At 37.8% G+C, this 110,014-nt stretch carries 91 protein-coding genes and 3 tRNA genes (1 of these 94 only partly in view); 49 read left to right on the top strand and 45 right to left on the bottom strand.

Annotated features, from left to right (window positions below):
• Positions 1 to 465 precede the first annotated feature (465 nt).
• The 3 genes from DSM03_RS14065 to DSM03_RS14055 all read right to left on the bottom strand — a co-directional run bounded on the left by DSM03_RS14065 (position 466) and on the right by DSM03_RS14055 (position 3,024).
• A complete protein-coding gene (locus DSM03_RS14065; RefSeq protein ID WP_128762382.1) occupies positions 466 to 1,311 on the bottom strand; it encodes an EcsC family protein in 846 nt (281 codons plus the stop codon).
• Positions 1,312 to 1,342: 31 nt separating this feature from the next.
• On the bottom strand, positions 1,343 to 2,833 hold the full coding sequence (mqo, locus tag DSM03_RS14060) for a malate dehydrogenase (quinone) (protein WP_128762381.1): 1,491 nt from the start codon (positions 2,831 to 2,833) through the stop codon (positions 1,343 to 1,345).
• 118 nt (positions 2,834 to 2,951) lie between these two features.
• Positions 2,952 to 3,024 (bottom strand) — tRNA-Phe (locus tag DSM03_RS14055).
• A 144-nt stretch (positions 3,025 to 3,168) separates the two neighbouring features.
• Here DSM03_RS14055 and DSM03_RS14050 point away from each other — a divergent pair.
• The 6 genes from DSM03_RS14050 (at position 3,169) to DSM03_RS14020 (ending at position 10,858) form a co-directional block, all read left to right on the top strand.
• Positions 3,169 to 3,900 (top strand): type III pantothenate kinase, encoded by a 732-nt coding sequence (locus DSM03_RS14050; RefSeq protein ID WP_128762380.1) that lies wholly within the window; start codon positions 3,169 to 3,171, stop codon positions 3,898 to 3,900.
• Entirely contained in the window at positions 3,900 to 5,156 is a 1,257-nt protein-coding gene (gene bamG / locus DSM03_RS14045) for a BamG family beta-barrel-assembly machinery protein (RefSeq protein WP_128762379.1), read from the top strand. The genes DSM03_RS14050 and bamG overlap by 1 nt, the downstream gene beginning before the upstream one ends.
• A gap of 33 nt (positions 5,157 to 5,189) precedes the next feature.
• On the top strand, positions 5,190 to 6,563 hold the full coding sequence (locus tag DSM03_RS14040) for a tetratricopeptide repeat protein (protein WP_128762392.1): 1,374 nt from the start codon (positions 5,190 to 5,192) through the stop codon (positions 6,561 to 6,563).
• Complete coding sequence (gene lptC, locus DSM03_RS14035; protein WP_201740445.1) at positions 6,564 to 7,154, top strand: LPS export ABC transporter periplasmic protein LptC; 591 nt, start codon at positions 6,564 to 6,566, stop codon at positions 7,152 to 7,154. It abuts the gene before it with no gap.
• A 196-nt stretch (positions 7,155 to 7,350) separates the two neighbouring features.
• Positions 7,351 to 8,637, top strand: coding sequence for a hemolysin family protein (locus DSM03_RS14025; RefSeq protein ID WP_128762377.1), 1,287 nt, complete (start codon positions 7,351 to 7,353; stop codon positions 8,635 to 8,637).
• A gap of 97 nt (positions 8,638 to 8,734) precedes the next feature.
• Positions 8,735 to 10,858, top strand: a complete 2,124-nt coding sequence (locus DSM03_RS14020; protein WP_128762376.1) for a peptidylprolyl isomerase — start codon at positions 8,735 to 8,737, stop codon at positions 10,856 to 10,858.
• A gap of 67 nt (positions 10,859 to 10,925) precedes the next feature.
• On the opposite strand, the gene DSM03_RS14015 is transcribed toward DSM03_RS14020, so the two are convergent.
• Genes DSM03_RS14015 through DSM03_RS14005 form a run of 3 tightly spaced genes read right to left on the bottom strand, consistent with a single transcriptional unit; the run spans position 10,926 to position 14,255 of the window.
• Entirely contained in the window at positions 10,926 to 11,846 is a 921-nt protein-coding gene (locus DSM03_RS14015; RefSeq protein WP_128762375.1) for a GYDIA family GHMP kinase, read from the bottom strand.
• A 1-nt stretch (position 11,847) separates the two neighbouring features.
• Positions 11,848 to 12,936, bottom strand: coding sequence for a serine hydrolase domain-containing protein (locus DSM03_RS14010; RefSeq protein ID WP_128763266.1), 1,089 nt, complete (start codon positions 12,934 to 12,936; stop codon positions 11,848 to 11,850).
• Entirely contained in the window at positions 12,933 to 14,255 is a 1,323-nt protein-coding gene (locus tag DSM03_RS14005) for a hydroxymethylglutaryl-CoA reductase, degradative (protein ID WP_128763265.1), read from the bottom strand. The genes DSM03_RS14010 and DSM03_RS14005 overlap by 4 nt, the downstream gene beginning before the upstream one ends.
• A 304-nt stretch (positions 14,256 to 14,559) precedes the next feature.
• Between DSM03_RS14005 and DSM03_RS14000 the strand changes: the two genes are divergently transcribed.
• Genes DSM03_RS14000 through DSM03_RS13985 form a run of 4 tightly spaced genes read left to right on the top strand, consistent with a single transcriptional unit; the run spans position 14,560 to position 20,499 of the window.
• On the top strand, positions 14,560 to 16,731 hold the full coding sequence (locus DSM03_RS14000; protein WP_128763264.1) for a S9 family peptidase: 2,172 nt from the start codon (positions 14,560 to 14,562) through the stop codon (positions 16,729 to 16,731).
• Between the two features lie 7 nt (positions 16,732 to 16,738).
• Positions 16,739 to 18,151 (top strand): peptide MFS transporter, encoded by a 1,413-nt coding sequence (locus tag DSM03_RS13995; protein WP_128762371.1) that lies wholly within the window; start codon positions 16,739 to 16,741, stop codon positions 18,149 to 18,151.
• 16 nt (positions 18,152 to 18,167) lie between these two features.
• Entirely contained in the window at positions 18,168 to 19,910 is a 1,743-nt protein-coding gene (locus DSM03_RS13990) for a peptide MFS transporter (RefSeq protein WP_128763263.1), read from the top strand.
• A 40-nt stretch (positions 19,911 to 19,950) separates the two neighbouring features.
• Positions 19,951 to 20,499, top strand: a complete 549-nt coding sequence (locus tag DSM03_RS13985) for a thioredoxin family protein (protein ID WP_128762369.1) — start codon at positions 19,951 to 19,953, stop codon at positions 20,497 to 20,499.
• Between the two features lie 9 nt (positions 20,500 to 20,508).
• Here the strand turns inward: DSM03_RS13985 and DSM03_RS13980 are convergent, their stop codons facing one another.
• From DSM03_RS13980 to surE, 4 genes are read right to left on the bottom strand one after another with little or no spacing between them, the layout of a single operon-like run.
• Positions 20,509 to 22,542: a ComEC/Rec2 family competence protein gene (locus DSM03_RS13980; RefSeq protein WP_128763262.1), complete on the bottom strand. Its 2,034-nt coding sequence runs from the start codon at positions 22,540 to 22,542 to the stop codon at positions 20,509 to 20,511.
• A 52-nt stretch (positions 22,543 to 22,594) separates the two neighbouring features.
• The gene (locus DSM03_RS13975; RefSeq protein ID WP_236643953.1) at positions 22,595 to 23,176 is read right to left on the bottom strand and encodes a C40 family peptidase; all 582 of its coding nucleotides are present in this window, start codon (positions 23,174 to 23,176) and stop codon (positions 22,595 to 22,597) included.
• A gap of 33 nt (positions 23,177 to 23,209) precedes the next feature.
• Entirely contained in the window at positions 23,210 to 24,328 is a 1,119-nt protein-coding gene (lpxB, locus tag DSM03_RS13970) for a lipid-A-disaccharide synthase (protein ID WP_128763261.1), read from the bottom strand.
• 36 nt (positions 24,329 to 24,364) lie between these two features.
• On the bottom strand, positions 24,365 to 25,147 hold the full coding sequence (gene surE, locus DSM03_RS13965) for a 5'/3'-nucleotidase SurE (RefSeq protein ID WP_128762366.1): 783 nt from the start codon (positions 25,145 to 25,147) through the stop codon (positions 24,365 to 24,367).
• Positions 25,148 to 25,289: 142 nt separating this feature from the next.
• Here surE and DSM03_RS13960 point away from each other — a divergent pair, with 142 nt between their 5' ends.
• From DSM03_RS13960 to DSM03_RS13950, 3 genes are read left to right on the top strand one after another with little or no spacing between them, the layout of a single operon-like run.
• Positions 25,290 to 27,419, top strand: a complete 2,130-nt coding sequence (locus DSM03_RS13960) for a carboxy terminal-processing peptidase (RefSeq protein ID WP_201740444.1) — start codon at positions 25,290 to 25,292, stop codon at positions 27,417 to 27,419.
• A gap of 3 nt (positions 27,420 to 27,422) precedes the next feature.
• Positions 27,423 to 28,541: an ABC transporter permease gene (locus DSM03_RS13955; RefSeq protein ID WP_128763259.1), complete on the top strand. Its 1,119-nt coding sequence runs from the start codon at positions 27,423 to 27,425 to the stop codon at positions 28,539 to 28,541.
• Positions 28,542 to 29,348, top strand: a complete 807-nt coding sequence (locus tag DSM03_RS13950; protein WP_128763258.1) for a DNA/RNA non-specific endonuclease — start codon at positions 28,542 to 28,544, stop codon at positions 29,346 to 29,348.
• Between the two features lie 2 nt (positions 29,349 to 29,350).
• Here DSM03_RS13950 and rodA read toward each other — a convergent pair whose 3' ends face one another.
• The 6 genes from rodA to purH all read right to left on the bottom strand — a co-directional run bounded on the left by rodA (position 29,351) and on the right by purH (position 36,488).
• Positions 29,351 to 30,616, bottom strand: a complete 1,266-nt coding sequence (gene rodA, locus DSM03_RS13945; RefSeq protein ID WP_128762362.1) for a rod shape-determining protein RodA — start codon at positions 30,614 to 30,616, stop codon at positions 29,351 to 29,353.
• On the bottom strand, positions 30,616 to 32,529 hold the full coding sequence (gene mrdA / locus DSM03_RS13940; RefSeq protein ID WP_128763257.1) for a penicillin-binding protein 2: 1,914 nt from the start codon (positions 32,527 to 32,529) through the stop codon (positions 30,616 to 30,618). Before mrdA ends, rodA begins: the two co-directional genes overlap by 1 nt.
• Positions 32,526 to 33,032 (bottom strand): rod shape-determining protein MreD, encoded by a 507-nt coding sequence (locus tag DSM03_RS13935; RefSeq protein WP_128762360.1) that lies wholly within the window; start codon positions 33,030 to 33,032, stop codon positions 32,526 to 32,528. The genes mrdA and DSM03_RS13935 overlap by 4 nt, the downstream gene beginning before the upstream one ends.
• Complete coding sequence (mreC, locus tag DSM03_RS13930; protein WP_128762359.1) at positions 33,022 to 33,846, bottom strand: rod shape-determining protein MreC; 825 nt, start codon at positions 33,844 to 33,846, stop codon at positions 33,022 to 33,024. Before mreC ends, DSM03_RS13935 begins: the two co-directional genes overlap by 11 nt.
• Positions 33,847 to 33,860: 14 nt before the next feature.
• Positions 33,861 to 34,889, bottom strand: coding sequence for a rod shape-determining protein (locus DSM03_RS13925; RefSeq protein WP_073100671.1), 1,029 nt, complete (start codon positions 34,887 to 34,889; stop codon positions 33,861 to 33,863).
• Between the two features lie 72 nt (positions 34,890 to 34,961).
• On the bottom strand, positions 34,962 to 36,488 hold the full coding sequence (gene purH / locus DSM03_RS13920; RefSeq protein ID WP_128762358.1) for a bifunctional phosphoribosylaminoimidazolecarboxamide formyltransferase/IMP cyclohydrolase: 1,527 nt from the start codon (positions 36,486 to 36,488) through the stop codon (positions 34,962 to 34,964).
• A 138-nt stretch (positions 36,489 to 36,626) separates the two neighbouring features.
• Between purH and DSM03_RS13915 the strand changes: the two genes are divergently transcribed.
• Positions 36,627 to 37,880, top strand: a complete 1,254-nt coding sequence (locus tag DSM03_RS13915; protein ID WP_128763256.1) for an ABC transporter permease — start codon at positions 36,627 to 36,629, stop codon at positions 37,878 to 37,880.
• Between the two features lie 370 nt (positions 37,881 to 38,250).
• On the opposite strand, the gene DSM03_RS13910 is transcribed toward DSM03_RS13915, so the two are convergent.
• From DSM03_RS13910 to DSM03_RS13890, 5 genes are all read right to left on the bottom strand, one after another.
• The gene (locus DSM03_RS13910; RefSeq protein ID WP_236638910.1) at positions 38,251 to 39,822 is read right to left on the bottom strand and encodes an amidohydrolase family protein; all 1,572 of its coding nucleotides are present in this window, start codon (positions 39,820 to 39,822) and stop codon (positions 38,251 to 38,253) included.
• A 106-nt stretch (positions 39,823 to 39,928) separates the two neighbouring features.
• On the bottom strand, positions 39,929 to 40,894 hold the full coding sequence (locus DSM03_RS13905; protein WP_128763255.1) for a polysaccharide deacetylase family protein: 966 nt from the start codon (positions 40,892 to 40,894) through the stop codon (positions 39,929 to 39,931).
• A gap of 38 nt (positions 40,895 to 40,932) precedes the next feature.
• Positions 40,933 to 42,198, bottom strand: a complete 1,266-nt coding sequence (locus DSM03_RS13900) for a DUF418 domain-containing protein (RefSeq protein WP_128762355.1) — start codon at positions 42,196 to 42,198, stop codon at positions 40,933 to 40,935.
• 225 nt (positions 42,199 to 42,423) lie between these two features.
• A complete protein-coding gene (locus tag DSM03_RS13895) occupies positions 42,424 to 43,635 on the bottom strand; it encodes a glycoside hydrolase family 5 protein (protein WP_161568065.1) in 1,212 nt (403 codons plus the stop codon).
• Between the two features lie 844 nt (positions 43,636 to 44,479).
• A complete protein-coding gene (locus DSM03_RS13890) occupies positions 44,480 to 44,758 on the bottom strand; it encodes a helix-turn-helix domain-containing protein (RefSeq protein WP_128762353.1) in 279 nt (92 codons plus the stop codon).
• 441 nt (positions 44,759 to 45,199) lie between these two features.
• Between DSM03_RS13890 and DSM03_RS13885 the strand changes: the two genes are divergently transcribed.
• On the top strand, positions 45,200 to 45,667 hold the full coding sequence (locus DSM03_RS13885; protein ID WP_128762352.1) for an RNA polymerase sigma factor: 468 nt from the start codon (positions 45,200 to 45,202) through the stop codon (positions 45,665 to 45,667).
• A 27-nt stretch (positions 45,668 to 45,694) separates the two neighbouring features.
• On the opposite strand, the gene DSM03_RS13880 is transcribed toward DSM03_RS13885, so the two are convergent.
• Positions 45,695 to 46,153 (bottom strand): GAF domain-containing protein, encoded by a 459-nt coding sequence (locus DSM03_RS13880; RefSeq protein WP_128762351.1) that lies wholly within the window; start codon positions 46,151 to 46,153, stop codon positions 45,695 to 45,697.
• A 38-nt stretch (positions 46,154 to 46,191) separates the two neighbouring features.
• Here DSM03_RS13880 and xrtF point away from each other — a divergent pair, with 38 nt between their 5' ends.
• Genes xrtF through DSM03_RS13865 form a run of 3 tightly spaced genes read left to right on the top strand, consistent with a single transcriptional unit; the run spans position 46,192 to position 47,740 of the window.
• The gene (gene xrtF, locus DSM03_RS13875; protein WP_128763253.1) at positions 46,192 to 46,734 is read left to right on the top strand and encodes an exosortase family protein XrtF; all 543 of its coding nucleotides are present in this window, start codon (positions 46,192 to 46,194) and stop codon (positions 46,732 to 46,734) included.
• Positions 46,731 to 47,168 (top strand): exosortase F system-associated membrane protein, encoded by a 438-nt coding sequence (locus DSM03_RS13870; protein WP_161567102.1) that lies wholly within the window; start codon positions 46,731 to 46,733, stop codon positions 47,166 to 47,168. The genes xrtF and DSM03_RS13870 overlap by 4 nt, the downstream gene beginning before the upstream one ends.
• A gap of 35 nt (positions 47,169 to 47,203) precedes the next feature.
• A complete protein-coding gene (locus DSM03_RS13865) occupies positions 47,204 to 47,740 on the top strand; it encodes a DUF3347 domain-containing protein (RefSeq protein WP_128763252.1) in 537 nt (178 codons plus the stop codon).
• A gap of 92 nt (positions 47,741 to 47,832) precedes the next feature.
• On the opposite strand, the gene groL is transcribed toward DSM03_RS13865, so the two are convergent.
• The 7 genes from groL to miaB all read right to left on the bottom strand — a co-directional run bounded on the left by groL (position 47,833) and on the right by miaB (position 54,562).
• A complete protein-coding gene (gene groL / locus DSM03_RS13860) occupies positions 47,833 to 49,476 on the bottom strand; it encodes a chaperonin GroEL (RefSeq protein ID WP_128762347.1) in 1,644 nt (547 codons plus the stop codon).
• Between the two features lie 75 nt (positions 49,477 to 49,551).
• On the bottom strand, positions 49,552 to 49,827 hold the full coding sequence (locus DSM03_RS13855; RefSeq protein ID WP_073100662.1) for a co-chaperone GroES: 276 nt from the start codon (positions 49,825 to 49,827) through the stop codon (positions 49,552 to 49,554).
• Positions 49,828 to 49,972: 145 nt separating this feature from the next.
• Entirely contained in the window at positions 49,973 to 50,320 is a 348-nt protein-coding gene (gene secG / locus DSM03_RS13850) for a preprotein translocase subunit SecG (protein ID WP_128762346.1), read from the bottom strand.
• A 54-nt stretch (positions 50,321 to 50,374) separates the two neighbouring features.
• Entirely contained in the window at positions 50,375 to 51,283 is a 909-nt protein-coding gene (locus DSM03_RS13845) for a hypothetical protein (protein WP_128763251.1), read from the bottom strand.
• Positions 51,284 to 51,799, bottom strand: a complete 516-nt coding sequence (locus DSM03_RS13840; protein ID WP_128762344.1) for an LptE family protein — start codon at positions 51,797 to 51,799, stop codon at positions 51,284 to 51,286. It lies immediately after the preceding gene.
• Between the two features lie 48 nt (positions 51,800 to 51,847).
• Entirely contained in the window at positions 51,848 to 53,107 is a 1,260-nt protein-coding gene (locus DSM03_RS13835) for a sigma-54 interaction domain-containing protein (RefSeq protein WP_128762343.1), read from the bottom strand.
• A 9-nt stretch (positions 53,108 to 53,116) separates the two neighbouring features.
• Positions 53,117 to 54,562 carry a tRNA (N6-isopentenyl adenosine(37)-C2)-methylthiotransferase MiaB gene (gene miaB, locus DSM03_RS13830; protein WP_128763250.1) on the bottom strand — a complete coding sequence of 482 codons (1,446 nt, stop codon included), beginning with the start codon at positions 54,560 to 54,562 and terminating at the stop codon, positions 53,117 to 53,119.
• Positions 54,563 to 54,841: 279 nt separating this feature from the next.
• On the opposite strand from miaB, the gene topA reads away from it, so the two are divergent.
• The 7 genes from topA (at position 54,842) to DSM03_RS13795 (ending at position 64,327) form a co-directional block, all read left to right on the top strand.
• Entirely contained in the window at positions 54,842 to 57,364 is a 2,523-nt protein-coding gene (topA, locus tag DSM03_RS13825) for a type I DNA topoisomerase (RefSeq protein ID WP_128763249.1), read from the top strand.
• A gap of 3 nt (positions 57,365 to 57,367) precedes the next feature.
• Positions 57,368 to 58,534 carry a formimidoylglutamase gene (locus DSM03_RS13820; RefSeq protein ID WP_128763248.1) on the top strand — a complete coding sequence of 389 codons (1,167 nt, stop codon included), beginning with the start codon at positions 57,368 to 57,370 and terminating at the stop codon, positions 58,532 to 58,534.
• Positions 58,535 to 58,641: 107 nt separating this feature from the next.
• Positions 58,642 to 60,015 carry a T9SS ring complex lipoprotein PorK/GldK gene (gene porK, locus DSM03_RS13815; RefSeq protein ID WP_128763247.1) on the top strand — a complete coding sequence of 458 codons (1,374 nt, stop codon included), beginning with the start codon at positions 58,642 to 58,644 and terminating at the stop codon, positions 60,013 to 60,015.
• Positions 60,016 to 60,081: 66 nt separating this feature from the next.
• Positions 60,082 to 60,723: a type IX secretion system motor protein PorL/GldL gene (gene porL / locus DSM03_RS13810; protein ID WP_128763246.1), complete on the top strand. Its 642-nt coding sequence runs from the start codon at positions 60,082 to 60,084 to the stop codon at positions 60,721 to 60,723.
• Between the two features lie 47 nt (positions 60,724 to 60,770).
• Positions 60,771 to 62,303, top strand: coding sequence for a type IX secretion system motor protein PorM/GldM (gene porM / locus DSM03_RS13805; RefSeq protein ID WP_128763245.1), 1,533 nt, complete (start codon positions 60,771 to 60,773; stop codon positions 62,301 to 62,303).
• An 11-nt stretch (positions 62,304 to 62,314) separates the two neighbouring features.
• Positions 62,315 to 63,202, top strand: coding sequence for a type IX secretion system ring subunit PorN/GldN (gene porN / locus DSM03_RS13800; RefSeq protein ID WP_128762336.1), 888 nt, complete (start codon positions 62,315 to 62,317; stop codon positions 63,200 to 63,202).
• Positions 63,203 to 63,271: 69 nt separating this feature from the next.
• A complete protein-coding gene (locus tag DSM03_RS13795) occupies positions 63,272 to 64,327 on the top strand; it encodes an NAD(P)/FAD-dependent oxidoreductase (RefSeq protein ID WP_128763244.1) in 1,056 nt (351 codons plus the stop codon).
• Here the strand turns inward: DSM03_RS13795 and DSM03_RS13790 are convergent.
• Positions 64,314 to 64,718, bottom strand: a complete 405-nt coding sequence (locus tag DSM03_RS13790) for a DUF983 domain-containing protein (protein WP_236643952.1) — start codon at positions 64,716 to 64,718, stop codon at positions 64,314 to 64,316. The two genes, DSM03_RS13795 and DSM03_RS13790, sit on opposite strands and share 14 nt — an antisense overlap.
• A gap of 119 nt (positions 64,719 to 64,837) precedes the next feature.
• Between DSM03_RS13790 and DSM03_RS13785 the strand changes: the two genes are divergently transcribed.
• The 6 genes from DSM03_RS13785 (at position 64,838) to DSM03_RS13760 (ending at position 73,073) form a co-directional block, all read left to right on the top strand.
• On the top strand, positions 64,838 to 66,745 hold the full coding sequence (locus tag DSM03_RS13785; protein WP_128762334.1) for an ABC-F family ATP-binding cassette domain-containing protein: 1,908 nt from the start codon (positions 64,838 to 64,840) through the stop codon (positions 66,743 to 66,745).
• 88 nt (positions 66,746 to 66,833) lie between these two features.
• Positions 66,834 to 67,973 (top strand): efflux RND transporter periplasmic adaptor subunit, encoded by a 1,140-nt coding sequence (locus tag DSM03_RS13780; protein WP_128763243.1) that lies wholly within the window; start codon positions 66,834 to 66,836, stop codon positions 67,971 to 67,973.
• A 4-nt stretch (positions 67,974 to 67,977) separates the two neighbouring features.
• Complete coding sequence (locus DSM03_RS13775) at positions 67,978 to 71,175, top strand: efflux RND transporter permease subunit (protein WP_128762332.1); 3,198 nt, start codon at positions 67,978 to 67,980, stop codon at positions 71,173 to 71,175.
• Positions 71,162 to 72,499, top strand: a complete 1,338-nt coding sequence (locus DSM03_RS13770; RefSeq protein ID WP_128763242.1) for a TolC family protein — start codon at positions 71,162 to 71,164, stop codon at positions 72,497 to 72,499. Before DSM03_RS13775 ends, DSM03_RS13770 begins: the two co-directional genes overlap by 14 nt.
• A gap of 3 nt (positions 72,500 to 72,502) precedes the next feature.
• Positions 72,503 to 72,685: a CPXCG motif-containing cysteine-rich protein gene (locus DSM03_RS13765; RefSeq protein WP_128763241.1), complete on the top strand. Its 183-nt coding sequence runs from the start codon at positions 72,503 to 72,505 to the stop codon at positions 72,683 to 72,685.
• A 31-nt stretch (positions 72,686 to 72,716) separates the two neighbouring features.
• Positions 72,717 to 73,073 carry a SpoIIAA family protein gene (locus DSM03_RS13760; RefSeq protein WP_128762329.1) on the top strand — a complete coding sequence of 119 codons (357 nt, stop codon included), beginning with the start codon at positions 72,717 to 72,719 and terminating at the stop codon, positions 73,071 to 73,073.
• Here the strand turns inward: DSM03_RS13760 and DSM03_RS13755 are convergent.
• On the bottom strand, positions 73,070 to 74,638 hold the full coding sequence (locus DSM03_RS13755) for a hypothetical protein (protein ID WP_128763240.1): 1,569 nt from the start codon (positions 74,636 to 74,638) through the stop codon (positions 73,070 to 73,072). The genes DSM03_RS13760 and DSM03_RS13755 overlap by 4 nt on opposite strands.
• A gap of 127 nt (positions 74,639 to 74,765) precedes the next feature.
• Here DSM03_RS13755 and DSM03_RS13750 point away from each other — a divergent pair.
• A tRNA-Met gene (locus tag DSM03_RS13750) sits at positions 74,766 to 74,838 on the top strand.
• 149 nt (positions 74,839 to 74,987) lie between these two features.
• On the opposite strand, the gene DSM03_RS13745 is transcribed toward DSM03_RS13750, so the two are convergent.
• Entirely contained in the window at positions 74,988 to 75,923 is a 936-nt protein-coding gene (locus DSM03_RS13745; RefSeq protein WP_128763239.1) for a sugar phosphate isomerase/epimerase family protein, read from the bottom strand.
• Between the two features lie 190 nt (positions 75,924 to 76,113).
• Between DSM03_RS13745 and DSM03_RS13740 the strand changes: the two genes are divergently transcribed.
• Positions 76,114 to 76,188, top strand: a tRNA-Val gene (locus tag DSM03_RS13740).
• Positions 76,189 to 76,423: 235 nt separating this feature from the next.
• Here DSM03_RS13740 and DSM03_RS13735 read toward each other — a convergent pair.
• Positions 76,424 to 77,716 (bottom strand): UDP-N-acetylmuramoyl-tripeptide--D-alanyl-D-alanine ligase, encoded by a 1,293-nt coding sequence (locus DSM03_RS13735; RefSeq protein WP_128763238.1) that lies wholly within the window; start codon positions 77,714 to 77,716, stop codon positions 76,424 to 76,426.
• Positions 77,717 to 77,785: 69 nt separating this feature from the next.
• The gene (gldJ, locus tag DSM03_RS13730) at positions 77,786 to 79,483 is read right to left on the bottom strand and encodes a gliding motility lipoprotein GldJ (RefSeq protein ID WP_128762325.1); all 1,698 of its coding nucleotides are present in this window, start codon (positions 79,481 to 79,483) and stop codon (positions 77,786 to 77,788) included.
• A gap of 214 nt (positions 79,484 to 79,697) precedes the next feature.
• On the opposite strand from gldJ, the gene porU reads away from it, so the two are divergent.
• From porU to DSM03_RS13680, 10 genes are all read left to right on the top strand, one after another.
• Positions 79,698 to 83,579 carry a type IX secretion system sortase PorU gene (porU, locus tag DSM03_RS13725; protein WP_128762324.1) on the top strand — a complete coding sequence of 1,294 codons (3,882 nt, stop codon included), beginning with the start codon at positions 79,698 to 79,700 and terminating at the stop codon, positions 83,577 to 83,579.
• A gap of 36 nt (positions 83,580 to 83,615) precedes the next feature.
• Positions 83,616 to 84,785: a type IX secretion system outer membrane channel protein PorV gene (gene porV, locus DSM03_RS13720; protein WP_128762323.1), complete on the top strand. Its 1,170-nt coding sequence runs from the start codon at positions 83,616 to 83,618 to the stop codon at positions 84,783 to 84,785.
• 6 nt (positions 84,786 to 84,791) lie between these two features.
• Positions 84,792 to 85,274, top strand: a complete 483-nt coding sequence (gene cdd, locus DSM03_RS13715) for a cytidine deaminase (RefSeq protein ID WP_128762322.1) — start codon at positions 84,792 to 84,794, stop codon at positions 85,272 to 85,274.
• A 165-nt stretch (positions 85,275 to 85,439) separates the two neighbouring features.
• The gene (gene pdhA / locus DSM03_RS13710) at positions 85,440 to 86,441 is read left to right on the top strand and encodes a pyruvate dehydrogenase (acetyl-transferring) E1 component subunit alpha (protein ID WP_128762321.1); all 1,002 of its coding nucleotides are present in this window, start codon (positions 85,440 to 85,442) and stop codon (positions 86,439 to 86,441) included.
• 3 nt (positions 86,442 to 86,444) lie between these two features.
• Complete coding sequence (locus tag DSM03_RS13705) at positions 86,445 to 88,124, top strand: pyruvate dehydrogenase complex dihydrolipoamide acetyltransferase (RefSeq protein ID WP_128762320.1); 1,680 nt, start codon at positions 86,445 to 86,447, stop codon at positions 88,122 to 88,124.
• A gap of 68 nt (positions 88,125 to 88,192) precedes the next feature.
• Positions 88,193 to 89,245, top strand: coding sequence for a M28 family metallopeptidase (locus tag DSM03_RS13700; RefSeq protein ID WP_128762319.1), 1,053 nt, complete (start codon positions 88,193 to 88,195; stop codon positions 89,243 to 89,245).
• Complete coding sequence (locus DSM03_RS13695) at positions 89,238 to 89,921, top strand: SDR family NAD(P)-dependent oxidoreductase (protein WP_128762318.1); 684 nt, start codon at positions 89,238 to 89,240, stop codon at positions 89,919 to 89,921. Before DSM03_RS13700 ends, DSM03_RS13695 begins: the two co-directional genes overlap by 8 nt.
• A 3-nt stretch (positions 89,922 to 89,924) precedes the next feature.
• Entirely contained in the window at positions 89,925 to 90,521 is a 597-nt protein-coding gene (locus DSM03_RS13690; protein WP_128762317.1) for a SprT-like domain-containing protein, read from the top strand.
• A gap of 18 nt (positions 90,522 to 90,539) precedes the next feature.
• Positions 90,540 to 91,634, top strand: coding sequence for a mannose-1-phosphate guanylyltransferase (locus tag DSM03_RS13685; protein ID WP_236638908.1), 1,095 nt, complete (start codon positions 90,540 to 90,542; stop codon positions 91,632 to 91,634).
• Between the two features lie 6 nt (positions 91,635 to 91,640).
• Positions 91,641 to 93,074: a DUF389 domain-containing protein gene (locus DSM03_RS13680; protein WP_128762316.1), complete on the top strand. Its 1,434-nt coding sequence runs from the start codon at positions 91,641 to 91,643 to the stop codon at positions 93,072 to 93,074.
• Here the strand turns inward: DSM03_RS13680 and DSM03_RS13675 are convergent, their stop codons facing one another.
• Both DSM03_RS13675 and DSM03_RS13670 read right to left on the bottom strand, forming a co-directional pair.
• Complete coding sequence (locus tag DSM03_RS13675; protein WP_128762315.1) at positions 93,075 to 93,842, bottom strand: ABC transporter ATP-binding protein; 768 nt, start codon at positions 93,840 to 93,842, stop codon at positions 93,075 to 93,077. It lies immediately after the preceding gene.
• Entirely contained in the window at positions 93,842 to 94,579 is a 738-nt protein-coding gene (locus DSM03_RS13670) for an MlaE family ABC transporter permease (RefSeq protein ID WP_128762314.1), read from the bottom strand. Before DSM03_RS13670 ends, DSM03_RS13675 begins: the two co-directional genes overlap by 1 nt.
• 114 nt (positions 94,580 to 94,693) lie before the next feature.
• On the opposite strand from DSM03_RS13670, the gene pafA reads away from it, so the two are divergent.
• On the top strand, positions 94,694 to 96,337 hold the full coding sequence (gene pafA, locus DSM03_RS13665; protein WP_128762313.1) for an alkaline phosphatase PafA: 1,644 nt from the start codon (positions 94,694 to 94,696) through the stop codon (positions 96,335 to 96,337).
• Here the strand turns inward: pafA and DSM03_RS13660 are convergent.
• Positions 96,329 to 97,177: a glycosyltransferase family 2 protein gene (locus DSM03_RS13660; RefSeq protein ID WP_128762312.1), complete on the bottom strand. Its 849-nt coding sequence runs from the start codon at positions 97,175 to 97,177 to the stop codon at positions 96,329 to 96,331. The genes pafA and DSM03_RS13660 overlap by 9 nt on opposite strands.
• Positions 97,174 to 97,695, bottom strand: coding sequence for a class I SAM-dependent methyltransferase (locus DSM03_RS13655; protein WP_128762311.1), 522 nt, complete (start codon positions 97,693 to 97,695; stop codon positions 97,174 to 97,176). The genes DSM03_RS13660 and DSM03_RS13655 overlap by 4 nt, the downstream gene beginning before the upstream one ends.
• 163 nt (positions 97,696 to 97,858) lie before the next feature.
• On the opposite strand from DSM03_RS13655, the gene DSM03_RS13650 reads away from it, so the two are divergent.
• Positions 97,859 to 98,410, top strand: coding sequence for a sigma-70 family RNA polymerase sigma factor (locus tag DSM03_RS13650; RefSeq protein WP_128762310.1), 552 nt, complete (start codon positions 97,859 to 97,861; stop codon positions 98,408 to 98,410).
• A gap of 3 nt (positions 98,411 to 98,413) precedes the next feature.
• Entirely contained in the window at positions 98,414 to 98,677 is a 264-nt protein-coding gene (locus tag DSM03_RS13645) for a hypothetical protein (RefSeq protein WP_128762309.1), read from the top strand.
• Here DSM03_RS13645 and DSM03_RS13640 read toward each other — a convergent pair.
• Entirely contained in the window at positions 98,645 to 99,460 is an 816-nt protein-coding gene (locus DSM03_RS13640; RefSeq protein WP_128762308.1) for a UbiA prenyltransferase family protein, read from the bottom strand. The genes DSM03_RS13645 and DSM03_RS13640 overlap by 33 nt on opposite strands.
• 123 nt (positions 99,461 to 99,583) lie before the next feature.
• Here DSM03_RS13640 and gcvP point away from each other — a divergent pair, with 123 nt between their 5' ends.
• Entirely contained in the window at positions 99,584 to 102,433 is a 2,850-nt protein-coding gene (gene gcvP / locus DSM03_RS13635; RefSeq protein WP_128762307.1) for an aminomethyl-transferring glycine dehydrogenase, read from the top strand.
• 49 nt (positions 102,434 to 102,482) lie between these two features.
• Here the strand turns inward: gcvP and DSM03_RS13630 are convergent, their stop codons facing one another.
• Positions 102,483 to 102,911, bottom strand: coding sequence for a hypothetical protein (locus tag DSM03_RS13630; protein WP_128762306.1), 429 nt, complete (start codon positions 102,909 to 102,911; stop codon positions 102,483 to 102,485).
• 52 nt (positions 102,912 to 102,963) lie between these two features.
• Positions 102,964 to 103,467, bottom strand: coding sequence for a GbsR/MarR family transcriptional regulator (locus DSM03_RS13625; RefSeq protein WP_128762305.1), 504 nt, complete (start codon positions 103,465 to 103,467; stop codon positions 102,964 to 102,966).
• 83 nt (positions 103,468 to 103,550) lie between these two features.
• On the opposite strand from DSM03_RS13625, the gene DSM03_RS13620 reads away from it, so the two are divergent.
• Entirely contained in the window at positions 103,551 to 104,786 is a 1,236-nt protein-coding gene (locus DSM03_RS13620; protein ID WP_128762304.1) for a glycosyltransferase family 4 protein, read from the top strand.
• 21 nt (positions 104,787 to 104,807) lie between these two features.
• Here the strand turns inward: DSM03_RS13620 and DSM03_RS19310 are convergent, their stop codons facing one another.
• The 4 genes from DSM03_RS19310 to DSM03_RS13600 all read right to left on the bottom strand — a co-directional run bounded on the left by DSM03_RS19310 (position 104,808) and on the right by DSM03_RS13600 (position 108,994).
• Positions 104,808 to 105,110 (bottom strand): TIGR04104 family putative zinc finger protein, encoded by a 303-nt coding sequence (locus DSM03_RS19310; RefSeq protein WP_128762303.1) that lies wholly within the window; start codon positions 105,108 to 105,110, stop codon positions 104,808 to 104,810.
• Between the two features lie 6 nt (positions 105,111 to 105,116).
• Positions 105,117 to 107,147 (bottom strand): M3 family metallopeptidase, encoded by a 2,031-nt coding sequence (locus DSM03_RS13610; protein ID WP_128762302.1) that lies wholly within the window; start codon positions 107,145 to 107,147, stop codon positions 105,117 to 105,119.
• Positions 107,148 to 107,353: 206 nt separating this feature from the next.
• Positions 107,354 to 107,833, bottom strand: coding sequence for a 5-(carboxyamino)imidazole ribonucleotide mutase (purE, locus tag DSM03_RS13605; RefSeq protein ID WP_128762301.1), 480 nt, complete (start codon positions 107,831 to 107,833; stop codon positions 107,354 to 107,356).
• A gap of 6 nt (positions 107,834 to 107,839) precedes the next feature.
• Positions 107,840 to 108,994 (bottom strand): 5-(carboxyamino)imidazole ribonucleotide synthase, encoded by a 1,155-nt coding sequence (locus DSM03_RS13600; protein ID WP_420813146.1) that lies wholly within the window; start codon positions 108,992 to 108,994, stop codon positions 107,840 to 107,842.
• Between the two features lie 245 nt (positions 108,995 to 109,239).
• Between DSM03_RS13600 and DSM03_RS13595 the strand changes: the two genes are divergently transcribed.
• Positions 109,240 to 110,014: the 5' portion of an adenylate kinase gene (locus tag DSM03_RS13595; RefSeq protein WP_128763237.1), read on the top strand. Its footprint extends 332 nt past the window's final position; 775 of the gene's 1,107 nt are visible here — the first part of the coding sequence; the start codon lies at positions 109,240 to 109,242; its stop codon lies off the right edge, out of view.

Raw genomic sequence — 110,014 nt, 5'->3', positions numbered from 1 at the left:
TGCATCTCGTGGGAGAGTAGGTCGCCGCCTTGTTTTAGAAGTCCGCATCATTTAGTTGATGCGGACTTTTTTTATGCCCCAAAATGAGACCTTATACTAATGTCTAATACTTTTTATTTTGAAATTAACCCGCGTTAGGGATTGTAGTAGAATCCTTATATAAACTATATAAGCGGTTAATTAATCGAACGCTATAGCCCGTGTTAAAGTGGAATACCAAGCATTTAAAAGCAAATGGCCAGATGGCCGATCAGAACCTTATTTAGGGGTATAACTACCCTCAAAAGGTGATTCATTTTAATCAGTAGCAGAGCCCTCTTTCATAGAATGGTTAAGATCCAGGCCTTGCGGATTATGGATTTCAGTAGCTTGGATCTTTTCATTAATAGAGAAAGGATGAGATGTAAAGAGGTTTTTTAGAAGAGAAGAAGTTCAATATCTCGAATTAAGATTTGGAAAAAACTTTTAATCTAAATTTGAATCTAATCTTAGAAGGTTGTAGTTTTCTTTAATTAATTCTTTAGAATATTTGCGCTCCAGTCTGCGTAAAGTAAAATGAGCAGTAGCCATTTTCTGAAAATGTGAAATAAAAAGCACATTGATAGAAGCTCCTGCAGCAGCACCAATTACAGGGATTGCCTGCGCTGCAAATTTTTCACCCACTTGCACACTAAAACGTGCTGCAACTTGATTGATGAGTTTAGCTATAGGTGCTGCTGTTTGTGAGGTAATGGTCTCTATTATTTTCTTGGTTCCGTTTTCTGCTATGTAAGAGCTCGCTTGATTCATTGTAGTGTGTAAAGCTGCTCGAGTTGCATAGTAACTAGTGTCTAGTTCATCATCATCTTCAGAAGTTCCTCCAAGAGCAAAAACTTGTAAGCAGGCAAGTTGTGTTTCGATCTCAAGGATATCTTCACCCTGAATGCGAGCGATGTCCATGATAGAGCGCATCATAAATTTTGTAGATACGAGTAAATCTGCACTAAATCCAGCAACGCCAAAAAATCCACCAGTAGCTCCAGAAAGACCAGTTACAAGTTTGTAGGTCAGATTTGATGATCTACTATTTTGCTTGTTTTTATCAAGGGTTTTTAAGTTGGCCTTCACTGCTAATTGTAAGGCTTTTTGAATAATGTGACTTATTTTGCTTTGAATTTTTTCAGGCAATAACTCAAGTCCGGAATCTATGGGAGTACCTATAGTATTTAAAGCCCGCATCAAAAATGAAATCTCGTCAAGGTCTTTTTTTGATTTTCTGATGAGAGCCAAGTCTTCAAGTGAAATTTTTTCTGCTTTTGCTAGTTGTGTCATAGTATCTTCTTTATTCGCTAGTGCGAAAGTATTATAACTGCAAGGCAGCTTCAACTTTTTGCAGGTTTTCTTTAAACGTTTTTTCTGTAGGTTCAGTCTGCCAAAAGGGAACAATTTTTAAAAGTTTCTTTTGAGATTCAGGTGTTTTTAGGATTTCAGGATATGCTTTTTCAAGAACATCAAGCATTATGTTAACGGCGGTAGATGCTCCAGGAGAAGCGCCAAGCAGGCAGGTGATGCTTCCGTCTTTACTGCTGATTACTTCAGTACCAAATTCTAATTTTCCGCCTTCAAATTCATCTTTCTTAATTATTTGTACACGTTGACCGGCAACTTTTAGCTCCCAGTCATTGTTTTTAGCGTCTTTTATAAATTTCCGAAGATCGTTCATTCGATCTTCAAACGACATAGCAACCTGTTTTACGAGATATTCAGTGAGTGGTAAATTGTGCCAAAAAGCCCCTAGCATTGCCGGTATATTATCAAATTTTATCGATTTAAATAAATCAAGATTAGAACCTTCTTTGAGAAATTTCGGACTGAAACCTGCAAAAGGTCCAAATAGTAATTCGCGCTTACCATTAATAAACCGAGTGTCTAAATGTGGAACAGACATTGGAGGATCTCCCAACCCCGCTTTACTGTAGACTTTTGCGTGGTGCTGATCGATGATTTGCGGGTTTTTACAAATAAGCCATTCACCGCTTACCGGGAAACCGCCATAACCTGTTTTTTCGTCAATTTCTACTTTTTGCAGAAGTAACAGGCTACCACCTCCTGCACCAATAAATACGTGATGCGCATCCAGGTGCCGTACCTGATCTGTTTTTGTATTTTTAACTTTTACCGACCATTCGTTAGGTCGGTCAGGATCTACATCATCAACTTCTTCATTGCATTGTACCTTGGTGTCGTATTTTTCTTCGAGAATTTTAAACAATTTGCGAGTGAGTTCGCCGTAATTGACTTCGCAACCGCGATCGATGCGAGAGGCTGCCATGACCTCTTCAGGCTGCCGGTCTTGCATCATTAATGGAAACCATTCTTTCATTTTTTGCTGCTCATCTGTAAATTCGATGGTGTCAAACATAAAATGTGTTTTCATAGCTTCATAACGCTTTTTCAGATACGCCACATTTTCTGCCCCGGTTACCCAGCTGTGATGGGGTACATTTGAAATAAAAGATTTAGGATCTTCCATTAGGTTTTTTGAAACCAAATAGGACCAGAATTGTTTAGAAATTTCAAATTGATTGCAGATAGAAATTGCTTTGCCAATGTTAACGGAACCGTCTTCTTTTTGCGGCGTATAATTAAGTTCACATAGTGCCGAGTGGCCAGTACCTGCGTTGTTCCAAGCAGCAGAGCTTTCTAAAGCGACATCGTCAAGACGCTCTAGTATGAGAATTTTTGAATCAGGTTTTAGAATTTTGGTTAGGAGTGCCAATGTAGCGCTCATAATTCCTGCGCCCACGCAGATAAGGTCGTAATCCTTATTTACGTTTAATTGATCTGAATTCATAAATTTTTATTTTCATTAAAATTAGAAAACAGTAAACGTAAATTGTTGCAAGGCTTTGTTAATAGTTGGAGAGAGTAAAAACAAAAAACCCCGAAACATCAGTTTCAGGGTTTTGTTGTGGTACCTCCAGGAATCGAACCAGGGACACACGGATTTTCAGTCCGTTGCTCTACCAACTGAGCTAAGGTACCTCGCTAAAGCGGCTGCAAATATAAAATCAATTTTTAGATTGCGCAACCTTAAAAAGAAAAAATAAAAATATTTTTTTGAAGCTTTTGCTAATTGTATGACTGTGAGGCTTTGAGTATTTGTATTTTTGCAGAAAATTTTTAGAGATGGTAAATCTTGCAGTCGATTTAGGAAATACGCGGGTAAAATATGGTGTTTTTGAAGATTCGATCTTAAAAATGTTTTGGGCGGGTGGTCTTGAAGAGGCAACAGCAAAGCTTTTAGAATTAGAGCGTGCATTTGAGATAGCTGTAGTTGCAATTTGTGCAACGGGCAATTCTAAAGATTTTGTCACGTTTGTAAAAAATAGAGGTCTTTCAGTTGAAGTTTTATCAGCACAGACAGTTTTGCCGTTTCAAAATGACTATGAAACGCCTCAAACATTAGGAGTAGATCGCATCGCTCTGGTTGCTGGCGCACAAAAAAAGTACCCGGGTAGTAATGTGCTTGTAATAGATGCAGGTACTTGTGTTACTTATGATTTTAAAGATTTTAAGAATGTGTATAGAGGCGGAGCGATTTCTCCTGGATTACAAATGCGCTTTAAAGCAATGCACGAGTTTACTGCTGGTTTGCCTTACATTGAGGTTGATGATGAGGCGATAGATGTTATTGGTGTAAATACAAAAACTGCGTTGCAGTCTGGAGCAGTCAATGGCTTAGTAGCAGAAATAGACGGGCTAATTGATTGGTATAAGAAGAATTATAGTGAATTAACGATTATTTTAACAGGAGGAGACGGCCAATTTTTGTCTAGTAGGCTAAAAAATGGCATCTTTGCGAATTCAAATTTTCTCCTGGAAGGACTGAATTATATAACAGAATTTAATAGAAATTAATGATAAAAAGAATTTTAGTAGTTGTTTTAATCTGTATTACAGCTTCTGCATTTGCTCAGGAAGGAAATTCATCACCTTATTCATTTTATGGCTTGGGGCTTTCAAATTTTAAAGGCTCTATCGAAAATCAAGCTATGGGAGGGATTAGTATTCTGGGTGACAGTATTCATACAAACTTTAGAAACCCTGCCGGTTATGGAGCTTTAAAGCTTACCAACTTTACGATTGCAGGAAGTCATCGGGAGACTAATCTGGAAACCAATACAGAGTCTGGATCCAATAACTCTACAACAATAGATTATTTATCTCTTGCGTTTCCGGTTTCAAAAAGGTTAGGTTTTGGTTTTGGTTTAATTCCTGAAACTTCTGTTGATTATGAAATTATTGAAGGTAATGATAACGCACTATCACATTATAGTGGAGATGGTGGTGTGAACAGAGTTTTTCTTGCAGCAGGTCTTGAGTTGTTTAAAGGTTTTAGAGTAGGTGCAGAAGGAAGTTACAATTTTGGGAGTATTACAAATGAAATTATACAGGCAGATGCAGATCAGCAATACAGTGTACGTGAAATAGATCGTTCAGACATAGCCGGGTTGACTTATAATCTGGGGCTTCAGTATGAGACAACCTATGCAAAGCGATACAAACTGTATACTTCTGCTACATTTCAGCCTGAAACCAGTTTGACATTAGAAAATCAGCGTTCGTTGCAATCTGTGATTTACTCAGGTTTGGATCGAGCTGTAGTAAGCGTTGTTGATTCTCAAGACTTTAGTTTAGCAGATACAAAATCAATAGTTCCAAATACTTACTCATTTGGCCTAGGTACCGGGCAGGTTAATAAATGGTTTGCAGGTGGTCAGATTGAGTATTCAGAGACCAGTAAATCATCCAACAGATCTTTTGATTTTACAAATACTTCTTATGAAGATTCATTTAAATATAGATTAGGTGGTTATTTTGTTCCGGATTATAATTCAATAACAAACTACTGGGGTAGAGTGACTTATAGATTGGGTGCGCGTTATGAAGAGACGGGTTTATTAATAGAAAATCAGTCTATTGATGAGTTTGGCATATCTTTTGGACTTGGTTTACCGCTGGGGAGAGGTTTCAGTAATGCTAACTTGACTTTTGAATATGGGCAGCGTGGTACAACGACTGCTGGTTTAGTAAAAGAAGATTTTTTCAAAGTTGGTCTTAGTTTATCTTTAAATCCACTTAGACCGTGGTTTGTCCCTAACAAATACAACTAAAATTCTTATTATTGCTTTTAAAACCTTACAATGATGAAAACTAAATTGAAATTACTTTTTATAGTCCTTGTGGGAGCTGTAGGTTTGGTTAGCGCACAAGCTACCGAAGAATGCATTACCACAATGTCTATTTTTTCAGAACACGCCAAAGTAAAAAATTACGATGCGGCTTATGAACCGTTTATGAAGCTTCGTAAAGATTGCCCAACAACTTCTTACGCATTATATCAATACGGAGAGCGTATTCTGCACCATAAAATCGAAAAAGCTACAGGTGCTGAACAAAAAGCATTTTTAGATGATTTGAAAAAATTATACGAAGAAAAGAAAACCCATTTTGCGAGTAAAGCAAAAGAAGGTGATGATATCGCTGATGTTGCTTTAACAATGTATGAGAACAAAATAGGTACAGCTCAAGAGCAGTATGAGATGTTCAATAAGGCATGGGAGACAGATAGTGAAACGTTCAAAAATCCTAAAGGTTTGTACGTGTTCTTTAATTTAGCTGTTGCTTTGCAAGAGGCAGGTAAGATAGAATTACAAGATGTTTTTGATCTTTATGATGGAATTCAAGGGCAGATTACAACCATTCAAAATGAATATGCAAAAAACCTAGAGGTAATTCTTGAAAAGAATGAAGCGGGTACTGCATTGACTGCAAAAGAAAAGCAAATAGAGAAGTATGCAGAGTCTAACCTGTCTAACTATTCTAAAGTATCTTCTGGTGTTAATGGTATGCTGGGTAAACTTGCAGATTGTGATCGCTTGATTCCTTTTTATGAAGCAGATTATGAAGCTAAGAAAAATGATGTTGCCTGGGTTAGAGGTGCAGCAGGGCGTTTAGTATCAAAAGAATGTACAGATAGTGAGTTATTTGTAACTCTTGTTGAACAATTGAATACACTAGAACCGTCTGCTAAAACTTCTTTCTACTTAGGTCGTCTTGCTGAGCAACGTGGTGAAGATGCTAAAGCTCTTGAGTATTATGAAGAGTCTGCTGAGCGTCAAACAGAGCCACAGGAAAAAGCTAAAGTTTACTATCGCTTAGGTGAAAACTTTAGAGGTAAAGGAAATTATAGCAGAGCGCGTTCGTATTATAACAAAGCAGTTGCTGCACAACCGTCTATGGGTATTGTCTATTTAAGGATAGCATCTATGTATGTTGCAAGTGCAAATAATTGTGGGAATACACGATTTGAAAAACTTGCTGTATATTGGTTAGCTGCAGATACTGCTGCAAAAGCAGGTCGTATAGATCCTTCTTTAGCTGATACGGCTAATAAAACAGCAGCATCTTACAGAGCAAATGCACCAACACGTGAAATGATTTTCTCAGAAGGTAATGCCGGTCAACGTATTACTTTTAGTTGCTGGATTGGCGGTAGCGTAACCGTACCTAGTTTGTAAGTGAGTAAAAACGCTAAACATATTATCTTAAACTTAGTCACAGCAGTAGCTGTGACTTTGTTTTTTAGTTGTGGAGATAACTCGGGGGCAATCCAGAAATTCAATCAGCGTAATGAAGGGCCTTCTGCTGAAGGGGAGGGTGTGGTTTTAAAATACACCGACTCGGGTAAGGTTGTAGCTACTTTAAAAACACCGCTGATTATGGAGTATGGTCTGGCAGATTTTCCATACGAGGAGTTTCCTGATGGGGTGGAAGTCACGTTTATAGATGACAATAAAAAAGAAAACTACATAACCTCAGATTATGCGATTAGGTACAAACGAACAAACCTTATAGATCTACGTCAGAATGTGGTTTTGATTACGAGTGATTCTACACGCTTAGATGCTTCCCAGCTTTTTTGGGATCAGAAAAATAAATGGGTGTTTACAGATAAGCCGTATACCTTGAAATTTCCTGATGATTCGTTTAATAACGGAGACCTGTTTGATAGCAGTGAAGACTTCAAAAATTTTATATCTTTAGATAACCAAAGTCGTATGTATGTTAAAGAAAGTGCTACAGCGACTCCTAATGACAGTGTTCAATAATGTCAAAATATTTTAAATACTTCGAGTACGCCTACCTGTTTTTTGCAGCTTTGTTTCTTTATAAATCATTTAATGTTTGGAATACAGATAGAAGTAATGCGTATTTCTTTTTGTTTTTTGCGGCAGTAGCAGTAGGAATGTATTTCTTTAAACGCAGGTTTAGGAAAAAATACGAGCAACGTAATAAGTAGATTCTATGGAGAGTGATATTCTCATAATTATTGCCTCTTTGATTCTATCTGCTTTTTTTTCGGGTATGGAAATCGCGTATGTGTCTTCTAATAAGATTCATATTGAAATTGAAAAAAAACAAAACGATCTTATCGCTAAAGTGCTTACGCGCTTAACTGAAAAACCCTCAAAATTTATTGCCACTATGCTGGTGGGTAACAACCTGGCATTGGTTATTTATGCCTACTATATGGGTGCACTACTGCAAACCTGGATAGAGGGCGCAGATTTTGGGTATGTTTGGTTAACTGATTTTTTTGTTGAATTTAGCCTGATTACTCAAACCTTGATTTCAACGCTGGTGGTTTTAATCACTGCAGAATTTCTACCCAAAGTGTTCTTCCAGATTTATGCCAATTCCCTACTGAAAATTTTTGCTGTCCCCGCTTACTTATTTTATATAGCCTTTAGTTTTATATCTTCATTTATCATTTGGGTTTCAGATAAATTATTGAAGAAATTTTTTAAAACTGATGGAGATGAAGTACAGCTTGCATTTACAAAAGTAGAGTTGGGCAATTACATCACAGAACAGATAGAATCTGTGGAAACTAACGAAGAACTCGATTCAGAAATTCAGATTTTTCAAAATGCACTGGAGTTTTCCGAAGTGAAATCAAGAGAAGTAATGATTCCACGTACCGAAATGGTTGCTGTGGAAAAAGAAGAGTCTCTTGCTGAGTTGAACTCTATGTTTACAGAAACCGGACTTTCTAAAATATTGATATTTCAAGAGTCTATAGACGACATCATTGGTTATGTACATTCTTTTGAGTTATTTAAAAAGCCAAAGAACATAACTGATGTTTTAATGCCAGTAATTTTTGTTCCGGAAACGATGTTGGTGAAAGATGTGTTGAATATTCTCATTAAAAAACGCAAAAGTATTGCGGTGGTTATTGATGAATATGGGGGTACGAGCGGGATGATGACGGTAGAGGATATTGTAGAAGAACTCTTCGGGGAAATTGAAGATGAGCACGATAGTGTTGTGCTTATTGAAGAAGAACTATCAGAAGGAGTTTACAAATTTTCTGCACGTCTGGAAGTTGATTATATTAACGAAACATACAAGTTAGAATTACCTGAAGATGAAAATTATGAAACTCTGGGTGGATTGATTGTTAATCATACAGAAGGTATACCAGAAGAGAATGATATTGTAGATATTGAGGGGTATCAATTTTATATAATTCAAACTTCAAATACAAAAATTGAGCTCGTTCAAGTGCGTATTGTAGAAAACGATTAACAACGAGTTGAATAACTACTTTTATTTTGACGATATTACATTTTATTTTTTCATTTAAAATGGTATTTTCGCCCACTATTTGACAAACACATAAAAAATGGCAGTTTTAAACAAAATTAGACAGCGCTCTGTATTCTTGATCGCGATTATTGCATTAGCATTATTTGCTTTTGTATTGGCTGATGTATTAAAAAACGGAGGTTTTTCTACACAAAAATCACAGCGTGTGCTGGGTACAGTGAATGATGAGGATATCGAGCAGCAAGAGTTTGCTAAACTTGTAGAGACACAAACTGCGCGTTACGGTAATAACATTACTAATACACAGGCAGTAAATGCGGCTTGGGAGCAAGAAGTGCGTCGTATTATACTTGACGAGCAATATGAAGAATTAGGGATCAGTATTGAGCAAGATCGTATAAACGATCTTTTAAAAGAGGCTTTGCAAAACGATCCTAACTTTCAGAACGCTAATGGTGTTTTTAGCGAGCAAAAACTTAAAGAATATATAGCGACTTTAAAGTCAACCAATCCTACCATGTATCAGCAGTGGGTTGCTTATGAGCAGCAATTGGCTAATAATGAGCAACAACAAATCTATTTTGATCTGGTCAAAGCAGGTTTAAATACAAGCTTTAAAGAAGGTCAGATGGCTTATGAAATGGAGAATAACCTCCGTGACTTAGAGTACGTTCAGGTACCTTATACTTCAATTAAAGATGAGGATGTTACTGTTTCTAAAGATGAAATTTCAGCTTACATTAAAGAGCACGCTAATGAATTTCAAACTGATGCTGCACGTAACATTCGTTATGTGAAATTTTCTGAGGATCCTACTCTAGGTGATGAGGATGCGGTTAAAGCTGAGTTGGCTGAACTTTTAAAGAGCAGAGTAGAGTATACGGCTGCAACTAAGACTAACGATACGGTTGCTGGTTTGTCAAACACTACAAATCCTGAAGAGTTTGTGAATGAGTACTCAGACATACGCTATGTAGATACTTATTTATTCAAAAATGAACTACCAAAAGATGCCACAGATGAGCTTTGGTCTTTAGACGAAGGATCAGTTTATGGGCCGTATAAAGACAATGGGTTTTATAAAATATCTAAAGTGGTTTCGGTTACTCAAATTCCAGATTCAGTGCAGTCTTCTCATATTTTGTTGACTTATCAGGGTTTGCAAAATGCAGGTGCGCAAACACGTACTAAAGCCCAGGCTAAAAAATTAGCAGATAGTTTAGAGGGGGTAATAAAATCTAACCCTTCAAAAATGGCTGAGCTTGCCAAAGAATTTTCAGCAGATGGAAGTAAAGAAAAAGGTGGTGACTTAGGATATACTACAAAAGGAAGATTCGTTAAGCCTTTTAATGATTTTGTATTTGACGGTAGTACTGGAGATGTAGGTGTTGTGGAGTCTCAGTTTGGGTACCATGTGATTCGTATAGACGATCAGAAAAACAAACAACGTGCGATCAAAGTGGCAACAGTAGCTAAAGAGATTGAGCCTTCTCAGGAAACTATCAACGAAGTTTTCAATACAACGACTAAGTTTCAAATGGCAGTTTCTGAAAATAAAAATGAGTTTGACGAAATTGCTAAAAAAGACAATTACACTGTACGCCCGGTAAACAGCATTAAAGCTTTAGATGAAACATTACCTGGACAAGGAAGTCAGCGTGACATCATCAGATGGGCGTTTGACGAAGAGCGTAGTACAGGAGATGTAGAGCGTTTTAATGTCGATGGTGGTTATCTGGTAGTACAGCTAACTAAGAAAACAGAAAAAGGGTTGTTGCCTGTGGATGAGGCTTCTCCTCGAGTGACTCCTGTTTTGCGCAATCAGAAAAAAGCAGAACAAATTAAAAACAATATCAGCGGAAAAGACTTAAGTGCTATTGCGAGTGCAAATAGTGTAAGCGTTCAGACTTCTCCGGGAGTAAATCTTAAGAATCCTACTTTGGCTGGTTCTGGTACAGAGCCTAAAGTTGTAGGTGTTGCTTTTGGATTAGAAAAAGGTGAAGTGTCTGCTCCTATTGAAGGCAATCGTGGTGTTTATGTTGTTAAAGTAACAGAGATCACTTCCGCTAGAGAATTAGATAACTATGCTAGCTTTGCAATTCAAAAAGTAAATGCAGACCGTGCAACAGTTAATATGCGAGTGGTGCAAGCATTAAAAGATGCAGCAACAATTGAAGATAAGCGTTCTAATTTCTATTAATAAAATTTGCTTAAACAAAAAAGAGCCGCTGTAAAGCGGCTCTTTTTTTGTTTAATAGTCTTTGAGTTTAACCTTTATAGATCATCTCTTCAAAAGAAAGAATAGTTTCATACCCTTTATTTTTGAAGTATTCTTGATTTGCTGTGTTTCCTGTTGCTAGAATAAAATCACCACCCCAGGCACCTAAACTTTTTATAGCACCGGGGTAATCATTAAAAAGACGCTGTTTAACAGTAGCTTGATTAATTACCGAAGAAATAACGCGTTCGTGAGCTTGTATAAGCGCTTTAAAGCTGAAAAGATCATCGCAGGTTAAAAGTGTTTGTGTAATACCCGAAACCTTCTTAATCGCTTCTTCAAGAGCCTTAGGTGACTGTTTGCGGTAATTAGCGATCGCATCTCTGCTGTTTCGTTTTTTATTCAAGTAAACAAAAAATAACTCATCGCTAAAGGAGGGGTAAAAAGTGGTTTGTAGTGTTTTTGGGAGGTTTAAATTCCGTTGATACAGAATGGGAGCATCATTGCCTGCGCAGGCAATATCGTAACCACTACCGCCAAAGGTTGCTTCTAGTAATTCATACGGATTGACGTCTGCCCACTGAGCTAGCATGTAGATAAGCGTTGACGAAGAGCCCAAGCCCCATTTTTGATTAAATTCCAATCGGGTTGTCACTGCTATATTTGGTCGGTCTGCTAAAAATTTTGGATTCAGTTTTTGTGCAGCAATCAGTATTTGAATCAGGCGTTCTTCCGGATTTTCAGATTTAGAATTTGAGGAAGTTTCAAATTGCTCATAATCTAATTGAAATGAGAACCACTCTTCTCCAGATTCCTTGATTCCGGTCCATTTAATTCCAGACTTTTCAGATTCAACTACGGTCAAATGCTGCCCTTTTTGAGTAGGGATTGCTAATGCAAGTGCACCGTCAAGAACCAAATATTCTCCGGTAATTAATAGTTTACCGTGACCATAAAATGATTGTGACATGCTATTTTTTTGCTTTTTTAGGATTATCGCTAATCCATTTTTGAATGTCGTAGATAGCACGTACTGCTTCTTCAGTAGCGGTGTTTGCCATAACAATAACGGCGATCTTTTTTTCAGGAAAAAGAACGGTGTGACAATAGTAAGTACCGGCACTGCCATCATGGTAACTCATCTTTTGATTTTCCTGTTCTATATTTCCCCAGCCATAAGCATAGGTGGGTTTTCCAAAGTGTAGTTTTTTGTAGTTGTCAGCTTCTAAATAATTAGCTACACCTGTTAAGCCTTGTAGATTCAACTGAATGAATTTGCTGTAATCTTCAATATTCATGCTGATGTCTCCTGCGCTTACCATAAAGCTGCTTAGTCTATAGCTGTGATCTGGAGCTAAAGAAGTCAATGAACCATTTTGCTCCATATGCCCCCAGGGATACGTATCATTTTCTTTATTCGGGAAACCGATGAAATAGCTTAGATCTAATTCATTCATCAGCTCGTCTAATAATTCCTTAAAGCTTTTGCCTGCAGCTTTCTCTAGCATTAATGCAGCCAGAACATAGCCCGCATTAGAGTAGGTTCCTGTTTTTACCGCGTTTTCTGAAAGTACGGTTTTAGCAAACGCATATCTTTTTTCACTAGTGTTACCAGTAAGATTATTGAATTTCGCCAGTTCCGTTCCTTTGGTATAAGCTGGGATTTGGGCATTGTGAGAAAGTAGATCGCCTAGCGTTATAGACTTGTAAGATTTCTGACTCGTGGTTTCCAATTCGGGGAATAATTCAAAAAAAGCGGTGTCAAAGTTAATTACATTCTGTTCACTAAGGTACATTGCGATAAAAGCAGTTATTGCCTTAGAGTTAGAACCTAAATGGAATTTTGCATCCCGAGGTATGCGCTCTTTTTTGGTAAGTCTGACTTTGCCATTTACATAAGGAAAAATAGAGTCAGGAGTAACTAAACTAACCGCAATCGCCGGGATTTGGTGTTCTTGTTGCTGCTGTTTGATATAATCTTTTAATACACTTGATAGCTCCTGAGCACTACTAGAGCAACAGATAAGACCACTAAAAAGTAAGACTAGAACTGTTCTCATACGGTTTCAGATTTACGAATACTGCTTATCAAACTACTCACGGCACTGTGACTTACTTTATGAGTTTTAAAGTGCAGGATTGCAGCTTCTTTTTCTTCTGGAGTAGCTTGCAATTGATTGAGCATATTCATCAGGTGCATTTTCATATGGCCTTTTTGAATACCAGTAGTAGTTAAGGACTTTACCGCACCAAAATTTTGCGCCAGACCGGCAACAGCTACAATTTCCATCAGTTGGGGAGCGCTTGGATTACCCAGCATTTCAAGATTCAGTTTTACAAGCGGATGCAATTTTGTTAGTCCGCCTACAGTTCCGAGTGCCAGCGGTATTTCTATCCAGAATTTAAAAATACCATTTTCTACAGTTGCATGCGTTAAACTGGAGTAGCTTCCATGTTTTGAAGCGTATGCGTGAGCACCAGCTTCAATTGCTCTAAAGTCGTTGCCGGTTGCGAGTACCACAGCATCTATACCATTCATGATTCCTTTGTTGTGTGTAACCGCTCGATAAGGTTCAACTTCAGCAATATTAACCGCCTGCACAAACTTAGCTGCAAAAACTTCTGGATCTATGCCGTTTGCTTCAGAGAGTTCAGATACCGGGCAGCTTACTTCTGCTTTTACAATACAGCCCGGGACATAGTTAGAAAGGATGCTCATAATAATAACCAGATCAGCTTTATTGTTATTGTGAGCTTCTCTGTACTCCCGCAGCCAACTTTCAGCCAGTTGTTCTAAGCAAGAATTGATAAAATTTGCACCCATCGCATCACGTGTTTCAAAGGTGACGTGTAGTTGGTAATAATTATCTAGCGCTTCGGTTTTGTTTACTAAAGTTAAACTGGTGATACCGCCACCACGTTTTTCCATAGATTCGGTATGTGGCTTTAGATCTTCAAGTAAAATAGCTTTTTTAGCTTCAAAAAGCTGTTCTAGGAGTAGTGCGTTTCCGCTAAACGTGAAATGAACCTGACCTATTTTTTCTGTACCCAAGATTTCTGCTTTAAATCCACCGCGAGACATCCAGAACTTTGCAGCTTTACTGGCTGCTGCAACCACAGAGCTTTCTTCAATCGCCATGGGTATGGCAAAACTTTTGTCGTTGATCAAAAAGTTAGGGGCTATTCCCAGAGGTAAATAGTAGTTAGAAATGGTGTTCTCAATAAACTCATCGTGCAACTGTTGTAGCGTGCTGTCATCATTCCAGTATTGTTTAAGAATGTGAGTAGCTTCCGGATTTTCGGGTAGAAAAGTTGCTGTTAGCCAGGCTATTTTTTCTTTTTTAGTAAGTCGTGAAAAACCTTGTATGGTATTAGACATAGATGTAAACGTATTGATAACAAATAGAGTATATCGCTAATTCTTAGGGTATTTATTTTAAAGCAATTTAACCGAAATCTACCGTTTAATTAGCAGATTGTAAAGATAGTGTTTTGGCGAAGTTTAGATTCTGTTCACTAATTCTGAAAAAAGAATAGTTTAAATGTAATGACAATGCTTTTAATGATAATCATAAACCTGCTTGGTATTTTGTAGGAATCACTGCGTATTTAACAACGAAATAGACGCTTCTTTGGTTAATTTTTAGTAAAATTGGCGGACTATTTTTTACGATTTAATAACTATGAACATTAGAAAAATTGCGCTTTTGCTATTACTACTGGTAGCCGAAGTGGTGACTGCTCAGCAAAAGAAGATCACCCTTGAAGAGATTTATGACGGTACTTTTAGAATGCAATATCTTGATAGATTGCACTCTATGAATAACGGAAAAGAATATGCCGTTCTCAATACAGATAGAAATTCTGGTGTGAAAACACTTGATGTTTACAGTTATAAAACCGGTGAAAAAGTTAACACGCTCATCAACTCAACCGAGATCGATGGGCTTGATTATTTTATAGGGTATACCTTAAGTGACGATGAAAGCAAAGTTTTACTGAGTACAAAACTACGATCTATCTACCGCCGCTCCTCTCTAGGGGTGTATTATGTATACGATCTGGAGTCTAAAAAGCTTACTCAGGTTGCAGAAGAAGCTATACAAGAACCTACTTTTTCTCCAGACGCTTCAAAAGTTGCTTACGGTCTTGATAACAATATTTACATAAAAGATATTAAAACGGGAGAGACAACACAGGTGACTAAAGATGGTGCTAAGAATAAGATAATCAATGGTATTACAGACTGGGTTTATGAAGAGGAATTTGCATTTGTAAGAGCATTTGATTGGAATGCTGATGGAGATAAAATTGCATTTATTCGGTTTGATGAGAGTGATGTGCCCGAATTTTCTATGGATATCTTCGGAAATGAATTATACCCTTCTAAAGATACGTTTAAATATCCTAAAGCTGGGGAGACTAACGCTACCGTGAGTTTGCATATTTATGATGTAGCTTCCGCTGAAACTAAAAACGTTGACCTTAGCGGTTTTCAAAATTATTACATACCACGTCTGGAGTGGACACCCGATGCAAATGTGCTTGCTGTACAAACTACAAACCGTAAGCAAAACGATATAAACCTGTTATTTGTAGATGCCGCTTCCGCAAAAGCTAGACTGATCCTTTCAGATACGGATGATGCGTATGTGGATGTGACCGATAATTTGACGTTTCTTGACAATAATGATTTTATCTGGACGAGCGAAAAAGACGGCTGGAATCATATTTACTTATATGATAAAAACGGAAAGCTGATCAATCAGGTTACAAAGGGGCCCTGGGAGGTGACCAGCTATTATGGGTATGACCCTAAGAGTAAGCGGGTGTTTTATCAGAGTTCAGAAAATGGTTCTATAAACCGCGGTGTTTATTCAATTAAAGTTAATGGAAAAAGTAAAGAGGCGCTTGCTGCGGAAGAAGGTACAAACTCTGCAAACTTCAGTACAGATTTCACCTATTTTATCAATAGCTTTTCGGATGCAGAAACACCATATGTCTTTACCCTAAATGATGCAGAAGATGGTGATGTGATCAGAAAGATCAAGGATAATCAAGCTTTAAAAGATCAATTTGATGCTTATGTGATTTCAGAAAAAGAATTCTTCACCCTACCCATAAATGGTGAGGAGTTGAATGCTTATATGATCAAACCAAAAGATTTTGACCCTGCTAAAAAATACCCGGTATTTATGACGCAATATTCTGGGCCGGGATCACAAAGTGTTGCAAACTCTTGGTCTGCCGGAAATGGGTATTGGTTTCAAATGCTTGCTCAGGAAGGCTATATCATTGTTTGTGTAGATCCGCGAGGAACAGGCTTAAAAGGAAGAGATTTCAAAAAAATGACTCAAAAAGAATTGGGAAAATATGAAGTTGAAGATCAGATAGCAGCTGCTCAGGCATTAGGTGAGCGTGATTATGTAGATGCAGACCGCATTGGGATATGGGGATGGAGTTACGGTGGTTTTATGGCATCTAACTGTATTTTTCAGGGAGCAGATACCTTTAAAATGGCAATTGCTGTTGCCCCGGTTACGAGCTGGAGATTTTACGATTCGATCTATACCGAGCGTTATATGACGACTCCTCAGGAGAATGCATCGGGTTACGACAACAACTCACCACTTTCTCATGTAGATGCGTTAGAAGGAAAATTTTTATTGGTTCACGGTAGTGCAGATGATAATGTTCATGTTCAAAACACAATGCGCCTTATTGAAGCACTTGTGCAAGCAAATAAGCAATTTGACTGGGCGATTTATCCAGACAAAAATCACGGCATTTACGGTGGAAACACGCGTTTGCATTTGTACACTAAAATGACCAATTTCATCAAAGAAAATTTATAAAAACTATATGGCACAATCAGCACAACTCCCTAAGCAAAAAGAATTGTTTGGGCACCCGGTAGGACTTTACATTTTATTCTTCACAGAAATGTGGGAACGCTTTTCCTATTACGGGATGCGGGCTATTTTAGTATTGTATTTAGTCGCAGAAACTGCTTCAGGAAACCCAGGATTAGGATGGACAAATGCCGAAGCTCTTTCCCTTTATGGAACTTATACGATGCTGGTTTATGTGTCTTCTATTCCTGGAGGATGGATTGCGGATAAATATTTGGGTCAGAAAAGATCTGTACTTTATGGGGGTATTCTTCTGGTTGCTGGTCACGGTATTCTTGCAGTAGAACAGATGTGGGCTTTTTATACCGGTTTAGGTCTGATTATAGCAGGTGTGGGAATGTTAAAACCAAATATCTCAACCATGGTTGGGGGGCTTTACAAACAAGGAGATATTCGCCGGGACAAAGGATTCACTATTTTTTATATCGGAATCAACTTAGGAGCTTTCATTTCTAGCTTAGTTGTAGGTACGGTAGGTGAAGTGTATGGTTGGCATTATGGTTTTGGTCTTGCTGGTATTGGTATGGCCTTAGGGTTGTTACAGTATATGTTAGGTCAAAAATATCTGAAGCGTGTGGGTAATTTCTTGGGGCAGTCAACAGATCCTGAAGAAATAGCAGCGAGTAAAAGGCCGTTGAGTAAGATTGAAAAAGATCGTGTTATTGTTCTTTTGGTCTCTTTTTTAATGGTAATTGTTTTTTGGGGAGCTTTTGAACAAGCAGGAGGATTGATGAATATTTACGCTTCAGAAAAAACCGATAGAATACTTTCATTCTCTCTTCCATTTATAGGTAATGAGGTTCCCGCTTCTTGGTTTCAATCATTAAACGCGATGTTTATAATCTTACTGGGAACTTCAGTTGCTGGTTTCTGGGCAAAGCGAAAATTAAAAGGTAAAACTGCAACCTCTTTATTTAAAATGGCAATGGGTCTTATAATAATGGGATCTGGTTTCTTTTTTATGACAGCTGCATCAGCTCAGTTTCAGTCTAATGGTGAGTCTGCAATGTATTGGTTGGTTTTGGCCTATTTATTTCATACAATCGGAGAATTGTGTTTGTCTCCTGTAGCCCTTTCTTATATTACAAAATTAGCTCCATTAAAGTACGCTTCCATAATGATGGGTGTTTATTTTGCAATGACTGGTTTCGGAAATAAACTTGCAGGTCTTTTAGGGGAGTCTGCATCAGAGCTTGGTGAGTTTACAATATTTACAGGTATAGCAGTATTCTGTATTTTATTTTCACTATTGGTATTGATATTCCGTAAGAAGTTAGAGAAACTTACACACGGTGCTGAAGATAACGAGCGCGAGATGCTGGAGCAGGAAGAATACGAACTTGCAGATCCTGATATCAATTAATCTAGAATAGTTTAGTATGACTACTTCTTCTACAGAACAATTTTTTAAAAATCCGGTGTTGGGTCATCCCGCCGGATTGTTTGTTTTATTTTTTACTGAAATGTGGGAGCGCTTCTCCTATTATGGGATGCGGGCGCTTTTGGTTTTGTTTTTAACCGCTTCTTTATTTGAAGAGGGCTGGGCCTGGCCACGGGAACATGCGTTATCACTCTATGGTACGTATACATCACTTGTATACCTGACCCCTATTTTAGGCGGTTATATAGCCGATAAAATAATCGGTTACAGAATGGCGGTAGTTTTGGGAGCTTTATTGATGACTCTAGGTCACGCTTCGATGGCTGTAGATAGTCATTTTGCCTTATACTTAGGTTTGTTTTTTCTCTGTGTGGGGAATGGTTTTTTTAAACCTACGATGACCTCTATTATTTCTCAAATGTACGAGAATCATGAGCACAAGAAAGATGGGGCTTATACCATTTATTATATGGGTGTAAATGCCGGTGCCTTCTTAGGGATTTTGCTTTGCGGTTATCTTGGTGAGCAATGGGGCTGGCATTGGGGCTTCGGTTTAGCTGGTATTTTTATGTTTGCCGGAATGCTTCAGTTTTACTTTGCACAAAATATTTTTGGAGAGGTAGGGAAGAAGCCGGTTAAGACTGATGCTGAACAAATAACCGAAGATCCTTCCATTAAAAGAAATCCGTTTCTTGCTATAGATAAAATTTTCATCGCTGTAAGTGCACTTATTGGTTTGGTATGGATCATTAATGACCCGATGTCTAAAATTGGTGGAGCAGACGTTTTTAACTTTCAGGTAGGAAGCCTTTCCGGAAGCAACTTTATGATCCTTTTTGCGCTTGTGATTTTTATAATTCTTTTGGTTTCAAGAATTGTGCGATATGCTCCCATTGTCAGAGATCGAATGATCGCGGTATCTATTTTTGCATTTTTTACCGTGTTCTTTTGGGCTGCTTTTGAACAAGCAGGTGGGTCGATGACTATTTTTGCAAATGATTATACAGACCGCGTCTTAGAAGGTAGTGCTGGTATTATTTTTAGAATCTCAAACACACTTATTACCATTATTCCATTAGGAGTGATCACTTGGGTTTTATACCTACTCTTCAAACAAACATTTGCAAAATACAGATTAGCCAATCTTATTCTTGGCGGAAGCTTTTTAATTATCTGGGCATTGGTATTGACGATGCTCTATGAGCAATATACTGCTGAATCGCCAGAAGTACCGGCATCGTGGTTTAGCGTATTAAACTCGTTGTTTATCATCATTTTCGCACCGCTCTTTTCTAAGATTTGGGAGTCTAAATACAATCCTAGTGTGGCGGTGAAATATGGAGTAGGTCTCATTTTATTGGGAATAGGTTTTGGAGCCTTGGCTTACGGAGCAAGTGATATTCCGCAGGGAGCAAAAGTCGCTTCTGTAAGTATTATTTGGTTGATTTTAGCCTATTTCTTTCATACGATGGGCGAATTATGTTTGTCACCGGTAGGACTTTCTTATGTGAGTAAATTGGTTCCCGGGAGAATGATTGCAATGATGTATGGTGTTTGGTATCTTGCTATCGCAATAGGTAATAAACTGGCAGGAAGTACGGGCGGTATGATCGATCAGGTGACTCAAGAGTATTCCTTATCAACATTTTTCTTGTTGTTTTTGCTAATTCCAGGTGGCGCCGGAATCTTAATTATCTTACTGCACCCCTTATTAAAAAAATTAATGCACGGCATTCATTAGAATGGTCTGCTTTTTGAAATACCTTAGATTAAAACAAATTATGCAAAAATTAGTAGTCGCACTAATCCTCTTGTTTATAGGAGCTGGAAGTCTTTCTGCACAGGAAAAAATTAAGTGGATGAGTTTTAATGAAGCCTTAAAAGCTCAGGAGAAAGAACCACGCAAGATTTTTATGGATGTCTATACAGACTGGTGTGGTCCTTGTAAATTACTGGACCAAAACACGTTTCAGAATCCTGATGTTGCTAAATACGTAAACGCTAATTATTATGCGGTAAAGTTTAATGCTGAAGGAACAGAGAAAATAAAATATCAGGATTTTGAATATACAAATCCTGGTTACGACCCTAACCGAAAGGGAAGAAACAGCCAGCATCTTTTTGCACATGCGATGAAAATAAATGCGTATCCAAGTATCGTATTTTTTGATGAAAAAGGAGACTTGATTCAACCATTGCCGGGTTATAAAACGCCACAGCAGCTTGAGTTATTTTTAAAGATGATCAAATCTGATGATTATTTAGAAATTACCACAGCAGAAGCCTGGGAAGCGTATCAGTCAGGTTTTGAAAGTACATTCAAAAGTTAGAGAGATCCTTTATTCAATCTTATAAAATCCCTTTTCATAAGTGTTGTGAAAAGGGATTTTTTGTTGTTCACACGTGAGTTTCCAGCGGTCAACATAGCTTTTATAATTGCTTCCGTCTGCAACGATTTTTGCATTAGGATATCTTGATAGGAGTCGGTTTAAATTGAGTTTAGGTGATTGTGTCAATAAGATATAATCTGGATTTAAACCTTCGATATTATATATTGCAAGACTGTCTATTCTTAAAATAGTATTTTTTGAATGTGTAAAAATAGAGCCCAAACTGTCATTTTTAACTTCCGTAATTAACTGATTTTCCTTAAAATTTTCAATAAAACCAGGAGGGATATCTTCCACTTCTGCGGAATAAAAAAACAGCGTTCTGGTTGGAGTTTTTTGAGTAAAGATTGTCTTCTGATACCGGTGATTTACATAAAATTCAGGTTTATCCTGAAGCTTTACGCTCCCTATTAAAGCAACCGGTAATGCAATCATAGTAGACAAGAATAAGATGGTTCTTTTAAAAGTAATCTTATCAAATAATATACCTGCGGAAATAATAACGAGATAGGTTAAGACGACTAAGACTGCTGAAAAATAAATGTTTTTTAGAAGCAGGAAGTCTATCTCAGCAATATATGAGATGAAACGATTTAACCAGATAATTACGAAGTCGAAACCTGTGGCTAAGAATTGAGGTAATAAATTAAGTGTCGAAAGCAGTATAATTAGTAATCCGTAGATCAGTAGGCAACCAATTGCTGGAAGCACCACTAAGTTTGCTACAAGAAACATTCCCGGAAATTGATGAAAGTAATACAAACTCAACGGTAAAACTCCAAGTTGTGCAGCAGTACTTACCAAAATAAGCTGCCAATAGTATTTTACTATTTTGTTTTTCGGCTCCCAAAAAGCATTGAATATAGGGTAGAGCCACATAATAAAAAATACCGCGGCATAGCTCAATTGAAAACCAACTTCATAAATGAGTTGCGGTTGGATCAAAAGCAAAATAAAAGCCGATGTAATTAGTGCGTTCAGTCCCGCTTGACGTTGATTTAGGAGGAGGCCTAGTTGTACAAAAGTAAACATAGTTGCCGCTCTAAGAACAGAAGGAGAGAAGCCTGTAACAAATGCAAAGCACCAAATGCCAGCAATGATAACTGCGGTTCGAATGATGCGGCTGCTACGGTAGTTTCCTAATGGACGTAAAATGAATTGTAGTATGAGCATCAAAATACCTACATGTAAACCAGAAACTGCCAGAATGTGTATGACACCGGCATGGATATAATCAGCTTTCAGTTCATTTGATAAATCTTGTCGCTGTCCTAAGAGCAAGGCATTAAAAATAGCCTTTGAATTTGTGCTGAAATCATACTGCTCTAATCTTTTATTTATTTGATTCCTTAATAAAGAGGCTAGTCCTTTTGCACTGTGTTTTATGGGATTTATTTTTAAGAACTCAAAGGGTTTGAGATTCACCTGAGCGTAAATACCTCGGTTTTTTAAATATTCTTTATAATTGAATTGATAGGGTGCACCTGGAGGAGTTATTTGCAAAAGTTGAGTTTTTATATAAATAATGTCATCAATCTCAAGTTGAGTTTCTGGATAGAGACTGTCTTTTAAAACGTTTACTATGATTTTTCCGGTGGTTTGTTCTTTATTAGCTTCGTGGATCTGAGCGATAAATTTAGCATCGTAAAAACCCGGTTTCAGAACTTCTGATACGATTAATTTTAGGCGGGTTTCCGCATTATATGCTGTTTGTTTTAAATAGTGCTTGTTGTCGCGAAGTGGATTTGTTAAATCGACTTCAATCAACCCAATACAGACAAATACACTAAATGCGAGAATGCTACTGATGAGGTTTTTAGAGAAGTTTCTTTTTAAAATAAAATGGTTTGTAGAGAATAATACTAGAATAACTCCAAAACTTATTAATGATGTGATTAGCGATAAATTGAAGGCAGGAGCAAAAAGGATCCCTGAAAGGAGTCCGAGAAGAAGAAGTATAAGGGTGGAGTTGATGCCTTTCATCTGGCCACCAGATTTGATTAGTTTTTGCAATACTAATCAAAAAATCAATGTGTTACATAATTCTTCGAGCTTCTTTAAATGCATTGTTCCAGTAGCCTTCATTTAGTGAAGAGACAATAACGCCCTGCGAAGTAGAAGAGTGAATAAAGAGAATTTGGCCGGGTAAAACATCTACCACAAGGCCTACATGATTGATTTGTTTGCTTCGACGACCAGTGATAAAAAAGAGTAAATCTCCGGGAATGGCCTCATCGGTTTTAATGCGTTTTCCTTCTTCGGCAATATGCCGGCTTACGCGGGGTATGCTGATGCCTTCCTCTAAAAAGGAAGTGTAAACAAGACCGCTGCAATCCATCCCTTTTTCTGTAGTTCCTCCGTATTTATAGGGTGTCCCTTCATATTGGCGTGCATTATTTATAATGTTGAATCTCAGTCTGTTCTCTTCACTTTCTTTAATTTCAGACAAATAGATGAGTTCACTTTTAGAAGATTCTGAGCTTGCAATTTTGCTGTTTTTTTTAGGAGCGGTGTACCGTGTGTTTTCTACCGAAGAAACAGTTTGTGTAGCTTTTTTGCTTCCGCCACAACTCACTAATGCAATACTTACCAGAATTGATAAAAGGGTTCTTTTCATATACATCATCTCCTACAGAGCATTTTGATTTAGTTATTTTTTAGGAATACTACTCACGATCAATTGAGCTGTTTTTGCACTGGCCCCAGTACCACCCAGCTTTTTTTCTAGTTTATAATATTCGTTAAAAAGAGCTTTTCGTTTTTCTTCATCTAAGATGTTTGATAACGCAGCTTTCAAAGATTTGGTATTGAATTCTGATTGAATTAATTCTTTAACCACTTCTTTGTTCATAATAAGATTTACCAGTGAAATGTAATCCAATTGTATTACGCGCTTTGCGATCTCGTAGCTTATTCTTCCGCCTTTGTAGCATACCACTTCAGGAACTTTAAACAATGCTGTTTCTAAAGTTGCTGTTCCTGAGGTTACCAGCGCAGCATGAGAAACATCAAGCAGATTATACGTCTGATTCATCACAATGTGTGTTCTGTTCTTTTGAAGAAAGGCTTCGTAGAAATCAGCATCTTGGCTGGGAGCACCTGCGATTACAAATTGATATTCTTTAAAATCAGGCGTGATGCTGAGCATAATTTCGAGCATTTTCTGAATTTCCTGCTTTCTGCTTCCCGGTAATAAAGCGATAATAGGGCGCTCGTCTAAATTGTGTTGTTTTCTAAAGTTTTCAGGCGAAATAGGTTTTCTTGCGCTGATCTCATCAATTAAGGGATGTCCCACAAAGTGAACAGGAAAATCGTGTTTTTCCTCATAAAAATTCTGTTCAAAGGGTAGGATGACATACATCGCATCAATATCACGTTTAATAGCTTTGATACGACCTTCTTTCCAGGCCCATATTTGTGGAGAAATATAATAATGATTGTTATAACCTTGCTCGCGAGCCCATTTTGCAATGCGTAAATTAAAACCGGGATAATCTATATAAACGATAACATCGGGATTGTAGGCTGCGATATCTTTTTTACAAAAAGACAAGTTTTTTGTAATCGTACGCAGGTTCATTAAGACTTCAAAAAATCCCATAAATGCAAGATCGCGGTAATGTTTTACCAATGTACCGCCCACTTTTTGCATCAAATCCCCGCCCCAGAATCTAAAATCAGCTTCAGGATCTTCAGCTAAAATAGCTTTCATCAGATTGGCTGCGTGTAAATCGCCACTGGCTTCACCTGCTATGATATAATATTTCACGATTTACTTGATTTTGATAGTTTACAAAAGCGAAAATTACGAATTAAATTTCCAGTCATTCAGTTTATCAATAAAATGATGTGCAGTTAAATCAAACTGAACCGGTACAACAGAAACATAACCTTGAGCCAGTGCCCACTCGTCTGTGTCTTCGCCTTTATCTTCGTTCACAAATTCACCACTTAGCCAGTAATAATCCCGTCCCATAGGATTGGTGCGTTTGTCAAAATCTTCAACCCATTGTGCGTTAGCCTGACGTCCTACTTTTATGCCTTGTATTTCGCTGGCTTTCAATTTGGGAATATTCACATTAAGTACAACTCCCTTAGGCAGCCCATTTTTAAGAACCTCTTGAACGATTTTTTTTACATAAGCATCACAATGAGAAAAGTCTGCATCTATAGCATAGTCGAGTAACGAAAACCCAATAGCGGGGATTCCTTCTACACCGGCTTCAACAGCAGCACTCATTGTGCCAGAGTAAATAACATTTATTGATGAGTTAGAACCATGATTAATTCCACTAACACAAATGTCTGGTTTGCGATGCATAATTTCTTGCACAGCAATCTTAACGCAATCTGCAGGGGTGCCAGAGCAACTGTATTCTTTGTGATTTTTATCTTGAAATTCTTTAACGGGATCACAATAAATAGTGTCATTTACTGTTATAGCGTGACCCATACCGCTTTGAGGACTGTCTGGAGCTACAACAACCACATCGCCAAGCTCTTGCATTAAAGTTATTAATCTGCGTATGCCAGGAGCGGTTATGCCGTCATCGTTAGTGACCAGAATTAGTGGTTTTTGATTTGCCATTTAGTTTTGCTTTCTACCGCTAAAATACTAAATTACCAAGCCATCCCGAGGCTTAACGTTTAACAAATTGTTGGCGTCAATTATGAGCCATGGCACGGTTTTTAATGTAGATTGCTAGTAAAAGATGAAAATGCAACATATTATGATAAAGAATGCAAAGGTTCTTGTTTTAGCCTTATTGTTAGCTGCCGCTTCTTGCAGTTTTACAACAAATGATGAAGATCCCGGAAAAGACAAAGTGCTTATTAGCCTTATTTCTTATGTTCTTGAAAAAGGGCATTATGATGCAAAAGAATTTAATGATGAATTTTCTGAGCAGGTTTTTAATGACTTTGTGACTTCATTAGATCCTTTAAAGCGTTATTTCTTACAGAATGACATTAAAGAGTTTGAGAAGTATAAAGATCAGATCGATGATCAGATTCGTAATGAAGATATCAGCTTTTTTGATTTAGCTTACACGCGTTTGAGAGAGCGTATGGAGGATTCAAAAAAAATCTACGACGAAGTTTTGGAGCAACCTTTTGATTATACCAAAGATGAGGTCATTGATACAGATTATGAAAATCTGGACTATGCAAAGAATCTTAAAGAGTTAAAGTCTAGATGGGAAAATCAATTGAAGTTTAGTGCTATAGGTATTTACTACGATCGTCTTGAGGAAGAAGCGAAAAAAGCAAAAGATTCTTCAGGTTATACTGCTTTGTCTAAAAGTGAAATTGAAAAAGAATCTAGAGAAACTACAAAAAAATCATTAGTAGAGTATTTTGAATTCGCTAATGAGTTGGATCGTGAAGACTATTTTTCGGTTTACATCAATACTATTGTGGAAGAGTTTGATCCACATACGACCTATTTTGCACCAGTAGATAAAGATCGTTTTGATATGCAGATGAGCGGTCAGTTTCAGGGTATTGGAGCAAGGCTTCAGAAAAAAAGCAATGAGATAAGTATTACTGAAATTATTTCTGGCGGTCCTGCTTGGAGAGGAGAAGACCTTGAAGAAGGTGATATTATTCTTAAAGTGAAGCAAGCTGATGAAGATGTTGCAACCAGTGTTGTGGGGATGAGACTTGATGACGCGGTAGAGTTGATCAAAGGCCCTAAAGGTACCGTTGTTACACTAAATGTAAAGAAGAAAGACGGTTCTATTAAAAATATAGCGATTACGCGTGATGTCGTTGAACTTGAAGAAACCTATGCAAAATCAACTACAGTTGAAAAAGATGACCGCAACTATGGGGTGATTAATTTGCCTAAGTTTTATTTCGACATGCAAAATGCTGAAGAACGTAATGCGGCTACTGATGTTAAGAAAGAAATAATCCGTTTAAAAGAACAGGATGTTGATGGTCTTGTTATCGACTTGAGAAGTAACGGTGGGGGGTCATTATCCACGGTTGTAGATATAGCAGGGTTGTTTATTAAAGAAGGTCCTGTAGTTCAGGTTAAATCTAACGGCGCTGAAAGCGAAATATTAAAGGATAAAGACCCTGAGATTATTTGGGATAAACCTCTTGTAATATTGGTGAATGAGATATCTGCCTCAGCTAGTGAAATTCTTGCTGCAGCGATGCAAGATTATAAGAGAGCAGTTATTATAGGTAGTAAACAAACATACGGTAAAGGAACTGTGCAGAATGTTTATGACCTTAACCGGTGGTTACGTCAAAATGACCTAGGTGATATGGGGGCTTTAAAAATAACCACACAAAAATTTTACCGTATTAACGGCGGGTCTACTCAACTTGAAGGTGTTAAGAGTGACGTTGTTGTGCCAGACAAGTACAGCTATATAGACATAGGAGAGAAGGATTTAGAAAACCCATTACCTTGGGATAAAATCGCTGCGGCAGATTATGATGTTTGGGATGGTTATATAGATTATGAGCAAACCATAAATAGCAGTAACGCCAGAATGGCAAAAAATAAGCAATTACAACTTATTGAAGAAAATGCCAAGTGGATCAAAAGCAAGCAAGATGAATCTGTATGGCCTTTAAATATTGATGCTTATGCCGCTAAGGTTAAGCAGAATGAAGAAGAAGCTAAGCAGTTTGAAGCTTTAAAAGAGTATAAATCAGATCTTACTTATAAATCCCTTCCCTATGAACTAAAGGAATTTGAGAATGATACTATTTTAAAGCAGAAGCGCGAACGCTGGCATGAAGATCTTGCTAAAGATGTTTATATGGAAGAAGCTATAAATGTTTTAGAAGATTTAAAACTAAATAATATTAGAAGAGGTAAATTGGCTGACGTTAGGGATTAACCTATGGCAGAAAACGCTAGTTCATTAACTCATTTAGCGCTCCGGAAATTCAAAAGAAATTTCTGGGGCGTTTTGAGTTTTACATATATCGTATTTTGTGGTTTGGTGGCACTTTTTGCATACCTCATTGCACCCGATCATTCGCGTAACGCCAATCAAATGCATTTGGCAATTCATTCAAAAAAGCCCGGCTTTACCGTAAAAATGCTTACTGTTCCTGGACCTGAAATTACAGTTCAAAATTTTCTGAGTAAAGCTTTTACAGGCCAAACAAATACAGATTCTGAAATACCTATTACTTCTTTTGAAATTCGTAATCACGAAGTAGAATATATCCCATATTCTGAAGATGCTTCACTGGAGCTAACTAAAGCCATCCCATTAGAGGATTTTGGGATTTCAGCTATAACCACTGGAGATTTTGAAGCGCAATTTATAACCGAAAAAACGTTTCTCTTAGGCACAGATAAATACGGTCGTGATCTCTTGAGCAGAATGCTTATTGGTGCTCGTATTTCATTTAGTATTGGTTTTGTTGCTGTATTAATTTCATTGATAATAGGAGTGTTTTTAGGAGCAGTTGGTGGGTATTACGGTGGTAAACTCGATGCCTTCATCATGTGGATTATTAATGTGACTTGGTCTATACCTACCTTACTCCTTGTTATTGCAATTACTCTTGCTTTAGGAAAGGGCTTTTGGCAGGTTTTTATAGCGGTAGGTCTCACAATGTGGGTTGAGGTGGCACGTGTTGTTAGAGGGCAGGTTTTGAGTGTAAAAGAAGCGCAGTATGTGACAGCTGCACGTGCTTTAGGATATAAGGATATGCGTATTCTTTTTAAGCATATTTTACCCAATATCTTAGCGCCGGTAATCGTGATAAGCGCAGCAAATTTTGCCAGTGCAATTTTAATAGAAAGTGGGTTAAGCTTTTTAGGTATTGGAGCACAACCGCCTGTTCCTAGTTGGGGTGCCATGATTAAAGACCATTATTCATATATAATTTTAGGAAAAGCCTATTTGGCGATAATTCCCGGTCTTGCGATTATGAGTCTGGTAATGGCATTTATGCTTATGGGTAATGCGCTGCGAGATGCCCTTGATGTAAAAGGAGTGAATTAAATGAAAAGAAAATATACTTATCCACTTTTGATGATGGTGGTCATTACGCTTATTGTTTTAGGTGAAAAATACATAGAGAATCAAGAAAAAAATGAGCTTGTAAAGACAGGCGAAGTTGTGAAATCTCAAGAATTATCTTTCTTTCTTCCGAAGGCTGAAAGCAATACACTTGTGCATCATCAATATTATACATTAAGTTATAATGAAGCTGCAGAACAGGCTGCCTGGGTTGCATACATGCTCACTCATGATCAATTAAAAAGTGTTGAAGTAAGTAGGCCGTATTTTGACATTGATGCTGCTGTGGGCACCGGAGCGGCAGATTGGCGCAATTATAAAAATAGTGGTTATGACCGCGGTCATTTATGTCCTGCCGGTGATCGTAGTTTTAGTAGTCAAGCGTATAATGAAACTTTTTTAACCAGTAACATCAGTCCTCAATTGCACGAGTTTAATGGTGGTGTTTGGAATAGGTTAGAAAATAAAATTAGAGACTGGGCAAGAAAATATGATAAAGTCACAATTATTACCGGGGGAGTTTTAGCTGACCCATTGGCGACTATAGGGCATGAGAATGTAATTGTACCTCGTGCTTTTTATAAGATTGTGCTTCGGGAAACTGCTTCTGGTTATACGTGCTTGGCTTTTTTGATTCCGCATAGCGAAAGTGATCGAGATCTCAAAGCTTTTGTAGTTTCAGTAGATAGTTTAGAAGCTGTAACCGGCATTGACTTCTTTCCGAAGCTTGTAGATTCCGAAGAAAACAGAATAGAGAAAGAAAAATTACTTAAAGATTGGAAATTCTGATCTTACCACTCATTAACCCGATTACTGTCGAGTTTTACAAAAATAAAGAGTAAAATCGTAAAGCCCCAAAGCCCGGAACCTCCATAACTAAAAAAGGGTAGTGGTATCCCAACCGTTGGAAAAACACCTGTAACCATACCAATGTTTACTAAAAAGTGAATAAATAATATTCCTGCAATACTATAGCCATAAATACGGCTAAACTGGCTCTTCTGCCTTTCTGCTAAAAAGATGATGCGCAGCATCAGTCCCACAAATAAAATGATGACCAGTGAGCTTCCCAGAAAGCCCCATTCTTCACCTACGGTACTGAAAATATAATCGGTATGTTGTTCTGGAACAAAGTTGCCTTTAGTCTGGGTGCCTTTTAAAAAGCCTTTGCCGGTAAGGCCTCCATTACCTATTGCAATTTCAGATTGGTAGGTATTGTAACCTATGCTTTTCATATCTACTTCTTTCCCCAGAACGACATTGAAGCGGTCTCTGTGGCGTTGCTCAAATACATTTTGAAAGATGTAATTCACAGATAAAACGAATACAATAGAGACTAAGGGAAGAATGTAATAATAACGTTTACCAAAGCGTTTTTTTCTGTTTTTAATAAGTAAAAAGAGTGCGATTAGAACAATCCCTGCAATGATATAAATGGGACCAAAAGCAAGAGTAAGTACAAACAGCGCGATCGTGATAGAGCCTATGATGAGATAAATGCCAGATAGTCCTTCGCGATAAAGTGGGAAAAAGAAAGCTGCATAAACTAATGCGCTACCGGGATCTGGTTGGGGAACGATACAGATTGCGGGTAAAGCGATGATCACAAATGCCCGCAATTGATGCACAAATGATTTCACATCGGTTTGAATATCACTTAGGTATTTTGCTAGCGCCAGTGCTGTTGCCGCTTTAGCAAACTCACTAGGCTGTAAACCAAAGCTCCCAAAAGAATACCAGCTTGTCGCTCCCGAAATATTTTTTCCGAAGACAAATAAGCCTAAAAGAGACAGGATGGAGGTAACATAAATAACACTTGCAAAACGCTCAAAAAATTTGGCATCAAGCGAAAGGACAAAAATGATGATTAGAAAGCTTAGCCCTATAAAGAGCAATTGCCTGGTGTATAAGTTATTCAGATCAAAAAAATCTGAAACCCCAGATGGATCTATAGAAGCCGAATAAATATTGACCCAGCCGATACCAATTAAAGCCAGAAAAATTACAATAAGAAGCCAGTCAAAATTACCGCGGTTGTTCCGAGAAGTGATCCCCATTATAAGATAGGTTTTTCTACTTTTCCGCTTATTTTCTTACCATCATTAATTGGGAATGGTTTACCACTAAGTGGTTTTGCATATTCTTCTTCGAGGCTGTGAGATAGAATCCAATCTTCAAGATCTGTTCTGGTAATCTCACCCTTAATATGCTTCTCAATCATTAGACTGGCAATTTTACCTCCATATCTTCCGCCCCAATATCCATTTTCTACAAAAACAGCAATAGCAATTTTAGGATTGTCTTTTGGTGCAAAAGCAACGAAAATAGAATGGTCTGTAAGTTGCTGACGTTTACCATCTATTTTGGTATAATTCTCGGCAGTTCCTGTTTTTCCGCAAATTTCTATACCGGGGATTTGAACACCTGCAGCGGTACCATAATTATAAGCGCCAAACATCCCTTCTACGACGGGTTCAAAATTAGCCGGGTCAATGGTTGTTACATTTTTAGTACGGTATTTTTCAGGGATCAATTCCGTCTGACCTTCAATTCCTTTTACAATATGAGGCGTGTAATACCAGCCTCTGTTAGCAATAGTAGCTGTGACATTTGCTAATTGAATAGGGGTAAGGCTTACTTCTCCCTGACCTATAGAGTTAGAGATCGTAGCGGTACTAAACCACTTATATTTTGGATATTCATACGCTCTGTTGTAGTAATCACTATCAGGTATATACCCTGGGCGGCCGGTAGGTAGATCAGTACCCATATATTGACCAAGACCAAAACTAGCCAAGTGATTGTGCCATCTATCCATCCCCTCCTGAGGGGTGTCATATTTGTCAATCACGCGTCTGTATACATTAGCAAAATAGGCGTTACACGAATTTGCAATACCCGGAACCATACTAAGCGGACTGGGATGATGGTGACAACCTAGTTTGCGACCTCTGGAGCCGTAATAATAACCCCCATGACACGCAAAACTTTCTTGAGTGTCTACAACATTCTCTTGTAGTGCGATAAGAGCATTGAGCGTTTTAAAAGGAGATCCCGGTGGGTATTCTGCTTGAAGGCTGCGATCAAAAAGAGGTTTTGCAATGGTGTCGTACCAAAGTTTGGTGAAATTTGCAGAGCGCTGGCGTCCCACTAATAAACTAGGGTCGTAATTGGGAGCAGAGATAAGAGCTAAAATTTCACCGGTGCTCGGTTCAATCGCTATAATTCCGCCGCGTTTATTAACCATCAGTTCTTCTCCATACTTTTGAAGTTCTGCATCTATGGTAAGGGTAAGGTCTTTTCCAGGTTCTGGAATCGTATCTAAACTCCCGTTTTTGTATGCGCCAATATCCCGATTGAAACGATCTTTCTGAATATATTTGACACCTTTTATGCCGCGTAAAGTTTCTTCGTATTGCTTTTCGACACCAGTTCTTCCTTTTAAGTCACCAGATTGATAGTATGGATTGTCTTCAATATCAGATCGGTTAACTTCAGCAATGTATCCTAAAAAATTTGCACCAAAATCTACCTGATAATCCCGTAGGGAACGCTTCTGAATGTAAAACCCTTCATATTTGCGCATCTTTTCCTGTAAATACGCATATTCAGATTTTGTGAGTTGTGGAATTACAATAGAGGGCAATCTTGGCGAATAAACATGAGCTTTGCTCAATCTTGTTTTTAAAGCTTCCTTCGTCATTTTTAGTAATCCGCAGAACTCTGTGGTGTCAAAAGGTTTTACTTCACGTGGGATCACCATCACATCATAAGAAGGTTGGTTGCTTACTAAAAGGCTGCCATTACGGTCATAAATATGGCCGCGTTGCGGGTAATCATAGACACGTTTTATTGCGTTATTTACCGAAAGAGTTGCATAAGAAGTATCTAATATTTGCAAATAGAAAAGTCTTCCGGTAAGTAAAATACCAGAAATCAAAACAATTGAAAAAAGAAGAATTTTTCTCATTTACGCTTTACACTAAAGAGGGTTAGAAATAGTAAACAGAGCAGAATGGTAAAGGCTCCACTAAACAACGTCTTTTTAAGTATATAGATTATATCTGAAAAGTTAAAACTTTCGAGGAAAAATAATAGCAGGTGATGCGTAAAAACCAAAATACTGATGTACAGCAAACGCTCGCCAAATGCAGCTTTTGAAATTTTTACTGCGTTATATTCATAGGCAATACCGAATATCGATTGAAGAATCCACGGTCTTAAGAACGCAATAGTAACACAACTCGCCGCATGCATACCGCCACTGTTACTAAACATATCTACAGAAAGCCCTAATAAAAAACTCAAAAATAACAGTAAACCTCTATTATCGCCGATAGGAAATAAAACTATAAATAAGATATAGGGGTATGGGTTGATATAACCCAAAAAGTTGATGTGATTAAATATGGCAATTTGTACCAAAACCAGAAAAACAAAACGGATGATATTTCGAGTGATACTAGTGTTCATCTGCTGTCTGTTGTTCTAGCATTTTTATTTCTTCCCGATCCAAATTCTCAATGACATAGACGTGACCTACATTAGTCATGTCGTTAAAGAGCTTTACCTTAATGGTGTAAAAATTTTCGCTGGGATCTAACTCAAAAGAGTTTATCGTCCCGATGCCAATGCCTTCTGGGAAAATAGTAGATTTCCCGCCGGTTACAATTGTATCTCCCATTTTAACCGGAGCTTTAGATTGCACATCTATAAGGTCTACGATATTAGGGTCGCCGCCCTTCCAGACTAGAATTCCAAAGTGATTACTTTTTTTAAGCTTGGCATTTATTTGAGAATTGCTGTTGAGAATACTTATTACAGTAGCATAATTTTTAGAGATATTATCTACAATACCCACAATACCTTTACTGGTGATGACACCTAGATCTTGTTTTAGACCATTTTTACTTCCGGCTCTAAGAGTCAAAAAATTGTCTTTAAACGTGTAGTTATTGTTGATTACTTTGGCCGTAGTAAATTGAAAACGCTTGTGATAAGTAGCAGTGTCAATTTTTTGAGAAACACTGTCTCTGGTATTAAGCAGCCTGGCTCGCAATCTATTATTTTCTTCTACCAGTTGCTCGTTATGAGTCTCTAGATCAAAATAAGTTGTGATGTCATCGAGTCCGCTATAAATACCTCCGCTTAAAAAGTTAGCCGAATTGACAAACCTGCTGCGGTGATAGGAGTGTGACTGTATGGTAAATACCAGTGATATGAACAGCAAAAAGACAAATAGCAGAAAGTTTCTGTACTTTATTATAAAATTTACAATTTGCTGCATGAATCACGATGCTATTATTTGATAAGTACGCTCTTGAATTTAGCAAGATTTTTAAGCGTAATTCCGGTTCCGCGAACTACTGCACGTAGTGGGTCTTCTGCAATATATACCGGTAAATCTGTTTTTTGAGACAAACGTTTGTCAAGACCGCGTAACATACTACCACCTCCAGCAAGGTAAATACCGGTGTTGTAAATATCAGCAGCGAGTTCTGGTGGCGTTTGCGACAGGGTTTCCATTACAGCATCTTCTATACGTAAGATAGATTTGTCTAATGCTTTAGCGATTTCACGGAAAGAGATCTGAACCTGTTTCGGTTTACCGGTAAGCAAGTCACGCCCCTGAACACTCATGTCTTCCGGCGGAACTTCTAGATCTTCAGTAGCTGCTCCTATTTGTATTTTTATTTTTTCCGCACTGCGTTCTCCCACATACAAGTTGTGTTGGGTACGCATATAGTAAATGATGTCATTGGTAAAAACATCACCTGCGATCTTAACTGATTTGTCACAGACAATTCCACCTAAAGCAATAACTGCAATCTCTGTAGTGCCCCCACCTATATCTACAATCATATTTCCTTTTGGCTGCATAATATCAACGCCAATACCTATTGCAGCAGCCATAGGCTCGTGAATAAGATAAACTTCTTTACCGTTTACCCGTTCTGCACTTTCTTTTACCGCACGCATCTCAACTTCTGTAATTCCAGAGGGGATACAAATCACCATACGAAGAGCGGGAGCAAAAAGGCGTTTTTTAAGAGCAGGAATCTCTTTGATAAACATGCTCATCATTTGCTCGCTGGCATCAAAGTCTGCAATCACACCATCTTTTAGCGGGCGAATGGTTTTAATGTTTTCGTGTGTTTTACCCTGCATCATAGCAGCATCTTTACCGGCAGCAATTATCTTGTTGCTAACCCGATCGCGGGCAACAATAGAAGGACTGTCAACCACAACTTTGTCGTTGTGTATGATTAGTGTGTTTGCGGTACCTAGATCTATTGCTATTTCTTCGGTAAGAAAATCAAAAAAGCCCATAAGCGCTGGTGGAAATTAGGATGATTATGCTAAAAGGTTAATCTTTAAATGTAGTTAAAAAATACGGATTTTTTAATGTTTAAAATGTCTTGTTCCGGTCATGACCATTGCTAAGTTATGCTCGTTACAATAGTCTATGCTCAGCTGATCTTTAATAGATCCCCCAGGCTGAATTACAGCGGTGATACCTGCTTTATCTGCAAGCTCAACACAATCTGGAAAAGGGAAAAATGCATCACTTGCCATAACAGCACCTTTAAGGTCAAAACCAAAAGAAACTGCTTTGTCAATAGCCTGGCGAAGAGCATCTACTCGTGATGTCTGGCCGGTACCGCTTGCGCAAAGTTGCTTTCCTTTTGCAAATACAATTGTATTTGATTTGGTATGCTTACATAGCTTAGATGCAAAGATCAAATCACTTAACTCATCTGAGGTGGGTTTATTGTTCGTAACCGTAGAAAGATCTTCTAAGCTGTCAGTTTTAGCGTCTTTATCCTGAACTAAAACACCATTTAAACAACTGCGAACCTGATCTGTAGGTAGGCTAATAGGCTTTTGAATTAACAGAACACGATTTTTCTTTCCTTTTAAAATTTCTAGAGCTTCTTCAGAATAGCTAGGAGCGATCACTACCTCGCAGAATAATTTATGAATTTCTTCAGCAGTAGCTTTATCGATCTCTTTATTTGAAATTAAAATTCCACCGAAAGCAGAAACAGGGTCTCCTGCCAATGCATCTACATAAGCTTGATGTAAAGTGTCACGTTGTGCAAGGCCACACGCATTGTTGTGTTTTAAAATCGCAAACGTAGGATCTTCGTTTTGAAATTCTGCCATTAAATTAACCGCCGCATCAACGTCTAGTAAGTTGTTGTAGGAGAGTTCTTTTCCGTGAAGCTTGTCAAACATTGCATCAAAATCGCCAAAGAAAGTTCCCTTTTGGTGTGGATTTTCTCCATAACGTAACGATTTTCCTTTGGTATAGCTTGCTTTGTAAACTACTTCTTCTTCATTAAAGTAATTGAAAATTGCAGTGTCGTAATGAGAAGAAACATTAAAAGCTTTTGCTGCAAAACGCTTGCGGTCTGCTAAGGTGGTTGTTCCTTCATTTGTGCTGATGAGTTCTAAAACTTCTTCATAGTCATCAACCGAAGAAACACACAGCGTGTCTTTGAAATTCTTAGCAGCCGCACGTATTAATGAAATTCCGCCTATGTCGATTTTCTCTACAATATCTTGTTCAGAAGCTCCAGAAGCTACTGTTTTTTCAAAAGGATATAAATCAACAATAACTATATCAAGTTGCGGAATGTTGTACTCTTTCATTTCGGCAACATCGCTATCATTGTCTTGACGGTTTAAAATTCCACCAAAAACTTTAGGGTGAAGTGTTTTTACTCTTCCTCCTAAAATAGAAGGATATGAGGTTACATCTTCAACGGGTACTACCGGCACGCCCAGATCTTTAATAAATTTCTCGGTACCTCCCGTAGAATAAAGGGTTATACCCAGGTCGTTAAACTTTTTAATTAACGGTTCAAGACCTTCTTTACTAAAAACTGAAATCAATGCGGCTTTTGCCTTTATAGGAGTACTCATGAAGAAATTTTTAATTTGGGTGCAAAAGTATGAATTTAACCACTAAAGTATGGTGCTATTTTTTGTATTTTCTTAGCATAATTTTGTAACACTCAGTGCGCTTCTGCGTCAAACCTGTATTCAAATTATCACACTTCTATGCTCATTTATCTTAGGGTATTAAAAGAAAGTCTAGCCTTTGCAATTAATGCATTGCGCAACAATAAGTTGCGTACGCTCTTGTCATTGCTGGGTGTGACCATAGGTATTTTTTCTATTATCGGGGTTTTGGCTGCTGTAGATTCATTAAAACAGGAAATAAAAGGAAGTCTTTCTTCTCTAGATAACAGTACGATAATTGTAATGCGTTTTTCATTTGGTCCTACTGATATTCCGCAATGGAAACGGGAGCAGTTTCCTGATGTGAGTTATGAAGAATATCAATATATAAAGCGAAATGTTCCAGATGTAGAAGCGGCATCTTTTGTTTTAAACGTGGGAGCAGAATCTATAAAGTACGGTGATAAATTAGTGACTGGGGTTAATATTGCTCCGGTGACTGATGGGTATTACAATATAGAAGCCTTACAGCTTGCGGAAGGAAGGTTTTTTAATGAGTCTGAATCTAATAGCGGATCTAACGTTTTGGTTTTAGGCGATGAGATTGCTGAAGGATTGTTTGGAAATTTAGATCCGTTAGGAAAACAAGTGCGTTTATATGGACAGCGTTTTACGATCATTGGGGTTTTAGAAAAAGAAGGGAATAGTATTTTTGGTCCTTCAAAAGATGGGATGGTGATCTTGCCGGTAAATGTTGTACGCCGTATTTACGGAAGCAATAATAAATCTGCATTTCCACAGATAATAGTAAAGCCTGAAGCAGGAGTGGATATCCCTGAATTTAATGCAGTGCTTACCCAAAGACTGCGTCAGGTGCGTGGCTTGAAACCGGATGAGGTAAATACATTTTTTATAAATCAACTTTCAGGATTTACCGATTTTATAGATAACATTACGGGCACGATGTCTACCATAGGTGGATTTATAGGTCTGTTTTCTTTACTCGTAGGTGGTTTTGGTATTGCAAATATTATGTTTGTGAGCGTTAAAGAACGTACCAATTTGATAGGTATTCAAAAAGCCTTAGGTGCTAAAAATCGATTTATATTACTTCAGTTTTTATTTGAATCTATAATTCTCGCAGTTATAGGTGGCTTGATCGGACTTGGTTTGGTGTGGATTATCACTGTGATACTTTCTCAGTTTACAGGTAGTTTTGAGTTTATACTTTCTGCTGGTAATGCTTTACTTGGGCTTTCAAGTTCTGTGATAATAGGACTCATTGCAGGTATTGTCCCTGCATTTATGGCTTCGCGCTTAGATCCTGTGGAGGCGATACGAACCGGGATGTAATGCTTAAAGAGCTAAGAAGACTTTGTAAGCATTGGTTTTATCATCAACTCTCTCAAACGCTGTTTCTCCGAAAGATATATTTCTAATGCTATCATTAGGGCAGCATACATTTGCTTTGAGTTCTCGCCAGAAGTCGGTATTTTTATTAAATGCCTGTAACACAAAGCGTTCAGGCAGTTTTTAGTTTTGGTGCCTCTAGGATTACTACCATTAATTTTGATCCTAATTGATTGACATTCAGTCTAAAGGTACAGTTTTAATTTAAATTGGCAAATTCTAGCAGGATAATTGACCTCCTTCAGTAATCTTCTTGATATTAAGCCAATTAAGGAATAACAACATATAATCAGTATATATGACTTCATCTTTTTCATTCCATACCAAATTTGCCAGTTATTTTTTCTAATATTTTTTTAGAATTATAACCTACTCCTTCTTTAAAAACAGTTTCGACATTTTTTATGGTGCTTGCATCGTTTTCTAAATTTCCGTTTAGGATAACAAAATCAGCTCTTTTGCCTACTTGAATGGTTCCAATATCCTGACGATCCAATGCTTTAGCTCCATTACCAGTCATAATCTGAACAGCTTCTTCAGTAGTAAAACCAGTTTCAATAAGTAATTCGTAATTTCGTTGGTCTCCAAATCCCGGTAGCACATGCCTGCCAGCATCGACACCTGCACATAACAAACCGCCCATTTTATAGTATTGATATTCGAACTCCATGATGCGTTTTAATCGATTATTTCTTATACTATCATTAATTTGTTTATTAAAACTTGCTCTTCTTTCTTTGTATTGATTTTGCAAAAAAGGGGACATTACTTTTATAGTTCTTTTATCTGCAAAGGCTCTGTTAGGTATGCTTGCTTCATAAATAGCTACTGTTGAGGTTAAAAAGACCTTGTTGTCTATCATTAACTGTTGTAGGCGCTTAACTTCTGTGCTGTTAATAATTAACTCATCCATATACTCGCGACCACCATTGCATTGTCCATAAAATTTATTGGTTCTAAAATCACTTGTACTATTCAATCCATGTTCGATAGCGTCAATTCCTAGTTTGGTAGCTTCTTCAAAGGTTATTGAACATAAATGTCCTCTTACTTTCGCGTCATTATTATGGGCAACTTCGATGATTGTTTTTAGATCATTTGGATTTGTATTTCGATAGACTTTAAACCATTTTACATCTTGGTCTAACCAATGTTGCATAGTGTCTTTAAGATGTTTAGTATCTCTTGGAATAATCATATTAGGATTACCACCTTGTCCTGTAATAAAAGGCGCGCTAGGGATAATTTCGGGTCCAACTTGTTTAGCGTCTTTTATTCGTTTTGACAGTTCCAATTCATTATAAGGTGATGCCGCGCCACAGGTCTGTATGGTTGTGACCCCAGAAGCTAAATATAATTTAGCAGCTACGTCACCAACATCAGGAAATCTAGGAATATGTAAATGGTTATGCATGCCTACTATTCCTGGAATGATTGTTTTCCCTTTTAGGTTAATCGTTTTAGCATTTTGAGGAATTTTAATATCAGAATGAATACCCATCTCTTTAAAAATTCCATTTTCAATGATTACTGTTTGATTTTGCTTTATGGATGTACCCGTTCCGTCTACTATTGTGGCATTGGTAAATGCTATCAAATTTTCGTGGTACTTAACACACGACATTATACTATCGGATAATATTGTTGTTGATAGCTGTTCTTCGGCAAAAGAATAGTGTCTTTCTGATGTGTTTTTACAACTCAAAAAACACAAAATGAAAGTCAGTATAAAATAGATATAAGATGAATTGAGTAATGCCATAAATTTGAGTAAATTTTTTGATTTTAGTTTTTCAAAAATCTTTGCTCCATTAATATTTGTTGGGTCTATTTCAGCAAACTTTTTATAATTTTCAATAGCAAGTTCTTTATTCCCCGCTATCATATAGGCTTCACCTAAACTGTCATAAGCATTTCCAGAATTAGGGAACGAAATAACGTTGATTTAATAAAACCTCTATAGGTTCTTCTTCCATTAATCCCTTTCGTTTTTAAAGACCCAGCTCATCCATCCGCGCTTGTTCGTATCTACTATCTTCTGCAGGATATCTTAGTTGATCTTCATATTTTCCAGAGTCTTTAGCTAACGCCCAAATTATGCTTTCTCCTGCATGGTTAGGAGTTTGTTCAAAAATAGGGTCTTTAAATGCCTCATCGGCTGAAACTACCTTCCAACCTTTTGATTTGAACATTGCGATGAGATCATCTAAGAAGAGTGCAGCTGCAAGGTTATGATGGAGAAGTAAAGTGTGCTTAATATGTCTCCCAGTGAGCTCGTAGGATAAGTTTTCGTAATAGCTAGCACGTTCAAATAAGTGCTCTAAATAAAAATTCTTAAAAGCTTCAATGCTCGCATTCGGGTTTTGTCCTAGTCTCTTTCTTAGTCTGCTACTGATAAACCAATCTGATGCATCAATAGTAACGTATCCGTTTTTATATCCAAGGGATTTCATGATTTGACGAATGCTATCAATTTCTTCACGCGTATTGCCTTCCTTCAGGTAAGGAAATCTGAACAGCTTAACGTAGTTGCTATAAGAGCTAATCAGCGAGTCAGCTCTTAAAAGTTCAGTTCGAAAATCTTCCGCATTTATTTCTTCCTTGTTAAAGTTTGGATGAGAATAAGTGTGGTTAGCAATTAGGTGGCCTTTATCATTCCATGTTTCTAAAAGATGCTTTCCTTTATCAGTAGATTTTCCTTCGGTTTTAACAAAAATGATCGCCTTGATTTGGGCATCATCCAAGGCACTCAGAATCATATCGTTCCACTCTTCAAACTCATAGTTTGCACGTTTTGACAGACTGCCATCATCGAAAGTAAAGCTTACAGTTGGCTGAGCAACTGAGATTGATGCGGTGAAAAATATTAAGGTTAAAATTATGCATTTCATGGTACGGGTTATTAAAGGTAATAATGGTGTAATGAGAATGATAGTTTTGATTGATTTTGTTTTCATTTAGAATACTTTTTTTGAAACTTTTCTAATTCAACGTTTTATGTTTTGTTAAATGAATTGTAAGTCAACTTTCTCCAGAGAAATTCTAATGGCCCTTGTTTGTGGGATCTCAACCAAAAATGTGTACATGTGATTTGAATAGCCCAAATTGTTACAACAAAACCTAAAAGCTCAAATCTTGAAAAACTATTATGCAATCCAAAGCCATAGCCATAAAATAAGATTCCTAAAATAATACTTTGGAAAATGTAATTGGATAAAGCTGTCCTGCCTATTTTGGTAAACACCTTAAACCTTACATTCCTTAAGTATTTCTGATAAATCCCATTTAATACTAATATATACCCAACACCTAATATTTCCTTTGGAAACGCAAACAATAATGCTTTGAATGTGTTGAGGTTAGGAATATGGTCTTTGTATGTCCAATGGTAATAGCGCATGTAGTTTATCACCAAACCTACAATCAATACTAAAACAGTAATAGCCCAATAATATTTCCATACCCTATAATCAGAAAAAATACCAGCTCTGAATAATATCATCCCCAAAATCATTACTATCAAAGACGATAGCATTAAAGATTGATAATAGAACTCCCCTTTGTGAACCTTATGATTTTCATAAGAGCTTATAACACCTTGCCAATAGGTAGGTTTTGGAATCTCAATTTTTTCTGATGGGTTAGGTGACTTTTTAGTATATCTGTTTTCCCAAGAAGAGATTAACGTATTGTCTTTATCTGTTCTTTTAGCTTCTTCTTTATTTAAAGCCTCTGTATAATTTGAATATGTCTCCTGTCTTTTTGAAACACTCTCGTACGATTTTATAAATAAAAAGGAAGCTAAAAACAAAACAATTAGCACTAGATTTCTGTTTTTCATAGAACGAAACGGAAGCAAAAACAGACCACAAACAGCATAATGATACAAGATATCACCATCCCAAATAAAATAAGCGTGAATGCACCCTATAACAAACAACCATAACAACCTTCTTGCATATATGTCCATAGCTTTTAAACCATGAACTTTTTGTTGGATACGCTGCATAAAAATCACAAAGCCAACACCAAAAAGTAAGGCGAACATGGTGTAAAATTTGCCTTGTGTTAAAAAATACACCCAAAAGCGTGTATGGTGATCTGTAGCACTTTCATAACCATACTGCCATGAACTCCATGGATTGGGATACACAAAGGACTCTATATTTATAAACAGAATTCCAAGAATGGCAATCCCCCTTAAAAAATCTAATGATGGTATGCGCTCTGAAACTGTTGTAGGTGTGATAATTTTGCTCATATTTTTGCTACAAAAGGCTCATAATACTTTGGTGTCATTTGATCTTTCAAGATTTATTCCAGTATTTTAAATCAATTTATAAAGATAAGATGTGAGTTAGAATTGTATAGAACGTCCAGATATGGCATGTGCCTCAAACGTTTCATATATCGCTAAAGTTTAATTTTACAATTCAGTATCAGGTAGCTCAATATAGGCCTTTTCTATTTCATTTGTTATCCACTTTTACTTAAACTCTCCTTGAAATATTTCCCAAAAAGAGTCCGTTACTCTGTTGTATATGTCATCATAGTGCAGATGCATGGTTTCAGCCTCTTGATATTCCCAATAGGTATAATGTACTTTCTGCTTTCCTAACTCATAATCCATTGCTTCCCAATCATCATCTTCACGATAACTATAAAAAGACCAATGCCAGTTATTTTCATTAAAAATGGAAATTAGATCAGCTAAATAACTTTCTGCTCCTTTTAGACTTCTGTCACAGCCAAATTCACCCACCCAGATTCTATTAGCTGGTATTTTATTTTTGGTTGTCCATTCGTTAATTGGTTTTAAAAAATTGGTCAATCCATCCTTGCTAAGTTCAAATGGTTCTTCTAGTCCATCGATTGGAATACTTCCCGGATAACTATAGCGGTCTTTATTAAGACTTTTAGTTATAAAAGTATAAGGTTCGTACATGTGAAAAGAATAGATGATCTTATCATCCTCTAATGGTTCTAAATAATCGAATGCCCAGGGGGTCGAGTATAGGCCGGATTCAATGATAATAGGCATTTCAGAGTCTACACTCCGAATAGCTTGTACTATTTGTCTGTTAAACAGATTAAGGTCTCCCGGACTTCCTTTTACAGTCTGATACCAATCTGTCAAATCTTTTTTCCAGAAATCATGCTTCTTATAATAGGACTCAGGATGAGGTTCATTGACCAAATTGTATCCTACTATGGCTGGGTGTCCTCTCAATCGGGAAGCTAAGTCTTTCCAGTAATTAACCGCTTGTTGCCTATAATCCCAATTCAACCAAAGACAACCGTCTTTTTGGTCGTTGTTTGATTGAATCCATCGATCACCTGGCAAACTAATAGGTGTGATGACAACCTTTATATTCAATTCGTTTGCATAATCCAGAAAGTACAGAAGTTTTTGAAAATCCCCTTTCACAATTCCTTGATAATCGTCCGCATCACCAAGTATAAAGTCACGTTGTTCTCCATCCCATTTTTCAAAAACCAATCTCACAAATTTTATATTTGCCTTTTTTGCAGCATCGAACCACTGTTCTGAAGGAATTTGGTTAAAATGGTTCGTCCCCTTTCTTTGTTCGTCCCAATAGGAAATGATCGTATTGGTTGATTCGGTACTTTCCGCTTTTTGTCCTAGTACATTGCTCCTGAAAGAAAAAAGGATCAGTAAGACTACTATTGGTTTCAATATTTTCATTGTTTCGACAGAGGGCTATTGTGGTTAACGGTTGTGGTTATGAAAAGTAGCGGCTAAATGTGCTGTTTCCTTTTTGTTTTAAATTTATAGAAATTAAATAAACCAGAACTACGGATATACGTAAAACCACCTATTTTTATAACCAGTGTAATCTGAATTTGCGACACAGCTAAGTAAACACGTTTTCAGATCTGAGTTGTTTTTTTTTGCGCGTGATTGGTTTTGGTAGTATGATTATTCGTTTATTATCAAAGTCGTGTAGAAACTAAAAACAAAGTTTTTAGTACTTAGATTCTACGCGTTTATTTTTTATCATCGGGATTTTGGTCCGCATAAGTTTTGATTTCGCATGATTTTTGCGCTTTTTAGTATTTCCGCGGTGGATTGATTTTTTTTAAATCCGTCGTTGCCTGATGTTGGAAGGGTCTAATTCGAAGTTTTACCGTTGAGAAATATATTCCGCTGGAATTTCATTTCTGAGCAATTGCAGATAACTCGGTATATCAACACCTTATCATTGTCTTTATATAAATACATATTTACTTTAGAAGTATTTTACAGAATCCCGTAATCCCTTAAATCTGTATAGTCGTTTCAGGATTTAGAAACCCTATTGTATAGCTATACCCGGATTAAGACATTATTTCAATTGCAAAAGCCCCTAAATCCAATCCTCAGGCTAGGCAACTCCAAGGCAAAGCCTACTCAAAGCCTAGGATAGAGTATGAAGAGTGTATGAAAACGGGTTTGGAAATCTAAAAAATTAAGATTTTATTAACTTTTAACTGTCGCCGGTAAAATTACTATAGTAGAATCTTTTATTTTGAGGTTAGGGTTAGGTATTAGAATCGACTTCTTTGATAAATTTGTCAATATCTATTTCTATTCCCAACACATCTATTTTCTTTTGATTTAATGCTTTGGCTAGTAAGACAAGCTTTTCTAAGGTAGGGTTTGCATCTCCTCTTTCTATTGAGCCTATTAATTGCTTCGTCAACCCAATATTGTTGTCTGCCAATTCCTGTTGTGAGACCTGTTTGTTACTGTACTCATCACTCGGAATTTTATTTCTAAGCTCTACAACTCGTTTCCCTATTTTCTCTTTCTCAGTCAATGCTCAATCTAACAATATTTGACTAAGTTGACATATAATTTAAATAAAAATGGTATGATATATCATACCATTTGGTTTTTATTATTATATTTACCTCATAATTATATATTTGCGAAACTTCTTAGCATAACATATTAGAAGCATTCGCTTTGAATCTCGAATCAAAAACTGGTAATTTTTAGCAACGAGAGGATAAGCAGGGATGCTCACGACCCGGGCGTGGGCTCTCGCTTATTATTGCGCGGTATACCAGTACCTTGATTCAATAAGTTGAGACCTGCGCCTTTTTGTTTTGGGTCAATAATTCAGCATTCAAAGCCTTTGTTTCCTACATAAGAGTTTCTGCAACCTCCCCTACAAATTTGTATGAGTCCGCTTTAGCGGCCTGATCAGCAACACCCTAAAACAAATCGATGTAGAATAAAACAAACGGGTACGGTTATGAAGCACTATCCCAGTGAAATCCATTTTCAGCCTTTTAAAGCAGGCTGCAGTCAGGCATTTAATGCGCTGTACAAACACTATTACTGGCAAATCTACTGGATGGGCAGGAGCTTGATTAAAGATGTGTTTGTGGTGGAAACTTTGGTACAGGATGCCTTTTTACGGCTCTGGCACAAACGTGAAGACATCGAGTCGCCCCAACATCTGGTTAATTTTCTCTATACGGTAATCTCCAACGAATGCAAATGGTTTTACGTACGACCCGGTAACCAGTTTCAGCGCAGCTTGTATTCTTTTGACAGTTTTCCCAACTATCCCGATTACAGCTGGGGATATGATCCCGATGAAGTCGATGTGCATCTGGAAGATCAGGAAAAACAACAGATAGCATACGAACAGGTAAAAGCGGTAACTAAAAAGTGTAAAAAGAAAAAATCTCATAATAGGTTGTTTATTATGAGATGAATATAATGCAAATAGGTTGCGTGTGAACTAGTCTACTAGTTGAGCAACTTGCTCGTTTACCCACTCTAAAAAGCGCTCATCTGCTTCTGTAAAAGGATCGGCCGTGTTAGAGTCGATGTCGATCTGCCCAATGTTTTTACCATTTACAAATAGCGGAACAACGATTTCTGCTTTTACGCTAATACTACACGCGATGTAATTATCTTGAGCTTTTACATCTGGCACCACAAAGTTTTCATTAGAAACAGCAACCTGTCCACAAATTCCTTTTCCAAAAGGGATGATGGTATGGTCTGTGGGTGCGCCGGCATACGAACTCAATTTGAGTTCATCTTTATCTCCATTTTTAAAATAAAAGCCTACCCAGTCATAATAAGCTATGTTTTCTTTTAAAAGCGTACATATCTCCTCAAGACGATGCTCTACAGAAAGACTTTTGCTTTCTAATATTTTTGATACTTCAGGTTTTAAGGCTTCAAACGTCATTTTTCTTGTATTTTAGGGCGGTCTAAACCGTTATCAGATTGATTCAATTAATTCGCAAATATAAGTCGGTACTTTTGTTTATCCTTACTTTTTTAGGGGTGTATTTAGTATTGAGCTTTTTATATACGCAGTATTTAAACATTGATTTTTCAGAATCATATTACCCGGATTATATTACACATCGTGTTGCCGAGCAAAGTGAGTGGCTTATTGATAAAATGGGTTACTCATCAATAATTGAACCTCATGATCTAGAGCCCTCAATGAAGTTATTTATCGAAGGTGTTTTTGTAGCTCGGGTGGTAGAAGGGTGTAATGCGATAAGTGTTATTATTCTGTTTGCTTCGTTTGTGCTTGCTTTTTTTCAGGGATGGGGTAAAACGTTTTCATTTATATGCATTGGTTCAGTACTGATTTATGGGATCAATATTTTGCGTATAGCGATTTTGAGTATTGGTCTGTATACATATCCTGAATATAAAGCCATTTTGCACGATATAGTTTTTCCGGGTATTATTTACGGGCTGGTGGTCTTTTTGTGGGTATTTTGGGTGAGCCGTTTTAAGAAACAGAAATCTTGAAGAAAACGCTAAATATAGTTTTAGTCATTCTGCTTTTAGCTGGATTGATTGGTGTTCGCTTTTGGCAAGAACAGTTATTTTATGACCCGCTTTTAGTGTTCTTTGAAGGTGTTTATTTAAATGCTGAAAAGCTTCCTGATCTTGATTTCAGAAAGTTGTTGATCAGTATTTCGGCTCGGTTCTGGCTAAACAGTACGCTTTCGCTTTCCATGCTGTTTTTGCTATTTCGCAAAAGCGGAATCGTGAAAATTTCATTTTTAGTGTACCTGGTTGTGTTTATACTTCTTTTAGTTGGCTTCGCTTTGGTTGTATTGAATTACACTTCAGAATGCAGCTTACTTCTTTTCTATATCCGCAGGTTTTTAATTCAGCCTATTTTAGTATTAATACTGGTTCCGGCATTTTACTATCACAAGATTAGAAGCGAGAAGTAGTTTGTATATTTGATTTTTAAAAAGAAATAGAGAAAATGAAAAAAATAGCTTTAACACTTATCGGCGTGTTGGTTTTAGCATGCGGCGAAAAGAAATCGAATCAGAAAATGGTTACGGTAGATCAGGAAGAAGGTACTCATGAGTTAGCATATTCTGGAGCTAAACGAGATGCAGAATTTCGAAATGCGGAAGTAGCTCAAGTCTATGATGATTATAATGCTTTAAAAATAGCTTTAGTTAATACTGATGCTGAAGCTGCGCAAACACTGGCACAGAAATTAGTGATTAGTATTGAAGCGGTAGAGGTGGAGGCAGGTCTTATGAAGGCTGCAGAAGCGATTGCAAATTCAGAAAACATCAATGAGCAGCGTGCTCAATTTGAAAATCTCACAGCCGGAGTTAAGACTTTGGTAGAAGAAAATATTACTTCCGGAACTTTATATTATCAATATTGTCCAATGGCATTTGAAGGCAAAGGAGCTTATTGGATTGCTAACGAGAAGAAAGTTTTTAATCCTTACTTTGGAGATGTAATGTTAAACTGTGGGACTGTAGATTCAGAAATAAATTGATCTGTCCATAAAGTTCATTTAGGCTCTTTAAAAGAAAAGCCCTTGAGAAAATTCTCAAGGGCTTTTGTAATAATTGCATGTACGGCACGTATTTACATCATGCCTGGCATACCACCGCCCATTCCTCCTGGCATACCGGCACCGCCGCCACCATTCTCTTCAGGAATATCAGTTAATGCGCACTCGGTTGTTAAGATCATACCAGAAACAGATGCAGCATTTTCTAATGCAACACGAGTTACTTTTTTAGGATCTATAATACCTTCAGCAAGCATATTTACATAACGATCTGTTTTAGCATCGTATCCATAATCATCATCACCTTCAATAACTTTAGCGATAACAACAGAACCTTCGCCACCAGCATTTGCTACGATTGTACGTAACGGAGATTCAATAGCTTTTGCTACGATTTTAATACCTGTAGCCTCGTCTGCATTCAGTGATTCTAAATTTTCTAATACGCGCTTAGCACGTACCAAAGCTACACCACCACCTGCTACGATACCTTCTTCTACAGCTGCACGAGTTGCGTGAAGTGCATCATCTACACGGTCTTTTTTCTCTTTCATTTCAACCTCAGAAGCAGCACCTACATAAAGTACAGCTACACCACCTGCTAATTTTGCAAGACGTTCTTGAAGTTTTTCTCTGTCATAATCGCTGGTAGTAGTCTCGATCTGAGCTTTGATCTGATTTACACGTGCTTTAATATCATCGCTGCTACCAGAACCGTTTACTATAGTTGTGTTGTCTTTGTCAATAGTGACATTCTCTGCTGTACCTAACTGATCAATTGTAGCGTTCTCAAGAGAGAAACCACGTTCTTCACTAATTACAGTACCGCCAGTAAGAATTGCGATATCTTCTAGCATCGCTTTACGGCGATCTCCAAAACCTGGTGCTTTTACAGCAGCGATTTTAAGAGCTCCTCTCAATTTGTTTACTACAAGAGTTGCGAGAGCTTCACCATCTACATCTTCTGCGATGATTAATAAAGGTTTACCAGATTGAGCAACTGGCTCAAGAACAGGAAGCAAATCTTTCATAGAAGAAATCTTCTTGTCAAATAACAAGATATAAGGATTCTCTAATTCAGTTTGCATTTTCTCGCTGTCTGTAACAAAATAAGGAGAAAGGTAACCGCGGTCAAACTGCATACCTTCTACTACATCAACATAAGTCTCTGTACCTTTTGCTTCTTCAACTGTGATAACACCTTCTTTACCAACTTTACCAAATGCTTCAGCGATAAGTTCACCTATCACATCATCGTTGTTAGCAGAAATAGCAGCTACCTGCTTGATTTTTTCTGAAGAGCTTCCTACTTCTTTAGTTTGCTTTTCAAGATCTTTTGTGATTGCTTCTACAGCTTTATCAATCCCACGCTTTAAATCCATTGGATTTGCGCCTGCAGCAACGTTTTTAAGACCTTCTTGTACAATTGCCTGAGCAAGTACAGTCGCGGTAGTAGTACCGTCACCGGCAAGATCATTGGTTTTAGAAGCAACTTCTTTTACCATCTGAGCTCCCATGTTTTCAAGAGGGTCTTGTAGTTCAATTTCTTTTGCTACAGAAACACCATCTTTAGTCACTTGAGGACCACCAAATGATTTACTGATGATCACGTTACGGCCTTTAGGACCTAATGTTACTTTTACTGCGTTTGCCAGTGCGTCAACACCGCGCTTTATGCCATCTCTAGCTGAGATGTCAAATGTTATATCTTTTGCCATTTTTTGAGTTGTTTAAATTTTTCGCGGCTGCGAAAAATACAAGGTTGTTAATACTTTAAATAGAAGATTCAATAATTAGATTACAGCAAGGATGTCATCCTCACGCATAATAAGATAGTCTGTACCATCTAATTTTAATTCTGTACCAGAATATTTACCATAAAGAACAGTGTCTCCCACTTTTACAGTCATATCGTGGTCTTTTTTACCGCTTCCTACAGCTACAACTTTACCTTGTTGAGGTTTTTCTTTTGCTGTATCCGGAATGTATAGGCCGGATGCTGTTTTAGTTTCGGCAGCCGTTGGTTCTACCAAAACACGATCTGAAAGAGGTTTAATGTTTACTCCCATTTTAATATAAATTTTTAGTTAACAATTTTCTTAGTTGTGCTGTCTATTAAACAGAAATTATGCCACCAAAAATGCACTGACAAAACGGCAAAAAAAAGACCGCATATTCGCGGTCTTTATAAATTATGTATGACTAGTTTGTCATTTATTCTTCTGTTGAGTCTGTCGTCGGGGCAGTTGCTGCAGGAGCAGGTGATTCTTGAACAGGCATAATATTTTCTACATTTTCACCTTCGATAACTTTAGATTCATTTGAAGAACCTCCGCCAAAAATGGTCACGTTTGAAATTAAAATCAAAACCAATAGTGCAGTTGCAAGACCCCAGGTACTTTTATCAAGAAAATCACCGGTCTTTTTAACACCACCTATTTGTTGAGAACCGCCACCTCCAAAAGAAGAAGATAAACCGCCACCTTTAGGGTTTTGCACCATAATTACAACGATAAGTAAAAAGGCTACAATTACGATTAAAACTAAAAATATAAAAAACATAGTTTTGACTTTATAAAATGCGGTTTTGAGTTTAAGCTTTTCCCGCTGTTTACTTTATTTATTTTCTTGCAATTTCTCTATTGCCCGAATTTGGTCTGCAAAGAAACCACTTTTTTCCGGATATTTCAAACTTAAAATTCGATAAGCTTGTTTAGCTTTTGAAAAGTTTTTTTGTTCAACATAAACCCGGGCTAGCGTTTCTGTCATCAGGCTATCACTGGGTTGAAAGCGATCTTCTAGATTAGTCTTCTTAAAAGAGGAGTCTGGTGAATTTACTTTTATTTTGGGATTAGTCTCTATAAACTTGTCAATTAGCTCCAGGCGACGCGTGCGTTCCGGGTCATCATCTGCCTCATAAAGTGTGGGTTCAGGAAGTGGTTTGTATTCAATTTTAGGTCGATGTGAAGCTTCTTCTTCGGCCGATTCCTTAGCGCGATCTGTTCTGTCAATCTTATTAAAAGAAGTCAGTTTTAACCACTCTCCAAAGGAATGTGTTTCAGCTGGATTAAAATCTAAAGGTTTGCCTATTTGCAACTGCTCTTCTGGTATGGTTTCAGGTTCTTCTGAAGGTTCCTTCGGTATAAAAAAGTCTTTAGATAAAACTTGATGGGCCTTTACCAATTCTTCGGCCTCCATATCAGCAGAAACATCTACGGCATCATAAACCGGCATATTGTGCAGGTAAGCTTCTTGAGATTTTATCTGCTGGCTGATGTCGCTTTGATTGAATATTTCAGAAGTGATAAAGTCGAATAAAACCGTGCGATCTTGTGTATGTGCTGCGGTCTGTTTAAGCTGATTGTTGTAAAGGAAACTGTCTTCGTTTTTTAAACCTTTTAATTGAAGCGCCCGAGCTGCCTGAAAAAAAGGAAACTCTTTTATAATCTGTTTTAGCTGAGTCGTCTGCTCTGGCGTAACACGATCCGGGTGTTCTAAAAGGGATGTAAACGTTGTTAGGTTCATTTACCAGTTTGCTAAAGATTCTTGAAAAATATCTTGAGTAATGCGCTCGTAAATTTCTTCTATTGCTCCATCTAAAACGGCTCCCACAGGCTGCGCAGTACCCGCAATATCTACAAAGAATGAAAAACGTTTTTCAAAATCTGCGCTACCGTCTGTTATGGTTTTGTTTGTAAATCGGCACAGGATCACAATGGTAATGCGGTTTTGAGCAGCGACATTGTCAGATGTCGCGGTTTGTGGAGCGATGTAATAATCTACAATTTCGCCCTCATAAATTAGATCTGCATTGGCAGCATTTGTAGCCAGATTTAAGCTGGTTTGATTCTGAATTAAATCAGACAGAGCAAATGTAAATCTACGGTCAATCCCCGGCTCTACAATAGGAGCGTTATTCTGAAAATAGCTTACGTAATAAGACTCAGCGCTACCTATGTCTGCGCCAGTAAACGAATAGAAGCCACAACTGTTAAAGCATATAAAGCTAAAAAATAAAAGTACGATTTGAAGTTTTTTCATATTGAATAAGTGGTGTCTTTTAAACGCAGCAAGCTGTCTGGCATTGCGTTACAAATCGTATTGTTTGATTTTTCTATATAAGGTACGCTCACTGATGCCTAATTCTTTAGCAGCTGCCTTGCGTTTCCCACTGTGGCGCTCCAGAGATTTTTCGATCAATTCAAGTTCTTTTTCTTGTAAAGAGAGCGTTTCTTCTTCCTCAACATCTTCCGCAAAATGGTATTTGTCTGCTATCTGAGAGTTGCTTACCACAGACTCTTCTGGTAATTGCAATACCTCGGTGATGTCTTCTGCACTTTCGTAAGCATCAGAATCATCTTCGCTATAAATCTTCTTGATCAGTGATTTATTTTCTTCCTTAACTGAAGCATTATTGCCATTTTCCATCAACTCAAGGGTGAGTTTCTTCAAGTCGTTCAAGTCACTTTTCATGTCAAAAAGTACTTTGTAAAGAATTTCGCGCTCACTGCTAAAATCGCTTTCGCTCTTTTTAGTTTGTCCTACTACAGCCGGTAAATTAGAACCGGTATCCGGCAAATAAGCTCTTAATTTTTCTGCGGAAATCTGGCGCGTTTGCTCGAGTACAGAAATTTGCTCAGCAACGTTACGCAACTGTCTTATGTTACCAGACCAGCGGAATTTCAACAGAACATTTACTGCATCATCATCGAGGCGAATGGTGGGCATTTTATACTTATTGGCAAAGTCTGAAGCAAATTTTCTAAACAATAAATGAATATCATTTTTACGATCGCGCAAGGGCGGAAGGTTGATCTCTACCGTGCTTAAACGGTAATACAGATCCTCTCTAAAGCGCTCTTTCTGGATGGCATCAAACATTTTTACGTTTGTTGCAGCCACAATGCGAACATCGGTCTTTTGTGTTTTAGACGAACCTACTTTTAAAAATTCGCCGTTTTCTAATACACGCAGTAAACGAACCTGAGTGGGTAGCGGCAATTCACCAACTTCATCCAAAAAAATGGTTCCACCATCAGCCTCTTCAAAATAACCACTTCGCGTTGATGTTGCTCCGGTAAAAGCACCTTTTTCGTGACCAAAAAGCTCACTGTCTATCGTTCCTTCAGGAATGGCACCACAGTTAACAGCAATATATTTATTGTGTTTGCGGTGTGATAAGGAGTGAATAATACGCGGAATACTCTCTTTACCCACACCACTTTCTCCGGTAACTAATACAGAAATATCGGTAGGTGCAACCTGTATAGCTTTCTCAATAGAGCGGTTGAGTTTGGGGTCGTCTCCAATAATCCCAAAACGTTGTTTAATAGCGTGAACTGATTCCATTCTAATTGATTAATTATTTTCAGAATAACCTACAGCTTTACCTAAAAGTGTAGATTTTGTGCAGTCTGTGATGTGTACATTAACAAAGTCACCTACTTTATAATGTTCTTTTGGAAAGACTGCTACGGTATTTTGAGAGGTGCGACCAGACCATTCGGCGTCACTTTTCTTAGATTCTTTTTCGATAAGGACTTCAACAATTTTACCCACTTGCTTTTGCGTGTTGTAATGCGAGTGTTCTAGTTGAAGAGCGATCACTTCTGCTAAACGGCGTTTTTTTACATCTAGAGGGATGTCATCTTCAAGCTTTCGAGCAGCCATAGTTCCCGGGCGTTCACTATACGCAAACATAAAACCAAAGTCATACTTCACATACTCCATTAAACTCAAGGTGTCTTGATGATCTTCTTCGGTCTCGGTTGGGAAGCCGGTGATCATATCTTGAGAGATCGCACAGTCTGGCATAATCTCTCTAATATTATCTATCAATTCAAAATATTCCTGACGCGTGTGCAGGCGATTCATTTCTTTAAGAATACGATCGCTACCGCTTTGCACCGGTAAGTGAATGTATTTGCAGATATTAGGATACTTTGCCATTGTTTTAATTACATCTAAAGTCATATCCTGAGGATTAGAAGTAGAAAAACGAATGCGCATTTTAGGTTGTGCTTCGGCAACAAGATTTAACAATCCTGAGAAATCTACAGCAGTAGCTTTTGCCATAGCACTGGCTTTCTCAAAATCTTTTTTGAGGCCGCCACCGTACCATAAGTAACTGTCAACGTTTTGACCCAAAAGGGTGATTTCTTTAAAACCTTTTGCAGCTAGATCGTTTACTTCTTCTACAATGCTTTGCGGATCTCTGCTGCGTTCCCGTCCTCTTGTAAAAGGCACTACGCAGAATGTACACATATTATCACAACCACGGGTGATGCTTACAAATGCGGTAACTCCATTACTTTGTAGACGTACTGGTGAGATATCACCGTAAGTTTCCTCTTTAGAGAGAATCACATTGATCGCGTCGCGACCTTCTTCAACCTCGTCTAATAAATTAGGTAAGTCTTTATAAGCGTCAGGACCTACTACAAGGTCAACGATTTTTTCTTCTTCTAGAAATTTACTTTTTAAACGCTCTGCCATACAGCCCAGAACGCCCACTTTCATCTTAGGGTTGTCTTTTTTGACGGCATTGTATTTCTCTAAGCGCTTGCGCACTGTTTGTTCTGCTTTGTCTCTGATGGAACAAGTGTTAACCAGAACCAGGTCTGCGTCTTCAAGTGAAGTTGTAGTGTTGTATCCTTGATTGGCAAGTATAGATGCTACAATCTCACTATCGCTAAAGTTCATCTGGCAACCATAACTCTCTATAAACAGCTTTTTAGTGTTTGTAGTTTGTGGTTCGAGAACTAGAGCTTCTCCTTGCTTGTTTTCGTCAATTATCTTCTCCATAATACGTACTGCTACCTAAAAATAGTGCGCAAAGATACGATTAACAGATGTTGTGACAAAGTGTCATTAGGATGAAATTAAAAAAGGATTTTGTGAATTTTAAGAGATATTTAATGGTAGAATAAACCACTAGGAGCAGGGGCTTTAACCACGATTTCTATGCGGTCGTTATGGCTTTATAGGCCTCAATAATAAATTTTCTACTACTTTTGCGAATCTAAAGTCAGAATAACGTAGACTTGTCGAGGTCTATTTATGGCAAATTTTCAAAAAAGCAATATGGCAAAAAATCTGGTAATTGTTGAGTCACCTGCAAAGGCAAAAACTATAGAAAAATTTCTTGGGAAAGATTATAAGGTAGAAAGTAGTTTTGGTCACATTGCAGATTTACCAACAAAAGAACTTGGAGTAGATGTAGAAGGTGATTTTTCGCCCAAATATATAGTTAATAAAGATAAGAAATCAGTTGTAAAAAAACTGAGAGATTTAGCAAACAAAGCAGAGACAGTATGGCTTGCAAGTGATGAGGACCGGGAGGGAGAAGCAATTGCCTGGCATTTAGCCGAAGAGTTGAAACTTGACAAGTCTAAAACAAAAAGAATTGTTTTTTCTGAAATTACAAAGAAGGCAATTTTAAAAGCGATTGAAAGTCCGCGTGATATAGATTACAACTTGGTTAATGCGCAGCAAGCGCGTCGCGTTTTAGATAGATTAGTAGGGTATGAGATTTCTCCGGTTCTTTGGAGAAAAGTAAAAGGAGGTCTTTCTGCAGGGCGTGTACAGTCGGTTTCTGTAAGGCTTATTGTTGAACGAGAGCGCGAGATACAAGCATTCAATACAGAGGATTATTTTAGAGTAGATGCAGAATTTGCTAATGCAGGTGGTAAAACCTTAAAAGCAAAGCTTCCGAAAAATTTAGATACTAAGACAGAGGCAGAAGAATTTCTAGAAGCTAATGCTGATGCAACTTTTAAGGTTGAGGCTTTAACTACTAAACCAGCTAAGAAAAATCCGGCACCGCCGTTTACGACTTCAACATTACAGCAGGAGGCAGCACGTAAACTATACTTTTCGGTGAGCAAGACCATGAATATGGCTCAGCGATTATATGAAGCGGGACTTATTACGTATATGAGAACCGATAGTGTGAATCTTTCTCAGGATGCTAAACAGGGAGCAGCTAACGAGATTGTTTCGGCATATGGTGAGAAATACCATCAAGAGCGTAATTATAAAGGTAAGAGTAAAGGAGCTCAGGAAGCTCACGAAGCAATCAGACCTACAGATTTTAGTAAACATAGTGTAAGCATAGATCGCGATCAGGCTCGTTTATACGAGTTGATCTGGAAACGTGCGATTGCTTCTCAAATGAGTGAAGCTAAGCTAGAGCGAACGAATGTGCAGATAGCTTCTTCAAAGCATCCTTCTAATTTTACTGCAAATGGTGAGGTGATCAAATTTGATGGTTTCTTAAAAGTGTATCTGGAAGGAACTGACGATGAAGATCAGGAAGAAAGCGGAATTCTGCCTCCATTGAAAGAAGGAGAGGCTTTAGATAATCTTTGGATAACCGCAACAGAGCGTTTTACAAGAGCGCCTTATAGATATACTGAAGCATCTTTGGTAAAGAAATTAGAAGAGTTAGGTATTGGGCGACCGTCAACATATGCACCTACAATTACGACTATTCAGAATAGAAAATATATTGAGAAAGGAAATGTAGACGGGGTAGAGCGAGAATACGATTTGCTGACTTTGAAAAAAGGAGCGGTAAAAGCTGAAAAGCTTACTGAAAAAGTAGGTTCTGATAAAGGAAAACTTGTGCCTACAGATGTAGGTATGGTGGTTAATGACTTCTTGGTCAATCACTTTGAGAACATTTTAGACTACAACTTTACAGCAAAAGTCGAAGAGAATTTTGATGAGATCGCTGAAGGAAATGAGGAGTGGACTAAGATGATGAAAGACTTTTATAAAGACTTTCATCCTCAAGTAAAAGATGTTGCTGAAAACGCAGACCGCGAAGTTGGGGAACGTGTTTTGGGTAAAGATCCTAAATCAGGAAAGCCTGTAAGTGTACGTTTAGGCAAGTACGGAGCAATGGTGCAAATAGGTTCTGTTGAAGATGAGGAAAAGCCTCAATTTGCAGGCTTATTACCAGATCAACAATTGGAAAGTATCACTTTTGAAGAGGCTATGGACTTGTTTAAGCTTCCTCGTGATTTAGGGGAGTTTGAAGGTGAGCAGGTTCAGGTGAATAACGGACGTTTTGGTCCTTATGTGAAATTCGGTAAAGCCTATGTCTCTTTGCCTAAGGGAAGAGATCCTCTTGAAGTGGAATACGATGAAGCTGTAGAATATATTAAGGAGAAGCAAAAAGCAGATGCTCCTATCTATCATTATGAAGATTTACCTGTGCAAAAAGGGGTGGGGCGTTTTGGTCCTTATCTAAAGTGGAACGGTATTTTTATCAATGTCAATAAAAAGTATGACTTTGATAATCTTTCAGATGAAGATATTGTTCAGTTAATTGAAGATAAAAAACAAAAAGAGCGTGACAAGGTTATTCACAATTTTGAAGAAGAAGGAATACGTGTCGAAAAAGCGCGTTGGGGACGTTCTAATATTATAAAAGGAAAAGTAAAAATAGAATTGCCTAAAACGGTAGATGCGCAAAAGCTCACTTTAGAAGAGGTGAAAGATATTTTAGAAAAACAAGGTCCGAAGCCTAAGAAAAAAGCGGCTAAAAAAACTACAGCCAAAAAAACAACTCGAAAAAAAACAACAGCAAAAAAGAAGTAATTCATGGCATTTGAAAATTTACTTCCGGTATCTGATGCAGTAATTGCTCACGCCGCTTTATTGCACGAACAAAGTTTGTTTTCACAGATTAAAATTCACTCTCGTCAAGATGGTTTGCCGGAGTTGGAAGAGTTGCAGATAGCTATTATTGGAGTCCGGGAAAATCGAGGGGCAGTAGATCAAATTGATATTCCTGTAGATTTTACTTCGGTACGTAAGGCGTTATACAAATTATTTCCGGGTAATTGGCATGCGACAATTGGTGATTTGGGTGATTTAGATGCGGGCGAAAGTATTTCAGATACATTATATGCTTTGAGAGCTATAGTTGCTCAATTAGTTAAAAACAATATCATTCCTGTGATTTTAGGAGGTTCTCAGGATTTAACGTATGCGCTGTATCGTGCTTACGATGAATTGGATCAGATGGTGAACCTGGTTAATGTAGATGGTGATTTTGACTTGGGAGATAGTAGTTTGCCAATGACAAATAAGTCATTTGTTGGGAAAATCATCGTAGATCAGCCTTATAACCTTTTTAATTATTCCAGTTTAGCATATCAAACGTATTATAACAGTCAGGAGGAAATCGACCTGATGGAAAAGTTGTTCTTTGACTCGTTTAGGCTGGGTAATATTACCTCAGATTTAAGTAGTGTTGAACCCGTTATGCGGGATGCAGATGTAGTGAGTTTAGATCTTTCTGCTTTACAGGCTGAGGTTTTGGGTTACATGCATCCTGAGCGTGTAAATGGTTTGAATGGAAGGGAGGCATGTGCTATAACACGTTATGCAGGATTAAGTGATCGTGTGAGTGTTTTTGGGATTTTTGAATATGTTTTGGCAAGCCGAGCTGAGACTGCAGCTGCATTAGTAGCACAGCTTATTTGGTACTTTGTAGAAGGTGTAAACTACCGCATAAAAGAGTCGCTTACAGATCGGGATACAGAATTTCTGCATTATAGCGTACCTGTTGAAGATGAGCTTTTAAGCTTTTACAAGAGTACAAAATCTGAAAGATGGTGGATTGAAATTCCTTTCTTAGAGGGTGCTAATAATAAATTAAAGCGACACACGTTATTACCTTGCACACAAGCAGATTACGTGAACGCTTGTAATCAGGAGATTCCAGAGCGTTGGTATAAGGCAAAGCGTAAGAATGAAATATAATTAACAAAACTTTTTGGGTTTGAATGTTATTTTTATCAAAAAATTGCTTTTTAGCATTTTTATAGATAGGTTTACTGTCTCAAATCTAGATTTAACCTAATTTACCTATGAAGAAGTTTATTGCATTTATTGCGATGGTAAGCTTATTAGTTAGTTGTGGTCGCAATGATCGTGGCGAACTTGTGGGAGTAAAAGGCAAAAAATGGAATCCAGAAAAACCCTACGGTATGACACTTGTGTCTGGTGGGGCTTTTATAATGGGTAAAAGTGATGATGATATTGCTGCCATCAAGAATGCTCCAACGAAAACGGTAACCGTCCGCTCTTTCTACATGGACGAGACCGAAATCACCAATTCAGAGTATAGACAATTTGTGAAATGGGTTCGTGATTCAGTTACACGTGCGCGTCTTGCTATTGAAGCTGATCTAATGGGAGAAACGCCCGGTTCAGGGGGTATAGGTGATTATGCATTTGTGGATTATGATCCAGACAATATGACTCCTTACGAGCAGTATATGTATGATAATTACTATAGTCTAAGTGATGATTACAGTGATCGAAAACTCAATTGGGACATAGACCTTATTGAGGATCCTATGGATTATCCTGACGAGTATTATGTTTCGGTAATGGATACGATGTATATTCCATTAGAAGAAGCGTATAATGGTCAGCGAACTGTTGATGTAGAAAAGCTTGTTTTTAAGTATAAATATCTTGATATGGAAGCTGCTGCCCGGCAGAAGAAAGGCTCTCGTAAAGATTTTATAATTACTGAAGAAACTAAGATTTATCCAGATACAACGGTGTGGATTAAAGACTTTGCATACTCATATAATGAGCCTATGCATAATGATTACTTCTGGCATAGTGCTTATGATGATTATCCGGTTGTAGGTGTGAGCTGGCAACAGGCAAAAGCTTTTTGCCAATGGCGTACAGATAATAAAAACTCTTATAAAAAAGAACGCGGTCAAGAATTGGTTAACCGTTTTAGACTTCCTAGTGAGGCTGAATGGGAATATGCTGCTCGCGGTGGTTTAGAAAGTGCAACCTACCCTTGGGGTGGGCCATATACTAAAAATGACCGAGGTTGTTTTATGGCAAACTTTAAGCCCTTGCGGGGTGACTATGCCGCAGATCAAGCGCTTTATACCGTAGAAGCAGATTCTTATGAGCCTAATGATTATGATCTTTATAATATGGCTGGTAATGTTGCAGAATGGGTGGGGTCTTCATATGATCCCAATGCTTATGAATATGTTTCAACAATGAATCCTAATGTTAATGATACTAAAAATGCTCGAAAAGTTGTGCGTGGTGGTTCTTGGAAAGATGTTGCTTACTTAATTCAGGTAAGTACTAGAGATTATGAGTATGCAGATTCTGCTCGTAGTTATATCGGCTTTAGAACTGTGCAGGATTATCTTGGTGTAGATCAGGATGTCAACATGAGAAACGGACCTTCGCGTCGTTAATCCCCCTTATTATATTTCCCCAAATATATACTTAACCTAATTTCACAAAACAAAAAATCTATTAAAATGGCAAAAAAAGGAAGCATTTCTGTAACTAACATGATTTACGGTCTAGGAGCAGCAGTAGTAATTGTTGGAGCTTTATTTAAAATTCAGCACTGGCCTTATGGATCTGAAATCCTAACCTTAGGTATGGTTGTAGAGGCCTTAGTTTTTGGTTATTCAGCTTTTGAAAGACCTTCACAAGAATTAGATTGGTCATTAGTATATCCAGAATTAGCTGGTGATACTTCGGCAGTGGTTCCTAAGCAAAAAAAGCAAGAGGAATTAACTGAAGCTAAAGGATTGCTTTCAGAAAAATTGGATGCAATGCTTAAAGATGCGCGTATTGATTCTGAATTAATGAGTAGCTTAAGTACGAGTATTCGCAGTTTTGAGGGCGCAGCAAAAGGCATGGCTCCAACTGCTGAGGCAATGAATTCTACAAAAAAATACAGCCAGGAAATGGCACTTGCCGCAGCACAACTAGAATCTTTAAATAGTCTTTACAAAGTACAGGTAGAAACTGCAGGTCGTCAGGCTGAAATAAATAATGAAGTAGCGAGTAATGCCGGTAAGCTTAAAGAACAAATGGAAAGTCTCGCAACAAACCTTTCTTCTTTAAACGGTGTTTACGGTGGAATGCTTTCTGCAATGAATAAGCGCTAACTGAATTACAGAGCCCAAATTTTTAATTCAGTAGAAAAAATAGCATTATGGCAGGAGGAACACAGTCCCCAAGACAGAAAATGATTAATCTTATGTATCTAGTTTTTATTGCAATGATTGCAATGAATGTAGATAAAGAGATTTTAAATGCATTTAAAATATTTGACCTTAAGTTTACAAGTTCTAATTCGAGATTAGCTGATGAAAATCAATTAGCAATGGCAGGCTTAGAAGCTAAAGCTTTAGAACAGCCGGCTAAATACGAACCTTTATTAGGTAAAGCTGAGCGTGTAAAGAAAATTTCTGATGAATTTTATCAGTATTTAGCAAGCATCAAAGATACCTTGACTGAAGGTATTGATACCAGTAGTTATGCAAACCTTGATAAAACAGCTGTTTTGGATGAGCGTTGGTTTACTGGCGATCGCTATACTAAGAAAGGGGAAGCTTTTTTAGATGAAATTGCAACCTATAAAGCTGAAATGAAAGAAGCATTAGGTCCAGAATTTAGCGAAGTAAGTGCTATTATAGAACGTACATTTGCAGTAGAGCCACAAACGAATAAAGATGGTAAAGAAATTGCTTGGCTGCGTTATAATTTTGAAGGGTATCCACTTGCAGCTTCAATTACGCGTTTTACACAGATGCAAAATGATGTAAGAACAGCTGAGTCTGAAGTTTACTCATCATTATTACAGGGTCAGTTGAGTAAAGATGTTTCGTTAAGTAATTACGAGGCCATCGTGATACCTGAAAAAACTGCATTTTTCTCAGGTGAAAGCTTTAAAGGAAAAGTAGTTTTAGGTCGTTTTGATAACTCATTAAATTTTGATAAAGTAATTATCAACGGTACTGAAGTGGATAATTTACAAGCTGGTCAGGTAGTTTTAGATTTTCCTGCAGGTAATGTAGGTACGCGCAAGATTACCGGAGAATTAGTTTATACAGAAGATGGCGAGCCTAAGTCTATTCCTATTAATAGTGAATATGCTGTAATCAACAAACCGAACTCGGCTACTATTTCAGCAGATAAAATGAATGTTGTTTACCGTGGTGTTGCAAACCCCATGACCATTAGTTTTGCAGGAGTAGCTGATAATAATGTAAGTGCGAGTGCTCCAGGCTTATCAAAAGGGTCAGGAAGTAGTTATACGATGAATCCTGGCACAGGGCGTGAGGTTACTATTAGTGTTTCGGGTACTTTAGCAGATGGTTCTAAGGTTAGTGATTCTAAGCAATTCCGTATTAAAGACATACCAAGTCCTACAGGTACAGTTCGTGGAGAAGATGGTATACTAAAAATGCAACGCAATTCGTTAGAGATATCTACTGTAGGAGCAGATTTACCTGATTTTGATTTTGACTTAGACCTTAGAGTTACAGGATTCAAATTTAATGTGCCGGGACAGCCAACTGTTCAGGTGAGTGGAAACAAATTAGACTCGCGTGCTAAAGATGTTTTAAGAAGAGCGCAACGAGGATCTACAGTACAGATATTTGATATCAGTGCGAGTATAGCTGGTAATAGCAGTTACAGACTTAAGAAAGTCTCTCCTGTTCTTATTGAGCTTACTAATTAAATAAATGAAGTATGAAAAGCCAGAAGCAAACGTTTAGTGTTTTTTGTATGATGATTATAGGTTTGACTGCATGTGCTCAAACTAATATTCTAAATGCAAAAATGCCAGATGAAATGTATGAAAAAACGGAGGAGCAGATTGAGCTTGACAATGATAAACCGCTTCCTTATGGTTATGTAGATAGCCGTGATGTACTTTGGGGTAAAAACACGTGGGAGATCATAGATCTTGATGAGCGTGTTAATTTTCCGCTATATTACCCGGTAGATCCTAATATAGGGTCAGATCGTAAACCTTTGTACGATGTTTTAGTTAAAAACATAAAAGAGGGTAAACTTGATATTTATGCAGATTCATACTTTAATGATAAAATAGCTTTAGAAGATATTTCTGCTGCAATGTCTCGTGTAGATACGACAGATTTAGGTATTGAGCAAATCAATGCAGGTTACGAAGTAGATGAGCAATATATTGACAGAAGAGATATTTCTGCTGCAGACATTGAGCAGTATTGGATTCGTGGCTACTGGTATTTTGATAAGCGTCAGGGCGAATTAAAATATCGTTTAATAGGTCTTGCTCCAGTAGCTCCAGATGTTAACTTTATAGATGATGAAGATCCGGTTATGGTTCCTTTATTCTGGGTGTGGTATCCTACAGCTCGTGATATTTTGCACGAAGCTAAGGTGTTTAACCCACAGAATTCTGCGCAACCCTTATCCTTTGATCACTTGTTGAATTCGAGAAGATTCAACGGTGTTATTTATCAGGTAGATAATATACAAGGCGATCGTGAGGTTAAAGAATATATTGCAGATAATGCTATGATGCAGTTGTTAGAATCACAGCGCATCAAAGAGCAGATACGTAATTTTGAAATTGATATGTGGAATTATTAAAAGATTTCATTTAGAATAAAACTAAAACGCCTTTTTTAAAGGCGTTTTTTTATACGCTATTTTTACGGAATGAAAGAGGTTGATTATTTAGTAGTAGGTTTAGGACTGGCCGGGATGGCTTTTTGTGATAAGTTAGAACAGCATCAAAAATCGTTTTTTGTTATAGATAAGCAGATTGAAGCTGCGAGCAGAGTAGCGGCAGGTTTGATCAATCCCGTGATTTTAAAACGCTATACACTTCCTTGGCAGGGTGAAGAACAATTTGACTTGGCTAAGTCATATTTTAGAAGACTGGATGCAAAATTGGGATTAAATGCGGTGACAGAGATACCTGTCTATAAAATTTTTTCTTCGGCAGAAGATCAAAATAACTGGTTTGAGGCTTCAGATAAACCGGGTCTAGAGCGGTTTTTAAAGCCGGAATTAAAATCAGATATTTCTGAAATGGTCAATGCTCAACTTCAGGCAGGAGAGGTGAAAGAGACGGTTCGCATAGATATTTCAAAGCTTTTGGATACTTATAAGAATTACCTAACTAAAAATCATTCTTATGAGCAAGAGACTTTTCATTATGATAAAATCGAATTCAATTCAGAAGTTGAAATTGAATATCAAAACATTAAAACAAAACGTATCGTTTTCGCCGAAGGATTTGGTGTTAAAGACAATCCTTTTTTTAATAAGCTTCCGTTAGTGGGTAATAAAGGGGAGTATATTGATATTTATGCTCCTGAACTCCAATTAACTCAAGCTTTAAAAGCTACTTTTTTTATTATTCCTCTAGGAGATGCTGTTTACAAAGTGGGAGCTACTTTCAACTGGAATGATAAAGATTATAAAACCTCATTAGAAGCGCGTAAAGAGCTTGTAGCTAAATTAAAACAAGTGATTAATTGTGAGTTTGAAGTAGTTAGGCAAGAGGCTGCGGTACGCCCTACAACGGGTGATAGGCGACCATTACTTGGTGTTCACCTGATACACTCACAATTAGCTATCTTAAATGGCTTAGGAACTCGAGGAACGATGATGGGAGCTTATCTTGCAGATAAGTTGTATAGTCATCTTGAACACGGAGAAGCGTTAGAAGATGAAATTTCAATAATGCGTTTTCCTAAGAAGTTCTAGATGGGTTTTCTGCTTTTTTAGAATTGTAATCAAAGAAAAAATTGATCCAAATATTACGGCTTAACCGCATAATAATAGGTGCGAAAACAAGTAATGTGCCTATAATAGCGAGAAACCCTGCAACAAGGCCGGCTCCTATAAAAAAGTGTACGATCACAAAAGCGGCAACGGCAAAAGCAATACCTACACCATAACTTACATACATCGCGCCGTAAAAAAATGAGGGTTCAATTTTGAACTTGGTATCACAATGTGGGCAACGTTCGTGCATCTTTAACGTTTCAGACAGTTTATACGGATTTTTTGTCTCGTACATACTCGCTTTTTGGCATACTGGGCAAGTGCCTGTAAAAATGCTGTATAATGGATTTCCTTGGAGAAGTTTTTTCATAATGTAAAAATACGAGTTTCTCAAGGAAAAATAAGTAACACGTGTTACCAAATGGATTTTATTTAAATGCTAAAAGTCCGTCATTTAATAATAACTTTGCGCCTTAAAATTTTTAGAACATGCTTAACATTCACAACCTTTCTGTTTCCTTTCAGGGAGAGTATTTATTTGAAGAAGTCACTTTTAGATTAGGAGAAGGTGACCGTGTAGGACTAGTAGGAAAAAATGGAGCTGGTAAATCTACAATGTTGCGCATAATTTCTCGTGAGCAAGAGTATGATACCGGGCAGATAGCGACAGATAAAGACATTCAGATTGGGTTTTTAAAGCAGGATATTGATTTTGTAGAAGGACGTACGGTTTTAGAAGAATCTTATGAAGCTTTTGAGTTGATAAAAAAACTTGAGAAGCGCCTGGAAGAAATTAACACGGAGTTAGCTGAGCGTACAGATTATGAGAGTGATTACTATCACGACCTTATGGTTGAGCTTAACGAAGTACAGCATCAATACGAGATTCACGGTGGGTATAACTATCAAGGTGAAACAGAGCGAATTTTGATGGGTCTTGGTTTTACCCGTGCAGATTTTAATCGAATTACAGATACGTTTTCTGGTGGTTGGCGTATGCGTATAGAGCTCGCAAAATTGTTACTTCAAAATAACGATGTGCTTTTGCTGGATGAGCCTACAAACCACTTGGATATTGAATCTATAATCTGGTTAGAGAGTTTTTTGCGGAATTATACCGGCGCAGTGGTGATTGTGTCTCACGATAGAATGTTCTTAGACAATGTGACAAACCGAACGATTGAGATTTCTTTAGGAAAGATCTACGATTACCCAAAACCTTATTCCGAATATCTGGTACTGCGTCAAGAAATGCGCGAACAGCAAATGGCGGCGCAAAAGAATCAACAGAAAGAAATTGAGCATACCGAAAAACTGATCTCAAAGTTTAAAGCAAAAGCTTCAAAAGCGACTATGGCGCAATCTCTGGTCAAGAAGTTGAATCGTATGGATGTGATCGAGGTTGATGAAGATGATAACAGCGTAATGACTTTAAATTTCCCGGTTTCTGTGGTGCCGGGTAAAGTAGTTGTTGAGGCAGAGAATGTAAAAAAATCATACGGAGAGAAAACCGTTCTTAATGGAATAGATCTTCTTATTGAGCGCGATAGTAAAACGGCTTTTGTTGGTCAAAACGGACAAGGTAAATCTACTTTGGCAAAAATTATTGTAGATGAAATCAGCTATGATGGAAGGCTCAAATTAGGGCATAACGTTCAGATTGGATATTTCGCACAAAATCAGGCAGATCATTTAGACGGAAACAAAACCGTTCTCGACACGATGATTGATGCGGCAAATGAGAAAAACCGAAGTAAAGTTCGTGATATTTTAGGTTCGTTCTTGTTTAGAGGGGAAGAAGCCGATAAATATGTGCGAGTGCTTTCCGGAGGGGAACGTAACCGTCTGGCGCTTGCAAAACTGATGCTGCAGCCTTTTAACGTGCTCGTGATGGATGAGCCTACAAACCACTTGGATATTAAATCTAAGAATGTCTTGAAGGAAGCTTTAAAACGTTTTGAAGGTACCCTTCTTTTGGTTTCTCACGACCGGGATTTCTTACAGGGCTTAACAAGCACGGTTTATGAGTTCAGAGATCATAAAATCAAAGAGTATTTAGGAGATATTGATTATTATCTAGAGAAACGTGCGGTTGAAAATTTGCGTGAAATTGAAAAGAAAGATCCCAAAGTAAAGGCAAAACCTGCTGCAACAAAAGATACTTATAAAGATCAGAAGAAATTTAAATCACTCAGCAATCAATTGAGTAATATAGAGTCTGAAGTGAATAAGTTAGAGCGTCAGATGAAAGAGATGGATGCTGAGCTTGCTGCTGACTACGAGAAAACGAGTGCAAAACCTGATTTTTTTGATCGTTATCAAGCTAAAAAGAATAAAGTAGAAGAGCTTATGAGTAAATGGGAAGAAGTGTCTGAAGAACTTGAGCACTATACTTAGTTGTTTCTTTTATGTTTTTTTTAACTATTTGAGTCAGTGAGACGGGTATTTTTGTGACAAAGTTAATTTTTTCATAAAAGTATTCTGAATGCTTAAAGCTGTACGTTCTATTATAGCAATTCTCATTGTGGGTATTGCTATTCTTGTAGGTTATTTTATTGCTACGCGTGATAAAGATATGCCAACAGAAATTACTAAAGAGGTTAAGACCGTTTTTGTTGAAACTGTAAAAAACAGTACCATTCCTATTGTCATTCCGGCAAATGGTAATCTCGCTGCAAAAAACAAATTAGAACTTTACGCAGAAGTTCAGGGGGTTTTTAGAAGCAGTTCTAATGATTTTAAACCTGGGCAAGCTTACAGCAAAGGGCAAACCTTACTGAATTTGGATTCTTCAGAGTACTATGCTTCGGTACAGGCAGCTAAAAGTGAGCTATACAATTTGATTACTTCAATAATGCCGGATCTTAGATTAGATTACCCGGAATATTTTGAAAAATGGCAAAACTATTTAGACAGTTTTGATATCAATAAATCCACACCTGAACTTCCACAAACGTCCTCAGATAAAGAGCGCTACTTCATAACAGGTCGCGGTATTTTTTCATCGTATTATAATGTAAAAAACCTAGAACAGCGTTTGGGTAAGTATCGAATCGTCGCTCCATTTTCAGGTATATTGACAGAAGCTTTAGTCAACAAAGGTTCGTTAGTGCGTTCGGGACAAAAATTAGGTGAATTTATTGATACATCAGTTTATGAGCTGGAGGTTTCTGTGAGTAAGCGGTTCAGTGATTTGCTGGAAATAGGAGAGCGCGTTACGCTAACTGATGGCAATGGGATGAGAACCTATCAAGGTAAAGTTGTTCGCGTTAATGGTCGCGTAGACCAGACCACTCAAACTATAAAAGTTTTTATCGAAGTTCAGGGATCAGAAACGCTAAAAGAAGGGATGTTTTTGCAAGCAAACCTAGAAGCTAGAGATGAACAGGATGCGATAAGTATTCCGCGTCAATTACTGGTGGACAACGCTCAACTTTATGTTGTTCGTGATAGTGTTTTAGATCTTGTAGAGATACAGCCTGTTTATTTTTCAGATAAAGAAGTAGTGGTTAAAGGGCTTGATGACGGTACACGCTATATTTCAAAATCAGTCCTCGGTGCTTACGCCGGTATGCGCGTTAAGGTTTTAGAAAATACGCAGAATAAACCAACTTCAACGCAATAGCATTATGAGAAAAATTATAAGCTATTTCATCAAATACAGTGTAGCCGTAAATGTGGTTATATTGGCTTTTGTGATTTTTGGTGTTATAGGCATATTTAGAATGAAATCTTCATTCTTTCCACTTATAGATTCACAGATTATTACAATAAGTGTTGCGTACCCGGGAGCAGCTCCGCAAGAGATTGAAGAAGGTGTGATCCTCAAAATTGAAGACAATCTAAAAGGACTTGTAGGTATTGATAGAGTGACGTCTGTTTCCAGAGAGAACGGAGGTAATGTAACTATTGAAATAGAACAGGGAGAAGATATAAATGTCATTCTTGCTGAGGTTAAAAACGCAGTAGATCGCGTCCCTAGTTTTCCTACCGGGATGGAACCACTGGTTGTAGCAAAGCAAGAAGCCATTCGGCAGACCATAAGTTTTGCGATAAGCGGAGAAACCTTAGATCTCGCTACGCTGAAACAAATCGCGCGTTCTATTGAATATGACTTAAGGGCAATGGACGGTATTTCTCAAATAGAGATTAGCGGTTTTCCTGAAGAAGAAATTGAAATTGCCGTTCGCGAAAATGATCTTTTAGCTTACGGACTAACATTTCAGGAAGTTGCTCAAGCCGTTTCGAGAGCAAATATCTTAACTACCGGCGGAAATATAAAAACCGAAACAGAAGATTATTTAATCAGAGCGAATAACCGTGCCTATTATGGAGATGAATTGACTAACCTTATTGTTCGGGCTAATCCAGACGGGTCGCTGGTTCGTTTGAGTGATGTGGCGGTTTTAAGAGATCGCTTCTCAGAAACACCAAACGCATCTTATTTCAATGGAAACCTTGCTGTAAATATAGAAATAAGCAATACAAATAATGAAGATTTATTACCTACTGCTGAAAAAGTAAAAGAATATATAGAGGAGTTTAATGCAAAATACGATTCAGTTCATATAGATATTACTTCAGATTCTTCTATACGTTTAGAGCAGCGTACAAATCTGTTAGTAGTTAACGGTGCAGAAGGTATTTTGCTGGTGCTTTTATTTTTATCCTTTTTCCTGAACACCAGATTAGCATTTTGGGTAGCTGCAGGAATTCCTGTAGCCTTTCTAGGGATGTTTATTTTTGCCGGTGGTTTTGGTGTGACAATAAACGTGCTTTCCTTATTTGGGATGATTATCGTGATAGGTATTCTGGTTGATGATGGTATTGTGATTTCAGAAAATATCTATCAACATTATGAGATGGGAAAGACACCCATTCGTGCTGCAATAGATGGTACGATGGAAGTGATCCCTCCTATTATTTCAGCAATTATCACAACAGTTCTGGCTTTTTCAACTTTCTTATTCTTAGACAGTAGAATAGGGGAGTTCTTTGGTGAAGTTTCTACTGTGGTCATTCTAACGCTTGTGGTTTCTCTTGTTGAAGCTCTTATCATTTTACCGGCTCACATTGCGCACAGTAAAGCGCTGGTTAGGGAGTCAGATGCTGATATAGCTTCAAAAAAGGGTATGAGTAAATTCATGTACAAACTGCGTTTTTTTAATGAAAAAGGCGATCAGTTTATGAGTTATATGCGTGACAGAATCTATACGCCTGTTTTGCGATATACCCTAAAAAATAAATTGCTTTCATTTTCTATTATATTGGCCTTACTCATATTGACGATTAGTTCGATAATGGGTAGTGTCGTAGGTGTGACGTTGTTTCCAAATGTTGCAAGTGATACGGTTTCTATAGAGCTGTTAATGCCTGAAGGAACAAACCCGGAGCGTACAGACAGTATTATTACGTTAGTTGAAAAAGCCGCGTGGCGTGTAAATGACGATTATACTGCTAAACAAACGGATAACATGCAGGTTATTGAAAACATAATCAAACGTGTGGGGCCGGGTAATAATAAAGCTTCCTTGCGCATTAATTTGTTGCCTGGAGAGTTTAGAGACTTTTCCTCTCCGGAAATAACCAATTCTATCCGGGATGAAGTGGGGCCGGTCTACGGGGTTGAGCGACTCACATTTGGTTCTGGGGGTAACTTTGGAGGAAGTCCGATTTCTATTTCTTTATTAGGAAATAATACCGAAGAGTTAGAAGCGGCGAAAGAAGAGTTGCGCTCTCAGTTAGAAGACAATGCTTTGTTGCGCGATGTGGTAGATACAGATCCTGAAGGGATCAAAGAGATTCAGATAGAGTTGAGAGAGACTGCATATTCTCTAGGCTTAAACCTTAATAGCGTGATGACGCAGGTGCGTAGTGGTTTTTTTGGTACACAGGCACAGCGTTTTCAACGCGGTCAGGACGAGATTAGAGTCTGGGTGCGTTACGATCGCAGTGATCGTAGCAGCTTAAATGACCTTGATGATATGCGTATTGTTACCCCGGCTGGTGATCGTATTCCGTTGCGTGAAATAGCAACATATACCATTTCTAGAGGTGATGAATCTATCAGTCACTTAGAGGGGCAGCGAGAGATACAGGTAAATGCAGATATGGCTGATCCTAATGGAAGCGTTACCGATATAATGACGGATATTCAACAAAATGTAATGCCAGATATTTTATCAAAATATCCTACACTTTCTGTTTCGTATGAAGGTCAAAACCGGGAAGCTGAAAAATTAAGCAGTTCTGCTAATAAGGTTGTGTGGGTCATTTTGTTTTTGATCTATGCGACTATAGCATTTACCTTCCGTAGCTACAGTCAGCCGTTTATATTGTTACTTATGATCCCTTTTAGTATTATAGGTGTTGCCTGGGGACATTATATTCACGGGTTTCCTATAAATGTACTTTCGGCATTAGGTATAATTGCGTTGATAGGTATTATGGTTAACGACGGTCTTGTGCTTATAGGTAAATTAAATGCCTCTCTAAAGGCCGGAGTAAAGTTTGAAGAAGCACTTTTTGAAGCGGGAAGATCTCGTTTCCGAGCTATTTTTCTAACCAGTATTACAACTATTGCAGGTCTGGCTCCGCTACTTTTAGAGAAGAGTAGACAAGCGCAGTTTTTAAAACCGATGGCGATTTCTATTTCTTACGGAATAGGAATTGCAACCTTACTAACTTTATTGATGCTGCCGTTGTTGCTTTCTATTTCTAACCAGATAAAAACGAAAGCTGCTTGGGTAAAAACAGGAAAAGAACCTGCACGCGAAGATGTAGAGCGGGCTATTAAAGAATTAAAAGAACAGAATGAAGAGCATTAGGCTAAAAATAGTAGTTTTAAGTGTTTTTGCTTTAGGCCAAAGTTTTTCAAATTTTGCCCAAGAGCAAGTGCTTTCTAAGTCTGAAGCGATCGCTTTAACCTTGGAGAATAACTACAATATTGCAGTTGCTGATAATTCGGTCTTAATTGCAGAGAACAATTCAGATATATTGAATTCTAATTACTTACCTACGGTTTTTGGTCAGGCCGGAATGTCCTACAGCCTCCAAGATCAAAAATTCAATCCTGATGATCGCCCACCTTTTGAGGTCAACAATGCAAAGTCTGAGAGCTATAACGCTTCGGTGAATTTAGAATATACCTTGTTTGACGGTTTGGGTAGGTTGTATAACTACAAAAGTCTAAAAGAGACTTATAATTTAACGAAGTTAGAAACCCGTGAAACTATTGAAAATACAGTATTACAATTGTTTTCAGTTTATTATGAGGTGGCTCGTCTAACAGAGAATGTTGAGATTTTAGAGCAAACTTTAGAGATTTCAAAAAACCGGGTTAAACGAGCCGGTTATCAATTTGATTATGGGCAAAATACAAAACTCGAAGTTTTAAATGCTGAGGTAGATGTGACCAACGACAGCATCAATTTGATGAATACGCGTCAACTATTGGAAAATACCAAGCGCGATCTCAACGTTGTTTTAGCGCGCGAACTTCAGCAGACTTTTGCTGTAGATACAAATGTGATTTTTATCCCGAAGATAGCATTAGAATCATACCTGGATCTGGCTAAAGAAAATAATGTGCGTTTATTGCAAACGGAATCTTCAATAACGCTGAGTGAATACGATATTAAGACTTCTAAAGCTCGTTTTTTACCTACGGTGGGGCTTACCGGCTCCTATGGCTGGAATGAGTCTATAACACCTGCCTCGGCCTTTTTTGGAGGAAGTACACGACAGAACACCGGGTTTCAGGGCGGATTGAATTTAAGATGGAATCTTTTTGACGGCGGAGCCAGTATTATTCAGCTAAAAAATGCAAAAATTGCTAAGGAAAATCAGCTGTTACTGAAAGAACAAATAAACCTTGAAGTTGATCGGGACATAGCAAATGCTTTGGGTAATTATGAAAACCTGATTGAGGTTTATGAGATTCAGGAACAAAATGTAATTACCAATAAAAATAACTTTGAACGTTCTCGTGAACGTTTCAATCTAGGACAAATCACTTCGATTGAATTTAGACAGGCACAGATCAATTTAATCAATGCAGCGACTAACAAGAATCTAGCTAAGTACGAAGCTAAGTTTGCAGAGCTCCAGCTTTTACAGCAAGTAGGGCAATTGCTTAATGTTGAATTTTAAAAGATGGAAGAGCATTTTTTTCAATGTCCGTATTGCTGGGAAGAAATCTCCATGCTGCTTGATACTTCAGTGAGGCATCAGGTTTATGTTGAAGACTGTGAGGTTTGTTGCAATCCTATAGAGCTTACGGTGGGTTATGAGGATGCTGTGCTGACAGAATTCCAAGTTGCTAGTATTGAGCAATAAGTCCTATATTTGTTGCTTAATACCCCTAATTGTGCTTCTAAATTTTAGTTTTTCGGAAAATGCTATCGGCTACATTGTAGAAGGTAAAATGGACTATAAAGCCATTACAGAGCTTAAAGCAGCTATACTCAAAAAATTTGAAGAACACGATACTATCAATTTATATTTAGAAGATAATAATATTGAGCGCTTTACGCTAGACGCTGTTTTTATTGCGAGTATTTTTCCGATGCAACATTCAAATCGTCTCAATAAAATCGCGATGGTCACTAACCGAAAGTGGATACACGCGATAGCAAATTTCAATAAAGTACTTATAGGTAAGGATATGCGTAATTTTACGGTAGATAAGCGTCTTGATGCGATTTCCTGGATAGCCTCAGACTAATCTAAAGCTGTAACGGTTTTAAGCATTCCTTCTTTTAGATTAAGCCACAGGTAGTTGAAAAACGATTTGGTTTGATTTCTGTTTACTTCACCAGCTCCTTCTTTAAACCCGCCATCTTCGTTTTTACTGGTTTTAGCGATAAATATATTGGCAATGGTAGAGGCAAACCATTTTTTCTTCTTTTTCTCTTGATTCATAATGTTGACTTTAAACTCATCATAAGTCATTTGCATGTCTATATGCGAACTGTAATTATCCCCATAAATAGTAAAATAGGTGTGCTCTAAATCTCCGCTCATTTCTACGCCTAAATTGGGAGATGTAAATGATTCAAGATTAGCTACCGGAAGTTTAGACAGGCTTCCTTTTACATAAAATTTATCTTGAGGGTCATTGATGTCAAAATTCCAATCCAAGCTCATAGGGCTACTTTTCATAAATACGGCTTTAATTGCAATGGAAGTCTTTTTTTCTCCTAAATTATACGTATTGCCAACATTATATAGTGAGGCATTAAGATTGCTGAAATCAAGCATCCCAGCTGCTGTGTTGCTGTTTACTTTTTCGTGATATACAATTCCACCATTCTTTATTTTGATAGTATCTATCATCATCTCAAAATTAAGATCACGCAGCATTTTAGAATACAAAGGCTTTTTAGTCAAATCATCTGCAATTCGCTTATCTCTGTATATATTTAGATAAGGGTTCTGTAATTCTAATAATGGGGTGTTGAGGTAAAATTCACCAGATTTTTCACCGTATTTGAGGTTGTGAAATTTTATATTTTTAATAGAAAAATCTATATGATCTCGTTCTTTCTTGATCATAGTACTGAGTTGGCTTCGCGAGTATTGAGTTTTTAGCCTCAGGTCATTCATAACGAGATCAGTGCCATCCCATTCAACGTGACTTACAGTTAGTATATCAAAACGATTGGTCTGATAATACAACGAGTCGTAACTCATAAAAATTTCTTCATAATCAAATGGGCGTGTGATCGCCGCTGTAATAGTAGGAGTAATATTCTCCAGTTTCAGGTTGAAATGCGCTGTTTTTAAAGTAACGGAATCCGTTTTAGGATTTATAATTTGAATGTAGTCTGTTACCAGATCAAATTTATCTATCTGAAAATGCCTGTCTAAATTTTGAGCCTGTATAGGATTTTCTGTCGTGCTATCTTTCTTCTTTGAATGTTGTTCTTTTTGTTCGTTGGAGTGTTTATAGTGTGTAAGACTGTCAGCGTGAATGCTGATGTTTTTAAAGTGAATATTTTTGTTTTTAAAATAATCCCAATGATCAAGTCCTTTAAGCTGTACACTGGCATTTTTAACTTCACTTCGGGGAGTAGAGTCGTTTGCTTTGATGCGAACGGTGGCATGAGCCATACTCGCATTGCCTCCCCAGCTGTCTATCGTGATATCTTCATAATCAAGCGAAAGTGACTCAGGTAAATCATTTTTAATAATCTCCTGAAGTTGATTTTTAAGGTAGGTATTGAGGTAAAGTGCTGCGGCTCCCAGTAGTACAAAAAATATAAAAAGCCCAATTAGAAATTTCTTCATTGCTCTAAGATATCTAATACTCAGGCTTGTTAGTGTTAGCGAAATGATAATATTAGAATTTAATAGAAATTTCTTTAAAAAGTTCTTGTGAGAACTTAAGAAGTGTTGTATATTTGCCGTCCAATATCGCGGGATAGAGCAGTAGGTAGCTCGTCGGGCTCATAACCCGAAGGTCACTGGTTCGAGTCCAGTTCCCGCTACTAGTAATGACAAGGCTTCACAGAAATGTGAAGCCTTTTTTTATTCATTGATTTTTTGTAGTTAACACTAAAATAGTAAAGGCTGAAAAATAAAAAGGGACTTTTTTCTAGTTAGAAAAAAGTCCCTTTTATAAGTTTAATAAGACCGATTAATTAAAGCCTAGTTCCTCTAAGCCTTTGTGGCTTATTTTAATAGCTTCTAATGGGGTGTGATTAAAGGTTTGGTCTTGCTCTACAAAATAGTATTGCATTCCAGACTTTTCCTTTTCGGCAAGTATTCGAGCAAAATCAATGGTACCTTCTCCCACAGGAGCAAACCTTCCTTCATCATCCATATCTTTTACATGCCAAAGCTTAAATCTTCCCGGGTATTTTTCAAAATAAGCAACCGGGTCTGCGCCAGCTTTTGTTACCCAGTATAAATCCATCTGAAAGTTTACAAGCTCTGGATCTGTATTTTCTAACAAGTAGTCCATTAAAGTGATGCCGTCTTCTCCCTTTTTAAACTCAAAATCGTGATTGTGATAAACTAGTTTTAAACCGGCTTCATGACATTTTTCACCTAAAGTACTTAATATGTTCGCGAGTTTTTCAGGAGTACCGTCCATACCCATTGTCATAGATTCAGCATCAAACGTGAACATGCCCATAGGAGGAACAGGAATTACAAAATATTCAAATCCTGCGGCTTTTACATCAGCAATCATTTTATCAGCATTTTCTAGTGTGACAGAACCTTGATGTGTGCTTACCGGATGTAAATGAATTCCTTCGGCAAAAGATTTAAAATCAGCCGGAGTCATTTTATAAAAAAGGCCGTTGTCATAACCTGCTGCTTCAATATTCAGGTAGCCATCATTCGCAACAGTTTTTAATGTGCCTTTGGCATCTTCTGCCATCGCATCGCGTAGGGTGTATAGAGCAAGACCGCCAAAGCTAGCTGATTCACTAATAGTGTCCTGACTAGCTTCTGCTGTGGTTTTTGATTCTTTTTTCTTTTGATCTCCACAAGAAAAAAGTAAAGCAGAAGCTATAAATGCACCTGCAAATTTTAAACTTCTAATTTTTAAAAGAGGGGTTTTCATGAGTGTGTGTTTAGTTAACTGTTTAAAAATAAGTTTTTCCTAGTAGCTTATATTTCGATTTAATGATTTTAATATTCAAATTTTATTGAATTAAAAAAATCCGGCTGAAAAATTAACGAATCGTAAAATGATAAGTATTGATAATTATCTTGGAGCAATGCTAATACTTGATTAGATTTGCTGTCTCAATGGGATATTAACTCAGTTGGTTCAGAGTGTCACGTCGACAACGTGGAAGTCACTGGTTCGAATCCAGTATATCCCACATAACCGCTTTTCAATTGAAAAGCGGTTATTTAATTATAATGCTGGATCTGAAGGATTTTTTAAATATACCGGATATCGGGTATTTTATAGCTTGTATTTCAGCTCTATATTGCAATTGAAATCGAAATTCATTGTCAAGGGTGAGGGTTTGATTTTAATAAATTCGTGAGAATTTAGATTTTTGTTAAAATGAGCTTATAAAGAATTAGGGGCTTTATAGGCTCATTTCTAGTTTATGCCGTCAGCATATCTAAAATTCCTTCCAGACGCATACCTCTAGATCCTTTAATTAAGATGGTTACTTCTTGCATTAGGACTTCTTTAATGTTTTGAGGAAAACCATTTTCCTGAAGTGTTTTGAGATTTTTAAACTGGTAGTTAGGGGTCGAAGTATTTTTAAAGTTTTCGCCCAGAAATACTACATTTTTCAGTCCTAGTTCTCCTGTTAAATCTGCAATTTTCTGATGCTCCATTGCAGCAGTTTGACCAAGCTCAAACATATCTCCCAGAAAGGCAATTTTATGTTTACCTTCAAGATTAGCAAAATTGAATACTGCAGCTTCCATGCTTGTAGGATTGGCATTGTAGGCATCAAGAATAATTGTTAGATGATTCTTTTTTATAATTTGCGACCGGTTATTAGAGGGTATGTAGCTTTCTAGAGCATCAATAATCTGATCATCACCTACTTTAAAAAAAGTACCTATAGTGGCTGCTGCAGCAAGGTTTACTGCGTTGTATTGACCAATAAGTTGACTTTTTACTTCTTGATAATTAAATTGAATTTTTGCGAAAGGTTGAGCAAGTTTATATTCAATCTTAACATCAGCGTCTGCTGTAGCGCTAAAAGTAAAGGTGTGGGTAGTACCAATCTTTTTTTTCTGAATGGCGTCGTCTGTGTTTAGAAACAAGGAGCCTTTGTGGTCTATTAAATAATTGTATAATTCGCTTTTTCCTTTAATTACTCCCTCAACACTCCCAAAGCCTTCTAAATGGGCTTTACCAAAGTTTGTGATATAGCCAAAGTCTGGTGCGGCAATTGCAGCCAGCTCAGCAATTTCCCCTATATGATTGGCGCCCATCTCAACGATACCAAGCTCTGTTTCTGAGTTCATAGCGAGCAAGGTAAGCGGAACACCAATATGATTGTTGAGATTCCCTAGGGTTGCTACAGTTCTAAACTTTTTAGATAAAACAGCATTGATTAATTCTTTTGTAGTTGTTTTTCCATTGCTACCGGTTAATGCGATTATTGGAATATCTAAAAATTTTCGATGCGTATAGGCGAGGTTTTGAAGTGCTTTTAAAACATCTTCAACCAGGATTATGCGTTTTTCTGTTTGATAGATCTCCTCATCAACTACAGCATAACAAGCACCAAGTTTCAAGGCTTCTAAAGCATATTTATTGCCATTGAAATTATCACCTTTTAACGCGAAAAAAATAGCATTAGGCTCAATCTTACGGGTATCTGTGGTTACCCCTTTGCTTTTTAAAAACAGTGCGTGTAGGTCTTGAATTGTCATAGTTACTAGGAATAAAAAAACGCCCGAAGCTGAATGCTAAGGGCGTTTCAATATTATAAAATATTCTTGTTAGTTGCGAGGAGTTTTGTTTTTTGTAGACTTAGAACCTACACGTGACATGGCATTTCTAAAACCAATATCATCAGTAGCCATAGTTTGAGGTAAGTACCTGCGCTGTGCGGGATCTAACCAATATTCACGATCTCTCCAAGAACCACCTTTATATACGCGTACTTCGTCGTCAATAAGCGTTGTGCGGTCGTTTGCCTTATCGTATTCTTTGTTTAAGCCATCTTCTCCAGCAGAGATTTTATTGATCGGTGAGTCATACATACGGTCATTAGGGCTGTCAGTATCTGAAAAGCTCTGATAATATCTAGACGATTGCTTATCACCATCTCTAAAGTTACGGTTGTCGCTCTCTGAAAATTGTGTTCTTAAATAGGTTTCTTCGTCATCAACGGCTACTTGTAGGATTTCACCTGGAAGGTTACGAGCAACTATTTTTCCGTTTTCTAAAGTATCATAAACAATATCTTCCGTCGTCAATACTTTTACAGTACCATCTTCATTAATTGCGTTTTTAGTGTAAACGTTACCCCTGTAGTAGTTGAAGTCGTTAAACTCATCGTCTACAATCGGTCTGTACACATCAGCAACCCATTCTGAAACGTTACCGGCCATATCGTATAAACCATAATCGTTAGGTTCATAAGATTTGATCTCTGCAGTGATGTCTGCGTTGTCATCAGACCAACCGGCAATACCGCCATAATCACCATCGCCTTGCTTAAAGTTAGCCAATTGATCACCACGTGTTTTTCTGTTTCCAGAACGTGTGTAAGCACCATCCCAAGGATATTTTTTTCTTCCGCGATATACATTGTATTCTCTAAGTCCTACTAGTCCTAAAGCGGCATATTCCCATTCTGCTTCGGTAGGTAGACGGTATTTTGTAGTAGAAATAATTCCGTCTTTCATCTGTACATAGATGTCTTTAGCTTCAGGTGTTCCTCCTGGATTGTTAGGATTGGGTCTTGGGGTGTTATTTTTTTCTCTCTGTTCTGAGGCTCTACCGCCACGTATGACATCATCCTGACCTCCATAAGTAAGGCTGGGAGCCTGTAAATAAGTATCGGTATCAAAAGTAGACTGAGCATCTACATTGTATTTAGCGCCTTTTTGAGTGTAACCTTCTTCTTCAAGAACAAATTCATTATAGCGGTTTGTTCTCCATGTGCTAAACTCTACTGCCTGAATCCAACTAACTCCTACCACTGGGTAGCGAGCATAAGCTGGGTGACGCAGGTAATTTTCAGTCATTGTTTCGTTAAAACCTAGACGGTTTCTCCATACTAATGTATCTGGTAATGCACCGTAATATATGTTTCTGTAATTTGCTTCTTCAGGAGGGAATACTCGTTTGAGATAGTCTAAGTATTCTAAATACATAAGGTTTGTAACCTCTGTCTCATCCATGTAAAAAGACTGTACGTGTTGCTGGGTAGGTGTATTGTTCCAATCGTGCATTACATCATCCTGAACGCGACCCATTGTAAAGGTTCCCCCTTCAATAAAGATCAGACCGGGAGCTGCTTCTTGCTCTTTGTAATCTGTATTAGCCTGAAAACCTCCGTCTCTGTCATTAATGCTCCAGCCGGTAGCTCGAGAGCTGTTCTTGTAGTCTTTACCGTTGCGACCACAGCTTACCAATAGCATTGTTGAGAGGCTGAAAGCAAGCGTTTTAAACACTAGATTCCTGTTCATAGGTATAAATTCTTAAGAAGATTTGGGACTGCAATATACTATAAAGAGCCCAATTTGCAACAAAATAATAACTTTTGCAACTTGTTAATCCTGTTGATTCAGGAGGTTACACGGTTTTTTAACGAAACACAATTCGTTTTAGTATACTTGTCTGATTTAAAAGCTTTATGTTAGTTTTAATTTCTAATCTTGATTAAAGGAGATTTCCTGCAGAATGAAACAATTATTGGTCTTTGCTTTTTCAATCTTTAATTTGTTCCTGCTTGTGGCGCAACAGAAACAGTTTGCGATTAGCTGGAGTGAAAACGTGAATGTTTCTACCATCCAGCAGCCTTTACTCGTGCCCGGTTTTGAAGAAACAAACTTTAGCTATTCTCCGGTTACCGGAATTCGATATCTAAATAGGTGGAGGGCTGAAGGAGCTGTAGATCTAAATACCGTGAGGCTGCAAAATATAGTTTATGAGCGTGTGAATTCTCAAACGCTTTTGAGTCTGAAACAAGATTTAATACCTGAAGCACACAAGCTGAAGGCCAGTAACTCAAATGCCCGAGGAACAGGTTTCTTTGAATTCAGTTTTTCACCAATTATAAAGTCTGATGGTGTTATAAAGCGTGTCACTTCATTTACAATTTCTTACAATGCAGCCCAAATCTTTAGGGTAAATCAATCAAAGTCTCCAGGGCTTTCAAATTCAATTTTTGAATCAGGAAGGTTTTATAAATTTTATGTGGATACCACTGGAGTTTTTAAAATTGATCGTGATTTTTTGCGTGATCTTGGGATGGATGTGGATGCTATAAATCCGCAAAATTTAAAAATATACGGTGATGGTGGGGCAATGTTACCATTATTAAATGGGGGTAATACCGTTTTTGATCCCCAGGAAAATGGAATAAAAGTGGTAGGTGGGCAAGACGGTAGTTTTGACTCTGAAGACTTCATACTATTTTATGGTGAAGGGACACGGCAGTTTAATCCAGAGAGTTTGACGCATGTTAACGCATACGATGATAAATCTTATTATTTCATTACGGCAGATGGCGGTGCTGGTTTGCGCGTTCAGGCGATGCAGCAACCCGATGCTTCTGCTACACAAATTCTAACGACTTATGATGCCTATCAATTTTACGAGTTCGATCGGGAGAATTTACTCAATCTGGGACGGCGTTGGTTTGGTGAGCATTTTGATATTGAAAATGAACAGGAATTTGTTTTTGCTTTTCCCAACCGTGTTGCAGATGAGCCAGTTTCGTTGCGTGTTTATGTAGTGGCTATTTCAGAATCACAGACTTCTTTTACTCTCGGGATGAATGATGTATCTGTAGCAAACTTGAGTATTTTGCCTATTGATGAATCGATTTTGGCACGAGATGCTTCTTATGACAGTTTTTACAGAAGTGCATCCAGCCCTGCTATAACTACTTCTGGAGATCAGCTCACGGTCTCGCTCAATTATGATAATAATGGAAACCCTTCAAGCGTAGGATATTTAGATTTTATAGGACTTGGAGCGACATGTAGGCTTTCGGGTTATGGTAATCAATTTGGTTTCTCTAATGCTGAAGCTGCTACAGGTTCCGGGGTAGGAGTGTATCAATTCTCGAATGCCGCAGAATTTTCAGAAGTATGGGATGTTACAACTAGAAGCGCTATTACTTCGGTAGCTAATGAAAACAACTCTGCAGATTTTTCATTCAAAGCGCAGTTAGGAGCTGAAAGAAAGTATGTCGCTGTAACTCCTAATGATTTTTATATTCCGAAGCGAGAAAATGGAAGTGTTTTAGTTGCAAATCAAAATATTAAAGGAAGCATTTTTCAGAAAAACGGAAGCTTTCAGGATGTAGATTATCTGATCGTTACTTCAGCTGCATTGCGATCTCAGGCAGAACGTTTGGCTGATCATAACAGAACCTATCGCGGACTTCGGGTTCGGGTAGTAACGCTTAATGAGATCTACAATGAGTTTAGTTCCGGGAAGCAAGATATTGGTGCCATTCGAAATTTAGTACGCTATGTATATGAGAATGCGTCCTCATTAGAAAACCGTTTGAAATATTTATGTCTGCTGGGAGATGCTTCTTTTGATTATAAAGACCGTGTGGCTGACAACAATAATATTGTACCCACCTTCAATACTTATTATAGTTTTTCACAGTCTCAATCGTATATGAGCGATGATTATTTTGGTTCTTTAGATGCAGCAGAAGGAATTATAGAAAATAACAGCCCGGCTGGTAGCGGAGGTTCTGATCGCCTCGATGTTGCAGTGGGTAGAATTCTTGCTGATACGCCACAACTTGCTGATCAGGTGATTTCAAAAATCATAAACTATGATAGTCAGGCATCACTGGGTCGGTGGCATAATGATTTTGTTTTAGTGTCAGATGACGTAGATCTTCCATGGGAGTTTACAGAATTAGAATCTACTATTGATGCGCTTGGAGATCAAATTCAGGAAGAGAAGCCCTTTATAAATGTCAAGAAAATACATAGTGACAGTTATCAGCAACAGTCCTCTGCAGGTGGGGATCGCTACCCTGAAGTTAATGAAGCGATCATAACTGCGCTTGAAGCAGGTTCTCTGGTGATGACTTATCTGGGGCACGGAGGCGAAAACACATTAGCTTCAGAATTTATTTTCACACGTGAAAATGCCCGAAATCTAAATAATAAAGACAAACTACCGGTGATTGTGACGGTTACCTGTGAGTTTACTCGTTTTGATAATCCTAACCGCACAGCTGCGGGAGAAGAATTGTTATGGAATGCTAACGGAGGTGCAGTTGGTCTGGTGGCGACAACACGTGAAATTTCGGTGAGATTGGGAGTGAGTTTTAATAGGCAATTGGCATCCAATCTTTTTTCCTTCGGAACAAATGAAATAAAAAGTGTCGCAGAAAACCTCAGAGAAACAAAAAATCAAATCAACGATGATAATCGCCGGGTTATCTTTTTTATAGGGGATCCTGCTATGAAGCTTGCGTTTGCAGATCCCGATATCCGATTGACAGCTATTAATGATATACCTATAACGCAACAAGTAGATACATTAAAGGCTTTAAGCCGAATTAAATTGAGTGGTGAAGTTGTTGGTCTAAATGGTCAGCGCATATCGGGTTATAACGGAGAACTTTCAGCGACGGTCTATGATAAATATATTGAGCGGCAAACGCTGGGTAATGATGGCACAACAGATGCTAACGGGAATTTGTTGATTCTAAACTTTAAAGCGCTAGGTGCAATCTTGTATCGAGGTAAGGCTAGTGTTACCAATGGTGTTTTTGATTTTGAGTTTGTTGTTCCGAAAGATGCTGCGATTCCGTTGGGGACTGGTAGAGTGAATTTTTACAGTAAACGAACAGGGGGTGTTGAGGATCAGGCGGGAGCTAACGAGCAGGTAATAGTGGGCGGTTTGAATGAAAATGCGCCTGATGATAATGTAGGGCCGCTGATCAATTTGTATATGAACGATGAGAATTTTGTGAATGGAGGGGTAACCAATACGTCACCTACGCTTCTCGTAAAACTAGAAGATGAAAACGGAATCAATACAGCGGGAGGAATAGGGCATGACTTGATCGCGATTATCGATGGAGATGAAGAAAACCCCATTATTCTCAATGAATTTTATGAGAGCGATGTAGATAATTTTAGCCTGGGGGGGGCTTTACGAACGTTGCGCGATCTGGAGCCCGGTTTGCACACCGTTACTGTAATTGCCTGGGATACATATAATAATTCTTCTACTGCAGATCTTCAATTTGTAGTCGCTGGAGATGAAGAATTAAAATTAGAGCACGTGCTTAATTATCCCAATCCGTTTGTGAATTATACCGAGTTTTGGTTCAATCACAACCGTCCTTACGAGCCATTAGAAATTCAGGTTCAGATTTTTACTGTGACAGGTAAAGTAGTAAAGACCATAAATCAGTTGGTGACAACTACCGGTTTTTTATCTCGTGAGATCACTTGGGATGGTCTTGATGATTTTGGTCAAAAAATAGGAAAAGGCGTTTATGTTTATAAGATTACCGTGAAATCTACGTTAACGAATAAGAAAGTTGAAAAGTTTGAGAAATTAGTCATTCTGTAGGCTTTTAATTTATATTTGTCAAAAGACGCTTCTTTAATGAAAAAAACGGTACTCTTTTTATTTTGTTTTGTTTCTCTTCAGCAATTACAGGCTCAGGAAGTTGAAGGTCGCCCTATAACTACAGGTGTTCCTTTTCTGGGTATTGCGGCTGATGCACGTGCGGCAGGTTTAGGAGATCAGGGGGTAGCAACTAGTCCTGATGCGTATTCTCAGCAGTGGAATCCCGCTAAGTATGCATTTATTGAGCAGCAGCAAGGAGTAGGATTCAATTATACGCCATATTTAAGTCAGATAGTAGATGATATATTTTTAGGCCAGGTTACCTATTATAATCGTATTAATGAGCGTAGCGCCTTTGGTGGAAGTCTGCGTTATTTCAGTCTTGGTGATATAGAATCTATACAGAGCAGCAATCCTTCGCAAGCAGAATTAGAAAACCCGTTGATTTTAAGCCCAAATGAATTCACACTTGATTTGTCGTACGCGTTAAAATTGAGTGATCGTTTTTCTATGGCAGTTGCCGGAAGGTATTTACGCAGTAATTTAAAACTTCAGATTAATGATGAAGATGCAAGTGCAGCAGGATCTGTAGGTGTTGATATTGCTGGATATTATCAGTCTGAAGAGATTACTTATGACGATTTTAATGGTCGCTGGCGGGGAGGTTTTAATATTTCAAATATTGGTCCAAAAATTAAATATGACGAAGCCGGACAAGAAAATTTTATTCCTACCAATCTCCGTTTAGGTGGTGGTTTCGATTTTATTTTAGATGCCTATAATGTCGTCGCTGTGGGGCTTGAATTTAATAAATTACTGGTGCCATCACCTCAAGATTTTAATGGAGACGGTGTGATTGATGGTTCTGATAGTGAGGAATATAATAACATTGGTTTCTTTGAAGGGATGTTTCAGTCCTTTGGAGATGCTCCCAATGGTTTTGGTGAAGAGTTAAAAGAGGTGACATGGTCTTTAGGTGCAGAATATAAATATGATGATGTATTTGCTTTTAGAGCAGGCTATTTTAATGAGAGTGATTTAAAGGGAGCCCGTAAGTTCGCAACCCTTGGCTTAGGGTTTAAATACACGGCTATTGATATTGATGTTTCCTATTTGTTTTCTACAACACAAGTACGTAACCCATTAGAGAATACACTGCGTTTTGGGATCACGTTTAGTTTTGGTGACGAGTATACAGAATACTAACTCTCTATGAAAAAAATAAGAATTGAATCTGAGCTAGAGGCTTATGATGATCTAAAAGAGTTGCCTAAGGATATCCAGGATTTGATGCGTGCAGCTTTTGAAGCTCGTGATGCAGCGTATGCTCCGTATTCAAAATTTCACGTAGGTGCCGCAATTCAGCTTGAAAATGGTATCGTGGTAAAAGGGAGTAATCAAGAAAATGCAGCCTATCCATCCGGTCTTTGTGCAGAACGTACTGCGATTTATTATGCCGGCGCAAATCATGCAGATCAAAAAATAAATACAATAGCTATTTCGGCTAAAGCTCAAAATAAAGAAACGTTAACTCCTATACCGCCTTGTGGAGCTTGCAGACAGGCTATCGCAGAGTATGAGGTTAAACAAGATCAGCCTATTGTGATTTATTTTATGGGAGAGCGTGGGGCGGTTTTTAAAAGTGACTCCCTACGTAATTTACTTCCCTTTATATTTACTCAGGAGTATTTATAGAAAACATTTTTTTTAGAATTTAAGCATCAATTTTTTGCGTTTGTAAAATGCTGCTTGTAGCAGCTCAATTTTTTTAGCAAAGACTTTCACGCTTCGTCTTGAATATACTATTTTTGTTCTTCGTCTAAAAAGACGGCTTGGTGTATAGATAAATCTATAATTTAAATGAAAGAAATCACAAAAGAGGTATACCTGAACTGGTATGAAGAAATGTCCTTCTGGCGCAAGTTTGAAGATAAACTGGCACAGGTTTATATTCAGCAAAAAGTAAGAGGATTTTTGCATTTGTATAATGGTCAAGAGGCTATTCTTGCAGGAGCCCTTCACGCGATGGATCTTACAAAGGATAAAATGATCACCGCTTACCGTAATCACGTGCAGCCAATAGGTATGGGAGAAGATCCTAAACGCGTAATGGCAGAGCTTTATGGTAAAAAAACCGGTACTTCTATGGGATTGGGTGGTTCTATGCACATCTTTTCTAAAGAGCACCGTTTTTACGGAGGTCACGGCATCGTAGGAGGTCAGATTCCTCTAGGTGCTGGTTTAGCCTTTGGTGACAAATACTTTAAGCGAGATGCAGTTACCTTAACGTTTTTTGGTGATGGTGCTGCGCGTCAGGGTTCTTTACACGAGACTTTTAATATGGCGATGAACTGGAAACTTCCTGTTGTTTTCTGTGTAGAAAATAACGGTTACGCGATGGGGACTTCAGTAAAACGTACTGCTAACCATGAAGATATTTGGAAGTTAGGCTTAGGTTATGAGATGCCTTGTGGCCCTGTAGATGCGATGAACCCAGTTGCAGTCGCAGAAGCTTTTGATGAAGCGATTGCACGCGCACGTCGTGGAGATGGTCCTACATTTTTAGAGTTAAAAACATACCGATACAGAGGTCATTCTATGAGTGATGCTCAAAAGTATCGTACAAAAGATGAGGTAGCAGAATATCAGAAAATTGATCCGATTACTCAGGTTAAAGATATTTTGTTAGAAAAGAAATATGCTACAGAAGAAGAATTAAAAGAAATAGACAAGCGCGTTAAAAAGCGAGTTGCTGAGTGCGAAAAATTTGCAGATGAGAGTGACTTCCCTGATAAAGAAATTATGTACGACGTAGTTTACGAGCAGGAAGACTATCCATTTTTAGCACATAAACCAGAATAAATCATGGCAGAAGTAATTAAAATGCCCCGCCTTAGTGATACAATGGAAGAAGGAACCGTTGCATCCTGGCTAAAGAAAGAAGGAGATAAAGTAGAAGAAGGAGATATCCTTGCAGAAATAGAAACTGACAAAGCTACAATGGAGTTTGAGTCTTTCTATGAAGGTACTTTACTGCATATAGGAATTCAAGAAGGAGAGACTGCTAATGTGGATGCACTTCTTGCAATTATTGGAGAAGAAGGAGAAGATATTTCCGGTTTATTAGATGGAAGTAGTGCTGCTTCTGACTCAAAGGAAGAAGAGGAAGAAGATAGTTCTGAGGAAACTGAAGAAACAGCTGCTGAAGAAGAGGAAACTTCTGAAAAAGATTCGACTGAAGAAGATGCAGGTGGTTCAGAAATCCCTGATGGTGTTGAGGTCGTTACAATGCCACGTCTTAGTGACACAATGGAAGAGGGGACTGTAGCTTCTTGGTTGAAAAAAGAAGGAGATAAAGTAGAGGAAGGTGATATTCTTGCAGAAATAGAGACAGACAAAGCTACAATGGAGTTTGAGTCTTTCTATAATGGTACGCTGCTTCATATTGGTATTCAGGAAGGAGAAACTGCAAAAGTTGATTCTTTACTTGCGATAATTGGTGAGGAAGGTACAGATGTTTCTGGCGTAATCAGCAGTCTTAAATCTGGTGGAGCTAAGAAAGAGGCTCCTAAGAAGGAAGCGCCGAAAAAAGAGGCTCCTAAAAAACAAGAAGCCAAAAAAGAAGAGCCGAAGAAAGAAGCTCCTAAAAAAGAAGAAAATAAACCAGCTTCAAAAAATACATCTTCTAGCGATGGTCGTGTTTTTGCATCGCCATTAGCTAAAAAATTAGCAGAAGAAAAAGGAATTGACCTTGCAAAAGTTACTGGAAGTGGAGAAAATGGCCGCGTAGTTCGCAAAGATATTGAGAACTATACCCCGTCTGCTTCAGGAGCAGGAGTACAACAGTTTGTTGCAACCGGTGAAGAGAGCTATGAGGATATTAATAATTCTCAAATGCGTAAGGCCATAGCAAAATCTTTAGGTAAATCTAAATTCACTGCGCCGCATTATTATTTGAATGTTGAATTTGACATGGAAAATATGATTGCATTCCGCGGTCAGTTTAACCAGTTGCCAGATACAAAGGTTTCTTATAATGATATGATTATAAAAGCGGTTTCTATCGCTTTAAAACAGCATCCACAGGTAAACTCGCAGTGGTTTGACGATAAGATGCGTTTAAATAAACATGTGCACATAGGTGTCGCGGTTGCAGTGCCAGACGGACTTGTAGTTCCTGTTGTTGAGTTTGCAAATGAAAAATCATTACAGCAAATCAATGCAGAGGTAAAAGAACTTGCTGGTAAAGCTCGTAACAAGAAGCTGAAGCCTGAAGAAATGCAAGGAAGTACTTTTACCATTTCAAATTTAGGGATGTTTGGTATCACAAACTTTACTTCAATTATCAATCAGCCTAACTCGGCAATTCTGTCTGTAGGTTCTATAATTGAAAAGCCAGTTGTAAAAGACGGTAAAATTGTTGTGGGTAATACAATGACTTTATCAATGGCTTGTGATCACCGTACAATTGATGGTGCTACAGGAGCTCAGTTTTTACAGACTCTAAAAACATATATTGAAAACCCTGTTTTGATGTTGGCTTAAAAACCAATTTATTAAATACATAACTTAAAAACCCGTCAAATTATGATGGGTTTTTTTATATTGAACGTATGAGAAAAATAATTTATGGTTTATTGGGTTTTGCACTTGTTGCTTGTGGAACTCAGTCAGATGTTCGTCAGGTAGACGTAAACGCTGCAGCCGAAGCGGCTAAAGGTTATGAAGTTTCAAAAGATGCTTCAGAAGTAATAAAGACTACTGCGGCTCCTAATCCATCTACGGTTTCTTTTAAGAAAGAGGTAGGTGCTTCGGCTGTAAAACAGCATGTAGAATTTTTAGCATCAGATGCTTTAAAAGGCAGAAAAACCGGAACTACCGGTATTGACGAAGCAGCGACTTATATTATAAAGCAATTTCAAGATGCAGGAGTACAACCTTACTTTACTTCTTATAGAGATAAATTCAATGCTAAGGGAGTTGATGGTTATAATATAGTAGCAATGCTTCCGGGGACAGATTCTGAATGGAAGAACGAGTTTATAGTTATTGGAGCTCATTATGACCATATAGGTACAGCTGAAGCTGTAAACGGAGATACGATTGCAAATGGAGCTAATGATAACGCTTCAGGAACTTCAGCAGTTATTGAGTTGGCTAAATATTTCGCGAAAGCGAAAACAAACAAGCGGAGTATAATTTTTGCCTTGTTTTCAGCTGAAGAGTTGGGATTATTAGGTTCGGCACATTTAGCAGAAAGGTTGAAGACAAATGATTTAAATCCTTATGTGATGTTTAATATTGAGATGATTGGAGTGCCCATGACTGATAAGGACTATACGGTTTATTTAACCGGCTATGAGAATAGTAATATGGCACAGAAATTTAATGCTTATGCAGGAGCGAAAGTAATGGGCTTTTTGCCCCAGGCTAAGCAGTATAGCTTATTCAAGCGAAGCGATAATTACGCATTTTATGAGGAATTTAGAATTCCGGCACAAACTGTTTCTACATTCGATTTTACAAACTTTGATCACTATCATCAGGTAGGAGATGAGGTGTCAATAATGGATTTTGAACATATTGCAAATGTTGTAAATCAGTTGATACCGGGTGTTGAAGGGATGGCAAACAGTAACTCACACGAAATTATCTGGAATGAGTAAAAAAATTATTGTAACGGGTACGAGTAGAGGAATAGGTTTGCAGCTTGCACAACAACTTGTTCAAGAAGGTCATCAGGTGCTGGCTCTTTCTAGGAATGAAGATTCTGTAAAAGCTTTGAATTCAGATTTGATCTCAAGTTTTTCATTTGATATCACACAGTCAGCAGATCTTAAAAAGGTTGAAGCTTTTGTGGAAGAGAATTGGAGTGAAGTTGATATCTTGATCCACAATGCTGGAGCTTTGGTGAATAAGCCTTTCTCAGACCTTTCAGCAGCAGACTTTCAAACGGTTTATGATGTAAATGTTTTTGGAGTAGCTTCCTTAACTCAGACAGTTTTGCCTTTTATGAATGCTGGAGCGCATGTTGTTACAGTGAGTAGTATGGGTGGAATTCAAGGAAGTATGAAGTTTCCGGGATTAGCTGCATACAGTTCTAGTAAAGGAGCAGTAATCACGTTAAGTGAATTGCTTGCGGAAGAGTATAAAGAGCAACAGATTGCTTTTAATGTATTAGCACTGGGAGCTGTACAAACTGAAATGTTAGAAGAAGCTTTCCCGGGTTACAAAGCACCTGTTTCGGCAAAAGGAATGGCTACTTATATCGCTGATTTTGCATTAACAGGGAATAAATTTTACAATGGTAAAGTGTTGCAGGTTTCGGCTTCTACACCTTAAACTATGAAGGAGATTTTAGGTAAATACATACCTGAGCATGCTGTAGACCCGGTATTTGAACTCATTAAAAGTTTTGGAGTGCATCTCAAAATTGTTGATGAACGTGTTACGCGTCATGGTGATTATAGAAGGTTAGCTGACGGAGGACATCAAATAACGGTTAATACGAATCTCAATTCGTACCGTTTTTTAATTACATTAATACACGAGATAGCACATCTCGTAGCTTTTAAAAAGTATGGTCATAGGATTAAACCACATGGTAAAGAGTGGAAGCATACGTTTCAAAACCTGATGCTTCCATTTATACGGCCTGAAATTTTCCCGAAGCAATTGTTGCCAATAATTGCTAATCACTTTAAAAATCCTAAAGCGAGTAGTGATACCGATGCTAAATTATCGTTAGCTCTTAAAGGTTTTGATCCACCAAGTGATAAAAGCTATATATTTGAAATTCCGACTGGTAGTCTTTTTAAAATTTATAATGGTAAAATTTTTCAAAAAGGTAATCGAAGAATCAAACGTTATGAGTGTAAGGAGACTGCTACCGGTAAAATTTATTTATTTCAGCCTAATGCTGAGGTTGAATTACTTAAGTAATACATATTGACACACCAGATGATATTAAACAAAAATTACTACGCAATTATTATGGCCGGGGGAGTTGGTTCCCGATTTTGGCCACTCAGTAAAGCTAATTATCCCAAGCAATTTCATGATATTTTAGGGGCAGGGGAGACTTTGATCGAGCGCACCTTTGGTCGTTTATCTCAAACTGTTCCTGCAGATAATGTTTTGGTTCTGACTAATGAGAACTACAAAGCTTTAGTAAACGAACAATTGCCACAGGTTAAAGATGAAAATATAGTTTTAGAACCCGCCATGCGAAATACTGCGCCTTGTATTTTATTAGCAGCTTTAAAGATTTATAAGGCGAATCCAGATGGGGTGATGATCGTAGCGCCAAGTGATCATTGGATCGAGAATGAGTCGGCATTTTTAACGGATCTAGAAACGGCTTTTAAGGCTTGTGAAACGGATATTTCTGAAGAAAAATTATTGGTTACGCTAGGTATTGAACCCACATTCCCACATACGGGTTATGGATACATTCAGTATGCTTCTGGAAATTCTGCAATTAAGAACGTAAAAGCATTTAAAGAAAAACCAGATTATGCGACTGCAAAGCAATTTTTGGCAGCAGGAAATTACTCTTGGAATGCCGGTATTTTTATCTGGAGTGCAAAAGCAATTATAGAAGCGTTTGAAAAGTATCTTCCGGAGATGTATGCGCTTTTTAATTCAGGGTATGAAGACTTAAATACTGAAAAAGAGGAGGCTTTTATTCAGGAGCATTATGAGCAGGCTGAAAACATCAGTATTGATTATGGTATCTTAGAGAAAAGTGGGAACGTAGGTGTTATTCCTGCAACATTTGATTGGAGTGATTTGGGTGCCTGGGGCGCTTTATATGACAACTTGGAGAAAGATTCAGAAAATAATGTTGTTGTAAATGCTAAAACTGTAATCCGTGAGTCTAAAGGTAACCTTATTCGCTCTGAAAAAGGAAAAGTAGTTGTCGTTGATGGGCTTCAGGATTATATCGTGGTAGATAGTAAAGAGGTCTTGGTCATTATGCCGAAGGCTAAAGAACAAGATGTGAAAATTATGAGAGCGCTTGTTCAGGAGAAATATGGAGATGATTTAGTATAATATTTAATGGAAAACAAAGGGCAAAATCCAGAATCGGAAGGTTCTGTATCTAATGAAGCTGTTCGCAGAGATGCCAAGAGTCTTTTTAAGAGTGGAAGAACTTTTTTATCAGAGCTTCTAGATATTCGTAGCGATACAGATCGTGACTCTACGATTGAAGCAGTTAAGAAGGATATATCCTTCAAAGGCCATAACGCCTGGATTCTTATATTTTCAATTTTTGTGGCTTCTATAGGGCTCAATGTAAGCAGTACGGCAGTTGTTATTGGCGCGATGCTTATATCTCCTCTAATGGGACCAATCGTAGGTATCGGACTTTCTTTAGCTATCAATGATATAGAGACCTTAAAACGCTCACTTATCAATTTGGCTGTAATGATTGTTTTGAGTGTGCTTACGGCTACCCTTTATTTTGCGGTTTCGCCTATTTCAGAATTAACTCCAGAGCTTGAAGCAAGAACCTACCCAACAATTCTTGATGTACTTGTAGCAATTTTTGGTGGTCTTGCCTTGATTGTAGCAAAGACTAAAAAAGGCACTATCGCTAGTGTGATTTTTGGTGTCGCGATTGCGACTGCTTTAATGCCTCCGCTATGTACTGTAGGATATGGTCTTGCGATGGGAGAATGGCAATACTACGCAGGAGCATTTTATCTGTTTTCTATCAATGCGGTTTTTATAGCCTTGTCAACTTTTATCGTGGCAAAGTTCTTAGGTTTTCCTATGGTAAAATATGCAAATTCAAGACGTCGTCGCTTTGTGACTCAAATGGCGTCTTTGATTGCGCTTGTGGTGATGATCCCTAGTTTGTATTTGTTTTACAAATTATATAAAGAGCAAGTGTTTACCTCAGCGACTAAAGATTATGTGACGAATGTAATCCGTTATGAAGGCGCTGAAGTGGTGAAGTTTTCTCAGGATTATAAATCAAAAAGAATAGATGTTTATTTGATTGGAGCACTCGTTCCTAAAGATAAAATTAACGAATGGTATTCTCAATTGACAGAAGATAATCTTTTGAGTGATGCACAGCTTAAAATCCATCAGGGGTCTGATCAATCTTCTCAGATGGCAGAACAATTGTCAAGTGCGGTGCGGTCGGGTATTTTAGAGGATCTGTATGTGAACAATCAGCAGGCTCTTTCAGATAAAAATCAACAGATTCAATTGTTAGAAGAAGAACTTACGCGGATCAAAGCTTCAGCATTGCCTTTTAATAGCTTAAGTCAGGAGGTGCATATTAATTATGATGATATCGACCGTTTTGGTTTTTCTAATACGATAAACACCAATTTTGAGAAGTCTGATACCATACCTACATTCATGGTGGCTTGGAAATCATCTTTGTCAGAAAGTTCAAAGCGTAAAGAAGAGGCAAAGCTTAAAGCCTGGTTAAAACTCAAATACAAACTAGACACGCTTGCAATTGCACGTTATTAATTAGGAGTCTTTAATAACCGCTTCTCTAACCTTTTTAAACAAATCTGAAGAGTATACAAAATTTGTGACATCATCGTTGTCTGCTCTAAAAATAGTGTCTTTAGAGCCTTCCCAGGCAAGGTGGCCTTTTTGAAGGAAAACAATTTTCTCTCCAATTTCCATCACAGAATTCATGTCATGCGTGTTGATGATCGTGGTGATCTCATATTCGTGTGTGATTTCTTGAATGAGGTTATCAATAAGTGTGGCTGTACGCGGGTCTAACCCTGAGTTGGGTTCATCACAGAATAAATATTTTGGGTTGTTCACAATCGCTCTGGCTATTGCAACTCTTTTTTGCATACCTCCAGAAATTTCAGAAGGTAGTTTGTTATTTGCGTTAAGCAAGTTTACCCGCTTAATAACTTCATTAGCCCGTTCTCTACGTTCTGCTTTGCGTTGTTTAGTAAACATTTTAAGCGGAAACATAATGTTTTCTTCAACAGACATAGAGTCAAAAAGAGCACTTCCTTGAAAAACCATTCCCATTTGCTCTCGTAAGGTTCTCTGATTTTCAGGAGAAAGTTCAGAATACGCTTGACCATCGTACAGTATTCTTCCTTCAGTGGGTCTAAAAAGTCCTAAAAGACATTTTAAAAACACGGTTTTACCCGATCCACTTTGGCCAATAATTAGGTTTGTTTTTCCTTTTTCAAAAGTTGTAGAAATTCCTTTTAAAACCAATTCATCTCCGCCAAATCCTTTCTTCAATTCTTTTACTTCAATCATTAGCTTAAGAGTAATTGGGTTATTAAATAATTTGAAAGAATGATAAATACACTGGTCCACACAAAAGATGTGGTACTCGCTTTACCTACTTCTAGAGCTCCACCTTTCATATAATATCCAAAATAAGAAGGAATGGTAGCGAGCAATAATGCAAAAATAAAGGTTTTAATAAAGGCATAAACCAATTGAAACGGCACAAAATCTTCTTGAAGTCCTTGTATGAATTGATCTCCTGTTGCAAAACCGCCTAATACTGCTGCGGTATACCCGCCTAGGATTCCTAGAAACATAGCGATTGCAATAACAAATGGATAAAAAAGCATCGCTACTATTTTAGGAAAAACCAAATAGTTCAACGAATTGATTCCCATTACTTCTAATGCGTCAATTTGTTCAGTAACGCGCATTGTACCTATACTTGAGGTGATAAATGAACCCACTTTACCTGCCATAATGATGGAAATAAATGTAGGAGCAAATTCTAGTATTATAGATTGTCTGGAAGCAAAACCTATTAACGATTTAGGAAGAATAGGGTTGTCCATATTTAAGGCTGTTTGTATGGCTACAACTCCACCTACGAAGAAAGAAATAAAACATACAATACCTAATGAGCCTATGATAAGGTCGTCTATTTCTTTTAGGATCAAATTACGTAAGACTGATGTCTTAGTGGGTTTGATAAAAACACCCTTAAGCATCATAATATAAAGACCTATCTCTCTCAGGTATCCCATAGTTATTTTTTCAGGTCTAAAAATAGCAAAAATAGGTGGGATGCATATTTAAGATTAACTTAAACTTACATCTTGCCTGTTATGTTTTAGCTTTGTGCGTCTAAAAATAATATGATGAAATTATCTTCACTAAAATCACTGGCATTTGGTTTAATGACTTTTGCAAGTGTATCTTCTTTTGGTCAAAAAACGGCAGAAAAACCCAAGCTTGTCGTGGGGATTGTTGTGGATCAAATGCGTTACGATTATCTTACAAGATTTGATAATCAATATGGTAAAGATGGGTTTAAGCGTTTGGAGCGTGAAGGCTTCAATTGTCAGAATAACCATTATAACTATATGCCTACCAAAACAGCTCCCGGACATACTTCCATTTATACAGGGACGACACCACAAAATCACGGCATTATATCAAACAGTTGGTATAATAAGTTTGAGAAAAAAGATGTGTATTGTGCTGAAGATACAACGGTAGCTTCAGTGGGTACAGAAAATGTAGGTGTGGGGCAAATGTCTCCCAGACGTATGCGTACTACAACAATAACAGATCAGAATAGACTGCATACTCAGATGCGTGGTAAAACAATCGGAATTTCTATTAAAGACCGTGGGGCTATTCTTCCTGCCGGGCATACAGCAAATGGAGCATATTGGTTTCAAGGCGGTGATGAAGGTGTTTTTATCACGAGTACCTATTATATGAGTGAATTGCCAAAGTGGGTAAATGACTTTAATAAAAAGAAACCTGCTAAAGCTTATATGAAAGAATGGGATACTTATAAGTCAATAAAAGATTACATTGAAAGCGGAAGCGACCTTAATGATTTTGAAGGTGGTTTTAGAGGAAAAGAGACTGCTACATTTCCTTATGATCTGAAAGAATTAGGAAAAGAAAACGGAGGCTATAGTATTTTAAAATCTACTCCTTATGGAAACTCTATTACTACAGATTTTGCCATAGCAGCGCTTGATGGAGAAGATTTGGGTAGGGATGCTGATACAGATTTTCTTGCAGTGAGCTATAGTTGTACAGACTATGTGGGGCATAACTTCGGTGTTAATTCAAAAGAGGTTGAAGATACTTACGTGCGATTAGATTTAGAGATCGCAAAACTTCTTGAAGCATTGGATAAGAAAGTAGGTAAAGGAAATTACTCAGTATTCTTAACGGCAGATCATGCCGCGGTTCACGTTCCGGCATTTTTAAGCAGTGTGAAAATTCCTTCTGGATATTTTGATATTCGCAGCTTTAGAAACGAACTGAATGACTTCATTTCACAAAAATATGGTCGTGATGATTTGATCGAGGATATTTCTAACGATCAGGTATTTTTTAGATATACTGTTTTAGCAGATGAAAGTATAGATGCAGAAGCTTTACAAAAAGATATCAAGCATTTTACACTACAATATAAAGGAATCAGTAAGGTTTATACACGCGCTCAAATGGAACAGGGATCGTATGAAACCGGAGTTGCTTCACTTGTTCAAAAAGGTTTTGATCAAGAACGTAGCGGGGATGTATTTTTTATTCTTGATCCCGGTTATTTAACTGGCGGGCCTACCGGTTCTTCTCACGGTACACCATACAGTTATGATACGCACGTACCCTTATTATTCTACGGAAACGGAATTAAGCAAGGACATACATATAACCAAACCGTTATTACTGATATCGCTCCTACAATTGCAGCACTTTTAGGAATACAAGATCCTAATGGTACAACAGGAACTGTAATTACAGAAGTTTTAGAATAACTTCTGTTTGATCTTACTCCAGCGAAGTTTACGTATAAAAGCGCCTTCTTCTTGAGTCACTAAAAAGGGAAGGTGTTTTTTTTGTGCTTTAAAATAACCGGTAAGATAATCTTTAAAGAGCGTGAAACTTTTCTTTCTGAAAGCCAGTTTAGCCGAAGCAATCACAGTTAATAACAACCCGTAGCGCATGCCGTAGAAGGCTTCACCTTGTTTGTGCTTGGCTTTAGCAGAGTAGGTGTGACCTGTGGGTTTTAGATGCTTTACCTGTAAGCTTTCATTAGTTTGAACTTCCCAGCCGTGATACTGTGCCAACAGTTCGTCTAAGGTGTCCCAACCCATAGCTGTTTTGAGTCCGCTAATGGCTTTAAAACAAGCTTTACGGTAGCATTTAAGAGCACCGCGAATGTGATCTTTGTTAGTAAGATTCTCTAGCTTCCATGAGCCATTTTGATCTACGTAACAAAAGCCGCCATACATACCTAATTTTTCATTATGTTGAAATGCTTCAACTACGGTCTCTAAATAATTTTCAGGAAAAATAAGGTCTGCGTCAAACTTGCAAAGTAAATCATAATCTATATCCAAATGTGCTAAACCGTAATTAAAGGCTTGCACGACTTTACTTCCGGGTAGGTGTGCCGCTTCAGATTTTTTTTGAACCAATTGTATGCTATTATTTTTTGCGGCATATGATGCTACAACTTTTGGGGTGTCATCTGTGCTGCCATCATCAACGATCACGATCTTTTCCGCAGAAAAAGTTTGTGCAAGTAATGAGTCTAGTGTTTTGCTAATTAGTGCGGCTTCATTATAAGCCGGTATGATGATAACAATTTTCATTTCCGCTCTGCGTAAACTAAATAATATCTGGGTGTAAAAAGTCTTAGTATTGGTCTAAGACCTATTTTTTTTACAGGATGCGTGAATTTTTCACGCTTTTTAATTTCCCAGCCGGCCTTTTCTAAAAGCCAGTCAAACTGCCAATCTTCAAACTCGTGATAATGCCTGTCCCATTTATCTGTTTTACTTTGATAGGCGGGAGCAAACCATAATTTAAGTGGGATGCTGGCAACAAGTTTGTCTGTTTCAATAGCTTTCAAAACATTAAAAGGTGCTAATAAATGCTCAAAAATCTCAAATGCGGTTACTGCATCTACTGGTGTATTTTTTACTGCAGTAGTATTTAGATCCAGGTCTTCACCGCTGGTGTTAGTCACCGTGTAGCCCTCTTTTTTCATTATTTCTGAAAAAGGATTAGCAACACCCAGGTCTAAAACAGTACTTCCTTGTGGTAAAACTTCATTCAGAAATTGGACTGTTTTGGCGTAGCGTTTATTAGGAAATGTTTTTTCGTACACGTATGTTTTAATTTAATGACCTCGCAAAAGTAAGTGATTCTGAGTGTTTCTCTGATATTTTAAAAAGACAATAAAGAGTAAAAGGGGAATCTTAAATTAGCTGAAGCTTGCTGCTGAGAATTGTGTAAATTTACAACTTGTTGATACGACAGATTTAACAATTATGGCAAACCACCAACTTGATCCCCAAAAATGGGTGGACAAATATTCAGATTACCTGTACAATTACACGATTGTTAAGGTGAATGATAAAGAAGTTGCTGAAGATATCATTTCAGAGACCTTTTTAGCCGGGTTAAAATCTATGAAAAATTTTAAAGGAGAAGCCAGTGAGCGAACCTGGCTGATTTCGATTCTTAAGCGTAAGATCATTGATTATTACCGAAAGATAAACTCTAATAAAGGAAAAGCTGAGGTTAGAATGAATTACTCTAGCGATGAGGAAACCGGGGATTGGTTAGAAGAACGGGTTGCAGATCCCTTTGATCGTACAGCAGAAGATGACTTAGAAAATACTGAGCTCGGCGTAGCTATTTACGCATGTTTAAATAAATTGCCTGAAAAACAAGCGGCTATATTTAAGAAAAAAACCATTGAGGGGCAGGATACCGAAACTATTTGTAAAGAATTTGATATTACACCGTCTAACTTGTGGGTTATCATACACAGAGCCCGCACAGCACTAGCAAGTTGCTTAGAAGAAAACTGGTTATAAGAGATGAAACTATTTGTAGATTGTAAAAAAGCCGGGCACCTTTGTGATAAAGGTCAATATGAAGATGCTTCTTTCTTTGAAAAGCTTAATGTGCGTTTTCATAACCTTATTTGTAAACATTGTTCTGATTATTCAGAACGCAATGCAAAATTAACAAAGCTTCTTAAAGACCCTAAATGCAGGCAAATGCCCGAAGAATGCAAGAAGCGAATAAGAGAAGAGTTAGAGCGTGAACTAGCTAAAGAAAAGGCTGAGCAGAAACCATAAAATAGGAATTCCTTCTACATAAAAGGACGAATAATATGTAGGTTGATCGGTTTTAGCTTTTAGTATAGCGAAAGCTGTTAACGCTAACATTATAAAGTGAAGAATGCTGGCAGAGCTAAACCAACTTTCTCTAAAAAATTCTAAGATCACACATCCCGTAACCATCAAAAGGCCAAATAGTTTGGTTTTTTTTATGCCTAATTTCTGCGGAAGCGTCCCTAAACTTGAAGCATCATAATTAAAATCACGTATCTCAAACGGAATGATTAACGCCAAAACGAGTAAAAACCGTTGAGCGGTTAATACTGTCGCATCTGTTGACCAGTCTGTAAAATCATAAACTACTGGCAAATACACGCTCACTCCTGCCCATACAGCTGCAATTATAAAAATTTTAAGCGAAGGTACCATGCGTAAATTCTTCTTATGCGGTAAAAAAGGCAATGCATAGAGCAGAGTTAAAAGTGACAGCGGTAGGCAAAAAATCCAAAATTGAAATTCAAACTGAATTCCAAAATAAATCATCGCGATAAAACAAAAAACAGAGAAAATCTGAATGCTTTTTAAACGCTCTGTAAGGTTGCGGTGATGCAAACCTGCAAGCGCTGCATACTTTACAAAATTATAACCGGTTATTGTCCCAAAAAAAATGAACCAGTCAAAGGTTTGCTCGTGTAGAAGATTCAATTCTTTTTGACTGATAAACGAGAGGCAGACAACAGACAAAGCCACGTGAATACTGCTGTTGATATAAAAATCAAAAATGCTTTTAAGGCCTTTCATTTAGCAAATATAGGTTATGTGTTGATAAGTGCTTTAAGTGGTTGAAAAACTCATAATCACATGTGATTATATTCCTAACTGATATTGTAATTTTGCGCCATTCTAAACACAGATAATTTGTATATGAGAACAGATGTTTTTGCTTTAAGGCATATAGGGCCAAGACCAGAGGAAAAGGATGTAATGCTGAAAGCTTTGGGTGTTGATACAATAGACCAATTAATCTATGAAACGCTCCCTGACGGAATTAGGTTAAAAAAAGCCTTAGATCTTGATCCCGCATTGAGTGAGTATGAGTATGCCACGCATATAAATGCGCTAGCCAACAAAAATAAACTGTTCAAAACCTATATAGGTTTAGGATATCACGAGGCAAAAATTCCTGCGGTAATTCAACGTAATATTTTAGAAAATCCGGGTTGGTATACCGCTTACACCCCCTATCAGGCAGAGATTGCTCAGGGGCGTCTTGAGGCATTATTGAATTTTCAGACGATGATAAGTGACCTAACCGGTATGGAGCTGGCAAATGCATCTTTATTAGATGAGTCTACAGCAGCTGCAGAAGCAATGACTTTGCTTGCAGCAGTACGCAACCGTACGCAGAAGAAGAATGACGTAGTTAAGTTTTTTGTAGACAAAGAAGTTTTACCACAAACCCTTTCTGTGTTAGAGACCAGGGCACTTCCTGTAGGTGTAGAGTTAGTTATAGGTAATCCGCAAGAATTTGAATTTGGTTCTGACTTTTTTGGAGCTTTATTGCAATACCCTTCAGCTTCAGGAGAGATACACGATTATGCAGGTTTTATTTCCAAAGCAAAAGAAGCAGATATCAAAGTAGCCGTTGCTGCAGATATTATGAGTTTGGTCTTGTTGGAAGCTCCGGGTCATTTAGGAGCAGATGTTGTTGTAGGTACTACGCAACGTTTTGGTATATCGTTAGGATACGGTGGGCCGCACGCAGCTTACTTTGCAACGCGTGAAGAATTTAAAAGGAACATTCCGGGTAGGATCATTGGAGTGACCAAAGACCGTAATGGAGACCGTGCTTTGCGTATGGCACTTCAAACTCGTGAACAACATATTAAGAGAGATAAAGCAACTTCAAATATTTGTACTGCACAGGTTTTGTTAGCGGTTATGGCTGGTATGTATACCGTGTATCACGGTCCCAAGGGGCTAGAATATATTGCTACAAAAATTCACAGAACAGCAGCGACGTTAGCAGATGCTTTAGAAAACTTAGGTTTATATCAGTTGAACTCTGCCTACTTTGATACCATTAGAGTGAAGACAGATGCAGAAAATGTACGCAAGTTCGCGGAGGCTAACGAAATTAATTTCTATTATCCGGATGCAGATACGGTTTCGGTTTCAATAAATGAAACAACCAGTCTAGCTGATCTGAATAAAATTATTGCTGTTTTTGCAGAAGCTTTAGGTAAAGAGTTTACGCACTTAGAAGGTTTAGCTGAAAATAAAGCAATCCCGGAAACATTAAGTCGTAAAACTGAGTTTATGACCAATCCGGTTTTTAACAGTTACCATTCAGAAACTGAATTGATGCGTTACATCAAGCGTTTAGAGCGTAAAGATTTGTCGCTTAATCACAGTATGATCTCATTAGGATCTTGTACGATGAAATTGAATGCTGCTGCAGAAATGCTTCCCTTAAGTGATGCACGCTGGGGAGGAATTCACCCATTTGTACCGGTGGAGCAGGCAGGCGGTTATCAGGAAGTATTGAAAAAATTAGAAGACCAACTTACTGAGATCACCGGTTTTGCAGGCACATCTTTGCAGCCTAACTCGGGTGCTCAAGGTGAATATGCCGGTTTGATGGTGATAAAGGCATATCACGAAAGTAGAGGTGAGGCACATCGTAACATTTGCTTGATTCCTTCTTCTGCACACGGAACCAATCCTGCAAGTGCTGTAATGGCGGGTATGCAGGTAGTGGTAACTAAAGCAACAGATACTGGTAATATTGACGTAGATGATTTACGTGAAAAAGCTGAAAAGCATAAAGACAATCTAGCAGCATTGATGGTAACCTATCCATCAACTCACGGAGTTTATGAAAGTGCTATTCAAGAAATCACCGGAATCATACACGATAACGGCGGTCAGGTTTATATGGACGGTGCTAATATGAATGCTCAGGTAGGTTTAACCAATCCTGGAAAGATTGGTGCAGATGTTTGTCATCTTAATCTTCATAAGACCTTTGCTATCCCTCACGGAGGAGGTGGTCCAGGTGTAGGGCCTATTTGTGTGGCAGAACAGTTGGTTCCTTTCTTACCAACAAACCCTATAATTAAAACAGGAGGAGAACAGGCGATTTCTGCAATTTCTGCTGCGCCTTGGGGTTCTTCTTTGGTTTGTTTAATTAGTTATGCATATATAAAAATGCTTGGAGCAGCTGGCTTAAAAGAATCTACCGAGGCAGCGATTCTTAACGCAAACTATATTAAAGAGCGTTTAAAAGGAGCATTTGAGGTATTGTATTCTGGAGAAAAAGGTCGCGCCGCTCACGAGATGATCATAGACTGTCGTCCCTTTAAAGAAAATGGGATCGAAGTGGTTGATATCGCCAAGCGTTTAATTGACTACGGCTTTCATTCACCTACGGTTTCGTTCCCGGTTGCAGGTACTATGATGATCGAACCTACCGAAAGTGAAAGCAAGCAGGAGTTAGATCGCTTTTGCGATGCGATGATCAGCATTAGAAAAGAGATTGATAGCGTTACTGCAGACGATGAAAATAACGTGCTTAAAAATGCACCGCATACTATGCATATGCTTACGGCAGAAACTTGGGATTTCCCATACACACGTCAGCAAGCAGCTTATCCCTTAGAATATGTTGCAGACAATAAATTCTGGCCTACAGTACGTCGTGTTGACGATGCGTATGGTGATCGTAATTTGATTTGTACGTGTGCTCCTATTGAGGAGTATATGGATGCATAATTGCGCAAAAGATATAAAATATAACCCCGCATTTGCGGGGTTTTTGTTTTTAAATGATGGCTCTGAGATTATATAAACTGATTAAGGTGTAAAGACAAGCGAAGAATACAAATAGGATATTCATCCCGTAGCTACCAATCTTGAAAATTAATTTTTTGGGAATATCATACATAGGGTAATAGGCAATTTGTGTAATAACTTTACCAACCCAATAAGCAGCAATCAACGTCGTTAAAGCAAAAGCTAACGGAGTTCCATTTATAAGATGATGAGGGATCAAAATAGCGATTAGGCCAAATGAAAAATTCAACCCCTGAATATAATGTCCATAGGTTTTTGCAATTTCTTGATTGAGAGGTTTAAGTTGTTTGATGTCCTTATACCAATCAAAAACGCGGTGTCTTATATAAGGATATATTAGAGCAGTAAATATTTGTCCAATGCCTCCTGCGATTATTAAGTAATAAATATATTCCATCTCGTCGTTTTTAAAGTTTCAGAAAATATTGAAACTAAATTTCAAAAAAATATTAGCTCATCAGTTTTATGATGGTTTTGGTGATCCAGTTTTCTTTCTGATTTACTATTTTACCTAGCATCGTATCTGCCTTACTTACAAATTCGTAAAGCTCTTCGGTCTTCATTTTAAATTTTTGAGCCTCGTTACTCGGGTTGTCGTCAAAGTTTTTTACATCGGCGAGTACGCGCAATGCAGGTTTGATTTCTCGCTTGCTGCGTTCGATGGCAATTTTACGTGCTAACGAGTCAATGTCTTGATCTGCTTTAAAATACTCTTTTCGTTCTCCGGGTTTATATTCCTTATAAACAATCCCCCAGTCAATCAAACCACGAAGGTTCATACTTGCATTTCCGCGAGAAATCTGCAGTTCTTCCATCACTTCTTCCATAGACAGTGAGTCTGGTGAAATCATCAATAGCGCATGAATCTGAGCCATTGTTTTATTAATACCCCACTGAGAGCCTAATGCTCCCCAAGTTTGTAAAAACTGATCTTTTGCTTCTTTAAATTCCATATTTCAAATTTAGTGATTATTTTTAAAGTTTCAATACTTATTGAAACTTTATTTTATTCCAGAGGTAAAACTATATTTGCGTTATGAAAGTACTTTTTATAGGTAATGTCTGGCCAGAGCCGGTTTCCTCTGCAGCAGGAACCCGTATTATGCAGTTGATTCAAGCTTTTCATGATATGAATGCTGAGGTGCATTTTGCGTGTGCCGCCGGCAAGACGCCATTATCGGAAGACCTGTCAAAAATTAAAGTAGCAGCGCAAACCATCAAACTCAACAATGAAAGTTTTGATGAATACATCAGCGATTTAAATCCTGATATCGTAGTTTTTGATAAGTTCGTTATTGAAGAACAATTTGGTTGGCGTGTAAAGGAGCAGTGTCCAGATACGGTACGAATTTTAGAAACAATAGACCTTCACGGACTTAGGAAAGGGCGTGAAGCGTCTTTAAAAGTGGGTGAGTCTTTTTCTGAGAGGCATTTACATAATGATTTTGCAAAGCGTGAATTGGCGAGTATATATCGCTGTGATCTAACATTGGTTATTTCAGAGTTTGAAAGGAACCTGTTGAAAGATTTTTTGAAAGTTCCTGATCAACAACTTTGCTACCTCCCTTTTTTGGTAGCGCCTATTTCTGATGAGGTAATCTCAAATTGGAAACCTTTTGAAGAGCGTAAGCATTTTGTGACCATTGGTAATTTTAGACACGAACCCAACTGGGTTTCGGTACGGTATTTAAAAACTGAAATCTGGCCGCTTATTCGCAAACAGTTACCTGATGCAGCAATGCGTGTTTACGGTTCATACCCCGCAGAAAAACACGCCCAGCTACACAATCCTAAAGAAAATTTCTACGTTTTAGGCAGGGCCGAAAGTGCGCATGAAGTCATTGAAGATGCTCGGGTTCTACTTGCTCCATTAGTAACAGGAGCTGGTTTAAAGGGAAAATTATTAGATGCTATGCAGTGCGGTACTCCGGCGGTAACAACCAGCGTAGGAGCAGAAGGCATGCACGGAAAGCTGGATTTCAACGGAAGCGTAACTGATGATTTTAAAGACTTTGCCAATGGTGCAGTGAGTCTCTATCAAGACGTTGAAAAATGGTCTAAAGCCCAATGTAATGGGGTTCGTATAATAAATAAGCGTTTTCAAAAAACATATTGGCAACCTGTATTTCATTCTAGAATAAAGGGGTTGCTGGATCATTTAGATCAACACCGGCAGGCAAATTTTACCGGAGCAATGCTTTGGCATCAATCGCTACAAGCTTCTAAATTCATGAGTAAATGGATAGAAGAGAAGAATAAAAAAACCTCCTAAAAGAATTACTCAGGAGGTTTTTTAGTTTTTTTCAAATTCCAAAAGAGGAATTATAAAAATAGAACTCAATAAAAGTGCAACAGCAGCCAAAGCAATTCCTATTAGTACATTTTCTACACTTGGATATTTAAAATTAAAGTATAGACAGGCTACAAATATTGAGATCGCAGCTATTAAACCGCCGTAAAGTCTGTTTTTGCTCTTATGAAAAACTGAAGCTCCGCAGCTTTTACATTCAATATTTGGATAGCCTTTATAACTCAGAAAACTTTTGTAGATGCTTTTTGAGTTTAATTTGTTGTTGCAATTAGGACATTGAGCCATATATTACTATTTGATCAATCCTGCTCTTTTTAATAGTGCTTCAGGATTGGGTTCTTTTCCCCGGAAGCGCTTGTACAACACCATAGGATCTTCGGTGCCTCCTTGCGAAAGTATATGGTTTTTAAACTGGTCTGCAACTTCTTTATTAAAAATACCATTTTCTTTAAAGTAAGCAAAAGCGTCTGCATCCAGAACTTCAGCCCATTTATAAGAGTAATAACCGCTGGAATATCCGCCTTGAAAAATGTGAGAAAATGCTACACTCATACAGTTTTCGGCTACATCAGGATATAATTTTGTTCCCTCAAAAGCTGCGGTTTCGTGAGCTTTTACATTTTCAATTCCGCTAGGATCTGTTGCATGCCATGACATATCTAGTATACCAAAACTCAATTGACGCAAGGTTTGCATTCCTTCTTGAAAGTTTGCAGCTTTTTTGATTTTATCGATCAATACCATCGGTATCGTTTCTCCAGTTTCGTAATGCTTTGCGAAAAGTTCCAGAGCTTCAGGCTCATAACACCAGTTCTCTAACACCTGACTCGGTAACTCTACAAAATCCCAATACACAGAAGGACCGGATAAACTAGGATACGTAGTGTTTGCTAGCATACCGTGTAAGCCGTGACCAAACTCGTGAAATAAAGTGGTAACCTCATTAAACGTAAGTAAAGAAGGCTTAGACGGGGTAGGTTTGGTGAAGTTACACACATTAGAAACGTGTGGTCTTTCATTAACGCCGTCTTTTATGAATTGCCCTTTAAACTGCGTCATCCAGGCTCCGCCACGTTTGCCGGCACGTGGATGAAAATCAGCATAAAAAAGTGCTATAAAATTGTCTTTGTCATCAAAAACCTGATAGGTTTTTACATCTTTATGATATTTTGGTATATCAAAAACCTCAACAAAACGCAGTCTATATAATTTTTTAGCAACAGTGAAAACACCGTCTATCACATTTTCAAGCTTGAAATAGGGTTTCAGCAATTCATCATCCAATTCAAAAAGCTGTTGTTTCAACTTTTCAGAATAAAAAGCGCTATCCCATTTTTGCAATTGCTCTATCCCGTCTCGTTCTTTAGCAAACTTTTCCAGCTGTTTAAATTCCAGCTCTGCTGCAGGTTTCGCTTTTTCAAGTAGGTCTTCTAAAAATCGTTCAACATTTTCAGGAGTTTTAGCCATACGCTCCTCAAGTACAAAGTGAGCATGTGTTTTATAGCCCAGCAAATTTGCACGTTCGTGACGCAGGTTTACAATATTTAGCACATGATCCTGATTGTCTAACTCATCGTTATGAAAACCTTTTGCACCAAAAGCAATAGCCATTTTTTTACGCAGTTCGCGATTTTCGGCATATTTCATAAAAGGAATATAGCTGGGGTATTCTAGCGTGAAGATCCAACCTTCTTTTTCCTTTTCTTCTGCAGTTTGTGCAGCACTTTCAATAGTGCTTTCCGGCAAGCCGGCAAGATCAGCTTCATTAGTGATGTGCAGCTCAAATTTGTTCGTTTCGGCTAAAATATTCTCACCAAACGTCAATGCGAGTTTAGATAGCTGAGTGTCTATTTCGCGTAAGCGTGCTTTTTTATCCTCAGGAAGATTTGCTCCATTTCGAGAAAAACCTTTGTATTTCTTTTCAAGAAGAACCTGCTGCTCTCTGCTTAGATCTAGTGAATCTTTAGCGTCAAAAACATGTTTTACGCGTTTAAATAAGGTTTCGTTTAACGTAATGTCATTAGAAAATTCTGATAATAGCGGAGATACTTCTTGAGCTGTTTTTTGAATAGTCTCATTGGTCTCTGCACTGTTTATGTTAAAAAAAGCACTGGTAATACGATCTAACTTATAGCCCGCATAATCTAAAGCAGCTATCGTATTTTCAAAAGTTGCAGGTTCACTAGAATTTGCAATTAGGTCGATTTCCTTACGAGCTTCTAGTATACCTTGTTCAATAGCCGGTTTGTAGTCTGTATCTTGAATTGCGTCAAAAGGTGTTATATCAAAATTTTTAAGCAATATATTTTCTGAATCTTTCAATTTCTTATAGTGTTTTTTAAAGATTAAGCATTTAAGCTAGAGTTATGATGTTTTTGTCGAGTATTATGTTTAATTTCGTTTAATTTTAATACTGAAAAAACTAGAATAGATTTGTAGATGGGTTTGATTAATAATATTTAGAATGGTTAATAAATACTTTAATTTACCTTGACATTTCTATGCTGAGCCGCTTTTAGCGGCTCTTTTTATTTCTTGATAGAAGCCGCGCCTTGTATAACCTTATCTTTTAAGCCGGTTTTAAATTGAATCACTTTCTCGCGAATAACAGCATCTGAAGCTCCAAGAATCTGAGCAGCAAGGATACCCGCGTTTTGAGCACCATCTAATGCAACAGTAGCTACAGGAACTCCGCCTGGCATTTGTAGTATAGAAAGAACAGAATCCCATCCGTCTATAGAGTTACGAGATTTTACAGGAACCCCAATGACCGGTAAAGGAGATAGCGAAGCGATCATTCCCGGAAGGTGAGCTGCGCCACCGGCACCCGCAATAATTACTTGAATACCACGCTCGTGCGCATTTTTGCCATAATCAAAAAGTTTATCTGGTGTACGGTGAGCAGAGACGATGTCTACCTCAGTAGCGATACCAAAGTTTTCAAGAATATCTATTGCAGCTTGCATCACCGGCATATCACTGGTGCTTCCCATTATGATTCCTACCATTGTTTTCTATTTTGTAATTACTCGTATTGTTTTTTTAACTTCTTCAGCAATTCTGCGTGCTTCACTTAGATCACTGTTAACTATGGTGACGTGACCCATTTTTCTAAAAGGTCTGGTCTCGCGCTTTCCATAGATATGCGGGGTAACGCCTTTAAGCGCCATAATATCTTCGATTTTTTCATAGAAGACGTCTCCGGTAAAACCTTCTTCACCTACAAGATTTACCATTACAGCGCCAATTTTACTTTCTGTTTCTCCTAACGGAAGATCTAAAATCGCACGTAAATGTTGCTCAAACTGATTGGTATAACTTCCTTCTATGCTGTAGTGACCGCTGTTGTGAGGTCTTGGAGCCACTTCGTTAACCAGAATCTGGTCATCTTCGGTCTGAAACAGCTCAACAGCAAGCAAACCTACATGTTCAAAAGCTTCAGAAACCTGAGTGGCAACTTCTCGTGCTTTTGCAGCAACTTTATCGTTTATTCGACCCGGGCAAATCACATATTCAACCTGATTGGCTTCAGGATGAAATTCCATTTCTACAACAGGATAGCTTTTTACTTCACCTTTAGGATTGCGAACTACAATGACTGCCAGTTCATTTTTAAACGGGATCATATCTTCTGCAATACAAGGTGTATCCGCAAGTTTTTCAAGATCCTCTTGTGAGCGCACAACTTGAACTCCTTTACCGTCATAACCCCCGCGACAACTTTTCCATACAAAAGGAAAACTCGTTTGATTTGCAGTAATGGCAAGCTTCAAGTCTTCTAGTTTTGCAAAGTGTTTGTAAGGGGCCGTTGGTATATTTTTCTCGGTATAAAAATCTTTTTGAACTCCTTTATCCTGAATCTTGCGCAAAGTTTTTGGGCTAGGATACACTATAATTCCGTCTGCTTCTAGCTTTTCAAGCGCATCTACATTTACAGCTTCAATCTCAAAAGTGACTACATCGGCTTTTTTTCCAAAATTGTAAACCGTTTCAAAGTCCATCAAATCACCTTGCTCAAAATAATTTGCAGCAAGTCGAGAAGGAGCTTCAGGAATGGGGTCTAAAACCAGAGTTTGAATATCAAATTTGCGTGTTTCATAAAGGAGCATTTTGCCCAATTGACCACCGCCCAGTATGGCAAGTTTAAAATCAGAAGAAAAATAAGATATCATTAAAGTAGTGTCTTTTTTACTCGATACTCGAGATTTAAATAATTAGGGGTTACTCGTCTAAAATTTATCTTACAAAAGTAACTTTTTACATACAGATTGCCGAGGCGCTTACCGAAATACTTCGATTTAAACCCCGTAGATTTTTATTTTAAGCTTCTTTGTGTAATTGAAAGAGGCTCACAATGATATTCATTAACAATATGTATCTTTGCGGCTTAGTTTAAACGACTATCACGTCAGCCATGATTACATTAAACGGACTCCAGTTTGAAGAGTATATTTCTGAAGAAGAATTACTCCATGCAATAGATGAGGTTGCGTTAGCCATCAACAGAGACTTTAAAGGTAAGCGACCTGTTTTTTTGGTAGTACTCAACGGGGCTTACAAATTTGCGACCGAACTTCTAAGTCGGTTTGAAGGAGACTGTGAGGTAGAATTCATCAAGATGAGTTCTTATGATGGGACGGCAAGTACAGGACAAGTACAAATACATATTCCGCTTGAGGCAGATCTTGAAGAGCGTGAGGTTGTTGTTATTGAAGATATTGTAGATAGTGGTAATACTATTGAAAAGATCACCCAAATGATGGTGATCGCCGGAGTTAATAAATACTGTATTGCGAGTTTGTTTTTTAAACCCGGTTCCTATACAAAAGAGTACAAAATACATTACGTAGGCCTTGAAATTCCTAATGATTTTATCGTAGGTTATGGCTTAGATTATAACGGCTTGGGGCGTAACCTCAACGCGATTTATAAACTTAAAACCACAAAGATGACTAATCTGGTATTGTTTGGCCCTCCGGGAGCAGGTAAGGGTACACAAGCCTCTTTTTTAAAAGAAAAATACAATCTGATTCATATTTCTACGGGAGATGTTTTTAGATACAATATTAAAAGTGCTACCAAATTGGGTACTCTGGCAAAATCATATATTGATAAAGGTCAGTTGGTGCCAGATACGGTTACCATTGATATGCTTAGTGCTGAAGTAGATAAAACACCAGATGCTAACG

It is taken from the genome of Leeuwenhoekiella aestuarii, from assembly GCF_004104055.1.
In the GTDB taxonomy this organism is placed as follows: domain Bacteria; phylum Bacteroidota; class Bacteroidia; order Flavobacteriales; family Flavobacteriaceae; genus Leeuwenhoekiella; species Leeuwenhoekiella aestuarii.
This window is presented reverse-complemented; position numbering and strand designations above follow the sequence as displayed.

Bases quoted from the DNA above. Each gene is read 5' to 3' on its own strand.
- DSM03_RS14065 (WP_128762382.1), bottom strand. From the start codon at position 1,311: ATGACACAACTAGCAAAAGCAGAAAAAATTTCACTTGAAGACTTGGCT.
- mqo (WP_128762381.1), bottom strand. From the start codon at position 2,833: ATGAATTCAGATCAATTAAACGTAAATAAGGATTACGACCTTATCTGC.
- DSM03_RS14050 (WP_128762380.1), top strand. From the start codon at position 3,169: ATGGTAAATCTTGCAGTCGATTTAGGAAATACGCGGGTAAAATATGGT.
- bamG (WP_128762379.1), top strand. From the start codon at position 3,900: ATGATAAAAAGAATTTTAGTAGTTGTTTTAATCTGTATTACAGCTTCT.
- DSM03_RS14040 (WP_128762392.1), top strand. From the start codon at position 5,190: ATGAAAACTAAATTGAAATTACTTTTTATAGTCCTTGTGGGAGCTGTA.
- DSM03_RS14025 (WP_128762377.1), top strand. From the start codon at position 7,351: ATGGAGAGTGATATTCTCATAATTATTGCCTCTTTGATTCTATCTGCT.
- DSM03_RS14020 (WP_128762376.1), top strand. From the start codon at position 8,735: ATGGCAGTTTTAAACAAAATTAGACAGCGCTCTGTATTCTTGATCGCG.
- DSM03_RS14015 (WP_128762375.1), bottom strand. From the start codon at position 11,846: ATGTCACAATCATTTTATGGTCACGGTAAACTATTAATTACCGGAGAA.
- DSM03_RS14010 (WP_128763266.1), bottom strand. From the start codon at position 12,936: ATGAGAACAGTTCTAGTCTTACTTTTTAGTGGTCTTATCTGTTGCTCT.
- DSM03_RS14005 (WP_128763265.1), bottom strand. From the start codon at position 14,255: ATGTCTAATACCATACAAGGTTTTTCACGACTTACTAAAAAAGAAAAA.
- DSM03_RS14000 (WP_128763264.1), top strand. From the start codon at position 14,560: ATGAACATTAGAAAAATTGCGCTTTTGCTATTACTACTGGTAGCCGAA.
- DSM03_RS13995 (WP_128762371.1), top strand. From the start codon at position 16,739: ATGGCACAATCAGCACAACTCCCTAAGCAAAAAGAATTGTTTGGGCAC.
- DSM03_RS13990 (WP_128763263.1), top strand. From the start codon at position 18,168: ATGACTACTTCTTCTACAGAACAATTTTTTAAAAATCCGGTGTTGGGT.
- DSM03_RS13985 (WP_128762369.1), top strand. From the start codon at position 19,951: ATGCAAAAATTAGTAGTCGCACTAATCCTCTTGTTTATAGGAGCTGGA.
- DSM03_RS13980 (WP_128763262.1), bottom strand. From the start codon at position 22,542: ATGAAAGGCATCAACTCCACCCTTATACTTCTTCTTCTCGGACTCCTT.
- DSM03_RS13975 (WP_236643953.1), bottom strand. From the start codon at position 23,176: ATGAAAAGAACCCTTTTATCAATTCTGGTAAGTATTGCATTAGTGAGT.
- surE (WP_128762366.1), bottom strand. From the start codon at position 25,147: ATGGCAAATCAAAAACCACTAATTCTGGTCACTAACGATGACGGCATA.
- DSM03_RS13960 (WP_201740444.1), top strand. From the start codon at position 25,290: ATGATAAAGAATGCAAAGGTTCTTGTTTTAGCCTTATTGTTAGCTGCC.
- DSM03_RS13955 (WP_128763259.1), top strand. From the start codon at position 27,423: ATGGCAGAAAACGCTAGTTCATTAACTCATTTAGCGCTCCGGAAATTC.
- DSM03_RS13950 (WP_128763258.1), top strand. From the start codon at position 28,542: ATGAAAAGAAAATATACTTATCCACTTTTGATGATGGTGGTCATTACG.
- rodA (WP_128762362.1), bottom strand. From the start codon at position 30,616: ATGGGGATCACTTCTCGGAACAACCGCGGTAATTTTGACTGGCTTCTT.
- mrdA (WP_128763257.1), bottom strand. From the start codon at position 32,529: ATGAGAAAAATTCTTCTTTTTTCAATTGTTTTGATTTCTGGTATTTTA.
- DSM03_RS13935 (WP_128762360.1), bottom strand. From the start codon at position 33,032: ATGAACACTAGTATCACTCGAAATATCATCCGTTTTGTTTTTCTGGTT.
- mreC (WP_128762359.1), bottom strand. From the start codon at position 33,846: ATGCAGCAAATTGTAAATTTTATAATAAAGTACAGAAACTTTCTGCTA.
- DSM03_RS13925 (WP_073100671.1), bottom strand. From the start codon at position 34,889: ATGGGCTTTTTTGATTTTCTTACCGAAGAAATAGCAATAGATCTAGGT.
- purH (WP_128762358.1), bottom strand. From the start codon at position 36,488: ATGAGTACTCCTATAAAGGCAAAAGCCGCATTGATTTCAGTTTTTAGT.
- DSM03_RS13915 (WP_128763256.1), top strand. From the start codon at position 36,627: ATGCTCATTTATCTTAGGGTATTAAAAGAAAGTCTAGCCTTTGCAATT.
- DSM03_RS13910 (WP_236638910.1), bottom strand. From the start codon at position 39,822: ATGATAGCGGGGAATAAAGAACTTGCTATTGAAAATTATAAAAAGTTT.
- DSM03_RS13905 (WP_128763255.1), bottom strand. From the start codon at position 40,894: ATGAAAACAAAATCAATCAAAACTATCATTCTCATTACACCATTATTA.
- DSM03_RS13900 (WP_128762355.1), bottom strand. From the start codon at position 42,198: ATGAGCAAAATTATCACACCTACAACAGTTTCAGAGCGCATACCATCA.
- DSM03_RS13885 (WP_128762352.1), top strand. From the start codon at position 45,200: ATGAAGCACTATCCCAGTGAAATCCATTTTCAGCCTTTTAAAGCAGGC.
- DSM03_RS13880 (WP_128762351.1), bottom strand. From the start codon at position 46,153: ATGACGTTTGAAGCCTTAAAACCTGAAGTATCAAAAATATTAGAAAGC.
- DSM03_RS13865 (WP_128763252.1), top strand. From the start codon at position 47,204: ATGAAAAAAATAGCTTTAACACTTATCGGCGTGTTGGTTTTAGCATGC.
- groL (WP_128762347.1), bottom strand. From the start codon at position 49,476: ATGGCAAAAGATATAACATTTGACATCTCAGCTAGAGATGGCATAAAG.
- DSM03_RS13855 (WP_073100662.1), bottom strand. From the start codon at position 49,827: ATGGGAGTAAACATTAAACCTCTTTCAGATCGTGTTTTGGTAGAACCA.
- secG (WP_128762346.1), bottom strand. From the start codon at position 50,320: ATGTTTTTTATATTTTTAGTTTTAATCGTAATTGTAGCCTTTTTACTT.
- DSM03_RS13845 (WP_128763251.1), bottom strand. From the start codon at position 51,283: ATGAACCTAACAACGTTTACATCCCTTTTAGAACACCCGGATCGTGTT.
- DSM03_RS13840 (WP_128762344.1), bottom strand. From the start codon at position 51,799: ATGAAAAAACTTCAAATCGTACTTTTATTTTTTAGCTTTATATGCTTT.
- DSM03_RS13835 (WP_128762343.1), bottom strand. From the start codon at position 53,107: ATGGAATCAGTTCACGCTATTAAACAACGTTTTGGGATTATTGGAGAC.
- miaB (WP_128763250.1), bottom strand. From the start codon at position 54,562: ATGGAGAAGATAATTGACGAAAACAAGCAAGGAGAAGCTCTAGTTCTC.
- topA (WP_128763249.1), top strand. From the start codon at position 54,842: ATGGCAAAAAATCTGGTAATTGTTGAGTCACCTGCAAAGGCAAAAACT.
- DSM03_RS13820 (WP_128763248.1), top strand. From the start codon at position 57,368: ATGGCATTTGAAAATTTACTTCCGGTATCTGATGCAGTAATTGCTCAC.
- porK (WP_128763247.1), top strand. From the start codon at position 58,642: ATGAAGAAGTTTATTGCATTTATTGCGATGGTAAGCTTATTAGTTAGT.
- porL (WP_128763246.1), top strand. From the start codon at position 60,082: ATGGCAAAAAAAGGAAGCATTTCTGTAACTAACATGATTTACGGTCTA.
- porM (WP_128763245.1), top strand. From the start codon at position 60,771: ATGGCAGGAGGAACACAGTCCCCAAGACAGAAAATGATTAATCTTATG.
- porN (WP_128762336.1), top strand. From the start codon at position 62,315: ATGAAAAGCCAGAAGCAAACGTTTAGTGTTTTTTGTATGATGATTATA.
- DSM03_RS13795 (WP_128763244.1), top strand. From the start codon at position 63,272: ATGAAAGAGGTTGATTATTTAGTAGTAGGTTTAGGACTGGCCGGGATG.
- DSM03_RS13790 (WP_236643952.1), bottom strand. From the start codon at position 64,718: ATGAAAAAACTTCTCCAAGGAAATCCATTATACAGCATTTTTACAGGC.
- DSM03_RS13785 (WP_128762334.1), top strand. From the start codon at position 64,838: ATGCTTAACATTCACAACCTTTCTGTTTCCTTTCAGGGAGAGTATTTA.
- DSM03_RS13780 (WP_128763243.1), top strand. From the start codon at position 66,834: ATGCTTAAAGCTGTACGTTCTATTATAGCAATTCTCATTGTGGGTATT.
- DSM03_RS13775 (WP_128762332.1), top strand. From the start codon at position 67,978: ATGAGAAAAATTATAAGCTATTTCATCAAATACAGTGTAGCCGTAAAT.
- DSM03_RS13770 (WP_128763242.1), top strand. From the start codon at position 71,162: ATGAAGAGCATTAGGCTAAAAATAGTAGTTTTAAGTGTTTTTGCTTTA.
- DSM03_RS13765 (WP_128763241.1), top strand. From the start codon at position 72,503: ATGGAAGAGCATTTTTTTCAATGTCCGTATTGCTGGGAAGAAATCTCC.
- DSM03_RS13755 (WP_128763240.1), bottom strand. From the start codon at position 74,638: ATGAAGAAATTTCTAATTGGGCTTTTTATATTTTTTGTACTACTGGGA.
- DSM03_RS13745 (WP_128763239.1), bottom strand. From the start codon at position 75,923: ATGAAAACCCCTCTTTTAAAAATTAGAAGTTTAAAATTTGCAGGTGCA.
- DSM03_RS13735 (WP_128763238.1), bottom strand. From the start codon at position 77,716: ATGACAATTCAAGACCTACACGCACTGTTTTTAAAAAGCAAAGGGGTA.
- gldJ (WP_128762325.1), bottom strand. From the start codon at position 79,483: ATGAACAGGAATCTAGTGTTTAAAACGCTTGCTTTCAGCCTCTCAACA.
- porU (WP_128762324.1), top strand. From the start codon at position 79,698: ATGAAACAATTATTGGTCTTTGCTTTTTCAATCTTTAATTTGTTCCTG.
- porV (WP_128762323.1), top strand. From the start codon at position 83,616: ATGAAAAAAACGGTACTCTTTTTATTTTGTTTTGTTTCTCTTCAGCAA.
- cdd (WP_128762322.1), top strand. From the start codon at position 84,792: ATGAAAAAAATAAGAATTGAATCTGAGCTAGAGGCTTATGATGATCTA.
- pdhA (WP_128762321.1), top strand. From the start codon at position 85,440: ATGAAAGAAATCACAAAAGAGGTATACCTGAACTGGTATGAAGAAATG.
- DSM03_RS13705 (WP_128762320.1), top strand. From the start codon at position 86,445: ATGGCAGAAGTAATTAAAATGCCCCGCCTTAGTGATACAATGGAAGAA.
- DSM03_RS13700 (WP_128762319.1), top strand. From the start codon at position 88,193: ATGAGAAAAATAATTTATGGTTTATTGGGTTTTGCACTTGTTGCTTGT.
- DSM03_RS13695 (WP_128762318.1), top strand. From the start codon at position 89,238: ATGAGTAAAAAAATTATTGTAACGGGTACGAGTAGAGGAATAGGTTTG.
- DSM03_RS13690 (WP_128762317.1), top strand. From the start codon at position 89,925: ATGAAGGAGATTTTAGGTAAATACATACCTGAGCATGCTGTAGACCCG.
- DSM03_RS13685 (WP_236638908.1), top strand. From the start codon at position 90,540: ATGATATTAAACAAAAATTACTACGCAATTATTATGGCCGGGGGAGTT.
- DSM03_RS13680 (WP_128762316.1), top strand. From the start codon at position 91,641: ATGGAAAACAAAGGGCAAAATCCAGAATCGGAAGGTTCTGTATCTAAT.
- DSM03_RS13675 (WP_128762315.1), bottom strand. From the start codon at position 93,842: ATGATTGAAGTAAAAGAATTGAAGAAAGGATTTGGCGGAGATGAATTG.
- DSM03_RS13670 (WP_128762314.1), bottom strand. From the start codon at position 94,579: ATGGGATACCTGAGAGAGATAGGTCTTTATATTATGATGCTTAAGGGT.
- pafA (WP_128762313.1), top strand. From the start codon at position 94,694: ATGAAATTATCTTCACTAAAATCACTGGCATTTGGTTTAATGACTTTT.
- DSM03_RS13660 (WP_128762312.1), bottom strand. From the start codon at position 97,177: ATGAAAATTGTTATCATCATACCGGCTTATAATGAAGCCGCACTAATT.
- DSM03_RS13650 (WP_128762310.1), top strand. From the start codon at position 97,859: ATGGCAAACCACCAACTTGATCCCCAAAAATGGGTGGACAAATATTCA.
- DSM03_RS13645 (WP_128762309.1), top strand. From the start codon at position 98,414: ATGAAACTATTTGTAGATTGTAAAAAAGCCGGGCACCTTTGTGATAAA.
- DSM03_RS13640 (WP_128762308.1), bottom strand. From the start codon at position 99,460: ATGAAAGGCCTTAAAAGCATTTTTGATTTTTATATCAACAGCAGTATT.
- gcvP (WP_128762307.1), top strand. From the start codon at position 99,584: ATGAGAACAGATGTTTTTGCTTTAAGGCATATAGGGCCAAGACCAGAG.
- DSM03_RS13630 (WP_128762306.1), bottom strand. From the start codon at position 102,911: ATGGAATATATTTATTACTTAATAATCGCAGGAGGCATTGGACAAATA.
- DSM03_RS13625 (WP_128762305.1), bottom strand. From the start codon at position 103,467: ATGGAATTTAAAGAAGCAAAAGATCAGTTTTTACAAACTTGGGGAGCA.
- DSM03_RS13620 (WP_128762304.1), top strand. From the start codon at position 103,551: ATGAAAGTACTTTTTATAGGTAATGTCTGGCCAGAGCCGGTTTCCTCT.
- DSM03_RS19310 (WP_128762303.1), bottom strand. From the start codon at position 105,110: ATGGCTCAATGTCCTAATTGCAACAACAAATTAAACTCAAAAAGCATC.
- purE (WP_128762301.1), bottom strand. From the start codon at position 107,833: ATGGTAGGAATCATAATGGGAAGCACCAGTGATATGCCGGTGATGCAA.